Source organism: Flavonifractor sp. An91, from assembly GCF_002159225.1.
Lineage (GTDB): Bacteria > Bacillota > Clostridia > Oscillospirales > Oscillospiraceae > Flavonifractor > Flavonifractor avicola.
Window position 1 is genome coordinate 1 of sequence record NZ_NFHA01000014.1, and the last position, 81716, is coordinate 81716.

Below are 81716 nucleotides of genomic sequence, written 5' to 3' on the forward strand. Positions count from 1 at the left end.
CTGGGCGGCGACGAGAGCCCCCTGTCCATGAAGGCCGACTTCCTGCTCTCCCTGTGCGAGCTGGTGGTGGGCGGCAAGGAGGGCTTGCAGCCCATTGAGAAAACGGTGATTGACCGCTGTGTGCGGCTGGTCTACCGGGAGCTGGCCCTGGGGATCGGGGACGGCAAACCGCCTTTGCTCCAGGACCTCTATGAAGAACTGCTCCGGCAGCCGGAGCCGGAGGCAAGGCGTGTGGCGACGGCCCTGGAGCTCTACTGCACCGGCTCTCTCAACCTGTTCAATTTCCCCACCAATGTGGACCTCAATTCCCGTGTGGTGTGTATCGTGCTCAAAGGGCTGGGCGAGAACTTGCGGAAGATCGCCATGCACATTACCAACGATTTTGTGACCTCGGCGGTCAACACCAACTTCCACAGTGGGATCGCTACATGGTGCTACTTTGACGAGTTCCACATCCTGCTCCGGGACGCCCTTACCGCCAGCTACTTTGTGGCCGTGTGGAAGATGCTCCGCAAAAAGGGCTGCGTCCCCTCGGCCCTGACGCAGAATGTCAAGGACCTGCTGGCAAGCCGGGAGATCGAGGCCATTCTGGACAACACGGATTTTATGATCCTTCTGTCCCAGGCTCAGAGTGACCGGGCGATCCTGGCAAAGCAGATCGGCATTTCCGAGCACCAGCTTTCCTACATCACCCACGCCAATTCCGGCGAGGGCCTGCTGTTCTACGGCAGCACCACGATTCCCTTTGTGGATCGGTTCCCCAAGGGAGAGATTTACAACCTTCTGACCACCCGCCCGGAGGACCTGCGGAATGAGCAGAAGTCTTAACGGTAGCCGGGCGCGGGACGGCAAGGCCGAGGAGCCCCTGCGGTTCGGGCCGGAGTGGGAGCCCCAGGGGGACACCCCCAAAGGTGGCCGCCCGGACTGGAAAAAAGCATCCGCCCGGAAGGTTCGGGAAACCACGGCACCGGCAGAGCCGGAGCGCCGGGGTGACGGCCAGCCCCCACCGGAGCAGGCCGCGCCGGTTTTGCAAGATAATCCTTTCCAGCCCACGCCCAACCCGACACCGGAGCCAGAGCAGGAGGAGTCCGATGCTGCCCCCCAGGATGTGGAGAGCCCCCGTGGGCCGGATCGCCCCGATCCCCACGGTGGCCCGGCGTCCCGCCTGCGCTTTGACAAGGAGTCTGATACCGTCAAGCCGGAGCCGGACAAGGCTGCGGCCCCCAAAGGCTCCCGGCCTGCTGGCCGGGGGCCTTCTCCGTCCCAGGAGACCGGGGCCGGTATGGGACAAAGTGTCCCGAAGGACGGCACCGGCGGCAAGTTCCGTCAGGAGAGCATCCAGGACAAGGTGAACCGTGCCAAGTTCCGCATGGAGCAGCGGGAAGGCAAGCTGGATCAGGCCAACCGCAAGCTGGCAAAGCAAAAGCCCCTCAAGCCCAAGGGCCCTGTTCGGAGTGTCCTGGGGACCGCCGGTTGGGGCGTCCACGGCTATGTGCATGGCAAGATTTATGAGAATGAGCATGAGAATGTGGGCATCGAGGGCGGCCACCGCTCCGAGCTGGCAGCGGAAACCGCTGGCCGGAAAGGGGTGCGGTTCGTCAAACGGAAGGTGCGGCAGCACCCCGCCAAGGCCGCACAGCGAGCGCAATCCAAATTCACCAAGGCCACAGCGAATTATCAATTTCGCATGGCCGACCAGGAGCACCCGGAGCTGCGAAAAAACGCGGTCAGCCGGTTCTTCTACAAGCAGCGCCTAAAACGCCAATACCGCAAGCAGGCAAAGGAGGCCGCCAAGCAAGGTGTGAAGGCCGCCAAGAAAACGGCAGTCACCACGGAAAAACTGGCCGCCCGGACGGTGGGCTTTGTCAAACGGCATCCCGCCGGGGTGCTGCTGGTGCTGTCCTGTCTGCTGGTGGTGGTGCTGTTCCAGTCCTGCACCTCGGCGCTGGCCCCCCTGGGCGGCGGCACGGGCGGCGGGATCGGGGCCACGACCTACCCGGCTACGGACGAGGCCATCCTGGGTGCGGAGTCCGCCTACGCCGGTATGGAGGCGGAGCTGCAAGACTATCTGGACAATTACACCGCCACCCACAGCTACGACGAGTACCACTTTGACCTGGACGAGATCGAGCACGACCCCTATGTGCTCATTTCCATCCTGTCGGCGCTCCATGACGGAGAATGGACATTGGCCGATGTGGAGGGCACTCTGGAAACCCTCTTTGACCAGCAGTACATTCTCACAGAAACGGTGGTAACGGAAACCCGTTACCGCACGGAAACATCCACAGACTCGGAAACCGGCAAAACGACCACGACGCAGGTGCCCTACACCTGGTACATCTGCAATGTGACCCTGGAGAACTTCAACCTGTCCCACCTGCCGGTCTATATGATGGGTGAGGATCAGTTATCACGATATGCCCTCTATATGGCGACATTGGGCAACCGTCCTGATCTGTTCCCAGGCTCCGGCTATGTGGGCAAGTACACCGAGCCGGTGGAACGCTACGAGGTCCCCGCCGAGTTTTTGAGCGACGAGCAATTTGCCGCTTTGCTCACTGAGGCGGAGAAGTATGTGGGCTATCCCTATGTGTGGGGCGGCAGTTCCCCAGCCACTTCCTTTGACTGCTCCGGCTACCTGTCCTGGGTACTCAATCAATGTGGCTGGAATGTGGGACGGCTGGGAGCCCAGGGGCTCTACAACTACTGCACCCCCACCAGCAACCCCCAGCCCGGCGATTTGGTGTTTTTCGTCGGTACCTACGACACGCCGGGCGTCAGCCATTGTGGGCTCTACCTGGGCGACGGGATGATGATTCATGCGGGCGATCCCATCGGCTACGCAAACCTAAATTCAAGTTACTGGCAGGCGCACCTGTATGCCTACGGACGCCTGCCCTGATTGGAGGATTGATACATTGGCAACCAGCAAAAGTGCAAAAATCCAGGCAGAGATCGAGAAGGTCAAGGCCAAGATCACCGAACAGCAGGCCCGGCTGAAGGAGCTGGAGCAGAAAAAGATGGAGGCGGAAAACACCGAGATCGTGGACATCGTGCGGGGCCTGAGTATTTCTCTGGATGACCTGCCCGCGCTGCTCCGGACCATCCAGGCCGGTGGCGGTATGGGACAAAGTGTCCCGAAGGCCGCCGATCCCAACGACAAGGAGGATACGGAGGAATGAAACAATTTCGCAGAATGGCGGCGGCGCTTTGCGCCGTCTTTTTGCTATGCGGCTTTGTGATCCCGGCCTATGCCTATGCCGACGGCGGCGAGGGCGCAGACTATGGCGATCCCACCATGACCGAGGAAACCACCACGCCGGAGCCGGAGTCCACCCCCGAGCTGGAGCCCACGGTGGAACCGGGCGAGGGCTTTGACCAGGAAGGCAATCTTGTGACCCGCGACCTGCTCTATGACAAGCACACCAACAAGCAGTTTATCACAGTCCAGACCAGCGGCGGCAGCACCTTCTACATCGTCATCGACTACGACAAGCCGGTGAACGAGGAGGAGGAACAGTATCAGACCTACTTTTTGAGCACGGTGGACGAGGACGATCTGCTGGCGGCCATCGAGAAGGCTGGCGGGGAGCTGCCCGCCTGTACCTGCACGGAGAAGTGCGCGGCGGGGGCTGTCAACACGGATTGCCCCGTGTGCGCCACCAACATGACCGAGTGCGCGGGCGTCGCGCCGGAGCCGGAGCCCACCGAGCCGGAGGAGCCGGAGCCGGAAACCGGCGGCGGTATGGGGCCGATCCTGCTCATTCTGGCGGTTGCCCTGGTAGGCGGCGGAGCCGGGTGGTATTTCAAGATTTACCGTCCCAAGCAGGAGCGGGCAGCCCAGGCCGAGGAGGACTACGACGAGCCCGATCCCTATGAGGAGCCGGAGGACTATGACCCCTATGGGGAGGATGAATACGGCGACGAGGAGGAAACGGAGGAAAAGAATTGAATTTTACTGATAATCGGCTGGAGCGGGAAATGCGGCAGCGGCCACGGAAGGGCTGTCCGACTCCCTCTCAGGGGCCAAGGGGTACCCGGTGTGCCGGGTGCCCCTACTGGCGCGGCATCTGCTGTATGACCTGTTTTCGGGAGCTGTTGCACCGTCAGGCTGGGAACAGGGGGGTGACGCGATGGGCTATCGGGAGTTGACCCGGCAGGAAAAGACCGCCATTCGCAAGCTGGTGGTCCAGTGGTGTGCCAACTATGACCGGGACACGGGCTGCCTTCCTCTGGACTGCGGGTGCTATATGCTGGGGAAAATCTGGACGGGGCCCATGTGCCGGTATTTCCGGCAGGCCGTTCTGCCTCTGGACCCAGCACTGGAGCAGGCGCTGGCTCAGGAGGATGTTGTGCTGGAGCGGAGGGTGTGTCCTCTGTGCGGCAGATCCTTTGTCCCCAAGCGGCGGCAGCTCTATTGCTCCTCGGTCTGCCAGGCCGAGGCCAACCGCAGGAAGTCCCGTGCGAGGATGCGGAACAAGCGTGCAAAAGACGGGTTCAGGTGTTACGATTTAAGCCCCCAAAACCCTTGTAAATAGGGCGTTTCCGGGGCTGCTCTGGAGGGGGCCGGTATGATTTGATGACCGGCCCCCTTTTTCTCATATAATTCAAACATTTTACGCCGGTGCTATGGGACAAAGTGTCCCATACGACGGCGTGCATGAAAGGAGGATGCCTTTGGAAATCAATGCGGATTATGTGATCCGACGCACGGTCCTGTTTGACAACAAATGCGGCTTTGTGTTGGGGGAAAATCCAAAAGCCCCCAACCCTTATGTGACATGGCGGTTCAATGAGCAGGACGGGCACCGGGACTACTTTTGGGGCCACTATCACAATGAGCCCGACAAGGCAGAACGGGATTTGCACATCCGAGCTGAGGATTACCAGCGGCTCTATCATGTGCTGGAGGTGGAGCAGACCCCGGACAAAGAAACCTATAAATACTATTCCACCCAGCGGCCTATCGACATTGGCACTTATCCCAACAGCTATTTCAACCGCCCAATCCACATGGATATTTTCTTTACACGACAGCAGGTAACGGGCGAGGCGTTCCAAGCGTGGGGAGCGATTACCTATGCCCAGCCGTTGACGGAGCAGGAAATGCAGAACTATGAACTGCGGCCTGCCCGTGAAAATCTGGACATCCGGCAGCAGATGGATGCCCAGGCTCAGGTGGTGGGCAAATGGGAAGATGCTCACCATGTCCCGGAACAACGGCGGCTAACATGGCTTTACCACGACTTTGGCAGTTATGCGGCAAAGGAATATGTGACCCCGGAGCAGTTAGCGACCCGCGTAAGAGGGATTGCGCGGCAGGAGGCTGCCCGCGCCCACAAGGAAGGCAAGGAGCCGATTGTCGAGCAAATGAAGGCTGCCCGGCAGCAGGCCCAGGAACAGCGGGGGCCGGAGTCTCCCAAGAAGGATACCCCAGACCGGGGCGACAGATAAGGAGGAGTGGTGTATGGAAAAAAATCAGAAGTCTAACTATGCGGAACAGGAGGCCCTGCGGCAGTTTGGTGTGTTCAATACGCCGATCCCGGCTCCGCCCCCGGAGCGCAAGCTGGATAAGATGAAAGAGGCCCCCGATCCGGCCCGGAGTTTGGAGCGGGAGGAGCGGTGACAAAGAAACGCCGCCGTCCGATCCACCTTCATGTGATGGTGTCTGAGGAGGAGCTGGCACTGCTCCGGGCGCGGATGGCCGAGGCGGGTGTCCGCAATATGGGGGCTTATGTGCGGAAGATGGCTCTGAACGGCTATGTGCTCCATGTGGACCTGGGGCCGGTGCGGGAGCTGGTGTCGCTCCAGCGCCGGTGCTCCAACAATCTCAATCAGGTGGCGATCCAGGCCAACACCTACGGCGGCGTGTACCCCCAGGACATCGCTGCGCTGCAAAAGGACTATGCCGACCTTTGGGAACCCTTGTCTGACCTGTTGGAGAAGCTGACCCAAGTGGTAGAACTGTAAAATAGATTTGAGACTGAGTAGTTGTCGCCACTTATCTGTTTCTTGTCCTAAAATTGCTACTGCATAGCATTGAGGAGAACTGCTGAATAAGCAATTCTCCTCAACTTACACTTACATATCATTTTCTATGAAAAGCAATTTTACTGTGTAATTATCTTTAATATGCGTCGTTTCTTTTTTTGAGGTGTATGCCCCAATTCTAACGCCATTAAACTTTCTGCCTCTTGAATCGTACTCCGCACCTGTTTCTGTTTCTTTTGTAACTGTTTCCCAGTAAAAACGTAGGAACTCATAGATAATGGCGGCAAATCACTTTTTTTTACTGCGGTTCCATTCGAGTCTACGGTGCCTGTTTTCCTTAATCCAGCACTCTTAATGGTAGTAATTTTACCTTTTACTCTGTATTTCTCCATATAGCCCTCCTCACTTAGCAATCAGTTGTTCAATTACCCGGGACTGCTCATATATCATATGTAGCAGTTGAGCATATGGATAAATTGTATTCTTTGCAAAATCATCTACAGCTGATTTGCTTGAACCAAAAAATCCCTGTTCATTGCTATCAACCTGCAACAAAAAAGTCACGCCCAAGCCTGCTGGAGAAATTGGAATACAAATATATTGTTGAATTTCTTTTTCTCTATTCTCACGGGATTCGTGCACACGGAATGCCTTCTGTACCAGTTCCTTTGTGTGAAAAGAAGTTACTTCTTTTATTCCTTTTGCAAATACATAAGTATGGTACTCAATTTTTCCTAATTGAGCCTTCTCTTTTGGGGGAATGGAATATTTCGTATCATAACTTGAAACCTCATGCTTTGCGGAATAAGCTATCATTCTACAATAAGCAGAGTTGTTTTCTTCTTTTTTCTGAAACACTGTAACATATACGTCGTCTTTTTCTTCTTTTCTAGATAATGTATCGTGTAATTTTTCACAGACAGCGAATGCGGCGGCCTGAAAATCTATCTCACTGTTTAGCACAATCTGTGTTGCCTTCTCTGATGTTTTGGCCTTTTTGAGATTCTTTGCACATTTTTGTAGTGTGATAGCCATGCTTCTTAATGTTGCACTAAGCCCATATAATGTGCCTTGAAATACTTTTGTATCTTTAATTTTTTGACGAATATGCTCGTTGGCCCAAGCGATCAAAAAAGTTGCTATTGTATAAATAAAAACTGCAACACAAAACCATTTGCCATAATAGGACTTACCTATCATAACAGCAATAACGACCGTTCCAATTATTGACACAAACGCTTGAATATAACTATTTGCAAAAAGATGATAAATAAATTGAATGAGATAAGCAACGACGGTATCCTCGGTTCCTTTTTTACGAATCCAGTCAGAACATGGTTGTTTTCTTTTTTTCATTATCTACACTCTCCGCTCTTTCTACGGATATTTATTATAATATTTTTTGCAAATACATTCAATATCTTGATTACTTACTATCTTAATAAAGAGGGGGTACTGCTACGGCCAGCACACGCTTGATTTCCCACCACATCAGCAAGGGAGAAACCATCGCCCAATCTCTCAAGGACCGCCTGGACTACGGGAAGGATTCGGACAAGGCCCAGGGCGGCGAATTGATCTCCGCCTATGAGTGTGACCACATGACTGCCGATGCTGAGTTCCTGCTTGCCAAGGCCAAGTACAAGGCCGCCACGGGCCGGGAGCAGCACCGGGAGTCCGATGTGCTGTGCTATCAGATCCACCAGTACTTCAAGCCGGGAGAGATCATCCCGGAGGAGGCAAACAAGGTGGGCTATGAAACGGCGATGCGCTGGACCAAGGGCAAGTACGCCTTTTTCGTTGCCACCCATACGGACCGCCAGAATATCCATAACCACATCTACGACAACGCCGTTTCCCTGGACTATTCCCGCAAGTACCGTAACTTTCTGAGTTCCAGCTTCGCCCTGCGCCGCCTGGTCGGACCGGGTGTGCCTGGAGCATGATTTGTCCGTCATCGAAAACCACAAGCTCCACAGCCAGGGCCAGTATCTTCACTGCGGTCAATGGCTGGGCTTGGATCGTCGGTCCTCTCAAAAGAACACCGAGGGTGGCGGATTCTGGAAGAAATCTACCACTACGATTTCCCAAATAGCTGTGCTAAGTGGGATTTTCGAGTCCTGTTTATTGTCTGCTGAACAACAGAATGCGAGCGGAAGTAAAAAGACGTGGAAATAATATGGAAAAACCGTCTGCGCGTCTTGTCAGTTTTGCTGCCGTGTACATTCAGTTAAGAGATGCAGAAGATCTTGCTCAGCTCTGGAAAGCTGTTTTTTTCCGTTGTAGACGCAGAGAAAGTCAACACAGTCCCGATCATCAGAACACTGGAAGGGAAGCAGCTTAATCTGCTTTGACAGGACGTAGGGGTCCCGCCAGCCTAACTGTTGGGTGTAGATGCTCAACGCCTTATCGTCTATAACCAGTTGCTTAATGAGGGCATTATCGTTGGAGTAAGTCAGCACGTTAGGAAATACCGCATTCTGAAAGATATCTTTTATGCAGTTGATGATGATGGGGTCGTTATGCAGCACAAAAGGGTAGTTCTTAAGCTCATCTATGGACAGAATTTCCCTATTACAAAGGGGAGAAGTGCCACAGCAGGCGATCATCAGCCGGCTCTTAAAGAGTGTACGGTATTTCAAGTCTCCGCCAAGCAGGTGCCTTTCCCTTCGGGGAAGGGCGATCAGGCCAAAATCAATCTTCTGAGCCTTCAAATCGGTTAAAATATCGGATAGATTTGCATGGCTCAGGTTAAGGGTCAGGCGAATATGCTTTTCCTTCAGTTGAGAGATTACTTCCGGAACAAAGAACATGGAATCGAGCGGGAACGCCTTTACCAGCAGTTCCCTAGTGGCGCTCTCCATACCAGCAATGAGCCGCAGGTTCTCTACTTCTTTTAAAATCTTTTTCGCGCTTTGCAGAATTAGGGTTCCCTGCTCTGTGATCACGGTACCGCTTCGGGATCGGATAAAAAGGTTGACGCCCAATTCGTCCTCTAGGTTGGAAATGGACCGGCTGATAGAGGGGTGTGAGATATTCAGGCTTTGGGCTGCCGCTGATATAGTTCCTTCGCGCTGTATAGCGACAAGAAATTCTAACTGTTCTAACGTCATGATATTACCTCTCGGCCATTCTCTATGTACGTAAAGTGTACAACGCTGTACCAGATTAATTCTTTATTTTTGAGGGCTTGTTTATTAATATTAAACCATAAAAAGCCGGCTTTCAACATAATTTTTGTAGGAGGCAATAGGTATGAAATTCCTTACTTATCGATATCGGATGTTTGGTCCCCGTGCGGGCGTACTCAAAGAGAACCGGATTGTGGATCTGACTGCGCTGCTTGGCGCACGGGAGACCATTACGGACATCGGTATGCTGCTGGAGCGGTATGAAAATGCCGCAGAGCTAGTGAAGGGCAAGCTGGAGAAGTGCGGAGATGTGGAGACTCTGAGCCTGGACGAGGTGCGGCTCCTTGCCCCTATCCTGAAGCCCCATACTATCCGAGATGCCAGCGTGTTCGAGCGGCATGTGGTTGCGGCCGGTGAAAATAACGGTGTGGGTACTCCACCCGTCTGGTATAAGGTACCTCTGTATTACTATCAGAATACTAGCCACATCACCGGTCCGGAGGATACCATTGCTCGAAAGGCAGGGTCCGTTTCCTTGGATTATGAGGCGGAGGTTGCGCTGGTCATCGGAAAGGAAGGACACGATCTCAAAGGTGAACAGGTCCTAGATCACATTTTCGGCCTGACCGTATACAATGACTGGAGCGACAGGGATATGTGTACCTTCGAGGTCGGTTTTTTGGGCCTGCACAAAGGTAAGGACTTTGCCAATGGATTTGGCCCCTATATCGTGACCATGGACGAATTCATGGATCTGTACCGGGATGGAAAGTTGACGCTGAAGGTGGATGCTTGGGTCAACGATGTCCATACGACGGATTCTAAAACGGATGATATGTATTGGACCCTTCCCCAACTGATGGAGCGCATCACTCAGGATGCAGAGATTGCGCCGGCCGATATCATCGGTCTGGGTACCGTGGGCACGGGTTGTATTTACGAGCGCCCCCATGAGTTTCCCTATCTGGCTGACGGAGACACCGTAATGGTGACGGTGAAGCGAATTGGCACCCTCCGCCAGTATGTTGCAAAATAAACTGCCTTAAGCTAGGTGGAGCTGTCCCACATAAGAGAGAGGAGAAGCGTTCATGAACCAATTGGCTGTAAGCACTCATCTGGAAAACTGCCAGTTTAACGGTTTTTTCCGGCGCCTGTCAATCATTTTGGTCCTGATATCTGTGTTAACAGGTTTTTCGATGTATATTTTCGGCATTGCAAATGCGGGGATCATGGAGGACTTGGGTTTTACTGCTGTGGAGAGCGGTCTAATCGGAAGTTACAACACCATTGGCATGATGATTTCCACCATAGTGTTCAGTATGCTGGCAGATAAGATCGGTGCGAAAAAGATTGTGCTGCTGTGCGTGCTGCTGAATAGCGTATTCACCGGTTGCACAGGACTGGCCAGCAGTATGGGGATGTTCGCCTTTACACGAATCGCCTCCGGTTGTGGTATCGCTGTGATCCCATCTGTGATTTCCCTGCTTTCAGAGTATTCCCCCAAGAAGTGGAGGGCCGTACTCTGTGCCATTGGCGGATGTGGATGCGCCATTGGCATGATGATGGCCGCGCTCTCTGGTATGTACATCCTACCGCTAACCGAGGACTGGCGTACGCTATTTTATTTAGCTTTCCTGGGGGTTCTGCTGCTCCCACTGACTGTAGCGTTCGTCCCGGACAGCATGAGTGTTCTCATTGCCAAGGGGGACAACAGACGAATTGAAGCCGTTCTGAAAAAGGCTGATGCCAAGTTTGTAGTTGTAGAGGGGCAGAGCTATGCGCTTCACAGCGGAGTTTCGGCCAATCACAGGGTCTCTATTGTACGGCTGTTCCAGAACGGTGCCAGTCGCAACACCATTCTGGCCTGCATCATATTTTGTTGTAACATGGCTGTTTTGTACGGCACGGGCACTTGGCTACCTGCCATGATGGGCAGCGCCGGCTTTTCCGTGAGCAGTGGTTTTACCCTCCTGTTCCTGTTCTCACTAGGTAGCATTGTGGTTTCTCCGCTGGGTGGTAAGCTGGCCACCAAGGTTGGCTATAAAAAAGTTATGGCTGTGCTCTGTTTAGTTACCTTCCTGTTTTTGAACCTTTTTGGTGCGGCGCAGTCCATGCTTGCCAGCTCGCTGCTCATTTTTGTGGCGGGTGCATCCAGCAACGGCACGCAGGCGATCCTACAGCCCTATGTGGCGTCCCTCTATCCGGAGGAGATTCGTACAACGGGAATAGGCCTGGCCACGCTCTTCGGGCGATTCGGCAGTTTCTTTGCGCCTCTGCTGGGTGGATTCCTTGTTCAGAATCAGGTCAGTCTTCAAATGGATTTTCTCGTATTTGCCAGTTTCTCCATCGTCAGCTGTGTCTGTCTCCTGTTGACAAAACCGCAGAAAGATTAAATGCCCTGTGGGCTTGAGAGAAAGGGGAATCTGCTATGGATGATGGAAAAGCTGGAAAAAAGCACAGATGGAAAAAATGGGAACGTATCGGACTTGTTGTGTTCCTAGCGTTTATGGCCGCAATGCTTTTCGCGCCCACACAGGTGGCGGAACTATTTGACGCCATGACACAGAAGTGTCTGGATACAGTTGTAAAAAACTGGATTATTGGCGCAACTGGTGTAGCTACTCTGGTGGCAGTCATGACAGGGCGGATTCTGGAACGCCTGGGACTGACGGATGCACTAATCCGGATTTTCCGCCCTATCGCCAAGCTGCTTAATATCAACCCCACTTTTTTGATCGCGGGGGTATATAACTTCTTGGGCGATGCCAACGCAGCTGGAAAAATATCTGCGCCCATCATGCAGAAGGCGGGCGCGACAGAGGATGAGATCAAAATCGCCGTCGCAACGATGTTTCAGTTTCCGCCCACCTTTGCCTCTTTTATGTTGGGTATCAGTTGTCTGGCGGTAGCAGGAATTAATGCCTTTCTGGCGTTAATTTTCAGTGTGTTCTTGCCTCTGATTTTGGTACCGTTGCTACTTCGCTTTACGGTCTATCGCAACTGCAAGTATAAGGACGTAAGCGAGGTCCCAACATTTACGCCGACGACAGGGGCGCTCGATACGGTTTTCGGCGGTGCTGTAGAGGGCGCGCAGGTCCTGTTCCTTACCATCATCCCAATCGCCTGCGCCATGTTCTCCATCATTGCTGCGCTGGAGTATATTCAGATCTGGCCCTTCATTCAAAATGCTCTGTATGGGCTGTGCCAACTCTGTTGTATCGAGCCAGAATGTGGTGTCGTCAGTATGGTGGTAGCGGCGACCGTAGGATTCCCAATGCTATCTGATATGATCCAATCCGGCATGGTGATTGCGCCCGGCGTGGTGCTGGCCACCTTTATGCTGGGTACGTCATCCTTTCCGCTCACGCTTCCATTGGCAAACCTTCCGCGGCTGTGGAGTCAGGCTACCGGTATTAGCCAGGGCAAGCTTCTGGTTGCTTGCTTGATTGGCATGGTCTGCCGTTTTGTATCCTGTGCCATTGTCGGATATGTAGTCGCACCCCTGATTTTTTAAATGCTTCAACGGAGCTCCAGCTTTGCTGGAGCTCCGTTGAGTTTGTCAAAAAGTATAACAGGAGTTAAGCTTTTTCAAAATATATAAGGCAAAATAAAGACGGTGGTGACTGAGATACCGGAATGAGTAAAAACACAGACCCAGATGGTTCCAGGTCATCATGCAAGAAAATAAAGGAAGAGTTAAATACAGACTAGATAGCGCATGGGAAAAAACTTTTGATAAAGACGAGCCTCTAGTACCTGCAAGAGGGTCGGAACCAATATCCACAAGAAGAAACAAGCCTGGTGGAAGAAAGAAAAAGCGAACTGTAATTTGGAGTGTGACCGATCTGCATAGGGAATTATTTGCCAAATGAGACCGCAAGCGGCAGTTTATCTGTAAAGCTTACACGGCTTATGACAAACATAGCTTTGCACAGGAGATTATGATCACACCTGGAAATATACATGATAGTGTAGCATTTGACGAAGTCAATGACTGCCCGATGGAGGCATTCTTGGAAGTAGAGAGCATTGCTATGGATTCCGCCTACTAGCGCCCTCATATCTGCAAAAGGTATTTGGAGGTGGGTATGTGCTGTCCACAGTATATAAGCGGCCACAAACGAGAAAGGGAGATGTATGGCGAAATTATATATATGATTGGCACTATTACAATGTGATCTGAACGGAATACCACGTTTTGACCTACCGTATTATAAAACGGGATAGATACTGGGAGTACAGAAGGGAACTGAGCATTTGCGTCGAGGGTCCCTTTCGCCATATGTATATTTGCTCCAGAGAAGCATAAAAACAGTACAGTGACATATTTGGAGTGAGTACGAGGAGTTGGCGGACGGCACCCGCTTTACCCCAAAATACCAGGAACTGTATGAGCTGCGCAAGGAGGCAATCAAATGGGATTTTGCTGACGCAAAAAAATACACGCCGTGTGCAATACCAAGTGCAGAAGCTTAATCCAGGTGACGAACTCAGCGAAGCTTAAGTTTGTTACCATGAACCTTAAAAACGAGCCAGATGGCAGTGCAGGGAGAAGTGTTCTCCATTCACTTTCAGTTTCGTTGCTCTTTATATAGTCCAAAAGCTCAAGTGACGGTTGACAGCAGATGACATTTGCCGCATGGAAAGGAGAACTGCCTACGGCCACAACCTACTTCAAAAAGCACAAAATCAGCAAAGGAGAAACCATCGCCCAATCCCTCAAATACCGCCTTGACTATGGGAAGAACCCGGACAAGACTCAGGGCGGCGAATTGATCTCCTCCTATGAGTGCGACCACATGACCGCCGACGCCGAGTTTCTGCTTGCCAAGGCCAAGTACAAGGCCGCCACGGGCCGGGAGCAACGCCGGGAGGCCGATGTACTGTGCTATCAAATCCGCCAGTCCTTCAAGCCGGGTGAGATCACCCCGGAGGAGGCAAACAAGGTGGGCTATGAAACGGCGATGCGCTGGACCAAGGGCAAGTATGCCTTTTTCGTTGCCACCCATACAGACCGCCAGCACATCCATAACCACATCTACTACAACGCCGTTTCCCTGGACTATTCCCGCAAGTACCGTAACTTCCTGGGCTCCAGTTTTGCTTTGCGCCGCCTGTCGGACCGGGTATGCCTGGAGCATGATTTGTCCGTCATACAAAATCCCAAACTCCACAGTCAGGGCCAGTATCTTCACTACGGCCAATGGCTGGGCGGAGATCGTCGCCCCTCTCAAAAAGAACAACTCCGTTCCATCATCGACGCCATTCTGACGGAGCGGCCCGCTGATCTTCCGGCCTTCCTCGCCGCGCTGGAGGCGTCCGGCGTTCAGGTGATCCACGGGCGGGGCGGTGTCCTCTCGTTCCAGCTCCCCGGCTTTGCCCGGCCTGCCCGCTGGCGGAGCTCCACCCTGGGGGACGGTTACGGCCCGGAGGCGGTGCAGGCCGTCATCGACGGCACAGCCCCGGTGCGTACTCTGAACACCGGCAGCGCCCGTCCTGCCCCCAGGCGGCTCAATTTGATTATTGACATTCAGCAGCGCATGGCACAGGGCAAGGGTCCTGGCTATGAGCGGTGGGCCAAGATTTATAACTTAAAACAGATGGCCGCCGCCCTGCAATTTCTCCAGGAATACGGTCTGACCGACTATGATGAACTGGCGGCCAAGACCGATGCGGCGGTGGACCAAGAACACACCCTGGCCGGGGAGCTCCGGGCCGTCCAGGAGGAGCTGACCCATACCGCCGCTCTCATGGGGGCCGTGGTGCAGTACGCAAAAACCCGGCCCGTGTTCGATGGCTACAAGGCGGCCAAGTACAGCAAGAAATATCTGGCCCAGCACGAGGCGGAGCTGGCCGACTACCGGGAGGCCAAGGCCACCATGAACGATCTTTTGGACGGAGCCAAGCTCCCCAAAATGGACGCCTTGAAACAAAAGCGCCGGGAGCTGACCGAGCGCAAAAAAGCCCTCACCGCTCAATACCGCGCCGCGCAAAAGGAAATGCGGGAGCTGGTGACGGCGAAGGGCAACATTGACCACCTTATCAATCTCACCGGCGGACGCGCCGATAAGGAACAGACCCGATAGGGGCGGTTCCGCAGACAGACCTATGGGACAAAGTGTCCCATAGCGGGGTCCCCGCGCAAACAGGGTTTGCGTGGGGAGAGGAGGCGCAGCGGAATGAGTAAGCCCTGCCGTTTACGGCGGGGCGCGGGATATGGAGCTTGCGCCGACAACGGGGTTTGGGGAGGCTCCCCAACAAGCATTTTCGCGGGGCCTTCGGCCTTGCGAAAAAGGCAAGTGTGTCCACACTTGCCTTGCTTGCCGGTACCCGGCCCGGCACGCATCCATCACTGCACCGAACTGCGGTCCTTTCTGGTTTCCATGTACCTTTGAGGTCCACCATGATATACTTTCTACACACGCTGCGACAAAAAACATTTTGGATATCTGCAGTTCTGACCTGATTTGGATGTGCCGGGCAAACGACCTGCGGACCCTTGTTTCTTATCAAAAGTTGCATCCAAAGGACAGCAGCGTAGAAGCGGAAAGGGGTATGGCATGAAAAAGTGGGGTATCAGCACGGAAGATTTGGATTGCTTTTGTCAGTATCTGAGCGGTGAGGAGCGCAGTGCGGCCACAATAGAAAAATACCGCAGAGACGTCGCACAGTTCGCGGCCTGGCTTGGAAAAAAACAGTTGAAAAAGGAAGCTGGTGTCCGCTGGAAAGCGTTTCTGCTTGCGCAGGGCTGTGAGCCGTCCACCGTCAACGGCAAGCTAACTGCGCTGGACCGTTTTTTGTGCTTTCTCGGCCAGGCAGATTGTAAGGTCAAGCACCTGAAAATACAGCGTCGGCTGTTCCGGGAGGCCGGGCGGGAGCTGACCCGCAGGGAGTATGACCAGCTACTGGCAGCGGCCCGCAGCACAGGCCGGGAGCGGCTAGCCCTGCTGATGGAGAGCATCTGTAGCACTGGCATCCGGGTCAGCGAGGTGCGATACCTCACCGTGGATGCCGCCCGGTGCGGGAAGGTAGAGGTAGCGCTCAAGGGCAAGATCCGCGCCATCCTCTTGCCGGGCAAGCTTTGCCGCAAGCTTCTGAAATATGCCAGAAAAAATAAAATCGCCTCCGGCGAGATCTTTCTCACCAGAAGCGGGACATCTCTCTCCAGAAAACAGATATGGAGAGAGATGAAAGGGCTGTGCCAGCGGGCGGGAGTGGCACCTACCAAGGTATTCCCTCACAACCTGCGGCATCTGTTCGCCCGGACGTTTTACCAGGCATGCCGGGATGTGGTAAAGCTGGCCGATGTGCTGGGCCATTCTTCCATCGGGACCACTCGCATCTATCTTCTTTCCACGGGAGCGGAGCACGCCAAAGTGCTGGAGCAACTGCGTCTCATATCATAAGGAGACAAAATTGATATTCTGACGCACATCCGCTCCACAGCTTACTTCTAATTTGTCTGCGGGCCAGCATTCAGGCCGATATGTCGGCTTGAGGGGCCACAAAATTGTGGTTTTGTGCGCAAAAAAGTGGCCGTCAGTACATCTCTCGCACTGACGGGCTAATCTATTATGCCTGGTATGGAAATTATAGTTGTTTTCTTAAAATTATTATTGCCTTTTAAAGCGTAGTGAGCTAAAATAAAGAACAAGAAATGGAAATCTTTATTTCCATCGACTGGCCCGTGCGTCAGAATATCAATTTTGTCCACAAAAGGGGGGGGTAATGCTCCGGCTCCGCACTGTGCCCCGATAAACAGCGCAACAAGAAATCAACATAATAGGAGTGAGTAGAAACATGAAGAAGAAACTATTGGCTATTGCAACTTGCCTGTGTATGCTGACATCTCTTCTGCCCGCCGTGGCGATGGCCGCCGAGTACTCGGATACCGCCGGGCACTGGGCAGAGGAGAGCATCGCCCGCTGGAGCGACGCGGGTGTAGTTCAGGGCTCCAACGGCCAGTTCAACCCAGAGGGCATGATGACCCGGGCGGAGGCTGCCCAGGTATTCGCTAATCTGTTGAAGCTGACTGGCAAGGCCGACCTCAGCGCCTATACTGATGTTGCTGCTGACGCCTGGTATGCCGATGCGTTTGCCGCCTGTGTGGCACAGGGCATCATGAATGGTGTTGCAGCTGATCAGATGGATCCCACCGGCACTGTGACCCGTGAGATGTTCTTTGTGATGTTTGCCCGTGCGCTGGGCATTAAGGAGGAGAGCAGCCTGAATGGCAGCTTTGCCGACTCCTCCGAGATTTCTTCCTGGGCCAAGGGCTATGTGTACGCCCTCGTCAACAACGGCTATGTAAACGGCACTTCTGCCGGTGACATAGCCCCCAAGCTGAACATCAACCGCGCCAGCGTGATGGCCCTTTTGGACCAGACTATCGCTTATTATGTGGTCGAGAACGGCACTGTTGAGCTGAAGGAGAGCGGCGTTGTGCTGGTTCTGGCTGACAATGTGACGCTCACCGGCGACGCGGACGCCACCGTGGTGGTGGCTGCCGAGGGCGCCAAGGTGTCCATGAAGGGCTACACCGGCGACGCCACTGTGAGCGTGGTGGCCGACGATGTGGCGCTGACCAACGTTCCCGCGGGCGTGGCGGTCCTGGCTGTTGAGGGTACCGACGGCGTGACGGTGAACGGCAAGACGGTCACCGCCGGCACCGACTACACTGTTCCCAGCCAGAGCTCCGGCGGTTCTTCCTCCGGCGGCGGTGGCGGCGGTAGCGTAACTCCTACCCCTGAGCCCGATCCTGATCCCCAGCCCGGCGACGACGACGAGGAAGAGGTAACTCCGGCTCCCGATGATCCCGAGGAAGAAACACCTACTCCCGAGGACCCCGAAGAGCAGGAGCCAAAGCCCGAGGACCCTGAAGAACAAGACCCGAAGCCCGAGGACCCCGAGGAACAGGATCCCACTGATCCCGACGAGGATGAATCCGAGTTTGGCGAGGCTCAGGGCGGCAACAACGGCACCGACTCTTCTGAGGAAGTCATCTAAGCGATCTGTACCCCTAGCGACTCTAGCACACATAAGCAGGGCGGCGGCTTGAAGCCGCCGCCTTTTTATCATTCAGGAGGTGTACCAATGAGACACTGGCTCAAGCGGGCCGGCAGCGGGCTGCTGGCCCTGCTGCTGGCGGTCCAGCTGCTCCCCGGCTCCGTGCTGGCTGTGTCCTCCTTTGAGGGCACGGCCTCCGGCACCGAGCTGTTCAAGGGCGAGGCTGGCGAGCCCCGGCTCTTTGTGTCGGAGACGGCCTATCCCCTGGCCCCCGGCGTCACGGAATACGTGACCTATACTAACGAACGCTCCGGCCTGAACCAGAACATCGACTTCTTCTGCGAGATCGACCTGGACCAGGCGGAGATCATGGCGGGCTACGCCAACCTGGAGGGCATCCTTACCGACCAGGAGATTACCTGGCGGATGCAGACGGTCTCCGACCAGGCAAAGAGCGCCCAGAGCTACTTTGCCCGCTCGGAGGACTACGCCGACGCCACCATCGTGGCGGCGCTGAACGCCGACTACTATAACATGGCCACCGGCCAGCCCAGCGGCATTCTGATGATCGACGGCGTGATCTACAACCAGCCCAGCAGCAGCTACTACTTCGCCATCGACCAGAACGGGGACGCCCTGATCTCCAACGACACGAGCGAGGCGTTCCTGGCCACCCTGCGGCACGCGGTGGCCGGCGGCACCCTGCTGGTGAAGGACGGAGCGGTCAACGTCCAGCCCGGCGGGCGCAACGTGACCTACACCGCCATCGGTATCAAGGCCGACGGCACTGTGGTGTCCATGGTGTGCTACGGCCAGCGCTATCCCGTCTCCTGCGGCTACACCCAGTACGAGGTGGCCCAGATGATGAAGGCCCGGGGCTGTGTCACCGCCCTGATGCTGGACGGTAGCGGCTCCTCTACCTTCGTCTCCCGCCGGGAGGGCGACAGCCAGATCACCACCCGCAACAACCCCTCCGACGGCCAGGAGCGGCAGGTGAGCTCCTCGATCTTCATCCTCTCCCGGGTGAAGGCCGACGGGGTGTTTGACCACGCCGCCCTCTCCCCCGCCAACGAGGTGTACACCCCCGGCTCCACCGTGCAGTTCACTGCCGTGGGCGCGGACAAGTCCGGCGGCCCGGCCCCCCTGCCTGACGGCACCTACTGGTCGGTGGCCTCCGGCTACGGCACCATCGACAGCGGCACCGGCCGCTTCACTTCCAATGGAACGGAAGGCGACGTGACGGTCTATCTGAACAGCGGCGCCGAGGTGGTGGGCCAGACCACCATCACCATCGCCCACCCCGACCAGATCACCTTCGCGGAGGAGACTGCCAGCATCGGCCAGGGGGACACCTCCGACCTGGGCCTGCGGGTGTACTACCAGCAGCGGGAGGTCCACTACAAGGACGGGGACTTCACCTGGACCATCGAGCCGACGCAGTATACCCGGCGGCAGTGGGTGGGTCCAGACGAAAATGATTATGAAACGGTAGTTGAGACTGTTGAGTCCAGTCCGGATCAAATGCAGTATCTAACGTTGGGAACGGTAAATAACAACCGGCTCACCTGCGATCCCGTATATACTGGGGCCAACCTGAAGCAACCCGACCATACTCTGACTGATTCCGAAAAGACCGCCTCCGCGATCACCGCCAGAGTGACGGTGACCAGCAAGGCAGACAACAGCATTTTCGGCACCGTCACAGTGGACGCCTGTAAAGACCCCATTGTGGCCATGGATTTTGAAAGTGAGAACACAACTGTTTTCCACAGCTTTGAAACCTATGCCGGCCAGTTTGATAAAAACGGAACTTACACCGCCTTTGAAACAGCCAAAACACAGGAAGAGATCGCGGCGGAGGGCTACGGCTATACCTGCGTCTCCTATGCCGGGCGCACCACCGATGGCCGGCAGGTGGGCAAGGCTGAAATCGTAAGCAAGGCGGACGGGTATCCCGTGCGATTTGGCGAACACTCCATGCGCGTCGATTATGACTTCAGCACCAACGCCGGAAAAACAGACGGCGCGTGCTTCGGTGCCGTGGAGGACATCGAGCTTGCCAACCTGGGCAATCCCACCCGGATCGGCATCTGGGTATACATCCCCAAGAACACGCCCAACCTTTGGCTGCGGCTCCAGTACCGGGACGGCAGCGGAAATGCCTCCCAGCTGGACTTTACGGAAAACGACATTTACCGGCCCAACAATGTGGCCCGAAACGCGGACGACAACTGGCATTACTTCGAGGCTGACATCAGCAAGCTTCAAACCCCGGTGACCATCCCGGCTGGTCAGACCGTCCGCGTCATGATGGCAAATCCCAAGCAAAGCATTGGCGCGGCCAAGCTCTGGGCTTCCCCCGTGGGCTGGGTCAAGTGCCAGACCGATGAGAACGGCAATATCATCCTGGTGGACAAGGATGACCCGCGTGTGGCCAGCTTTACGGGCGGATACACCACCACCCCGCTCGACATCGGTGCCGTGGTCCCCGACACGGTGACCCTGGGTACCACCGGTGAAACGGTGACCATCGACCAGGTCCCCATTCCCGAATACCTGGCTACCTTTGATTCCAGCGGCAACAACCTGAGCAAAGGAAATTTGAGCGGTACGCTCTATTTCGACAACATCACCTTCATCTACGGCAGCACCCCTGAGGATACCTCCGCCCCGGACATTGAATCCATTACTGTGAAGGCCGGCGGCGGAGACGCCGTAAACCTGACCAGCGGCATGACCCTGGCCTCCGGGGCGCTGGACATCGAGGCTTTCTTCAACGACAGTACCGAGACCGACCGCAACAACACCGGCGTGGCCTCCGCTTCCCTGTACGTGGACAACCGCCTGGTGGAGGGCGACGGCGTCATCGTGGGCGCGGACACCCTGCGGGCGGGCATCCGCCTGGCCAACGGCAGCCACACCATCCGCATCTCGGTGGTGGACAACTACGGTAACGAGGCCACCCGTACCTTTACCGTCACCGTGGCCGACCCGGAGGGGGACGGCGCCCCGGTGGAGGTCACCGCTCAGGAGACCACTGCCGTGCTAGGCGGGCAGATCCACCTGGACTTCACCCCCCGGGATAACTCCGTGGACTCCATGACCGTGACCCTGGACGTGCCCCGCGCCTACGCCGACGGTTATCAAATCACCCCCGCTGCGTCCTGCGAGGTCAGCAGTATGAGCTACAACAGCACCGCGGAGGAGCTCACCTTCACAGTCACCGGTTCGGTGAACTCCGGCTCCATGGCCACCCTGACCCTGAACGTGCCCGCCGGCGCGGCCACCGGTACGACGCTGACCATCCCGGTGAACGGCCAGGCCGGCGGCTCCACCTTCAACGCCACCCCCTCCTGGACCGTGACCGCCCCCTATACCGTCACCTCCGGGCAGATGGTGGCGGGCCTGGCGGACACCTGCTGGTTCCAAATCAGCCACACCGCCAGCGGTGAGCCGGCCAGCGGCGTCACCCTGTACGCGGGCAGCGCCGAATTGGGCACCTCCGGCGCTGACGGCCGAGTGAGCTGCAAGCCTAAGGAAGGCACCACCTCCCTGACGGTCACCGCCCAGGACACCGAGGGCGGCGTCTCCGCCGAGTATGTGGCCCCGGTCTACTGGCCCCAGGGAAATACCGACGGCACCCCCACCCGGGTGTGGCGCAACGCCGCCGACGCCGCCGACACCCTGAACGTGAGCTGGCTGGCCAACCCGCTCTATGCCGGGAGCTCCGCCTGCATCCAGATCGCGGAGAGCGAAGAGGCCCTGGAGACTGCCGAGCCCCAGAGCGCGGACTGCGACCTGGTCACCTTCTCCGGCGGCAACGCCGCCGCCTATGTGTGCGGCGCGGAGGTCACCGGCCTGACCCCCGGCAGGACCTACTACTACCGGGTGGGCGACGGCGAGCACTGGTCCGAGGCCAGCAGCTTCACCACCGTCTATGAAAACACCGGCATCAGCGCCCTGGTGATGGGCGATCTGCAGGAAAACGATAACGCAAACCTCTCCGGCATTCTGGAGCAGGCGGGTGTGGACGGCCTGGACTTAGCGATCCAGACCGGCGATCTGGTGGACAACGGCTCCTCCTACTCCTACTGGAACAACACCATGGGGATGCTGGAGAGCCTGACCATGGATCGGCTCTTTGCCGTGGGCAACCACGAGCAGGAGGGTGGGATCGACCCCCATACCGTCATCTATAACCAGGATAACTCCAGCTACTACTCCATGAAGGTAGGCAACGTATTCGTGGCCACCATCGCCTACAACAGCTTCTCCGATGCGGCACTGGATCAGCTGGTGGCGGACGCCCAGGCCTCCGGCGCCACCTGGAAGCTGCTGGTCACCCACCAGCCCCCCTACTACACCAACGTGACGGCCGGTATGGGCAGCAGCGCCCAGCAGGCCATCGTGGAGGCGGTCCAGGAGGCCGGGATCGATGTGGTCCTCTCCGGCCACGACCACGCCTACGCCCGCACCCAGCCCATGCTGGACGGCCAGGTGGTGAGCCCGGAGACCGGCATCACCTATTTCATCTGCGGCAGCCTGGGGGAGAAAAGCTACGGCGTCACCGACACCCCGGAGTTCCATTTCGCCAAGGCCACCAACGACTATCAGGCCCTCTACCTCACCCTGGACACCACCGACAGCGAGCTGACCATTCAGGTCTACGACTACAACAACGGCAGCCCCGAGCTGATGGACAGCTTCACCAAGACCAAGGGCAGCGGCAGCCACACCCACAGCTACACCTGGAACGGCAGCGACCAGCTGACCTGCTCCTGCGGCTACACGATCCCCGCCGCGTCCTATACCGGCTACGCGGCCTACACCAATGCCTCCGGCAAGAGCGGCCAGGTTTATCTCAACGCGGGCAAGCTCATGACTGGCTGGTTTGCCGTAGGCGAGGATACTCTTCATCATGCGGGAGACGACGGTCTGCTCCATGATGCTGAGTCGATCAACACCGCTCAGTGCTGGGAGAATGGAAACCTGATCTGCTGGTGCCATGACTGCAATAAATACCGCACATTCTCTGAAACTCGGCGTCAGGGCCATCTCTATAATGAGGATCATGTTTGTACCCGCCAGGTATTCAACATGGAAACTTGGGAATATGAAACCTGCGGGCTCCATGGCAAGGACATCTCCACCCTGGACATCGAGCTGGCCTATCAGTACGGCTACTACACAGGCGAACCGCGCCGCCCCGCCGTCACTGTCACCGACCCTGAGACCGGCTATGAGCTGTTCGGCCAGTCCACTTACGGTGATTACATGCCCTATTGGGAAAACAACGTAAATGTGGGTACAGCCACCGTGCGGATCGTAGGCTATTCCGATGGCCCTTATTATGGCGAGGTATCGGTAAATTACCAGGTGGTCCCGCAGGATCTGACCGCGGAGGACTTCACGTACACCGCCACCTCCAACAGCGTGCGTCTGACCTGGGAGAGCGCGCCTGGCGCCCAGCAGTACATCGTCTACCAGAACGTGGGCGGCACCTGGACCCGCAGGGGCATCGTGGACGAGCCGGAGTTCACCTTTACCGGCCTGAGCGCCGGGGAGCACCAGTTCCGCGTCCGCCCCTTCGCCACCGTGGACGGACAGGACTACTACTCCAGCCGCAACTCCGACATCGTCACTGTGACCATCGCGGGCGGCGGCGTCACCTTTCAGGACAGCGGCGAAAACGGCGTTCTCACCCGCACCTACGGCGACGCGGCCTTTGCCAACCCCGCCAGCGCCGAGGGCGCCTCCGCCAGCTTTACTTACACCAGCGCCGACACCAACGTGGCCACTGTGGACGCAGCCGGCACGGTGACCATCGTGGGTGCGGGCAGCACCGTCATCACCGCCACGGCTGGGGAGCTCTCCGGCCAGTATCGGCTCACCGTCCAGCCCAAGGAGGTCACCCTCACCTGGACCGGCACGGAGGAGCGGGTCTATGACGGCCAGCCCTCCAGCGTCACCGCCCAGGCGGGCGGCCTGATGGAGGACGATGCCGTCACCGTCACCGTGACGGGCGGCGGTCAGAAGAACGCCGGCACGCACACGGCGGCGGCCTCCGGCCTGAGCAGCGGCAACTACGCCCTGCCCGAGGACTGCACGGCAGAGTACGTCATCACCCCGGCCACGATCACCGCCCTGGAGTGGAGCAGTGAGGAACTCACCTACACCGGCCAGCCCATCGCGCCCACTGCCACGGCAAAGGAGGGGCTGGTGGAGGGAGACGAGGTGACCTTCTCCGTACCCGAGGCCACCGAGCCGGGCACCTATCAGGTCACCGCCGTGAGCCAGAACCCCAACTATGTGGTGGCGGCCGATGTGACGCCCCATCAGTTCACCATCGTCCTGCCCACCATCACCCTGAGCAAGACCGACGGCAGCGTCACCGCCCACATGGACGGCACCAGCATCATGCTCAGCGGCCTGGTCGGCAGTCCGGAGGAAACTATCACCGTCACCGTGTCTGGCGGCGGTCAGAGCGGCTCTGCCACGGTCTCCTCTGGGGAAACGGGAACCGTGACCCTGAGCGGCGTGACCTACGGCGTGGACGCCGGCGGCCTTGCGGTCAAGCCCACCGATGTGACACTGACGAACGGCAAGACCGACGTGGTGCCCCCCGCCGAAGGGGTGACCGCCGATTTGGAGGACGCGCAGAAAGAAGAAATGAACACGGCAGCCAACTCCGTGGACAACAAGTTCACCAACATTCTGGCCGCCATCGCCTCCGCCGTGGAGGAGATCGTCGAGGACGCTCTGGATAAGGTAGAAGGAGAGGTCTCCAGCGTCAAAATGGAGGTCTCCCAGCGGCTGGAAGTGAAGGAGTACACGCCCGGAGAGTCCTACAAGGTGGACATCACCCCCGTCTATCAGATCGTCCCCGACGCGAAGGACGGGGAAGAGGCAGGCGGGGAGCCCGGTCCTTCTGCCGGGCCCATCGCTTCCGGCACCCTGTCCAACGACCAGATCACCGCGCCGGTGGAGGTCTCCATCCAGGTGCCCAGCGACATTACCCTGACAGAGGGCACCACCTTTGTCCGACACCACCGTTCCGATGGTCGGTGGGAGTACATCAGGCCCACCACCATCAAGGACCATGTCCTCACCTTCTGGACCAGCAGCTTCTCCGAGTTCGAGGTGGTCTCCGACAACCGGACCGGCTCGGTCACCTTCCCTCTGGACGATGGGGCCCAGACCCGGGTATTCACCCCCACCGACTTGGGCACAGAGCTGCCCAAGCTGGCGCAGGAGGGGTATACCTTCAACGGCTGGACCATCGGCGGGGACACGTACACCGAGGTCAACGAGGACTTCTTGGATGCGCTGAAGAGCGGAGAGACCCTTGTTGCGACTGCCAGCTTCACCGAAAATGAAAAACCGGTGGAGCCCGACGACCCGGACGACGACCACGGCGGTGGCGGCGGTGGCAGCGGCGGAGGCGGAGGCGGCGGTGGCGCAGTCTCCACCGATCACTCCGTCACAGCAGCCGGCACTACTCACGGCACGATCTCCCTCAGTGCCGATGCCGCGGCCAAGGGCGAGACCGTGACCATCACCGTCAAGCCCGCCAACGGGTACGAGCTGGATATCCTCACGGTCACGGACGCCAGCGGGAAAGCGGTGGCCACCACCGATCTTGGAAATGGCCGCTATTCCTTCACCATGCCCGGCAGCAAGGTGACTGTGGAGGCCGGCTTCAAGCCCGTCGAGGAGGAGCCCACCCCGGTGGAGCTGCCCTTCACCGACGTGGCGGAGAGCGCCTGGTACTATGACGCGGTGGCCTACGCCTATGCCAATGGGCTCATGGACGGCACCGGCGCCTCCAGCTTCGCCCCCGGCATGACCACCAACCGGGCCATGCTGGCCACTCTGCTCTACCGCCTGGAAAAGGAACCCGCTGTTTCCGGCGCCGTGTCCTTCCAGGACGTGGCTGCCGGCCAGTGGTACACCGACGCGGTGGCCTGGGCGGCGTCTGAGGGCATCGTCAACGGCGTGGGAGATGGCAGCGCCTTTGCTCCCAACGACACCATCACCCGGGAGCAGATGGCCGTCATGCTCTACCGCTACGCCCAGTACAAGGGCTATGACGTGAGCCAGGGCGGCATGGCCGCGCAGGAATACAGCGACTACGGCCAGGTGGCCTCCTGGGCCCAGCAGGCCATGCAGTGGGCCGTAAGTGCCGGCCTTATCACCGGCACCAGCGACACCACCCTCAGCCCCCAGGGCTCCGCCAGCCGCGCCGAGATCGCCACCATCCTCATGCGCTTCTGTGAGAATGTGGTGAAGTAGGGTTTGGAATAATCCGTCCCTGGTATCCGAACTAATCCAGGATTCCGATTCTGCGAATAAAGGAGCTTATCCTGATTCTAAACAGCTGGATACTGGCAAAGTTGAGCCCCGCAGAGACTTTCAGCCCCTGCGGGGCTTTCCTTTGTCGCTTAATTAGTAGATTCTGCCGCAGTTCCACAGCTTTGGGACACAGCGTCCCAAGGTCCGGCGGGAGCCGCCCCGCTGTCACTCCCATCCAATTCTCTGTTCAGAATGTCATCTTTAGACTTAATCTGAATGGAGTGATACAAATGATATCCTTCGATCTGAAAAAGCGTTTCACCCATGGACTGCGTGATGGGATCAAATATATGGCCTGCTTCCATGAGTCCATGGCCAGGAGTTGCGGGATTATGCGGAGCTATTCATGCGGCTCTGGACGCCCTCAGCTCCCTGCCGGAGGCCCAGATTCGCCGAGTGGTCGCCGATTTGATCCCAGCTAAGACTTCCGGCAGATCGCCCGGGAGAATACATAGATAAGAAAGCCATCTGGGAGTCCATTCGCTGCGACTTGGAGAACCTAAGAAAATTTTTCGATTCTGTGCTCTATTAGCCCGCTTTTTTGCGGTATATGAGAGAAGATTTTCTCTCCTCATGAGGGCGCAGAGGCTACAAGCCGCTCCCCCTCATATGCGGGGGAGCACCTACGCCAAGGATACCATCTTATAAAGAACCTAATATTCTTTTCCTACAACAAGGCAATAAAGGAGCATAATATGAGCGCGTCCTGATAGCAGAAAACCGAATAACGCTGAAAAGAAGTCCCGCAGAGGTCCAAGCCTCTGCGGGACTTCTCTTTGTCGTTTTTTGTGTTTTTTTGCCATGTAATAATAGGTTTGGGCCACTTTGTCCCAAAGTGGCCCCCATTTTCCCACGGTGCAGATCACCGCCGTTCCTTTGTTCAGATTGCTTCAACCCACCATCTGAACGGAGGAATTACAAATGACGACCATCAACTTGAAAGAGTTTTTTTATTGGTACAAGACCGATGAATACATAGAGGTGACGGACGAGGTGGCCGAGGAACTGCGAGCTGACAAGCGGTATGAAGTCACCCACCACCGGCGTATGAAAAGGAACAAGGCCAACTACTCTTTGGACGCGGATGATGGCATTGAATACGCCGCCTGTGAGTTTCAGCCTTCCCCGGAGGTTGCCCTGGACCTGATGGAGCAGTACCGGCGGCTGTGCTGTGCGCTCAACCATTTGCCCCCGGTTCAGGGGCAGCGGATCGACGCGCACTACCTGTTGGGCTGGTCGATCCGGGAGATCGCTTTGGCCGAAGATGTGAGCTGCCGGGCGGTGCAAATCTCCATTGACCGTGGCCTGCGTGCGATGCGAAAATTTTTCTAAAAATTATCCGCAGACTGTTTCGTATTTGCGTTCAAAGTGACCTGGGTAAGTAGAGGGAAATCTTTTCTCCCTCTGTGCGGTATTGGGATGGGAACCAGGCCATATGCGCGGGAGCGCTGTGACGACAACTGCTGTCTGATGACAGGCCGAACCTATCGCACGGCGCTCCCAAACCTAAAAAATCAAGGAGGCACAACCATGAGCTATGACACCGAACTGGCTGCCCTGCTCTCCGAGCCGTGGAATGAGAGTGTTTGCCGAGGGTACACGATCCTTGCTTTGGAGCGGTGTGGATATAAAACTGCGGTAATCCAGCGGGTCATGTCTGAACTCCACGAACTGCTCGACTTTACCAGCCCACAGGAGGCTCAGGCATACTACGAGCAAAGTCCGTATTAGTTTTCTCTGTCCTTTGATAAGGCGCAAGGCCACCACCCGAAAAGGGGTGGTGGCCTTGCGCGTTCTCGCATAGGACAAACTATCCAGCGCATATATCTTGCAGAAAGGGGGCGCATGGTCTATGCAAAAACAGGTCGATCTCACGGAACTGGCAAGCGTGGATATTCAAAAGGTCAGCAAGGAAGAACTGGTCGATGCCAGCGGTTTGTGTTTTGATCCCCAGGTCCCCCAGGAATTGCGGGCGGCCTATCTTCTTAACGCCATCGGAAATCCCTATTGTTTCCGCGTGGGCGAGCTCGGTGTCAAGCTGGAGTTTGCGGACAATGCGCCGTCTCTGCAAGATACAATTCTTGACTTCCTCCAGCGGAAAAAGAGCGGTCTTTGACCCTATCGCTCACCTTTGGGACACTTTGTCCCTACGGAGGCATCCTTGATGATACCCCCGGAAAGCGGTATAATATAGGTGTAATGTGATAGGGAAGGAGGCTAGCATGGCACGGAAAAGCCGGGCTGAGATTGAAGCTGTCAAAGCAAAATTCAGAGTTTGGAGGATTGCAATTTACATCCGCCTTTCCAAAGAGGACGCCCGTTGCCTGGACGAGTCCGAGAGTGTCACCAACCAGCGGGCGATCATCGAGGATCATATCGCCGGGTTCAACGATGGCGACGAGTACATCATTGTGGATGAATATGTGGACGACGGCATTTCCGGCACAACGGATGACGAGCGCGACGACTTCCAGCGGATGCTCTCGGATATTAAGCGGGGGCGCGTCAACTGCGTCATCGTGAAAGACCTGGCCCGTTCCTTCCGCAATTACAGCGATCAGGGCTACTATCTCGATGACTGGTTCCCCCGGTACAATGTCCGCTTTATCTCCCTGTTCCATCAACCGCTGGACAGCTACAAAGAGCCCCAGAATATGCGGAGCATCGCCGTACCCATCCAGGGCGTCCTCAACGAAAATCACTGTGCGGAGACTTCCGACAAGGTGCGGGAAGTATTTGATATGAAGCGCCGCAGCGGAGAACACATCGGTTCCTTTGCCGCCTATGGCTACCTCAAAGACCCCAAGGACAAAAACGCCCTTGTAGTGGACGAGGAGGCCGCTGGTGTCGTCCGTGACATCTTCCAGATGTTCCTGGACGGTATGAGCAAAAACGCCATTGTGCGCCATCTGAACGATCACGGCGTCCTTTGTCCCGCCGCTTACAAGCGGGAACGCCTTGGGTTGAAATATCAAAATCCAAGTTTGGACCCCGGCAAGCACCCTTTGTGGTGTGCCGTGACGGTGGGCGGCATCCTGAAAAACCGGATGTACTGTGGTGACATGGTGCAGGGCCGCTACCGCATGAAAAGCTACAAAGTCCATGTGCAGGAGATCGTTCCGCAGGATGAATGGTACATTGTGGAGAATACCCATGAGGCCATCATTGACCGGGAAACCTTTGACAAGGCGCAGCGGCTCCTCATGCGGGACACCCGCACAGGCCCCCAGCAGAAAAAATTATACCCGTTCAGCGGCTTTCTGAAATGCGCCGATTGCGGAAAAGCAATGACCCGCAGTAAAGTGGGCAATGCGGTGTATTATTACTGCCGTACTTATAAGGATCAATCCAAGAGTGCCTGTACCAAGCACACGATCAAACATATCCAGTTGGAGGCTGCCGTCCTCTATGCGATCCAGCAGCAGGTCTATTTGGCCGTAGACTTCTCTAAGACCATTGAGCAGATCAATAAAGCTCCCCTGGTCAAGAGCCAGTCAAAAAAGCTGCATGATGCCATCGAGCAGAAGGAACGGGAGCTTGCCAAGATCGTCCGATATAAGCAGGCAATCTATCAGGACTGGAAAGACGGCGAGCTCACACACTCTGATTACCGGCACATGAAAGAGGACTACGAACAACAGGCCGAGGCATTGAACCAAGTCCTGGAACGGCTCAGAGAAGAACAAAGGGAGCTGGAAAACGGCATTGATACGGAAAATCCCTTCCTGGCGACCTTCCGGCAGTATCAAAATATCGAAAAGTTGACGCGGGATGTTTTGATCGAGCTGGTGGACCATATCAAGGTCTATGAGGGAGGCAGTATCAGCATTGTATTCCGGTTTGCCGACGAGTTGCGCCGGATTAGAGAGTTTATCGAGCTCAATACCCATAGCGAGGCGGTTTGACAAGAAACCGCATTTTTTCAGATAGTTGACTTTCCTTAATAAACCGCTCCGGTGGGCCCGGTGGGTCCAGTAGGGCCGGTAGCACCGGTTGCGCCGGAACCGGCAGGCCCGGTAGGCCCGGTAGCACCAGTGGGACCGGTAGCCCCGGTAGGTCCGGTGGGACCAGGCACGGGGCAGGGAGGGGGACAGGGCGGCGGGCAGCAGCCTGGCGGACAGCAGCAGGCCCCACCTTCCTGTTTCCGTTTCCACTCCCGATCAGAGGGAAGATAGTGGTTCATATTGTACTCCTTTATCCGCTTGGCTTGTGGCTGTGCCACATGACAGCCTATGCGTTTGCCTGACGGGAGGTGCGCCGCTGGAACGCCCAGCAAAAAAGTAGGAAAAGGGGTTGACAAGACTAACTGTAACTGGTATAGTTACAGTATAGAAATAAAACAAATAAAGTTACAGTTAGGAGCATATGATACAGCCAGGCGATTGCCTGCTATTCGGAACAGAAAGGACGATGGATATGACTCCCATTACCATTACCAAAGCCAATTTTGAAGAAGTAGTGCTTCATTCCGACAAGCCGGTGCTGGTGGACTTCTGGGCCCCCTGGTGCGGCTACTGCCGCCGGATCAGCCCGGTGCTGGACCAGATTGCCCAGCAGTTTGATGGTCAGCTGGTGGTAGGCAAGATCAACATTGACGAGGAGCCGGAGCTGGAGGAGCAGTTTGAGGTGGAGGTCATTCCCACCCTGTTCCTCTTCAAGAACGGGGAGACGGGGGAGCCCATCGTGAACCCTGGTTCCAAGGCTCAGATCATCGACTGGATGGGACTGTAAAAGGAGGCGGACGGCATGGCGCAGTATGAAATCCTCATCGTAGGGGGCGGCCCCGCCGGTTATACGGCGGCCCTGTATGCCGCCCGCAGCGGCCGCAAGACGGCGGTGGTGGAGAAGCTGTCTGCCGGCGGGCAGATGGCCACCACCTCAGTGATCGACAACTACCCCGGCTTCCCCGATGGGGTGGACGGCTTCGAGCTGGGGGAGAAGATGGAGCAGCAGGCCCGGAAGTATGGGGCGGAAACCGTATATGCCGAGGTCACCGGGGCCGACTTAACCGCTGTTCCCAAGGTGCTCCACACCAGCGAGGGGGACCTGACCGCCGACGCGGTGATCCTGGCCACCGGAGCCTACCCCCGGGAGCTGGGCCTCCCCGGCGAGAGCGAGATGAGGGGGAGAGGGATTGCCTACTGCGCCGCCTGCGACGGCATGATGTACCGGGGCAAGGTGGTGGCGGTAAACGGCGGCGGCAACACCGCTGTGGAGGACGCCCTCTACTTGTCCAAGCTGTGCAAGAAGGTTTATCTCATCCACCGGCGGGACAGCCTCCGGGCCTCGGCGGTATACCATAAGGCCCTGGAGGAGGCCGGGGTGGAGATCCTCTGGAACTCCCGTGTGACAGAGCTGCACAAGGAGAAACGCCTGACAGGGATCGAGCTGGAGAACGTGATTACCGGCGAGAAAAGCCGGCTGGCCTGCGACGGCCTCTTTGTGGCGGTGGGCCGGGTGCCCGATACCGCCCTCTTTGCCGGACAGGTGGAGACCGATCAGGCGGGTTATCTGGCGGCAGACGAGAGCTGCCGCACCAGCGTGCCCGGTGTGTTTGCCGCCGGAGACGTGCGTACCAAGGCTCTGCGGCAGGTCATCACCGCCGCCGCCGACGGCGCCAACGCCGCCCACTGGGCGGAGGACTATCTGCTGAAACGCGTGTAAAGGAGAATTCCATTTCATGAACGGCCTGTTCTGTGTGGCGGTCCACGCCCTGATCTATCTGGATAAGCGGGGGTGTCTGCTCTCCAGCGAAGAGCTGGCGGCCAACATCTGCACCAACCCGGCCCGGGTCCGGAAGGTGATGGCCAAGCTGAAAAAGGCGGGGCTGGTGACCACCCGCACCGGCACCGACGGCGGCTATCAGCTGGTGGCTGATCCGGAGAAGGTGACCCTGGACACGGTGGCCGACGCTCTGGAGGTGCGGTTCGTGGAACCTGCCTGGCACAGCGGCGGAGGCGTGGACTGCGGCTGTATGGTGGCGTCGGGTATGGCCGGGGTGATGGACCACCTGTTTGATGATCTGGACCGGCGCTGTAAGGCGCGGCTGGCCCAGCTCCGCCTCTCCGACCTGGAGGGGCAGCTGGAATCCATACAAAAAGGAGAACCCCTATGAATTTGCAGCTTGAGACCGGCGTACCGGTACTCACCGTCTTTATCCAGGGCCTGCTCAGCTTCTTTTCGCCCTGTGTGCTCCCGCTGGTGCCTCTGTATGTGGGTTATTTGGCGGGAGGGGCCCGGACGGTGGATGAGAAGGGCAATATCCGCTATCCCAGAGGCAAGGTGCTGGTCAACACCCTGTTCTTTGTGGTGGGTGTCAGCTTCGCCTTCTTTGTGCTGGGGCTGGGCTTTACCGCCGCAGGCCGCTTCTTCAGCGGCAATCAGACCCTCTTTGCCCGCATTAGCGGCATCATTATGATCCTCTTTGGTGTCTATCAGTTCGGCTTCTTCGGCAAAGCGGCCGCTCTGGAGACCGAGCACCGGCTGCCCTTCCGACTGGACAAGTGGGCCATGAACCCCCTGGTGGCCCTGGTGCTGGGCTTCACCTTCAGCTTTGCCTGGACTCCCTGCGTGGGCCCCACTCTGGGCAGCGTGCTGCTGATGGCCTCTTCCGCCGCAAGCGCCGGCAAGGGCTTTTTGCTCATCGCCGTTTACACCGCCGGCTTTGTGATCCCCTTCCTGGCGGTGGGTATTTTCACCGGCACGGTGCTCAACTTCTTCAAGACCCATCAGAAGGTGGTCAAGTATACCGGCAAGGTGGGGGCGGCCCTGCTGGTCCTTATGGGCATCATGACCTTCACCGGCTTTATGAACGGCATCACCGGCTATCTGTCCGGCATTGGGGGAGGGACCGGCGTAACCGAGACGCCTACCCAGAGCGAAAGCGTCTCTCCCACGCCGGAGGCCACCCAGACCCCGGAGCCTGCGGAGAGCGCCTCTCCCGAGCCTTCTGCTGAGCCCACGCCCAAGCCTGAGATTGCTGCCCCCGACTTTACCCTCACCGATCAGTACGGCAACACCCACACTCTGTCCGACTATCAGGGCAAGACGGTGTTCCTCAACTTCTGGGCCACCTGGTGCGGCCCCTGCAAGAGTGAGATGCCAGACATCCAGAAGCTGTATGAGAGTTATGGAGAAAACAGCGAGGATCTGGTGGTGCTGGCGGTGGCCAATCCCGGCGGACAGGACGTGTCTCAGGAGGAGATTGAGCAGTTCCTGGAGGACAACGGTTACACCTTCCCGGTGCTTATGGATACCACCGGTATGACTCTGGCCTATTACGGCATTTCCGCCTTTCCCACCGCCTTTATGATTGACGTCAACGGCAACGTGTACGGCTATGTGCCGGGAGCCATGACGGCGTCCATCATGGAGTCGGTGGTGCAGCAGACCATGGACAGCGTGAAGTAAACAGGGAAGAGCGGCGCTATGCGCCGCTCTTTCTGGTTTTGAGGCGTTGTCATTTCCTCCGCTTTCTGGTATGATAGTAACACTTGCAAAATAAAGGGGTTTTATTGTGTTTGAAGTGATCAAAACCGAGGGAAAGGCCCGCCGGGGCGTCTTTACCTGCGCCCACGGCACGGTACAGACGCCGGTTTTTATGAATGTAGGCACCCAGGGCGCCATCAAGGGGGCTCTGTCTGCCTTTGACCTGAAGGACATCGGCTGCCAGGTGGAGCTGTCCAACACCTATCACCTCCACCTGCGTCCCGGCGACCAGGTGGTGCGCCAGATGGGTGGCCTCCACAAATTCATGCGGTGGGACGGGCCCATCCTCACCGACTCCGGCGGATTCCAGGTATTCTCTCTGTCCGGCCTGCGGAAGATCAAGGAGGAGGGGGTCACCTTTGCCTCCCACATCGACGGCCGCCGCATTTTCATGGGCCCTGAGGAGTCCATGCAGATCCAGTCCAACCTGGGCAGCGACATTGCCATGGCCTTTGACGAGTGCGTAGAGAATCCGGCCACCTACGAGTACGCCAAGGCCTCCTGTGAGCGCACCCTGCGCTGGCTCCAGCGGTGCAAGGTAGAACATGACCGGCTCAATGCGCTGCCCGACACGGTGAATCCCCATCAGATGCTCTTCGGCATCAACCAGGGCGCCACCTTCCCCGATCTGCGGGTGTGGCACATGAAAGAGACCGCCAAGATCGACTGCGAGGGTTATGCCATCGGTGGCCTGGCGGTGGGGGAGCCCACCCAGGTGATGTACGACATCATCGACGCGGTGGAGCCCCATATGCCGGCGGACAAGCCCCGATATCTCATGGGCGTGGGCACCCCCTCCAACATCATTGAGGGTGTGGCCCGGGGCGTGGACTTCTTCGACTGCGTCATGCCCGCCCGCAACGCCCGCCACGCCAAACTGTTCACCTGGTCGGGAGCCATGAACATCCGCAACGAGAAGTACAAGACCGATGAGCGGCCCATCGATTCCGACTGCGACTGTCCGGTGTGCCGGAATTTCTCCCGGGCCTATCTGCGCCACCTCTTCGTGGCGGACGAGATGCTGGCCATGCGCCTGGCCGTTATGCATAACCTGTATTTCTATAATAAACTGGCTCAGCGCATCCGGGATGCTCTGGATGCCGGTCAATTCACGGCCTTCCGGGCGGAATATTCCGAGAAGTTGGCCGGACGAATCTAAAACAAATTGTGAATCATGGCGAAAAACACTTGTCAAAACTTGCAAATCGTTTTATAATATTCCACTGATGACGCATGGCGTCAAAGTTGAAATCGGAGGGGATTGTATTGACAGCACAGATCACCAACGCGATGTTGTCCAGCACCGGCACTGATGCTGGTGGGGCAGGTAGTATGTTGAGCATGGTTATCCCGCTGGTACTGCTCATCGCGGTGTTTTATTTCCTGCTGATCCGTCCTGAGAACAAGAAGAAGAAGGCCGCTGCCAAGATGCGTTCCGAGCTGTCCGTGGGTGACCAGATCACCACCATCGGCGGCATCGTAGGTACCATCTGCGCGGTGAAGGAGAACACCATCGTGATCGAGACCAGCTCTGATCGCGTGCGCATGGAGTTCACCAAGTGGGCTGTGTCCACCCGCGGCACTCAGACTACTGAGGAAGGCCCCGGCGAGACCAAGGACACCAAGGACAAGAAGTAATAAGAAACGCCCTCCCGGCATAGGTTTCATCAGGAACCTGTGGTAAGGGAGGGTGTTTTTATGGGTAAAAAGGAGGAGGACCAGGGCGCCAAGCTGCTGCGCTGCGCTTTGGGTATCCTGCTGGGCGGGCTACTGGCCCTGGGCGTGTGTATGCTGTTCCTGCTGGGAGCGTCGGTGGCCATCTCCGGCGGTCTGCTGGACATGGACCTGACGTATCAGATCACCATCGTGGGGTGTGTGCTGGGCGGTTTCTGCGGCGCCCTGCTGGCGGTGAGCCGCTGCGGCGGGGGATTGGCCGCCGGACTGCTCACCGGAGGGGTGCTCTTTCTGCTGGTGCTCACCCTGGGAGCCCTGTGCTTCCGGGATGTATCCCTGGAATCTGGGGGCATCGGCCTGCTGTGCGGGTCCCTGTGCGGCGGGGCCGCTGCCGGTCTGCTGGGGAGCGGCAATCGAGGGAGCAAGCGGAAAAAACGCAGAAAGCGTTGAAATTGGAAAGACCCTATGGTATAATGACCTAAAGTCTCTATTTGGGAGGGAAATCAGAATGAAGCATATCAAGACGCTCAACGGCGCTACTCTGAAGAAGAGCGCCGCCCACGGCGGCTGCGGCGAGTGCCAGACCTCCTGCCAGTCCGCCTGTAAGACCTCTTGCACCGTGGCCAACCAGAAGTGCGAGAACCGGTAACAAACAACAGGGCAAGGGTGGGCGTGTAGGCCCACCCTTTTCCATGCCCTGAGGAAGGAACAAAAATTTATGGTACATACCTTTCAGTGTCTCGGCGTACGCATCGCCGTTGACGTGAACAGCGGCGCCGTCCATGTGCTGGACGAGCTGACCCACGACCTGCTCACCGCTCTGGCGGAGCGGGAGGAGAACGGGGAGAGCCTGGATGGGGCCCTGCCCGAGGTTCTGGCCGCTGCCCTGCCTCAGTATGATCCCGCCGCCCTGGCCGAGGCCTGGGAGGAGCTGCGGGAGCTGAAAAAGGAGGGCCTGCTCTTCGAGGCCGACGACTACATCGATCGGGACAAGGCCGCCTCCATGCAGCAGCAGGCCCTGGTGAAGGCCCTGTGCCTCCACGTCTCCCACGACTGCAACCTGCGGTGCAAGTACTGCTTCGCCTCCACCGGCGACTTCGGAACCGGCAAGCGCATGACCATGGACATCGAAACCGCCAAAAAGGCCATCGATTTCGTCATTGCCAAGTCGGGCAACCGCCGCAACATTGAGGTGGACTTCTTCGGCGGCGAGCCTCTCATGGCCATGGACACCGTGAAGGCCACCGTGGAATATGCCCGCTCCATCGAGCAGGAGCATGGCAAGTGCTTCCGCTTTACCATTACCACCAACGGCGTACTGCTGAACGACGAGAACATCGAGTACATCAACCGTGAGATGTCCAACGCGGTGCTGTCCCTGGACGGCCGCAAGGAGGTCAACGACGATCTGCGGCCCACCATCAACGGCAAGGGCTCCTATGATGTCATCGTGCCCAAGTTCAAGAAGCTCATCGCCGGGCGGGGCACCAAGGACTACTATCTGCGGGGCACCTTCACCCGCTTCCACAAGGACTTCGCCGAGGACGTGAAGGAGCTGGCCGCCATCGGCAAGAACGTGTCCGTGGAGCCGGTGGTAGGGAAGGAGACCGACCCCTACGCCATTCAGGAGTCCGATCTGCCTGAGCTGAAGGCGGAGTATGAGAAGCTGGCTGAGTATCTGAAGGACCACCGGGAGACCAACTTCTTCCACTTCAACGTGGACCTTCAGCAGGGCCCCTGCGTCATCAAGCGGCTGCGGGGCTGCGGCGCCGGCTGCGAGTATGTGGCCATCACCCCCGACGGCGACATCTACCCCTGTCATCAGTTCGTGGGCAACGAGGAGTACAAGCTGGGCAGCGTGAAGGACGGCACTTTCGACAACAGCCTGTCCAGCCGGTTTGCCGGTCTTAACGTCTACACCCGGGAGGAGTGCGCCCACTGCTGGGCCCGGTTCTATTGCTCCGGCGGCTGCTCCGCCTCCAACCTGCTTGTCGGCGGCGACATAAAGCATCCCCACAAGGTGGGCTGTGAACTGGAGCGCAAGCGTCTGGAGTGCGCCATCGCCCTCAAGGCCATCGATGCCGGTATGGCCGATTAAGGGGTATACAAAACGTAATTATACTATCTGTAATCGGTGTAATCAGCGCAGAAAGCCCTGCTGTTCGAGGCGGAAACCCTTGAGCAGCAGGGCTTTTCTCTGTTTTACCGGGATGAGTGCCAATTGAGAGCAACCCCTGGCCGATAGACCGTTCCGCACAAGGGAGGGGCTGACAAAAACGAGGCGACAAGGGTTTTTACTTGTCGTAAAAAAGCTCATTTTCCTAGAAAAATCAGGGGGAGAGGGGACCGCTGTCGGGCTCTGCTGTGCTGACTGACACACTGGTAGACATAATATACTTTACATAAGTATTCGGCATAATCGACAAAAATGACTTTTTTTCTTGCCGCACCTTGCACGATGCTCCGTGTTAAGCTATGATTATACCAAGAAATAAACAGGCAGGTCTGATTTACCAGCCTGGCGCATAGGCTTCTGTTGGGAGGTGAAGCCTTTGCGCAGGACCATTGTGGCCGCCTGGAATGTGCCCAGGGACGGGATCGTCCCGGCACTGATCATCCTGTCGGCCTGTTTTTTGGCCGGTGGGCTGACAGGCTGTCTGTTGGCCGCCCAGGTGGGCGGCGCTGGTGAAGCCAGCCTGAATCAGTATCTGGAGGCCTTTCTGCTGGCCGCACAGGAGGGCGCTGTAGATGTTCCCGCGCTGTGGGCTCAGATTTGGGACACGCTGCGCTGGCCCCTCTTTGCCCTGCTGCTGGGATTCACTGCGCTGGGTGTGCTGGGCCTGCCGGTGCTCTTCGCCCTGCGGGGATTTTTGCTGGCCTTTTCCATCGCCTCCTTTGTGCGGGCCTTCGGCGGCGCCGGCTGGCTGCTGGCCAGCCTGGTGTTTGGCGTCGGCGGGGTGCTGTCTCTGCCTGCTCTCTTCGTGCTGGGGGTACAGAGTATCCTGTCCGCCCGCGCCCTGGCCGCCCGGGTCCGGGGAGAGGGAAAGGGCAGGGTTCTGTGGGGCCGGGACTGTCTGGTCCGATGTGCGCTGTGTCTCGGCGCTGTTTGTGTGTGTATTCTGCTGGAGCGGACTGTGGTGCCCGCTCTGCTTTCCGGCGCGGCAGGCGCTCTTTTGAACCGATAGAGAGAAACAGGAAGGTGTTGGATGGATGGAATATCTCAGTGGATACGAACGATTTCTGACCGAAGAAAAAAAGGCGTCCCCCAATACGCTGAGTTCCTATCTGCGTGATGTGCGCCAATACCTGGACTGGCTGGGGGAGGAGGGGATCTCTCCCACCCAGGCCCTCCACGCCGATGTGGAGGCCTATACCCGCAGCATGACCGCCCGGGGCAAGTCTGCCGCCACCGTGACCCGGAGCCAGGCCTCCCTCAAGTCCTTCTATTCCTGGATGATGGAGATCGGCCAGATCGGCGAAAACCCCGCCCGGGGTCTGTCCCAGACCAAGGTAGAGCGCAAGCTGCCCCACATCCTTACCTCCCGGGAAGTAGAGCTCTTTCTGGAGCAGCCGGACCCATCCGACGCCAAGGGCTGCCGGGACAAGGCCATGCTGGAGCTGCTCTACGCCACCGGCATCCGGGTCAGCGAGCTCATCGGCCTGAATCTGGACAACATCAACCTGTCTGCCGGGTTCATCCGGTGCGCCAGCCGGGGGAAGGAGCGGATCATCCCCCTGTACCAGGCGGCGGTGCGGGCCCTGCAGAACTATCTGGACCGGGTCCGGCCCCAGATGGTGGAGCACCCCGACGAGAAGGCCCTCTTCGTCAACATGAGCGGGGAGCGGATGAGCCGCCAGGGGTTCTGGAAGATCATCAAGCACTATCAGGAGAAGGCGGGCATTCAGAAGGACATCACCCCCCATACCCTCCGCCACTCCTTTGCCGCCCATCTGCTGGAAAACGGCGCCGACCTCCACTCCATTCAGGAGATGCTGGGCCACGCCGATATCTCCTCCACCCAGATCTACACCCAGGTGGTGAGCCAGAAGCTGAAGGACGTGTACAACAAAGCCCATCCAAGAGCGTAAACAGCCAGGGCCTGTTGCAAAATGTGCAGCTCGTACAAAGACCCGTCATTCCGAGAAAAACGGCCGCCCACCGGGCGGCCGTTTTTCGTGGGAATCCGTCCCTTTTGCCGGGGAAACGGATTGCCACGCCAGTGTGCGCACTGGCTCGCAATGACAGGTTTGTGCAAAACAGCTATTTTGCAGCAGGCCCTTTTGCGCCCCGGGGCGGGCCTAATTCCTCCTTGCGCCCGTTTCAAGGCCGTGATACAATATTCTCTGTATGGAAAACAGGGAGGAAACCGACGCTATGCTGATTTTAGGCATCGACCCCGGCTTCGCCATCGTGGGCTTCGGCCTGGTGGAGGCGGCGGGGGGGAGGGACCGGCTGGTCCAGTGCGGGGCTATTACCACCCCGGCGGGTGAGGCCCTGCCCGCCCGGCTCCTCCAGATCTCCAATGATATGGACCTGCTGCTGGAGCAATTCAAGCCGGAGGCCATGGCTATCGAGGAGCTTTTCTTCAACAACAACATCACCACCGGCATCGGCGTGGCCCAGGCCCGGGGGGTGCTGCTGCTGGCGGCGGAACGGCACCAGGTGCCCATTTACGAATATACCCCCAGCCAGGTAAAGCAGGCGGTGGCGGGCTACGGCAAGGCGGAAAAACGGCAGGTTATGGACATGACAAAGCGGCTTTTGAACCTGAAAGCTGTCCCCAAGCCGGACGACGCCGCCGATGCGGTGGCTATCGCTCTGTGCCACGCCCGCTCGTACACCTCCCGGCTCCAGAGCCCCGACGCCAACCGGCCGGGCAGCGGCCGGTATGAGACACGCCGTTAGGAGTTTACGATTATGTTTTACTATGTGAAAGGAACCGTAGCCCATACCGCCCCCTATCTGGCGGTCATTGACTGCGGCGGGGTGGGCTATGCCTGCCGCACCACCAACAATACCCTGGCCCGGCTGAAAAAAGGGGAGAGCGCCAAGCTATTTACCCACCTGAACGTCCGGGAGGACGCCATGGAGCTGTACGGCTTCGCTACGGAAAACGAGCTCAATTGCTTTCAGCTGTTGATCTCGGTATCCGGCGTGGGACCCAAGGCGGCCCTGTCCATCCTGTCTTCCGCTACCCCCGAGTCCCTGGCCATGAGCATCATCACCGGGGATGAGAAGGCCCTCACCGTGGCCCAGGGCATCGGCAAGAAGATCGCCCAGCGCATCATCCTGGAGCTGAAGGATAAGCTGGCCAAGGGCCAGATCAGCCCCGGCGGTGAGAGCTACGGCGGCACCGGGGTCACGGTGATCCCGGAGAACAAGTCCTCCGAGGCGGCTGCCGCTCTGGCGGTGCTGGGCTACTCCCAGACCGAGATCGGCATGGCTCTCAAGGGCATCGACGTGGATGCCCTCAGCCTGGAGGACATCATCAAGCAGGCCCTCAAGAAAATGATGAAGGGGTAATCCCCCGGAAGGAGGAACCACCATGGCCAAACTGGAACGAAACCTCACCGGCAGCTTTGACGGACTGCTGGACTATCTGCACGACGGGATTTTGAACGGCAGCTCCTCCGCCAGCTGGGAGGACAGCAGCGACTACCACAACGGCTCCTTCCGGGTGGCCGTCCGGGTGTATGAGCGGTACAGCTTCATGGGAGGCAACCGGGTGAGCCTCAACCTGACTCTGGTGGGCAACGGCCCCCATCTGTTCCTGTCCGCCATTACCTCCGGCGGCAGTCAGGCCATGCTGTTCAAGATCAACACCCTGGGGGAGGGCGCCTTCCTGGACAAAGTGGAGGAGCTGCTGGACGGGTGGCGCGGATAAGGAAGTGAGACTTTGAGCATTGCATTTTCTGAAGACGGCTTTGAGACCGAGGAGCCTCTGGTGACCACATCCCTCACCCGGGATGACGAGAACGAGGGCTCCCTGCGGCCCAAAACCTTAAACGAATACATCGGTCAGGCCAAGGCCAAGGGCAACCTGGAGGTCTTTATCCAGGCTGCCAAAATGCGGAACGAGCCGTTGGACCATGTGCTGCTCCACGGCCCGCCCGGCCTGGGTAAGACCACCCTCTCCAACATCATTGCCAACGAGATGGGGGTCAACATCCGCATCACCTCCGGCCCGGCCATCGAAAAGCCCGGCGATCTGGCGGCCCTGCTCACCAATCTGGCGGAAAACGACATCCTGTTCGTGGATGAGATCCACCGGCTCAACCGGTCGGTGGAGGAGATCCTGTATCCCGCCATGGAGGACTTCGCCATCGATATCATCATCGGCAAGGGGCCGTCGGCCAACTCCATCCGGCTGGATCTGCCCAAGTTCACCCTCATCGGAGCCACCACCCGGGCGGGCCAGCTGTCCGCCCCGCTGCGGGACCGGTTTGGTGTGACCCTGCGGCTGGAGCTGTACACCCCGGAGGAGCTGGCCCTCATTGTCACCCGGTCTGCGGGCATCCTGGATGTGCCCATCGAGCCTGACGGCGCTATGGAGATCGCCAAGCGCAGCCGGGGTACCCCCCGGATCGCCAACCGGATGCTGCGCCGGGTGCGTGACTTTGCCCAGGTGAAGGCCGGGGGCGTTATCACCAGGGAGGTGGCCGATGTGGCGCTGTCCGCTCTGGAGGTGGACCACCTGGGGCTGGACGCCATCGACAGGCGGATGCTCCGCTCCATTATTGAGCACTACGGCGGCGGCCCAGTGGGTCTGGAGACCCTGGCGGCCACCATCAACGAGGAAGCTGTCACCCTGGAGGACGTATACGAGCCTTATCTGATGCAGATGGGCTTCCTCACCCGCACGCCCAGAGGCCGGTGCGTCACCCGGCGGGCCTATGAGCACCTGGGCCTGGCCGTCCCCGGCGGGGTGGGGATGGAGCAGCTGAGCTTTTAAAGTTTTTGATATAATTTGATATAAAAAGTGATGATAAAATTTTTAAACAACCCGTCACCGCCCGACGCGCAGGTGCGGGCTGATGAGGGCATCGGTCCCTACATCGCGAGGCGCGATCACTGCTGCGGGCGGCTGCAAAGGCCGCCCCTACAGAGCAGACACAAACCTTAACACATCGTTTTAATTGGATGATTTTGGTAGAAAGAGGTAATCTAGCATGGGTAAACTGTTTGGAACCGATGGTATTCGCGGCGTGGTCAACGCCGGTCTTGATGCGGAACTGGCCTATGATGTGGGCGTGGCGGCAGCTTATGTGCTGGCCCAGGCGAAAGGGGAGGGGCGTCCCCGGTTCGCCATCGGCAAGGACACCCGCATCTCCTCCGACCTGCTGGAGGGTGCGCTGATGGCCGGTCTGTGCTCCGCCGGCGCCGACGTGCTCCACCTGGGCGTAATCCCCACCCCCGGCGTGGCCTGGGTGACGGTGGACAGCGGCTGTGACGCCGGTATCGTCATCTCCGCCTCCCACAACCCCTTTGAGCACAACGGCATCAAGATCTTCAACAGCCAGGGCTTCAAGCTGCCCGACGAGCTGGAGGGCAAGATCGAGGACATTATCCTCAACAAGGTCCCCGTGCCCCGCAAGACCGGCGGCGACATCGGCCGCGTGACCTACGCCGACCAGAAGGAGCGCCAGGACTACATCGATCACCTGGTATCCACCATCGATTCCGACCTGTCCGGCCTGAAGATCCTGGTGGACTGCGCCAACGGCGCCTCCTCCGCCACCGCCGGCCGGCTCTTCGATTCCTTCCCCGACCTGCACACCGACATCATCAACGCCGACCCCGATGGCGTGAACATCAACAACGGCTGCGGTTCCACCCATCTGGACGGCCTGAAGGCCATGGTCACCGCCGGCAAGTACGACCTGGGCATCGCTTTTGATGGCGACGCCGACCGCTGCCTTATGGTAGACGAGACCGGCGAGGAGATCGACGGCGATCAGGTCATCGCCGCCTGCGGCCTGGAGCTGCTGGAGCAGGGCAAGCTGCCCGGCAACGCCATCGTGGGTACCGTCATGAGCAACCTGGGCCTGCACGTCTTCTGCCGGGAGCACAACATGGAACTGTTCTGCACCGCTGTGGGTGACCGGAACGTGCTGGAGAAGATGGAGGAGGAAGGCTGGGTCCTGGGCGGCGAGCAGTCCGGCCACACCATCTTCCGCAAATACGCCACCACCGGCGACGGCCAGCTCACCGCCCTGCAGTTCCTGGCCCTGCTGCGCCGCTCCGGCAAGAAGGCCTCTCAGTTGGTGGAGGGCTGCAGGCGCTATCCCCAGACTCTCATCAATGTGCCGGTGGCCGATAACGCCGCCAAGCAGGCCATCATGAACGACCCCTCCATTATGGACGCCGTGGCAGAGCAGGAGAAGCTGCTGGCGGGCACCGGACGGATTTTGGTCCGTCCTTCCGGCACCGAGGCCCTGGTGCGGGTGATGGTGGAGGCCCAGAGCCAGGAGGATGCAGAGAAAGTTGCAGAGCTCTTGGCAAATGTCATAAAAAATCGGGGCTGAAACTGAAATATTTCTAGCAAACACTTGACAAATTCAGGTATCAACGCTTATAATGTGCAAGGAGAAACGGCATGAAAGAGGACTATTTCCAACCGCAGGAGCCCAGTGATGAGGCCCTGTGTGCCCTGGCCGCTTCCGGCGACCGTCAGGCCGAAGAGGACCTGGTGGTGCGCTATAACCGACTGGTCCGCATCTGCGCCCGGCCCTATTTTCTGGCCGGCGGAGACAGCGAGGACCTGATCCAGGAGGGAATGGTGGGGCTGCTGGCCGCTATCCGGGAATATGACCCGGAAAAGGCCGCCTCCTTCCGCACCTATGCGGAGGTGTGCATCAAAAACCGTTTGTTCTCCGTTATCAAAGCAGCAGCAAGAGATAAGCACATACCGCTGAACAACTCCGTCTCGTTCGGAACCCCTCTTTTTAGTGGGAACGGCGATCCATTGGCGTTCAGCGCACCTGACGGACAGGGAACAGACCCGGAGGAGATCTTCCTCAGCCGGGAATCCTTCCGGGAACGTCTGGAGGCGCTGATCGGTCAGCTGTCCGGCTTCGAGGCAAGCGTACTTCGGTTGTATCTGAACGGTCTGTCCTACTCCGAGATTGCAGCCGAGGTAAACAAGTCCCCCAAATCGGTGGACAACGCGGTGCAGCGTATCCGGCGCAAGCTGGCGCAGCAAACTTCTTCCGGCGACATCAGCAAAGGCTGATCGCAATATTACACTGACCCAGCACATGGATCATCCGGACCTGGGCAAAGAAGCAAAGAGAGGGTAACATCATGTACGAAGACAAGACTCTGGTATGTAAGGAATGTGGCCAGGAGTTCGTGTTCACCGCCGGTGAGCAGGAGTTCTACGCCGAGCGCGGCTTCCAGAACGAGCCCCAGCGCTGCAAGGCCTGCCGTGACGCCCGCAAGGCTGCCTCCCGCGGCCCCCGCGAGTACTTCACCGCTACCTGCGCTTCCTGCGGCGGCGAGGCCAAGGTGCCCTTCGAGCCCAAGTCCGACCGTCCTGTTTACTGCAGCGATTGCTTCGCCCGTATGCGCGGCGAGCAGCACTAATCTGCATACCCCAAAGGCCGTCCCGTTCAGGACGGCCTTTTTCTATTGACTGAATGGCGCCTTTTTTCCAACCTCCGCATAGGATGTTCTGGACGGGGCTCCCGTCCCGTCCCAATCCATAGGAGGAGGGACACCCCTTGTATCCCGAGAACAACCCTCAGAACAATCCCGGCATCTGTGACGACAGCTGCGGCACGCTCCCTGAGTGCGCCCCCCTGGCCGTCCCCTATGTGCCGTTTCAGCCCAATAACCCCAAGCGCTACTCCCAGCAGGAGGCCCTGGCCAACGGCACCCTGTTTCCCGGCCTGAACCTGCCCTTCCGCATCAAGGCGGAGGCGGTGAAGGTGCTGGGCACCCAGCTGGCGGAGCTCCAGGCCCTGGAGTTCATGCTCCAGGAGCTGGGCCTCTACCTGGACACCCACCAGGACGACGCCGAGGCCTTCCAGCTCTTCCGGAAGTACGCCGCCCTGGAGGCCGAGGCCCGCAAAAAGTATGAGGCCGCCCACGGCCCCCTGACCCAGAATGCCGCCGCCAGCGCCGACAGCTGGGCCGCCTGGCTGGAGGGCGACTGGCCCTGGAACTACACCGCGGAAGGAGGGGCCAAGTAATGTTCCAGTACGAGAAGAAGCTGCAATACCCCGTGCGCATCAAGACCCCCAACCCCAAGCTGGCCGCCTGGGTCATCAGCCAGTACGGCGGACCTGACGGCGAGCTGGGCGCCTCTCTGCGCTATCTGTCCCAGCGGTACGCCATGCCCTATCCCGAACTGAAGGGCCTGCTCACCGACATCGGCACCGAGGAGCTGGGCCACCTGGAGATGATCGGGGCCATCGTCCATCAGCTCACCCGGGGGCTGACCCAGGAGCAGCTGAAGGAGGGGGGCTTCGCCCCCTACTTTGTGGACCACACCGCCGGGGTCTATCCCACCGCCGCCTCCGGCGCCCCCTGGAACGCCGCCAGCATCGGCGTCAAGGGGGATGTGATCTGCGACCTCACCGAGGATATGGCCGCTGAACAAAAAGCGCGGGTCACCTATGACAACATCCTGCGCCTCAGCGACGATCCCGACGTCAGCGACGTGATCCGCTTCCTGCGGGAGCGGGAGATCGTCCACTTCCAGCGCTTCGGCGAGGCGGTGCGCCTGGCCAAGGAGAAGATGGACCAGAAGAACGTCTACTTCACCAACCCCGCCTTCGATACCGCCAAGAAATAACACAAGAGGCCGACCCATCAGGGTCGGCCTCTTGTCATAGGAAGGGTGATTAGCCTACGCTCTCCAGGAAGCGCATGAGAATGGTAGCCACTTCCGCCCGGGTGGCGCTGCCCAGGGGATTGAGGGTGGTAGCGGTGCTGCCGGTGATCAGGCCCGCGCCGTTGGCCCACTGCATGGCCTCAACGGCATAGGAGCCGATCTGGCCGGCGTCGGTGTAGCTGCTCAGATCGTTGGACGCCGTCACATCATAGTTCTTGTAGGCGGCATAGCGATAGAGGATGGTGGCGATCTGCTCCCGGGTCATCATCTGATCGGGGGCAAAGGTGGTGTCGGACACACCGGTGACGATACCGGCGTCGGCAGCCCAGGCCACAGCATCGGCATACCAGGCATCCGCCGCAACGTCGGTGAAGGTGCAGTCGGCAGCCTCAGGCTTGCCCTCCAGGTTGTACAGTACCTGTACCAGCATGGCCCGGGACATCACGGTGTCGGGAGCGAAGGTGCCGTTGCCGGCGCCGTTCATGATGCCGTTTTCTGCCACATAGGACACCGCGTCGGCGTACCAGGCGGAGGAGTCCACATCGTCAAAGCTGTAGGCCATATCCATGGAGTAGGTGGGCATTTTGTTCTCGGTCAGAACAGAGGGGGTGAACACGTCCTCCTCGGTCAGCTCACCGGCCTGGTCAGCCTTGACAAAGGCCCACAGTTCAGTGAGGATTGTCTTGGCGTTGGCAAAGGCCTCCTCGGAGACGCCCTTGGCCAGGGCAGTAGCGGCCTGCTCGGCCAGCTCCGGGTTCTTCTCATAGAGGGCGGTCATGGACTCATCCACTGCCTCCTGCTGCTCGATGAGGGCCTTCTGGTAGTTCTCCCAGTAGAGCTTCACGTTGGCGCCATAGCGCTCCCGGTCATTGTCGCACAGGTCGTTGATGGCGGTAAATACCCAGTAGGCGGAAGTCTCAGCAGGGAAGTCCTCATCATCCAGCACTTCCTCGATGTCCTTGATGCTGGGGCTGTACTCGGTCTGGAAGATGTCGGAGGTGTCGGTCAGCAGGTTGCTGTAGTAGGGCAGGTAGACGGAGAACTCAGCCCGGGACATGGTCTGCCACTGGATGGTGGCCAGAGCCTCGGGCATATCGCTGCGGATCTCGAACACATGGCACTCGGCCTGGCGCTCGTTGCCGATGGCGGTGCCGTTGGGATTCTTCTCCGGGTTATTGTCGGCGGCATACTCAGTACCCTCGCCGCGGCAGGCCAGCAGCCGCAGCACCTCGTAGGTGGTCAGCTGATGATCGGCCTCAAAGAGCATATTGAAGGGGCCCTCGGGGGCAGCCTCACCGTCCCGCTCCACGGAAACGGACTGGGACAGCTCTTCGTTCAGGTAGTTGACGCCCTGCCAGTAGCGGATGTACTGGCCGTTGCCGAAGTCCTCGGAGCCGTAGGTCTTTTGGATGTCGATCTTGGTGATCTGGTCATCGGCCACCGTACCCTGCTGAGAGGACACCAGGAAATTATTCTCCAGAGGCAGGGAGATCAGATTGGCGGAGGCCACCACGTTTTCGGTGTCGGAGACGTCGATCTCGTTCATCACCACCATGTTAGGATTGACGGACACCTTGTCGTCGGGCATCTTCATGGCCACATACTGGTGGCCGGACAGGGTCTCAAAGTCCCACACCTCGTTGGCATCGCTGATGGTGAAGGAGTTGCACTCGCCGGAGCCGTAGGTATCGATGATGGCGGCCAGCTTCTCCACGCCGTCCCGGGCGGAGTCGGCCGACATCAGGATCACGGAGGTGAGGGAGATCTCGCAGATGCCGGTATCCACCAGGGGATCGGCGGCTTTGGCATTGGCGTTATAGGAAGTGGACACGGTGGCGCTGACGGAGACACCCTTTTCGTTCATGCCCACCTCGCCGTAGGCCTCACGCACCAGGTTTCCGTCCTTATCCACCACAGACTCGCCCTGCTCGATGGAGTCCCGCATCACGGTATAGCGATAGGTGTGGGAGGGATAGGGCATAGAGAAGCCGTATGTATCTTCATACATCTCGCCCTCGGCGTGATCGGCCGCCGGGCGGACCTCAAACACTTTATCGTACAGCTTGCCGATGTCTTCCGAGCGGCCCACATAGGTAGAGCCGTTTTCTGACTGCTGGCTGCCTACATACAGACCACAGCAGGCACTGGCGCTGACGCCGCTGCTTACCACCAGGGAACCGGCCAGCAGTGCCGCTCCAAGCTGTTTCAACCGTTTCTGTTTCATTTGCTTCATCCCTTTTACAGATTTACCGTCGTCTCTTGGACGCGTTTTTGAGTATAGCACCACCCGCTGCATAAATCAAATATTATTTCATTAAATATTGCATAAAATTTCATACCACATCCAGGGCGTTTATCAGCTGAGGCATAAAAAAAGACCGCCCAGGTGATGAGGGCGGTCCTTTTTTGCCGGTCAGGAGAGCTTTACCTTGGCCACAATGACCTTCACAGGCACGGGGGACTCCAGCGCCACACGGGGGGCGTGGAGATCCTGGGGCCAGACGATGTAGAAGGTGCCGGGCCGGACGGTGAGGGTGTCCCAGTCGGTGGTGAAGAACTGGATATCGGGGGTGTACTCGCTGAGCTGCTTCAGGGGGGCGTCGGGCAGGGAGTAGCCCATGCCCTCGGTGCCGGATACCACATACTGAATATCGGCGTAATCCCGGTGGCACTCCAGCTTGCAGTCGGCGGGGAGCTTGGTGTCCACGTCAAACCGGGTGGCGTACACGTTGTCGCCGTCAATGTCAACTCTCTGGCCGGGGGTCAGGGTATCCGGGTCCACCTTGGCCAGCCACTCCAGGGCCTGCTGGAACCGCTGGCCCAGACCGTAATACAGGGGCGCGTTTTTCATTTTATCAATGACCATTGGGCTCACCTCCATGGTTGTTGCTTCCATCTTAGCCCCTGGGCGGCAAAAAGGCAACAGAAATTTGGACAAGCCGGGCGCTTCATGGTAGAATAGCAGGGACGGTTTCTTCTATCCCGCCCCGCCGCCGCATATTCTTCCTTGAAAAGGGGGGAGCGGTATGAAGCGGATCGGACAGTGGGCCCTGCTGTGGGTGCTGGCTCTGGCCACCGCCGGTTATCTGGTGTTCTGGCCGGGAGGCACGGTACAGACCGCGGGGCCTATGGACAGTGGACGGCCTGTTCTGGTGCTGGACGCCGGCCACGGCGGGGAGGACGGGGGCGCGGTGTCTCTCACCGGCGTGCCGGAGAGCCAGATCAATCTGGCCATCGTCCAGAAGCTGGACCTGCTGCTGGGGCTGTGCGGCCGGGCGCCGGTGGTGCTGCGGCAGGAGGACGTGTCTCTCCACGACTCGGAAGCGGATACATTAAGAGAGAAGAAGGTCTCTGACCTGAAAAACCGGGTGGCGATGGTGGAGGGGACGGAAAACGGGGTGCTGCTGAGCATCCATCAGAATATGTTCACCAACGCCAAGTACCACGGGGCACAGGTGTTTTACGCCCCCACCCAGGGGAGTCAGGAGTTTGCCGTCCACACCCAGGAGGTGCTGCGGCAGACGGTGGACCAAACCAATGAGCGCCAGGCCAAGCCCATTCCGGACACGGTCTACCTCATGAACCATATCACACGCCCCGCCATTCTGGTGGAGTGTGGCTTTCTGTCCAACCCGGAGGAGGAGGGCAAGCTGCGCTCGGAGGGCTATCAGCTCCAGCTGGCCGCCGCTCTCACCGGGGCGTGGCTGCAATATGAGGGCAATTTTACATCGTAACGCCGCCGTACAGGGCGGCTACACCAAAGAATAAAGGGAGGATCATCCACCCATGAAAGCAAAGACCATGTTTTACTGTACCGAATGCGGCAACGAGCTGCCCAAGTGGGCGGGCCAGTGCCCCGCCTGCAAGGCGTGGAACACCATTGTGGAGCAGCCCGCCGAGACCAAGCGGAAGAGCGCCGCGGCCGTGGCCACGGTGGGGGAGCGGCGGGGCAGCATCAAACCCCGGCTCATGGACGAGGTGGAGACCACCCGGGAGCTGCGGTTCCAGACCGGCATGAACGAGCTGGACCGGGTGCTGGGCGGCGGCGCCGTTCAGGGCTCCCTGGTGCTGGTGGGCGGCGCCCCGGGCATCGGCAAGTCCACCCTCATGCTCCAGATCTGCCAGAACCTATGTAAGTTTGCCAAGGTGCTCTACGTCTCCGGCGAGGAGTCCGAGCGGCAGATCAAGCTGCGTGCCGAGCGGCTGGGGGTGCGGGGGCAGGAGCTCTATCTGCTGGCGGAAACCAACCTGGACGACGTGGTGGAGGCGGTGACCGCCCTCCAGCCCGACGTGCTCATCGTGGACTCCATCCAGACCATGTACAACGGAGAGCTGTCCGCCGCCCCCGGCAGCATCGGCCAGGTGAAGGACTGCACCATGGCCCTGATGAATCTGGCCAAGGGCAGGGGGGTGACGGTGTTTGTCATCGGCCACGTCAATAAGGAGGGCTCCATTGCCGGACCCAAGGTGCTGGAGCACATGGTGGACTGCGTGCTCTACTTCGAGGGGGAGCAGCAGAACTCCTACCGCATCCTGCGGGCGGCCAAGAACCGCTTCGGCGCCACCAACGAGATCGGGGTCTTCGAAATGGGGGACGCCGGTCTCACCGAGGTACCCAACCCCTCGGAGATGCTGCTGGCCGGGCGCCCCCAGGACACCCCCGGCACCTGCGTCACCTGCGTCATGGAGGGGGTGCGGCCGGTGCTGGCGGAGGTCCAGGCCCTGCTGGCCCCCACCAGCTTCAACGTGCCCCGGCGCACCTGCAACGGCTTCGACTTCAACCGGGCCAACCTGCTGCTGGCGGTGCTGGAGAAGCGGGGCGGGCTGATGGTCAGCTCCTGCGACGCCTACATCAACGTCATCGGCGGCCTCAACCTGGACGAGCCCGCCGCGGACCTGGCTATGGTGGTGGCTCTGGCCTCCTCCTTCCGGGACCGGCCGGTGCCCGGCGACCTGGCCGCCATCGGGGAGGTGGGCCTCACCGGCGAGCTGCGGTCGGTAAACGCCCTGGGCCAGCGGCTCAGCGAGGTCCACCGGCTGGGCTTCACCAAATGCCTGGTGCCCCAGCGCACCGGGGCCAAGCTGGAGGTCCCCGATGGGCTCCAGCTCATCAAGGTCCGCAACATCCGGGAGGCCCTGGCCTTTTTATAAGGTAGGGGAGCCGCCCAGAATTTTTGGATAAAAAGCAAGTCTCTCTTGCAAAAAGGGAGAAAATCGGATATACTACCAATATCCTAGAAATTTGGAGGTATTCCCTTTATGGCTCAGATTACCAAAGATACCATCATCGGCGATATCCTGGACATCGCTCCCGAGACCGCTCCCATCTTCCTGTCCATCGGTATGCACTGCCTGGGCTGCCCCTCTTCCCGCGGCGAGACCGTGGAGGAGGCCTGCATGGTCCACGGCGTGGACGTGGACGAGCTGCTGGCCAAGATCAACGCCAGCGTGGGCGCTGCTCAGTAACAACCGTAAAAAAGGAGCGGTCAGACCGCTCCTTTTTTGAAAGCTTCGAAAAAGTGGCAAAGCCGCTTTTTCGAGAAGGCTGCAGCCCGCCGCGCGCGGACAAAGTCCACACTTGCGGGCTGAGCAGTGTTTTCGTCCACGCACTTGTCGCGGCCGAAAACAGATTTGGACTTTTTTCGCGCCTGCGGGCGCGAACTCTGCGAGGCTCTTTTGATAAACTGAAAAAAGGAGCGGTCAGACCGCTCCTTTTTTCGTAGGAGGTGAAGGGATGCGTCCCATGGAACTGACTCCCCGGCTGCGCTCGGTGGCCCAGCTGGTGCCCCAGGGGGCCAAATTTGCCGACATCGGCACCGACCACGCCTATCTGCCGGTGTGGCTCCTTCAGCGGGGGATCATCACAAAGGCTCTGGCCTGCGACCTGCGGCAGGGGCCTCTGGACCGTGCCCGGGCCACGGCGGAGAAATACGGCCTGACGGAGCAGATGGACTTCCGGCTGTGCGACGGCCTGGCGGGGGTGCGCCCCGGCGAGGCCGACACCATCGCCATCGCCGGCATGGGGGGCGAGACCATCGCCGCCATCCTGTCCGCCGCGCCCTGGACGTGGCGGGAGGACTGCCTGCTGCTCCTCCAGCCCATGAGCGCCCAGCCCCAGCTGCGGCTGTGGCTCCAGGAGCACGGCTACACCATTGCCCGGGAAATCCTGACCCGGGAAGGGGATACCATTTATACGACCTTCCAGGTAAAGGCCGGACCCATGCCGGAGCTCACCGCCGGTGAGCTGTGGGCGGGCCGGCAGAGCAGGGGGGAGGCCGACCCTCTGCGGAGCGAATACTTAAACCGGCTCATTGACCAGACCGGCCGGGCGGTGGAGGGGCTGCGCCGCTCCACCCGGAGCGCCGACGCCGGGCGTCTGGACGAAATGGAGCGGGCCCACCGGGGCCTGCTGGAACTGCGAGAGGAGTGGCTGTCATGGCAACCGTAAGAGAGATTTATCAATACTTGGATGGGCTGGCCCCTTTTTCCCTCCAGATGGACTTTGACAACGCAGGCTTTCTGGTGGGCCGGGGGGACCGGACCGTTGACAAGGTGCTGGTGAGCCTGGACATCACCGAAGAGGTGGTGGCTGAGGCCGCCCAGCTGGGGTGCCAGCTCATTGTGTCCCACCATCCGGTGATCTTTTTCCCCGCCAAGTCGGTGACCGACGCCACCCCCGACGGGCGTATTCTGCTCTCTCTGGTGGAGCACAACATCGCCGCCGTATGCGCACACACCAACCTGGACGCGGTGTGTGGGGGTGTCAACGACGCCTTGGCCCGCAAGCTGGGTCTTACCAACATTGAGCAGCTCAAGCAGGACGGGGTGGATTCCTCCGGCCGGCCCTACGGCATCGGCCGGGTGGGCAACACCGCCGGAGTGCCCATGTACGCCCCCGCCTTCGCCGCCTTCGTGAAGGAGACGCTGGGGGCAAACGGGGTGCGCTTTGTGGACGCCCGCCGCCCGGTGCGCCGGGTGGCCGTGGGAGGCGGCGCCTGCGCCGATATGCTCAAGGACGCTCTGGCCCTGGGCTGCGACACCTTTGTCACCGCCGATGTGAAGTACAACGGCTTCCTGGACGCCAAGGCTCTGGGGGTCAACCTCATCGACGCCGGCCACTATCCCACCGAGCAGGTGGTGGTGCCTGTGCTGGCCAAGTGGCTGACCGACGGCTTCCCCAAGGTGGAGGTGCTCACCACCCAGACCCATAAAGAGGTGTTTTCCTACCTGTGAGGGCTTGTCAAGCCACAGAAAAAGTGATAAACTAGATGCGCTGATTTTCGACGAGAAGGGAACGAGTACCAATGTCAGGACATTCCAAGTGGCATAATATTCAGAAGACCAAGGGCGCGGCCGACGCCAAGCGCTCCCAGATCTTCACCAAGATCGCCCGCGAGATGATCGTGGCCGTCAAGACCGGCGGCAGCGGCGACCCCAACAATAACTCCCGCCTGGCCACCGTCATCGCCAAGGCCAAGGCGGCCAATATGCCCAACGACAACATCAAGCGCACCATCGATAAGGCTCTGGGCTCCGGCAACACCGACAGCTACGAGAACGTGGTGTATGAGGGCTACGGTCCCTCCGGCGTGGCCGTCATCGTGGACGCCCTCACCGACAACCGCAACCGCACCGCCCCCGAGGTCCGTCACCTGCTGGACAAGTACGGCAAGGGCCTGGGCGCCACCGGCTGCGTGTCCTGGTCCTTCGACCGCAAGGGCGTCATCATTATCGAGAAAGAGGACCTGGATGAGGACACCGTCATGATGGACGCCCTGGACTGCGGCGCCGACGATATGCAGGTGGAGGACGAGGTCTTTGAGGTGTACACCGATCCCGATTCCTTCGGCACTGTGCTGGCCGCCATGGAGGAGAAGGGCTACACCTTCGTTCAGGCTGCCGTGGAGATGGTGCCCCAGAACTACGTCAAGCTGGAAAATGAGGACGACATCAAGAACATGGAGAAGCTCATTGACCTGCTGGAGGACAACGACGACGTTCAGAACGTCTGGCACAACTGGGATCAGGGCTGAGTTTATAAAAAAGGAGCCTGCCGCATTTGCGGCAGGCTCCTTTTCTCATGGAATATATTCCAAATGCCGGCAGATCCATTTGCCCGCCTTGCTGCCCAGCACCAGGGCGATGGGCAGGGGAATGACTGCAAAGAGCAGAAGAAAAACCAGCGGATTCCAGGAGGCGGCATACAGCAGGACGGAGTAGTCGGAGAAGTGTTCCAGCAAAAAGACGTAAAACCGAAACATGAAATATACCGCCCACACCATGCAGAAGGCCTCCAGCTTGGAACTGTCCATTCCGGTGTGGACCCGGTCGGACTCCGGGATGGGACGGCCCTTGACCTCCCGCTCCAGCAGGGCGGCGTAATCCTCCAGGCCGCTGGCCTGGGCGGTGTCGGTGAAGCGCAGCTTGTCGTAGGCGTCTATGGCCGCCTGGAGCCGCTGCCGGAGGGAAAAGGCCGCCCTGGAGGCGTTCTTCTGAAAATCCTCGATCATGGCGCGGATCTCCTCCAGGGTGAAGCCCGCCTTCCGCAGGGTGGAGATGGCTTTCAGCCGGTCCACGTCGGCGGGGGAGAAGTCCAGCCAGGTCCGTCCGCCCCGGCGCTGGGCCAGGGGAACCACCAGTTTTTCCTGCACATAGAACCGCACCGCCCGCTCTGTCAGACCGGTCTGGGCGCATACTTCCTTCATTTTCATGGGCCATCCCTCCTTGGGTAAGGACAGTGTACCATCTGACGTAAGGGAAGAGTCAAGGGATTTTGCAAAAAAAGATGGCCCGGAGCTGCACGCTCCGGGCCATCATATCTGCAAGTAAGCCTGTAAGCCGGGTTCTGTCCTTTAAGACAGCCATCTATCTCGACGCACCGTTGCCGGTACGCTCAAGCCGCCTCCCCGGGACGGCCGGGCCGGCCTGTTGTCCCTCCACGGCGTTGCTCCGGATAGAGTTTACAGCGATGGACGCTTGGCACGCCATCGGGTGAGCTCTTACCTCGCCTTTCCACCCTTACTGGCCGGTCGCCTCCATCTGAAGGCGGTCCTGTTCCTAGTTTCGGAAAATGGGTGTATCACGTCGGCCTGCGGCCGCCGTGATGCATCCGCCTCCACATGGAGGCAACCGGCCAGCGGTCTATTTCTGTTGCACTTTTCCTAGGGTCGCCCCCGGCGGGTGTTACCCGTTATCCTTGCCCTATGGAGCCCGGACTTTCCTCACCCACGGGCCTTTCGCCCCGCAGGCGCGGCTGTCCAGCTTGCTTGCCCGACTATTTTACGCTATCTTGCCCGGATTGTCAAATCAAAAGCGCTCAGCGTTTGCATTTTCTCTTCAGGTGGGATATAATAAATTGGTTAAACTATGAAAAGGGAGGAACTGTTATGAAGCGTTCCACCATACAGGAATATCTGGCGGGTCTGAAGGGCAAGCGGGTGGCCGTCATCGGCATCGGCGTGTCCAACACCCCCCTGATCAAAATGCTGCTGCGGGCGGGTGTGAAGGTCACCGCCTGCGACAAAAAGCCCATGAGCGCCTTCGCCGGTCTGGCCGAGGAGCTGGAGAGCCTGGGCGCCACCCTGAAGCTGGGGGAGGACTACCTGGAGGACCTGGACTTTGAGGTCATCTTCCGCACACCCGGTATGCGGCCCGACCTGCCCCAGCTGGTGGCCGCCCAGCAGAAGGGGGCCATCCTGACCTCTGAGATGGAGGTCTTTTTCCAGGTCTGCCCCTGCCGCACCATCGCCGTCACCGGCAGCGACGGAAAAACCACCACCACCACCATCATTGCCGAGCTGCTCAAGGCGGCGGGGGAGACCGTCTATGTGGGCGGCAACATCGGCAAGCCCCTGCTGCCCGACGTGGACGGCATGGAGCCGGGGGATATCGCCGTGCTGGAGCTGTCCTCCTTCCAGCTGATGACCATGGACCGGAGCCCCAACATCGCCGTGGTCACCAACCTGGCCCCCAACCACCTGGACGTCCACAAGTCCATGGAGGAGTACATTGAGGCCAAGGAGAACATCTTCCTCCATCAGAGCGAACAGGATCTGCTGGTGGTCAACGCCGACAACGAGATCACCCACGGCTTTGCCGGAGAGGCTCAGGGCCGGGTGGCCATGTTCAGCCGCCTGTCCGAGCCCGCCCGGGGCGCCTTCCTGCGGGATGGGGTGATCTGGGTCCGCAACGAGATGCACGAGCGCCCGGTGCTGCCGGTCAGTGACATCCTGCTGCCCGGCACCCACAACGTGGAGAACTATATGGCGGCTATTACCGCCCTGGACGGCCTGGTGCCCGATCCGGTGGTGCGGGACTTCGCCCAGAAGTTCGCCGGGGTGGAGCACCGCATCGAACTGGTGCGCACCCTGAACGGTGTGAAGTACTACAACGACTCCATCGCCTCCAGCCCCTCCCGCACCATTGCCGGCCTGCGCTCCTTCCACCAGAAGGTGATCCTCATCGCCGGCGGCTACGACAAGCACATCCCCTTCGACGTGCTTGGCCCTGAGATCATCGGCCATGTAAAGGAATTGTTCCTCACAGGCAATACCGCGGAGAAGATCAAGGCCGCCGTGGAGAACTGCCCTGATTATCTCCCCTCCGCCCTGCCCATCACCGTCATCGACGGCTTTGAGGAGGCGGTACTGGCCGCCCACAAGGCCGCCAAGCCGGGTGACGTGGTGATCCTGTCTCCCGCCTGCGCCTCCTTTGACAAGTTCAAGAACTTTATGGAGCGGGGCGCCGCCTTTAAGAAGATCATTTATGGATTGTCATAAATAGCCTCATAAGGAGGAGTTACATTTGGATATGAAAATTGTGCTGGAGACCCTGTGCGGCTGCACGGCGCCCTCCGGCTTTGAGACCCCGGCGGCACAGGCCGCCCAGGCCCTGCTGGCCCCCCTGGTGGATGAGACCAGCATCGACCGCATGGGCAACCTGATCGGTGTGCGCCGCTGCGGCAAACCGGACGCCGGGAAGGTCCTGCTGGACGCCCATCTGGATGAGATCGGCCTCATCGTCACCGGGGCGGAGGAGGGTTACCTCCGGTTCCGCACCATCGGCGGGGTGGACCCCCGGATGCTGCCCGGCCGGGAAGTGACCATCCTGACCCAGCCCCCCATGGTGGGCATGGTAGCCAGCCCCGGCCCCGAGCAGGACGACGAGAGCAAGTCCGTACCCATCTCCGAGCTGGTGGTGGACGCCGGTCTGACCCAGGAGCAGGCGGAACAGCTGATGGGCACCCCCATGGTGTACCGGGGCTCCTGCTTCCCTCTGGGGGAGGACCAGATGTGCGGCAAAGCCATGGACGACCGGTCCTGCTTTGCCATTCTGCTGCGCTGCATGGAGCTGCTGAAGGACAAGGAACTGGACATGGACGTGTACGTCATGGGCTCCACCCGGGAGGAGGTCTCCGGGGTGGGCGCCACCGTGGGTACCTGGGCGGTACAGCCCGACTGCTGCATCGCCGTAGACGTGACCCACGGCCGCACCCCCGATGGCCCCGCTGACAAGACCTTCGTGCTGGGAGGGGGACCCGCCATCGGTGTGGGCCCCAACATGACCCGCTGGATGACTCAAAGGCTGCTGGATAAGGCACAGGAAAGGGAAATTCCTTTCCAGCAGGAGGTCATGAGCGGCCACACCGGCACCAACGGCTGGGAGATGCAGATCAGCCGGGAGGGCGTTGCCACGGCGGTGCTGTCTCTGCCTCTGAAATATATGCACAGCCCCATTGAGGTGCTGTCTCTCACCGATCTGGAGCACACCGCGGCTCTGCTGGCCGCCTTTGTGGAGGATCTGGGAAAGGAGGGGCAGCTGTGAAGGAACTGCTGAGAAAACTGTGCGCCCTGCCCGGCGTGTCCAGCTGGGAGGACCAGGTGCGGGACTGTGTGATGGAGGTGGCCGGTCAGTACGCCACCGAGCTGCGTGTGGACGCCATGGGCAACGTGATCGCCTTCAAGGAGGGAACCAAGGCCACCGGCAACAAGCTGCTGCTCACCGCCCACATGGACGAGGTGGGCCTGATGGTGCGCGCCATCACCGACGAGGGCTACCTGAAATTCGACACGGTGGGCCGCATTGACCGCCGGGTGCTGCTGGGCAAGCGGGTGCTGGTTGGGCCCAGGCTGCTGCCCGCCGTGGTGGGTCTGAAGGCCTACCATCTGGTGAGCCGGGACGAGGAGAAGAACGTCCCCAAGCTGGACGAATTCTACCTGGACATTGGAGCCAAGAGCAGGGAAGAGGCGGAAAAGCTGGTCCGTCTGGGGGACGTGGCCACCTTTGACAGCACCCCTGAGATTTTTGGGAACGGCCTGCTGAAGGGCCGGGCTCTGGACAGCCGCATCGGCTGCGCCGTGCTGCTGTGGCTTATGCGGGAGGAGCTGCCCATGGACTGCACCTTCGTGTTCACCGCCCAGCAAGAGGTGGGAGCAAGAGGTGCTTTCGGCGCCGCCTTCTCGGTGCAGCCGGAGATTGCTCTGGTGCTGGAGGGAGCTCCCGCCGCCGATCTGGCCGGGGTGCCCGCCCACAAAAAGGCCTGCGCCCTGGGCAAGGGCGCGGTGCTCCCCATTATGGACAAGGGCGTTATCGTGGACCGGAAGCTCTTTGAGACCCTGCGGAAGCTGGCGGAGGAACAGAACATTTCCTGGCAGCTCCGGGAGGCCACCACCGGCTCCGGCGACGCCATGGCGGTCCAGCGGGCCGCTTCCGGCGTGCGTACAGCGGTCATCGCCGCACCGGTGCGCTATCCCCACACCCCCGCCACCCTGGCCAGCGCCGAGGATATCGAGGCCATGCTGCAGCTGACCCGGGCATTCATCAACCATCTGTCCAAGGAGGACTGACCATATGGATATTTTAGAGATCATGCAGGCCCTCAACGCCTGCCACGGCCCCTCGGGCAACGAGGGCCAGGTGGCTGCTGCCATCCGGACCCTGGCCGCCCCCTATGTGGACGAGATCACCACCGACGCTTTGGGCAACCTGATCTGCCACAAGCAGGGCACCGGCCCCCGGGTGATGTTTGCCGCCCACATGGACTCCATCGGCTTCATCATTACCCACATCGACGAGCATGGCTACCTGCGCTTCGGCCAGGTGGGCGGCCTGTCCGCCCACGACCTGCCCGGCACCCCCGTCCGGTTCCGCAACGGCACCCGGGGCGTGGTGGCGGTCCAGGGAAAGGTGGAGCCCAAGGACTGGAAACTGGATCACCTTTACATTGATATCGGCGCCAAGGATCAGGCCGAGGCCAAGACCATGGTGCAGGTGGGGGACACCGCCGTATTTGACACCACTCCCTTTGTCAGCGGCCGCAAGATTTTCTCCCCCTATCTGGATGACCGCATCGCCTGTGCCATCCTGCTCTCTGCCATGGAGCGCATCAAGCACGCCGGCAACGACCTGTACTTTGTCTTTACCGTTCAGGAGGAGGTGGGCCTGCGGGGCGCCCGCACCGCCGCCTACGGCATCGCCCCTGACTACGGCATCGCCGTGGATGTGACCGACTCCGACGACATCCCCGACGCTCCCCACGAGTGCTCCAGCGCGGCGGGGAAGGGCGCCGCCATCAAAGTGATGGACAGCTCGGTCATCTGCCACCCGGCAGTGGTGAAAACCCTGGAGGATCTGGCACAGGCAAGGAATATTCCTTACCAGCGGGACATCCTCCGCTTCGGCGGCACCGACGCCGGCGCCATCCATCAAAGCCGCTCCGGCGTGTACACCGGCGGTATCTCGGTGGCCACCCGGTACGTCCACACCCCCATGGAGGTGGCCGACCTGGACGACATCGAGGCCTGCGTGGCCCTGACCGCCGCCTTCGCTCAGGCCAAGCTGGAGGCGTAATTTCTCTGAAAATGGTGGGGCGTCTCCGACGTCCCGCCAAACCCACAAACCATAGATAGAACAGGATGGATCAAGGAAAATGTCTTTACAGATCAGCGACAAAGTAAAAGCCCTGGCGGCGCAGGCCCAGGCCGACCTGGCGGAGCAGTTTGCCCGCATCGACGCCATTGCCGAGGAGAACACCCAGAAGGTGCTCTCCGCCTTCCAGAAGCACCGGGTGGCCGAGGCCCACTTCGCCGGTACCACCGGCTACGGCTACGACGATCTGGGCCGGGATACCCTGGACCTGATCTTCGCCGACCTCTTCCACACCGAGGACGCTCTGGTGCGGGTGCAGTTTGTCAACGGCACCCACGCCATCTCCTGCGCCCTCTTCGGCGCCCTCAAGCCCGGCGATATTCTGGTGTCCGCCGTGGGCGCCCCCTACGACACTATGCTGGGCGTCATCGGCGTGGTGGACAAGGGCCCCGGTTCCCTGAAGAGCTACGGCATCGAATACAGGCAAGTAGATCTGGTTGACAACGCCCCCGACCCGGTGGGGCTGGCGGAGGCCGTGAAGGACCCCCGGGTGAAGGCGGTGCTCATCCAGCGCTCCCGCGGCTACGCCACCCGTGCCTCTCTGTCGGTGGCCGAGATCGGCGCGCTGGCCAAGGTGGTCAAGGACAACAATCCGGGCGCCGCCGTGCTGGTAGACAACTGCTACGGCGAGTTCGTGGAGACCATCGAGCCCACCCAGGTGGGTGCCGATCTGGTGGTGGGCTCCCTCATCAAAAACCCGGGCGGCGGTCTGGCCCCCACCGGCGGCTACATCGCCGGACGCCATGACCTCATTGAGGGTGCCGCCATGCGGCTCACCACCCCCGGCATCGGCAAGGAGTGCGGTTCCACCTTTGGGGCCAACCGCAGCCTCTATCAAGGACTTTTCCTTGCCCCCCACACCACCGCCCAGGCCGTCAAGACCGCCGTCTTTGCCGCCCGGATCATGGAGCTGCTGGGCTACCAGGTGGAGCCCGCCTCTGACGCGGTGCGCCACGACATCATCCAGATGGTCCACTTCGGCTCTCCCGAGCCTCTGAAGAAGTTCTGCAAGGGCATCCAGTTCGGCGCTCCGGTGGACTCCTACGTCACCCCCGAGCCCTGGGATATGCCGGGCTACGACTGCCCGGTCATCATGGCCGCCGGCGCCTTCATCCAGGGCGCTTCCATCGAGCTGTCCTGCGACGCCCCCATGCGGGAGCCCTACACCGCCTACTTCCAGGGCGGCCTCACCTATGAGAGCGGCAAGGCCGGCGTTATGCTGGCGGTAGAGGAACTGCTCAAGGATTAAGGCATAGGACGAACCGGCCCCCGCATAGCCTGCCCTGAGGGGGTGAGGCCATGAGGCGGTCCTTGCGGATGTGGTCCCCCCGCCGCAGATTCCATGTCCGGCGGCGGGGAAGGGGCCTGTTGCTGGCGGCTGCGGTGGGGATTGGTCTGGCGCTGCTGGTGATCTGGCTGCTGGACGCCGCCCTGCGGCCCGCTGTCACCACCCTGGCCACCGTTCAGGCCCAGAACAAGATCACCGGTATCGTCAACGACGCGGTGACCGCCACCCTGGCCGACCAGGGGGTGGCCTACGCCGACCTGGTGACGGTGGAGCGGGACGAGAGCGGCAAGGTGTCCCTGCTGGCGGTGGACTCTGTCAAGCTGAATACCTTGCGTGCTCAGATCCTGGAAGAGGTTCTGGAACAGGTGGAGGGACTGGACGCTCAGGAGCTGGGGGTGCCGCTGGGCAGCCTCACCGGCTTCTCCACCGCCTCCGACTGGGGGCCCATGCTGCCGGTGGGTGTACTGACGGCGGCGGTGCCCAAAGCGGAGTTCTCCAACCAGTTTACCGCCCAGGGCATCAACCAGACCCTGCACCAGATCATGCTGGACATTACAGTGGAGGTCACCCTGCTCATCCCCGGCGGGCGGGCAGAGACCAGCGTCACCGCTCAGGTGTGCGTGGCCGAGACCCTGCTGGTGGGGGAGGTGCCAGACACCTATCTGGGGCTGCCCGCTGCCGGTTCGTAAGAAAAGCGTAAGACACGGCCTCTTTTCCCTGTGGTATGATAAGGGAAAAGGAGGCGATTGTATGGACGACCTGCTGTGGTATCTGGAGATTACGCTGGATTATATCAAACAGATGCTGCCCTGTATGGCCATAGCCGCGGGCTGTTTTCTGGCCCTGCTGCATCACAGAAGGCGGGGGCTGTACCGCCGGGGGCTGCAAAGCGGCGTGGTGCGGGAGATCGGCCTCTTGGCGTTTGTGCTCTTCTGCGCCGGACTGGCGGCCCTGACGGTGTTTCCGTCCAACTTCTGGACGGTATCCCACTGGCAGGAGGCCTTTCAGGGGCTGCGGCCCTTTTTCCCCATCACGCCCCTGAGCGAATCGGTGCAGTATATTGGATGGACACCCACCCTGTTCCGTGGAGACAGACTGGGTGCGTGGGGCTTCTACATGGTGCTGGCCAACGCCCTGATCTTTGTGCCCATCGGCTTCTTTGCCAACCTGCTGTGGCGGAAACCCCGGTGGTGGAAGGGGCTGGTGGTGGGCTTCTGCGTGTCCCTTACCATCGAGTTTTTACAGCTGTTCGTCAACCGCTCCACCGATGTGGACGACCTGATCCTCAACACCACGGGGGCTTTCCTGGGCGGGCTCATCGCCCTGCTGCTGGGCAAGCTGGCCCCCAAACTCACCCGAACATTTCAAGTGGAGGTCCGCCATGGACGAGAAACAGGAGATCCAAAGCCTGCGCCGGGAGCTGGAGCAGGCCAACTATGAATATTACGTGCTGGACAACCCCAGCATGAGCGACTACGACTTCGACCACAAGCTGCGCCGCCTGGAGGAGCTGGAGGCCAAGTACCCCGAGCTGATCACCCCTGATTCGCCCACCCAGCGGGTGGGGGGCAAGGTAGCCGACGGCTTCGCCGAGGTCCACCACCGGGTCCCCCTGGAGAGCCTCCAGGACGTGTTCTCCTTTGAGGAGCTGGCCGACTTCGGCCAGCGGGTCCAGGACGCCCTGACAGGCGGGGTGGAGTACGACGTGGAGCCCAAGGTGGACGGGTTGTCGGTGGCGCTGGAGTACGAGAACGGCCTCTTTGTCCGGGGCGCCACCCGTGGCGACGGCCAGGTGGGGGAGGACGTGACCGAGAACCTCAAGACCATCCCCTCCATCCCCCTGCGTCTGCCTGAGGCCCTGCCCTCCCTCATCGTCCGGGGCGAGGTGTTCATGCCCAAGAAGAGTTTTGAGCAGCTCAATGCCGACCGGGAACTGCGGGGCGAGGCCCTCTTTGCCAACCCCCGCAACGCCGCCGCCGGTTCTCTGCGGCAGCTGGACCCCAGGATCGCCGCCTCCCGCAAGCTGGACATCCGGGTGTTCAACGTCCAGTGGGCCGAAGGCAAGACCTTCACCACCCACACCGAAACCCTGGAATACTTGGGGGAACAGCGCTTTAAAGTAATTCCACATTACACCTGCTCTACCATTCAGGAGGTGTCCGAGCGCATTGCCGCCTTGGGGGACGGCCGGGAGGAGTTCCCCTTCGACATCGACGGCGCTGTTGTAAAGGTAAATAACCTTGCAGACCGAACCACCCTGGGTTCCACCGCCAAATTCCCCCGGTGGGCCGCTGCCTACAAGTATCCCCCCGAGCAGAAGGAGAGCGTGGTGGAGGACATTGTGGTGCAGGTGGGACGGACCGGTGTCCTTACGCCCAAGGCGGTTGTAAAGGCGGTACGCCTTGCAGGTACTACCGTCACCAATGCTACCCTCCACAACCAGGACTTCATCACCGAGAAGGACATCCGCATTGGGGACACGGTGCTGGTTCAGAAGGCGGGGGAGATCATCCCCGAGATTGTGTCGGTCATTAAGGACAAGCGCCCTGAGGGCACGGTACCTTATCATCTGCCCGACCACTGCCCGGTGTGCGGGGCTCCCGTGGCCCGGGATGAGGACGGGGCCCACATCCGCTGCACCGGCGCCGAGTGCCCCGCCCAGCGGCTGCGGCACATCGTCCACTTCGCCAGCCGGGACGCCATGGACATCGAAGGCCTGGGCCCCGCCGTGGTAGAGAGCCTGGTGGGGGCGGGGCTGGTGAAAGGCCCCGGGGATCTGTACAGCCTCACCGCCGACCAGGTGGAGCCTCTGGAGCGGATGGGCAAGAAGAGCGCGGAAAACCTGATGGCGGCCATTGAAAAGTCCAAGTCCGCCGGACTGGGACGGCTGCTTTTTGCCTTCGGCATCCGGCAGGTAGGGCAGAAGGCGGGCAAGGTGCTGGCCGCCCGGTTTGGCACTCTGGACGCCCTCATGAACGCCGGTGAAGAGGAGCTCACCGCCGTGCCCGACATCGGCGGCATCACGGCCCAAAGCCTGCTGGACTGGTTCGCCAACGACCAGAGCCGCCACCTCATCGAGGCCCTGCGGCAGGCGGGTGTGTCCTTCGACAGCACCGAGGCCCCGGTGGGGGACAAGCTGGCGGGCAAGACCTTCGTACTCACCGGCACCCTGCCCACCATGGACCGGAAGGAGGCCGCCGCCCTCATCGAAGCCCAGGGGGGCAAGGTGAGCGGCTCGGTGTCCAAAAAGACCAGCTATGTGGTGGCGGGGGAGGCCGCCGGGTCCAAGCTGCAAAAGGCCAACGACCTGGGCATCCCGGTGCTCACCGAGGAGGAGCTGCTGGCTCTGCTGGGACAGGAATAAGACAGAAAAGGGTTCCGCCTGTGCTAAATTTAGTACGGGCGGAACCCTTTTTTCAGGCCTCGTAACGCCAGTTTAGGAGCTTGTTCGGTTCTGCTTCTTCTTTTCTCTGATCAGCGCAGCCAGCAGAATTATGACACCAAACAAGTATCCGAAGGACAACGCACCGATCGATACCATTCCGAGACTCAATTGGTAAAAACAAAAAACCATAAGAATCATGCTTCCAACAATAACAACTGCCGGGAAGATAAGCGTGCCAACAGGTCCCAGACGTCTGGTTCCGGCATAACAGAACAGGCAATAAACGAGAAACCGACGCAAAAACATCCAGGTAAAGTATTGTTCATATGCAGTGTTGAAATAATGGAGGATTTCTGGGGGCATTCCTTGTTCCATAGCAAGCATATAACCCGGCACCATGTGCGCAAGCACCAAAGACCAAATGACAAGTCCAATCCCAACAATCAAGTAATGGATTCCTTTTTGTCTTACCGTATTGCTGCGAAGAAGCAGAAACCATATCAACAGTCCCCAAAGCCACAATGCGTTTGCTCCATAGGTGTTTTCGATAAAAGGAAAGGCAGACGAAGCATAGAAAGACGATATGGCACCATATTGTCCCATAAATCGTTCTGCGAAAATGAAAACAACCCTAAATCCCAGATTTCTCATCCCTTCCAATAGCAGAACTGCTATGGGAATACATAATGCACTAAGCTCTATTCTCTCTGGCTTGATGCACTTTGTGATCCATAAAACGAAAACCACAGCCAATCCCAGACCGGCAAATGCCCAGGAGACGAGTGCTCCCGTGATATTACTGACTGCAAAAAACAGCAATAGTGTGATAGGGAGCGCCCACGAATTTCTCCCTTTGGCTGGTAACTGCTTCCCACATTTTCCGCAAAATACTGCATCTAATCCGGCGGGAGCACCGCACTGTGGGCAAAACGCCCCTGTTTGTTCTCGCATCTCTTTATTTCCTCCATCTCTCATATCGATTGAATGGGCACCTTTTAATATCCACAAACTTACACAATTACCCTTATATAGGATACTATTAAAGTGCGAATGAATCAAGTATATTGCTGAATTCCTTCCTGTTTCGCTACGCATATTGACCCGTGGGTGCTCCGGCGGCGGTTTTGTGCACCAACCGCCGCCCTTGACGCTCCGGCCCAAAACTGCTACAATATTTTGGATCCTGATTACCAAGGAATAGAAGGGAGCGGGCGGCATGGTGCTGGCGGTAGACGTAGGTAATTCCACCACCACGGTAGGTCTGTTTAACGGGGAGGGCAAGCTGCTCTTCCGGGCCACCCTGGAGACCTCCCGGAACAAGACCCGGGACCAGTGCGCCATTGACCTGCTGGGCGTGTTCGGACTCTACGGCGCCGACGTGAAGGCGGTGGATGGGACCATCCTGTCCAGCGTGGTGCCTCCGCTCACCGCCGTCTTTACCGATGCCCTCACCCGTCTCACCGGCAAGACGCCCATGGTGGTGGGGCCCGGCATCAAGACCGGCCTCAACATCAAAGCCGAGATCCACAATCAGCTGGGCAGCGACATCGTGGCCTCGGCGGTGGCGGCCATTGCCGCCTATCCCAGTCCCATCGTCATGGTGGACCTGGGTACCGCCACCTCGGCCTCTCTGATCGTGGGCAGCGTGTATGAGGGATGCGTCATCATGCCCGGCCTGACCCTGGCGCTGGAGGCTATGTGGGACCGGGCGGACGCCCTGCCTCCCATTTCTCTGGAGACCACCGCCCCGGTGGAGCTGCTGGGCCGCACCACCGAGGAGGCCATGCGCTCCGGCGCTCTCTACGGCCACGCCGCCATGCTGGACGGCGTCATCGACCGGATGGAGGCGGCGGCGGGCAGCCCCGTTACCGTGGTGGCCACCGGCGGCAGCGCGCCCCGTATCCTGCGCTACTGCAAGCGCACCGTCCACTACGACGCCGACCTGGTGATGCGGGGTCTCTATCTGCTTTATCAGAAGAACACCCGCAAGAGCCGGCGTACCTGACTTTGTACTCAACGGCACACTGCCGTGGGTAAATAAACGTGCGCTGCATCCTCAGACAGGAGCGGCAGCAGGAGGGAAGTAACCATGAGAGCAAACGAAAAAACCAGACGCCTGACCGGACTGGCCTTAATGACGGCCATCATCGTGGTCCTGCAGGTAGTCGCCAGCTTTGTCAAGTTCGGCCCCTTCTCCATCACCCTGGCCCTGGCCCCCATCATCATCGGCGCGGCCCTGTACGGCGCGGGCGCAGGCGCCTGGCTGGGCGCTGTGTTCGGTGTGGTGGTGCTCATCGCCTGTATTGCAGGCTGGGACTACGGCGGAAACGTCCTCTTTACCGCCAACCCGCTGCTCACCGCCGCCCTGTGTATTGTCAAGGGCGCTGCTGCCGGCTTTGTGTCCGGCCTGGTGTTCCGGTGCCTGTCACGCCGTTCCCCTCTGGGAGCTGCCATCACCGCAGGTATTGTCTGTCCGGTGGTGAATACCGGTATCTTCTGCGCCGGTCTGGCTCTGTTCTTCTACGACACTCTGGTGGCCTGGGCCGGCGGCTCCGATTTGATCTACTACATCATCTTTGTCCTGACCGGCGTCAACTTCCTGCTGGAGCTGGCCATCAACCTGGTCCTCAGCACGGTGATCGTCCGGGTGGTGGGGGCCAGAAAGCGGTCCTGACATCCCAATATGTCAGCGGGCGGCCTTCGGGCCGCCCGCTTTTTTGCTGACCGGCAGTCCATTTTGCATTTTGAGGCTTGTGCTCATTCAAAAACCAGGAAGTTTTTCAAATAAGGACTTGCAATTCTGCAAGTCGACGCATATAATATGTCAAGAAAACGGATACAAGGGAGAGATTCCATTGAAAGAGCTGTCCAGGATCGCGGAGGCCGTCCAGGCGTCCACCACCATGGCCATTGACGCCATGTTCAAGCAGATGAAGGCCGACGGCATCGACGTCATCGGTTTCGGCGCCGGTGAGCCCGACTTTGATACCCCCGACGCCATCAAGGAGGCGGGCATTGCCGCCATCCAGAACAATGTGACCCGCTACACCCCCGCCGCCGGTACCGTGGAGCTGCGTCAGGCGGTGTGCGACCGCATGAAGGCCGACTACGGCCTGGACTACAAGCCCGCCCAGGTGGTGGTGAGCAGCGGCGCCAAGCACCTGGTGTACCTGGCTCTGCGGGCCATCGTCAACCCCGGCGACGAGGTCATCCTGCCCGCGCCCTACTGGGTGAGCTACTATGAGCTCATCAAGATGGTGGGCGGTGTGCCCGTGGTGGTCACCGCCACCGAGGCCGAGCACTTCAAGCTCACCGCCGACAAGCTGGAGGGGGCCATCACCGACAAGACCAAGGCCATCATCCTCAACAACCCCTCCAACCCCACCGGCATGATGTACAGCAGGGAGGAGCTGGAGGCCCTGGAGGCGGTGTGCGCCAAGGCCGACCTGTACGTCATCTCCGACGAGATCTACGCCTGCCTGGTGTACGACGGCCGGGAGTTTACCAGCTTCGCCTCCCTCAGCGAGGACGCCAAGGAGCGCACCATCCTCATCAACGGCGTGTCCAAGGCCTACGCCATGACCGGCTGGCGCATCGGCTACGCCTGCGCCAACGCCAAGATCGCCAAGATCATGGCCAACTACGTCAGCCACTCCACCGGCTCCCCGGTGGCCATCTCCCAGAAGGCCTCTGCCGCCGCCCTCAGCGGTCCCCAGGATGAGGTGCTCACCATGAAGAAGGCCTTTGAGGAGCGCCGCAACTTCATCGTCAAGGAGATGAACGCCATCCCCGGCGTCAGCTGCATCATGCCCGAGGGCGCCTTCTATGTGATGATGAACCTGAATGAGCTCATCGGCAAGACCATCCACGGCGTGGAGATCACCAACGACGACGTGTTTGCCGACGCCTTCCTGAAGTACGGCCTGGTGGCCGTGGTGCCCGGCTCTGGCTTCGGCGCGCCCAATTTCGTCCGCTGGTCCTACGCCACCTCCATGGACAACATCAGGGAGGGCCTGGCCCGTCTGAAGAAGTTCCTGACGGAGTAAGCCCCGCTATAGGAAAAGAGACCGCCGGTGGCGGTCTCTTTTTTGCTGATCCGGCAATGGACGGCGGGCATCCCGGATGACAAAATCCCCGCCAATCCGTCTCAGGCCGTTGACTTCCTGCCATAGGGGTGGATATAATATAAAATACGCATTTAACAAGGAGTGAACTGTCCATGAGAATGGCGTTGGCCATCATTTTGTGCAAGATCCTGCGCTTCGTGGGCAAGCTGGTAGGGAAGGGCAGCAGCCTGCCCGGCCAATTTGCCTTAAAACTGTGCCCTGACGTGCTGCGGCGGGTGAAGCTGCCCTCCTACGTCATCGCCGTCACCGGCTCCAACGGCAAAACCTCCACCGTGGAGATGATCGCCTCGGTGCTGCGTGCGGCGGGGAAGGACGTGGTATACAACGCCGAGGGCTCCAACCAGATCGAGGGGGTCACCACCCTCATCCTCACCCACTGCACACTGGGGGGAAAGATGAAGGGGGACGTGCTGCTGCTGGAGAGCGACGAGCGCTACGCCCGCTACAGCTTCAAGTGGTTCCATCCCACCCACTTCGTCATCACCAACCTGTACCGGGATCAGCTCACCCGCAACGGCCATCCAGAGTGGGTGTATGACGCCATCCTGCCCGCCATCCACGACGATACCACCCTGGTGCTCAACGCCGACGACCCTCTGGTGTCCTGCTTCGCCCAGGGCCACGACAAGGTGAAGTGGTTCGGCCTGGAGGCCTGGGAGGGGGCTACCAAGGAGCATCACGGCGTGTACCATGACGGCGCCCGGTGCCCGGTGTGTAAAGGGAAAATGGAGTACACCCTTTACCACTACAATCAGGTGGGCCACTATCGCTGTACCGCCTGCGGCCACCACCGCCACGATCCCGACTTTGCCGCCACCAGCCTGGACCTGAAGGAGGGCAAGCTGGTGCTGGACGGGGATACCGAGATTGCCCTCAGCTTCCGCAGCATCTACAACGTGTACAACATCCTGGCGGCCTGGTCCCTGTGCCGGCTGTGCGGGGTGGACAAGCAGACCATCGCCAAGGTGCTGGGCAGCTACATCCTGAAAAACGGCCGGATGGTCACCTTCACCCTGGGCAAGCACCACGGCACCCTGCTCACCAGCAAGCACGAGAACTCGGTGGCCTACGACACTAACCTGCGGTATATCAAGGACACCGGCAAGGACTGCTCGGTACTGGTCATCGTGGACGCCATCAGCCGGAAGTACTTCACCGGCGAGACCAGTTGGCTGTGGGACATCGACTTCGATCAGCTGGCTGCTCCCCACGTGAAGCGTGTGGTGCTGTGCGGCAAGTATGTCAACGACTTGGCCCTGCGGTTTGACTGCTCGGCGGTGCCTCAGGACAAGATCACCTGCCTGGACACCGTGGCCCAGGCAGCGGAGCTGCTGGAGCAGGACGGGGAAGAGGACCTGTATGTGGTCACCTGCTTCTCCGACCGGGACAAGCTGCTGGGCCGGGTCCAGCGGACGGAATAAGGAGGGGTGGATATGAAGATCAAACTGCTGCATCTCTACCCCGAGGCCATGAGCCTGTACGGGGAGTACGCCAATCTCACCCTGCTGCGGCGCTATCTCACCTGGCGGGGAGCCGAGGTGGAGATTCAGAAAGTGGGCTGCGACGAGGCCCCCGACTTTACCGGGGCCGACCTCATTTATATGGGGACTGGCACCGAGCGCACCCAGAAGGCCGCTCTGGGCTGGCTGACGCCCTATAAAGACGCCCTGAAAGAGGCGGCGGAGGGTTCTCTGGTGCTCTTCACCGGCAACGCCATGGAGCTGCTGGGGGCTTCCATCACCGATCAAAAGGGGACGGTGTATGAGGGACTGGGCTTTGGGGGCTTTGCTACCGTGGAGACCGATAAGCGCCTGCCCCACGACGCCATCGCCAAGACCGGTCTGTTCCCGGAGCCGGTGGTGGGCTTTATGAACAAGTGCTCCCACACCAGCGGGGTAGAGACCCCGATCTTTGAGGCCATGACCATGGGCATGGGCAATGAGAAGGAGGGAGGCCCCGAGGGCTTCCGCCACGGCAACGTGGTGGGCACCCACATCACCGGGCCGGTGCTGGTGAAGAATCCGGCCTTCCTGGCCTGGATTGCGGAGCGCATCCTGGAAAACAGGGGAGAGACCCTGCCGGTGCCGGCGGACAAGCCGGACTGGCTGATCCATGCCGAAAAGGCCTACCAGGTGACACTGGAGGAGCTGTCCGCTCTGGCGAACAAGTGAAGAGAGAAAAAATGGCCGCCATTTGGCGGCCATTTTTTATGTTTCTTCGCTCTGTTTGCTCTTTTTCCGCGCCTTTCCAAGGGGATTGGCCTTGGCGGCGGCACGGAGATTCTCGTTGTCCACGTGGGTATAGATTTGAGTCGTGTTCAGGTTCTCGTGGCCCAGCACCTCCTGCAAGGTCCGCACATCCACGCCATTTTGCAGCATCAGGGTGGCGGCGGTGTGGCGCAGCTTGTGGCTGGAGTAGAGAGACGGGTCCAGACCCGCCTTCAAAAGCCGCTGTTTTACCATATAATGGACGGCAGCCGTGGTCATGCGGGTGTGGGAGCGGGTGAGGAAGAGGGCGTTTTTGTCCGCCGCCGCCTGGTTGTTCCGCTCCTCCAGCCAGTCGTCCAGCGCCTCCCGGCAGGCTTCGTTGAGGAAAATCATCCGTTCTTTGTTGCCTTTGCCCAGCACACGGAGCTGCTCCTGCCGGACATCGGTTAAGTTAAGGCCGACTAACTCTGAAATGCGCAGCCCACAGTTGAGAAACAGGATCAAAATGCAGTAATCTCTGGCCCGGTTGGGCTCGTCCACGGCCTCCAGCAGCATGATGGACTCGTCCAGGGACAGATACCGGGGCAGGGATTTCTTCAGCCGGGGAGAATCCAGGTCCTGCATGGGGTTTTCGCCGATCAGCTTGGCCTTGCTGGAGAGATACTTATAAAAGGAGCGGATGGCGGCGATCTTGCGGGCCCGGGCGGAGGGTTCCAGGCCGTAGCCGGAGGTGGGGCTGTTGGCGTGCTTGACCCGGTCACGGCTGAGGTAGCTCATGTAGCTGTAAACGTCGCTGAGATTCACCGAACGAGCCAGATCCAGATCCAGGTCGCCGATGTCGATCTGATCCAGCGGCGTGTCACGGGGTACCCGGCCTTTTTCAATTTTGATGTAGCGGAAGAAGTTGCGCAGATCCAGATAGTATTCGTCCACGGTTTTCTTGGAGTGGCCCTGAATGGTCTCGTGGTAGACCAGGAAGTTGCGGAGCAGCTCAGGAGCGGTCAATTTGTAGTCATTATGGTCCATGGGGGCTTTCCCCCTCCTCTCAACTCAACAAAATTTTTATTTTGTTGAGTTCGTAGTTGAGGTCCAGAGAGGTCCCTCCAGCCGGCTCCGGCAGGCCCCAAACGGCCCGGCTCCGCCGGCGGCTGCTGCAACAAAATAAAAAATGCTGTTGTATGTATTTGTGTTGTTTCTTTTGAGTGGTGTGTCGGCGGTGGTTCGGCGGGCATCCGGCTTTGGGCCGCCTGCGGCCGATATAGTCAACGATACCATCCCGGCGGACCTTTGTCAATCCGCCGGACCGCCGCCGGTCAGCAGCGTCTGCATCCGTTTAACACGCTCCGCCGTTTTTTCCTGCCGCAGACTGGTTCCGTCAAAGCAAACCGGCACGCACCGCTCCAGCACCCGGTCATGGATGCGGCTATCGTCCCGGTCGGCGTTTTTCAGCTCCTCCAGCGTCAGATTGGTGGTCACCACCATAGGCCGCCCGGACAGATACCGGCGGTTGACGATCTCGTACACCTGTTCCCGGGCGTAGGGCGTCCGGCGCTCCACGCCGAAGTCGTCCAGGATGAGCAGTCCGCAGGTGGTCAGCACCTCCAGATACTGGATGCGCTCCTCACCGCTCATGCCGAACAGATTGAGCAGAGCCTCCCCCAGGGTGATCATTCGCACACCCACCTCCAGATCCACTAAAGCGTTGGCGATGCAGGCGGCGGCAAAGGTTTTGCCTGTCCCCGCCGGGCCCCAGAACAGCAGGCCCATGTTCTCCCGCCGCATCTCCGGCCAGTGCTCCACATACTGCCTGGCCCAGGCCAACTGAGGCACCGCCCCGTTGTCCCTGTCGAAGGTACAGGACATCAGCCCCTGGGCCGAGCCGAACACCCGCTTGCGCTTTTGCTGGATGCGGTTGGCCTTTTCCCGTTCCATAGCCTCCCGCAGCCGTTCTTCCCGATCCATTATAAACTCTCCCCCTCTCTATATTGATAAGAATAGTTGTTCTCTTTTTGTGGTTCCCTCAGGTTGTTAGGGGACGCTTTTCCGCCCTGGTCATGGTCCGGTTTCCGACCGGGTCTTGGTCGGTTTTTCGGCCCGCTCCCGGTCAAAAAAGTGTCCTCGGGCAGGGACAAAAAAATTTGGCTGGCCTCCCCCCTCCTTGGCGTCACCCGCCGGATCAGGCCCGCCTGTTCCAGTTCCTTCAGCCGATTCTTTACCACTGTGGTTCCCCGCCCCAGCGCCGCCGCCAGCCTGGCGATGGGATAGCGCACATACACCCACCCCTCCTCTGACCACCAGCCGTTCTTCTGGGACAGGGTTGCCCGGTCCAGCAGCAGAGCGTAGAGCAGCAGGGCCGTCCCCGACAGATCCAGCTCCAGCAGCGGCCTGGGCAGGGGTAGATAGTTGGTCAGCGCCCCCTCCCTGCCGTAGCGTACCAGCTTCATGGGCCTCCCCCCTTTCACCTGTAGGGTGTTTGGGGGGATTTGTTGTATGTTTTGGTACATCCAGCGGCAAAAAAAGACCTTCCCCACAGGGAAGGTCTTTGAAATAGCTATGAGATTACCCCTCCAGGGCGAAGAGGGCGGCGCCCAGAGCGCCGTTGAGCTGGGCCCGGTCGGAGACGATGAGCTCCACCCCCAGCTCCCGCTGGATGGCCTCCACCACGCCCCGGTTCTTGGACACGCCGCCGGTCATCATATAGTTGGGCTCGCCCCCCAGGCGGCGGCACAGGGCGGCGGTGCGGGACGCCACCGACTGGTTCAGGCCGTGGATGATGTCCCCCCGGTCCTTGTTCTGGGCGATGAGGGACACCACCTCCGACTCGGCAAAAACGGTACACATGGAGGAAATGGCGATGTCCTCCTTCCACTCCAGCCCGGCCCAGCTCATCTCCTCCATGGACAGCTCCAGGGTGCGGGCCATCAGCTCCAGAAAGCGGCCGGTACCGGCGGCACACTTGTCGTTCATCAGGAAGTTGACCACGTTGCCCTGGCCGTCCAGCCGGATCACCTTGCTGTCCTGGCCGCCGATGTCGATGATGGTGCGGACGGAGGCGTCCAGGAAGTAGGCCCCCTTGGCGTGGCAGGTGATCTCGGTGATGGACTTGTCCCCCATCTGAATGGCGGAGCGCCCGTAGCCGGTGGTGACGGTGGCGGCAATGTCCGCCTCGGTGAGCCCCGCCTGTTTGAGGGCCTGCTCCAGGGCACGCTCCGCGCCCGCCGAGGCCCCCGCCCCAGTGGGCAGAATCACCCCCGCCACCAGCTGGCGGTTGCGGTCCAGAATGGCCACATCCGTGCTGGTGGACCCGCTGTCGATGCCCACATAATACCGTCCGCCGCTCATGGCGTTGCCTCCTTTTTTCGCCGTGGTTTGTGCCGGGACCATGGTCTCGGCAAAGGCCTCCAGCCGGGTACGCAGCTGTCCGCTGCTTCCCGCCGTATAGTCCGACTCCAGCTTGAGCATGGGCACGGTGAGCTCATGGCGCAGGCCGGAGTATTCAAAGCCGTAGTAATCGCAGAATTTTACCGTGTGGTACACCACACCCCTGAGATGGGGGTCGTTCACCAGCTGCCGCCGCCCGGCGGCGTCGGTCATGCGCATACAGGGGATCTGCTCCAGCAGAGCCCCGGCGTACCAGCCCATCAGGGAATCAAAGTCCCCGCCCTCCGGCGGCGGGGCCACGCTGCGGTTGTGGACGCAGGTGTCGTTGCGTACCGGCAGGGGGAGCGCCTCCTCCATGGCCTCAAAGAGTTTGTCCCCTACCCTGCCTCCCAGCACGCTGAGGTAGGGCTCCGTGGGCCGGTCCAGAGGCTGGAAGGCCGCCCGGAAGGCTTTTTCGTCAAACTTGGCGCCCTTGTAGGCCCCGTAGGCCTGGGCCAGAGCCAGCAGCTCCCCCTTCATCCGGGTTTTGGCGCAGTCGCCCCCGCAGTGGAGCAGGTCCATCAGGTAGAGAAAGTCCAGCTTGCCGTGCTGAAGCAGGATGTCGTACACGCTGCGGATCACGTCGCAGCAGTTGACCAGCACCAGCTCCTTCACCTGCCCGGACAGGCAGGCCTCCAGCACTGCCTTGCCGAAGCCGCACAGGTTGGGGTGGCCCAGCTGGTCGCTGAGGGGGAAGGAGTCTGGCATCTGGTCCAGCACCACGCACTCCCCCCCCAGGGCGCGCAAAAGCTCCACCGGGGTGTATTTACAGATATAGTGGGTCATGCCTCTCCCCCCTTTCCCTGCTTGAGCAGCTCCACAAAGGCCTCCATACGGGTGGCCAGCTGGCCCTCGCCGCCGTGGCTGCGGTCGCAGCCGTCGCCGTCCAGTACCAGGGTGGGGATGCCGGCCCCCTCAAAGGTCTCCTTGGCCAGCTGGGCGCCCCCCAGGGTGTGCTTGCAGCCCCAGTGACAGAACCACACCGCTCCGTCGGCCTTGAGCTGGCGGGCGGCCTCCACCCCCTTCTCAATGCGCCGGGACACCGGGCCGTTGAAGGCGGAGTACACCACCCGCTGGGCCATGGCCTCATAGGGGTCGGATGAAAAGGTGGGCTGGATGCCCTCAAAGCACATATCGCACCCCACGATCTGCACGTCCCGGTTGAAGTCGGTGACCTGCCGCAGGGGGGCCACCCAGAAGGGGGTGGTGTGGTGCCACAGCAGCCGCACCCCCTCCGCCGGGGCCGCCTCCTCTGCGTCCTTCAGGCACTGGAGAGTGAAGGCCTCGGTCTCCGGGGTGCCCAGCAGAATGTGGAGGGCGAAGGCGGAGAACATCTCCCCTGTCATCTCGCAGGGGATGCACTTGTCCGCCTTCAGGGTCATATAGCGGTCATAGTTGGCAAGGCTCCGGTTGCTGCGCTCCACCGTCTCCTCCAGCGCGGACTGGCTCAGCTTCTGGCCGGTCTGTTGCTCCAGAAAGGCCACCATGTCCCGCAGCTGGTCGGCCACATAGTCCACGGCGCTCTGGTCGGTGCGGTAGGGCACGTCCACCATGAAGTGGGGCACGTCAAAGTACTCCGCCAGCCGCCGGAAGGTGAGCATATTGGCGTCGCAGGCCAGGGTGGTGGACAGAATGAACCGGGGCTTGGGCATCAGGCCCTTCTCCGCCGCCCCGATGAAGATTTTATGGTAGGAGCAGAAGGTCTCGGGCAGGCCCTCGCTCTCGGCGTAGCGGAGGAAGGCCCCCTCCGCCTGGGTGCCGGACAGGAAGCAGCCGAAGCCCTCGCAGGAGTATGGGGACAATCCCAGCACCTGGAGGGGCTCGCAGGGCAGAAACAGGCTGACCATGGCCGCCTTGTCCGGGTGGGCCAGGGGCGCGATCATGGAGTTCATGGTCTGGACCGCCACCATCTGGGCGGACTTGGTGGTCAGCTTGCCGGGGGCCAGCTTTAATTGCAGGTTTTTGGCCCGGTAGCCGGTGGTGAGCCATTTCCGGGCCTTTTCCGGGTTTTTGTCGCACAGGGCCTGGATCCAGGCCCCGAAGGATGTGACGATGTCTTTCATGGGAAACCTCGCTTGGGAAGAAATGAATGAGGGCGGGCGACCGTAAAGGTCGCCCCTACAAAGAGGTAGGGGCGGGGTTTACCCCCGCCCGTTTCCCCTTAGGGTTTGCAGATGCCGCAGGGAGCATACCCCTGATCGATGAGATCCTGCCGGGAGCCGGTGTAATCCTGGCGGTTGGCGTCGCTCATGGAGGCCACCCCGGAGCAGTCGGGATCATGGAACTTCATGGAGCTGGTGTTGAGCACATAGGTGCCCTGCTCCTCCGCCGAGCCGCTGGTGGTCTGAGCGGGAATGGAGGGCTGGGGCACCTCCTCACCGCCGGCGGCGCTGGCTCCGGTGGCGTAGTCGATGGTAATGCCGGGCTGCACGTTGTAGGCGTACACGCAGAAGGTGACCCCTTCCCCGCTGTCCTCCACGCTGTAGGCCTCCATCAGCACCCCGGAGGCCACCAGGTTGTCCCCCTCAAAGACAGGGGTCACCCGGTAGAGCACATGGTTGTTTGTCTCCTTCACATAATCGGCCACCAGGTTCTCAAAGGGCAGCATCCCGTCCACGTTCATGTACCGGGTGCCGGTGATGAGGTTCTTCTCGTTGGCGTTCTCGCCGGTGAGCTGGAAGCCGATCAGGTGGCAGCGGTTATAGAGGTACTGCCCGTCATACTCCACGTTGATCCAGCCGCTGGGCTTCACCGAGCTGATGCTCTCCCGGTCCTCGGTGGGCATGAGATCGGACCCCACGCAGGCGTAGGCCACCCCGCAGCGCCCCAGGTCGTCCAGGTCGCTGTAGGACTCAAAGGAGTTGGTGGTATAGTCGTCCTCTGTAAAGTAAGGAAGATTGTCATTGACCGCCACATAGGGATCGCCGCTGTAATCGGGCAGGCTGGTCAGGTCGTAAGAAGCGGCAGGGGTGGAACTGGGGATAGGTTCATTTCCTTTACAGCCACTGAGGGTCAAGGCACACAGCAGAGTCAGCGCCAGCAGAGCGGCAGAAATTCGTTTCATTTGGTGTAGACCTCCTTGGTCAGGGTTTTGTGGGAGGAGCCGGAAAAGTCGGCGGCGGAGACCAGCCGGAACCCTGCCGCCGCCGGGTCAAAATCCAGATACTGGTCGGCGGGATAGGTCCGTTTCCATCTGTAAAGGAGAATCCCCTCCACCCTGTCCAGCACCTGGGCCAGAGGGGGAAACTCGGCAAAGCAGACCTCGCCTGGGCCCGCCCGGAGCAGAAAGTCCTCCGCCGGGCGCAGGTTTGCAGGGGCGGGGTCGAACTGTTTGGCGGTGTAGGGGCTCACCCACAGGGGGCCCTCCCCCGCCGCCGTCAGTAAATCGGCCCGCAGCAGCCGGTCCATGCTCTGCCGGCGGCCGTTGAAGGCCATGCCGTTTTTGTCGTCCACGCACAGTGCCAGGATCATGGCGGTCCCTCCTTCCAAAAAGGCAGAGAGCGGAGCCCCGCTCCGCTCTCTGTTTTTATGGGCTGGCTTACTGCACGCCGGTGAGGGCGCGCATGACGGTGTAGGTCTGCTGATCCAGGCCCTTCTTCATCTGCAGGGCCTCGTGGATGTCGTAGTCCACATAGGATTCGCCGTCCATGGCCACCACCCGGCAGGTCTTGCCCTCGGCCAGCAGCCGCACGGCCTCGTAGCCCATGTAGGTAGCCGCCACCCGGTCCCGGAGGGAGGGTGCGCCGCCCCGCTGGACGTGGCCCAGGATGGTGACCCGTGTGTCCAGGGAGGTGGCCTCGTGGATGTGCTTGGCCACCTCATAGGCGCCGCCCTCCACGCCCTCGGCCACGATAATCATGAAGTGGGTGCGCCCGGACAGCCGGGCCCGGCGGATGGGCTCGATCAGGTCCTCCTCGTAGTTGACCACCTGCTCGGGCACCAGCACGGCGGTGGCGCCGCAGGCCACGCCCACGTTGAGGGCCACATGGCCGGCGTGGCGGCCCATGACCTCCACCACGGAGCAGCGCTCGTGGGACTGCATGGTGTCCCGCAGCTTGTCGATGGACTCCAGGGCGGTGTTGCAGGCGGTGTCAAAACCGATGGTGTAAGTAGAGCAGGCGATGTCGTTGTCGATGGTGCCGGGGATGCCGATGACGCTCAGGCCCTTGTCGGCCAGGGTGAGCAGGCCCCGGAAGGTACCGTCGCCGCCGATGCCCACCAGGGCGTCCAGACCCAGCAGCTTGCAGGTGGCAGCCGCCCGCTCCCGGCCCACTTCGGACTTGAAGTCCTCGCTGCGGGCGGAGTAGAGCATGGTGCCGCCCCGGCGGGACAGGCCGCTGACGCTGTCAAAGTCCAGGGGAACAAAGTCGCCGTTGATGAGGCCGTGATAGCCACGGCGGATGCCGATACACTCAATACCCATATGGATGGCGGTACGAACCACCGAACGGATGGCTGCGTTCATGCCGGGGGCGTCACCGCCGCTGGTAAATACGCCAATGCGCCGAACTGCCTTTTCCATGACAATTTCCTCCTTAAATTCCCGTTTGGTCCCTGTTTATACCTTCAATTCCGCGGTCTTGCCCTCCAGGGCGTGGGGATAGCGCTCCAGCACCGGCTCCACCTCTTCCTTGAGGAACTCCTCCACCTGCTCCGGGCAGCGGCCGATGTAGCGGCTGGGCTCCAGATGGGCGGTGAGCTCCTCCCGGCTGAGCATGGAGAAGGCCGGATCGGCGGCAATGAGGTCGATCAGGTTGTTGGACAGGCCCAGGTCCTTCACGTTGGCGCCGGCCTGCTGGCTGAGGACGCGGATACGCTCGTGGAGGTCCTGCCGGTTGCCCCCCTTCTTGACGGCATCCATCATAATGTTCTCGCTGGCCATGAAGGGCAGCTCCTCCAGCACGTGCTTCTCGATGACTTTCTCATGGACCACCAGGCCGTCGGCCACGTTGGCCCAGATGTTGAGGATGGCGTCCACCGCCAGGAAGGCCTCGGGCACGCTGAGGCGCTTGTTGGCGGAGTCGTCCAGGGTGCGCTCGAACCACTGGCTGGCGGCGGTAACAGCGGGGTTGACCGCGTCGGCCATGACGTACCGGGCCAGGGCGCAGATGCGCTCGCAGCGCATGGGGTTGCGCTTATAGGGCATGGCGGAGGAACCGATCTGGTTCTTCTCAAAGGGCTCCTCCACCTCCTTCAGGTGGCAGAGCAGCCGCAGGTCGGTGGCGAACTTGCTGGCAGACTGGGCGATGCCGGACAGGGTGGAAACCACCTGATAGTCCACCTTCCGGGAGTAGGTCTGGCCGGACACGGCGGCGGTGGCCTCAAAGCCCATCTCGGCGGCAATTTTGCGGTCCAGCTCACGGCACTTGGCGTGGTCGCCGTCGAAGAGCTCCAGGAAGGAGGCCTGGGTGCCGGTGGTGCCCTTGCAGCCCAGCAGCTTCAGGTTGGCGATGCGGTACTCCACGTCGGCCAGATCCAGCAGCAGCTCGTTCATCCACAGGGTGGCCCGCTTGCCCACGGTGACCAGCTGGGCGGGCTGGAAGTGGGTGAAGCCCAGGGTGGGCAGGGCCTTGTACTGCCGGGCAAACCTGGCCAGCTTGTCCAGCACCCGCACCAGCTCATCCCGGATCAGGCACAGGCCCTCCCGCATGAGGATCACGTCGGTGTTGTCGCCCACATAGCAGCTGGTGGCGCCCAGGTGGATGATGGGCATGGCCTTGGGGCAGGCCTCGCCGTAGGTGTGGACGTGGGCCATCACGTCGTGGCGCAGCTTCTTTTCGTACTGGGCGGCCTTGTCGTAGTCAATGTCGGTGAGGTGAGCCTCCAGTTCGGCCACCTGCTCCGCAGTCACCGGCAGGCCCAGCTCCATCTCGGCCCGGGCCAGGGCGACCCACAGCCGCCGCCAGGTGGAGAACTTCTTGTCCGGGGAGAAAATATACTGCATCTGGTCGCTGGCGTAGCGGGAAGAGAGGGGACTTTCATAACGGGCGTGATCCATGCAAAAAACCTCTTTTTCGTAAAATCGACTCTACATAGTATACTATAAAACCGCCGCCGCCACAAGAAAAACTTCCTGGGGCGGTAAGGCTTGTCAGCGGCGGTATTCGGGTGTAAACTGAGGACAAAACCACACGAAGGAGGCACAAGCCATGCTCAGTGACTTTCCCTTTCACACCGAGCGGCGGACCCAGGCCGAGTGCAAGGCCCTGCTGAAGGCCCGCAGGACCCAGCTGGCGGGCTTGCAGCAGCGGCTGCAGCAGGCGGGCCTGCCGGTGATCGTTCTGCTGGAGGGCTGGAGCGCCTCGGGCAAGGGCCGCACCATTCAGTCCCTCATCCGGGAGCTGGACCCCCGGTTCTTCAAGGTGATCAGCGTCAATTCCCCCACCGATACCGAGAAGCGCTGGCCCTTCCTCAAGCGCCACTTTGAGACCATCCCCGCCCAGGGCAAGGTGCTCTTTCTGGACACCGGCTGGATGGAGGAGACCGTTCAGGCCTACCTGCGGGGGGATCTGTCGGAGGAGGAGTACCAGGCCCGGCTGGAGAGCATCAACATTTTTGAGCGGCAGCTGGCCGCCGGAGGGTATCTGCTGGTAAAACTCTTCCTCCACATCGACGCCCAGAGCCAGAAGGAGCGGCTGGACAACCTGGCCGCCGACAAGGACACCGCCTGGCGCTCCACCGAGGCCGACCGGCGGCAGAACAAGAATTACGACAAGCAGCTGGCGGTCTTTGACGGCTATCTGGCCGCCACCGACAAGCCCTGGGCTCCCTGGAAGATCATCGACAGCACCCAGGCCGTCCAGGCCAACCTGGCGGCGGCAGACTGGCTCCACGACCAGATCTGCGCCGCTCTGGAGGCCCGCCCCGTCCCCGTCCACCC

The 81716-nt window shown here is 60.0% G+C and carries 74 protein-coding genes, 1 other RNA gene and 3 pseudogenes; 60 read left to right on the forward strand and 18 right to left on the reverse strand.

Annotated features, from left to right (window positions below; translation table 11 throughout):
• The 8 genes and pseudogenes from B5G42_RS09405 to mobC form a co-directional block, all read left to right on the forward strand.
• Positions 1–828: pseudogene (locus B5G42_RS09405) on the forward strand (conjugal transfer protein TraE); the annotation flags it as partial.
• Between the two features lie 454 nt (positions 829–1282).
• Positions 1283–2905, forward strand: coding sequence for a C40 family peptidase (locus tag B5G42_RS09410; protein WP_087269651.1), 1623 nt, complete (start codon positions 1283–1285; stop codon positions 2903–2905).
• A 16-nt stretch (positions 2906–2921) separates the two neighbouring features.
• Positions 2922–3185 carry a DUF4315 family protein gene (locus B5G42_RS09415; protein ID WP_087269477.1) on the forward strand — a complete coding sequence of 88 codons (264 nt, stop codon included), beginning with the start codon at positions 2922–2924 and terminating at the stop codon, positions 3183–3185.
• Complete coding sequence (locus B5G42_RS09420) at positions 3182–3955, forward strand: DUF4366 domain-containing protein (protein WP_087269480.1); 774 nt, start codon at positions 3182–3184, stop codon at positions 3953–3955. The genes B5G42_RS09415 and B5G42_RS09420 overlap by 4 nt, the downstream gene beginning before the upstream one ends.
• A gap of 181 nt (positions 3956–4136) precedes the next feature.
• Positions 4137–4541, forward strand: a complete 405-nt coding sequence (locus B5G42_RS09430) for a cysteine-rich VLP protein (protein ID WP_087269486.1) — start codon at positions 4137–4139, stop codon at positions 4539–4541.
• Between the two features lie 133 nt (positions 4542–4674).
• Positions 4675–5457, forward strand: a complete 783-nt coding sequence (locus tag B5G42_RS09435) for a hypothetical protein (RefSeq protein ID WP_164475020.1) — start codon at positions 4675–4677, stop codon at positions 5455–5457.
• A gap of 13 nt (positions 5458–5470) precedes the next feature.
• Entirely contained in the window at positions 5471–5629 is a 159-nt protein-coding gene (locus B5G42_RS18370) for a hypothetical protein (protein WP_164475019.1), read from the forward strand.
• Positions 5626–5973 carry a plasmid mobilization protein gene (gene mobC / locus B5G42_RS09440; protein WP_087269490.1) on the forward strand — a complete coding sequence of 116 codons (348 nt, stop codon included), beginning with the start codon at positions 5626–5628 and terminating at the stop codon, positions 5971–5973. Before B5G42_RS18370 ends, mobC begins: the two co-directional genes overlap by 4 nt.
• A 140-nt stretch (positions 5974–6113) precedes the next feature.
• On the opposite strand, the gene B5G42_RS09445 is transcribed toward mobC, so the two are convergent.
• Together B5G42_RS09445 and B5G42_RS09450 are read right to left on the reverse strand one after the other, a co-directional pair.
• Positions 6114–6386, reverse strand: a complete 273-nt coding sequence (locus tag B5G42_RS09445; RefSeq protein WP_087269492.1) for a hypothetical protein — start codon at positions 6384–6386, stop codon at positions 6114–6116.
• Between the two features lie 10 nt (positions 6387–6396).
• Positions 6397–7350: a hypothetical protein gene (locus tag B5G42_RS09450; RefSeq protein ID WP_087269494.1), complete on the reverse strand. Its 954-nt coding sequence runs from the start codon at positions 7348–7350 to the stop codon at positions 6397–6399.
• Between the two features lie 122 nt (positions 7351–7472).
• Here B5G42_RS09450 and B5G42_RS09455 point away from each other — a divergent pair.
• Positions 7473–8010, forward strand: a pseudogene (locus B5G42_RS09455) (relaxase/mobilization nuclease domain-containing protein); the annotation flags it as partial.
• 188 nt (positions 8011–8198) lie between these two features.
• Here B5G42_RS09455 and B5G42_RS09460 read toward each other — a convergent pair.
• Positions 8199–9107 (reverse strand): LysR family transcriptional regulator, encoded by a 909-nt coding sequence (locus B5G42_RS09460; protein ID WP_087269497.1) that lies wholly within the window; start codon positions 9105–9107, stop codon positions 8199–8201.
• A gap of 142 nt (positions 9108–9249) precedes the next feature.
• Here B5G42_RS09460 and B5G42_RS09465 point away from each other — a divergent pair, with 142 nt between their 5' ends.
• The 11 genes from B5G42_RS09465 (at position 9250) to B5G42_RS09520 (ending at position 30388) form a co-directional block, all read left to right on the forward strand.
• Positions 9250–10161 carry a fumarylacetoacetate hydrolase family protein gene (locus B5G42_RS09465; protein WP_087269500.1) on the forward strand — a complete coding sequence of 304 codons (912 nt, stop codon included), beginning with the start codon at positions 9250–9252 and terminating at the stop codon, positions 10159–10161.
• 52 nt (positions 10162–10213) lie between these two features.
• Positions 10214–11518, forward strand: a complete 1305-nt coding sequence (locus tag B5G42_RS09470; RefSeq protein WP_087269503.1) for an MFS transporter — start codon at positions 10214–10216, stop codon at positions 11516–11518.
• Between the two features lie 35 nt (positions 11519–11553).
• Positions 11554–12639, forward strand: coding sequence for a hypothetical protein (locus tag B5G42_RS09475; protein ID WP_087269506.1), 1086 nt, complete (start codon positions 11554–11556; stop codon positions 12637–12639).
• 1111 nt (positions 12640–13750) lie between these two features.
• Entirely contained in the window at positions 13751–15211 is a 1461-nt protein-coding gene (locus B5G42_RS09480; protein WP_087269509.1) for a relaxase/mobilization nuclease domain-containing protein, read from the forward strand.
• Between the two features lie 474 nt (positions 15212–15685).
• Positions 15686–16531, forward strand: coding sequence for a tyrosine-type recombinase/integrase (locus B5G42_RS09485; RefSeq protein WP_087269512.1), 846 nt, complete (start codon positions 15686–15688; stop codon positions 16529–16531).
• A gap of 433 nt (positions 16532–16964) precedes the next feature.
• Positions 16965–18131, forward strand: coding sequence for an S-layer homology domain-containing protein (locus B5G42_RS09490; RefSeq protein ID WP_162611071.1), 1167 nt, complete (start codon positions 16965–16967; stop codon positions 18129–18131).
• Positions 18132–18218: 87 nt separating this feature from the next.
• Positions 18219–26423 (forward strand): S-layer homology domain-containing protein, encoded by an 8205-nt coding sequence (locus B5G42_RS09495; RefSeq protein WP_087269519.1) that lies wholly within the window; start codon positions 18219–18221, stop codon positions 26421–26423.
• 981 nt (positions 26424–27404) lie between these two features.
• Positions 27405–27815, forward strand: coding sequence for a sigma factor-like helix-turn-helix DNA-binding protein (locus B5G42_RS09505; protein WP_087269523.1), 411 nt, complete (start codon positions 27405–27407; stop codon positions 27813–27815).
• A 198-nt stretch (positions 27816–28013) separates the two neighbouring features.
• Positions 28014–28214 carry a hypothetical protein gene (locus B5G42_RS09510; protein ID WP_087188735.1) on the forward strand — a complete coding sequence of 67 codons (201 nt, stop codon included), beginning with the start codon at positions 28014–28016 and terminating at the stop codon, positions 28212–28214.
• A 121-nt stretch (positions 28215–28335) separates the two neighbouring features.
• The gene (locus B5G42_RS09515; protein ID WP_087188736.1) at positions 28336–28599 is read left to right on the forward strand and encodes a DUF6870 family protein; all 264 of its coding nucleotides are present in this window, start codon (positions 28336–28338) and stop codon (positions 28597–28599) included.
• 106 nt (positions 28600–28705) lie between these two features.
• A complete protein-coding gene (locus tag B5G42_RS09520) occupies positions 28706–30388 on the forward strand; it encodes a recombinase family protein (protein WP_087269526.1) in 1683 nt (560 codons plus the stop codon).
• Positions 30389–30423: 35 nt separating this feature from the next.
• On the opposite strand, the gene B5G42_RS18480 is transcribed toward B5G42_RS09520, so the two are convergent.
• The gene (locus tag B5G42_RS18480; protein ID WP_087269528.1) at positions 30424–30666 is read right to left on the reverse strand and encodes a hypothetical protein; all 243 of its coding nucleotides are present in this window, start codon (positions 30664–30666) and stop codon (positions 30424–30426) included.
• Between the two features lie 233 nt (positions 30667–30899).
• Between B5G42_RS18480 and trxA the strand changes: the two genes are divergently transcribed.
• The 20 genes from trxA (at position 30900) to B5G42_RS09625 (ending at position 46444) form a co-directional block, all read left to right on the forward strand.
• Positions 30900–31214, forward strand: a complete 315-nt coding sequence (trxA, locus tag B5G42_RS09530; protein WP_087188739.1) for a thioredoxin — start codon at positions 30900–30902, stop codon at positions 31212–31214.
• Between the two features lie 15 nt (positions 31215–31229).
• On the forward strand, positions 31230–32147 hold the full coding sequence (gene trxB / locus B5G42_RS09535) for a thioredoxin-disulfide reductase (protein WP_087269530.1): 918 nt from the start codon (positions 31230–31232) through the stop codon (positions 32145–32147).
• A gap of 16 nt (positions 32148–32163) precedes the next feature.
• The gene (locus B5G42_RS09540; RefSeq protein WP_087269533.1) at positions 32164–32598 is read left to right on the forward strand and encodes an RrF2 family transcriptional regulator; all 435 of its coding nucleotides are present in this window, start codon (positions 32164–32166) and stop codon (positions 32596–32598) included.
• Positions 32595–33893, forward strand: coding sequence for a cytochrome c biogenesis protein CcdA (locus tag B5G42_RS09545; protein ID WP_087269536.1), 1299 nt, complete (start codon positions 32595–32597; stop codon positions 33891–33893). The genes B5G42_RS09540 and B5G42_RS09545 overlap by 4 nt, the downstream gene beginning before the upstream one ends.
• Positions 33894–33999: 106 nt before the next feature.
• Positions 34000–35130, forward strand: a complete 1131-nt coding sequence (tgt, locus tag B5G42_RS09550; RefSeq protein ID WP_087269539.1) for a tRNA guanosine(34) transglycosylase Tgt — start codon at positions 34000–34002, stop codon at positions 35128–35130.
• Between the two features lie 107 nt (positions 35131–35237).
• Entirely contained in the window at positions 35238–35609 is a 372-nt protein-coding gene (yajC, locus tag B5G42_RS09555; protein ID WP_242961190.1) for a preprotein translocase subunit YajC, read from the forward strand.
• Positions 35610–35669: 60 nt separating this feature from the next.
• Positions 35670–36095 carry a TIGR04086 family membrane protein gene (locus B5G42_RS09560; protein ID WP_242955424.1) on the forward strand — a complete coding sequence of 142 codons (426 nt, stop codon included), beginning with the start codon at positions 35670–35672 and terminating at the stop codon, positions 36093–36095.
• Positions 36096–36153: 58 nt separating this feature from the next.
• The gene (gene scfA / locus B5G42_RS09565; RefSeq protein ID WP_087188745.1) at positions 36154–36294 is read left to right on the forward strand and encodes a six-cysteine ranthipeptide SCIFF; all 141 of its coding nucleotides are present in this window, start codon (positions 36154–36156) and stop codon (positions 36292–36294) included.
• A gap of 69 nt (positions 36295–36363) precedes the next feature.
• Positions 36364–37743 carry a thioether cross-link-forming SCIFF peptide maturase gene (gene scfB, locus B5G42_RS09570; protein WP_087269542.1) on the forward strand — a complete coding sequence of 460 codons (1380 nt, stop codon included), beginning with the start codon at positions 36364–36366 and terminating at the stop codon, positions 37741–37743.
• Between the two features lie 445 nt (positions 37744–38188).
• Positions 38189–38830, forward strand: a complete 642-nt coding sequence (locus tag B5G42_RS09575) for a stage II sporulation protein M (RefSeq protein WP_242955425.1) — start codon at positions 38189–38191, stop codon at positions 38828–38830.
• A gap of 25 nt (positions 38831–38855) precedes the next feature.
• Entirely contained in the window at positions 38856–39734 is an 879-nt protein-coding gene (xerD, locus tag B5G42_RS09580; RefSeq protein WP_087269548.1) for a site-specific tyrosine recombinase XerD, read from the forward strand.
• A gap of 286 nt (positions 39735–40020) precedes the next feature.
• Complete coding sequence (gene ruvC, locus B5G42_RS09585) at positions 40021–40551, forward strand: crossover junction endodeoxyribonuclease RuvC (RefSeq protein ID WP_087269551.1); 531 nt, start codon at positions 40021–40023, stop codon at positions 40549–40551.
• Between the two features lie 12 nt (positions 40552–40563).
• A complete protein-coding gene (gene ruvA, locus B5G42_RS09590) occupies positions 40564–41169 on the forward strand; it encodes a Holliday junction branch migration protein RuvA (RefSeq protein WP_087269554.1) in 606 nt (201 codons plus the stop codon).
• A gap of 22 nt (positions 41170–41191) precedes the next feature.
• The gene (locus B5G42_RS09595; protein WP_087188751.1) at positions 41192–41530 is read left to right on the forward strand and encodes a DUF6054 family protein; all 339 of its coding nucleotides are present in this window, start codon (positions 41192–41194) and stop codon (positions 41528–41530) included.
• Positions 41531–41542: 12 nt separating this feature from the next.
• Positions 41543–42598: a Holliday junction branch migration DNA helicase RuvB gene (gene ruvB / locus B5G42_RS09600; protein WP_087269557.1), complete on the forward strand. Its 1056-nt coding sequence runs from the start codon at positions 41543–41545 to the stop codon at positions 42596–42598.
• A gap of 217 nt (positions 42599–42815) precedes the next feature.
• Entirely contained in the window at positions 42816–44171 is a 1356-nt protein-coding gene (glmM, locus tag B5G42_RS09605; RefSeq protein WP_087269560.1) for a phosphoglucosamine mutase, read from the forward strand.
• 71 nt (positions 44172–44242) lie between these two features.
• The gene (locus B5G42_RS09610) at positions 44243–44878 is read left to right on the forward strand and encodes a sigma-70 family RNA polymerase sigma factor (RefSeq protein ID WP_087269563.1); all 636 of its coding nucleotides are present in this window, start codon (positions 44243–44245) and stop codon (positions 44876–44878) included.
• A gap of 71 nt (positions 44879–44949) precedes the next feature.
• Complete coding sequence (locus tag B5G42_RS09615) at positions 44950–45231, forward strand: zinc-ribbon domain containing protein (protein ID WP_087188755.1); 282 nt, start codon at positions 44950–44952, stop codon at positions 45229–45231.
• A 137-nt stretch (positions 45232–45368) separates the two neighbouring features.
• Positions 45369–45839: a spore coat protein CotJB gene (locus B5G42_RS09620; protein WP_087188756.1), complete on the forward strand. Its 471-nt coding sequence runs from the start codon at positions 45369–45371 to the stop codon at positions 45837–45839.
• Positions 45839–46444: a manganese catalase family protein gene (locus B5G42_RS09625; RefSeq protein ID WP_087269566.1), complete on the forward strand. Its 606-nt coding sequence runs from the start codon at positions 45839–45841 to the stop codon at positions 46442–46444. Before B5G42_RS09620 ends, B5G42_RS09625 begins: the two co-directional genes overlap by 1 nt.
• 49 nt (positions 46445–46493) lie before the next feature.
• Here B5G42_RS09625 and B5G42_RS09630 read toward each other — a convergent pair whose 3' ends face one another.
• Together B5G42_RS09630 and B5G42_RS09635 are read right to left on the reverse strand one after the other, a co-directional pair.
• Positions 46494–48707: a C69 family dipeptidase gene (locus B5G42_RS09630; protein ID WP_162611072.1), complete on the reverse strand. Its 2214-nt coding sequence runs from the start codon at positions 48705–48707 to the stop codon at positions 46494–46496.
• Positions 48708–48896: 189 nt separating this feature from the next.
• Positions 48897–49349, reverse strand: a complete 453-nt coding sequence (locus tag B5G42_RS09635) for a YhcH/YjgK/YiaL family protein (protein WP_242955426.1) — start codon at positions 49347–49349, stop codon at positions 48897–48899.
• A 160-nt stretch (positions 49350–49509) separates the two neighbouring features.
• Here B5G42_RS09635 and B5G42_RS09640 point away from each other — a divergent pair, with 160 nt between their 5' ends.
• The 6 genes from B5G42_RS09640 to B5G42_RS09665 all read left to right on the forward strand — a co-directional run bounded on the left by B5G42_RS09640 (position 49510) and on the right by B5G42_RS09665 (position 54516).
• On the forward strand, positions 49510–50217 hold the full coding sequence (locus tag B5G42_RS09640; protein WP_087269572.1) for an N-acetylmuramoyl-L-alanine amidase: 708 nt from the start codon (positions 49510–49512) through the stop codon (positions 50215–50217).
• A gap of 52 nt (positions 50218–50269) precedes the next feature.
• Positions 50270–51634, forward strand: coding sequence for a DNA repair protein RadA (gene radA / locus B5G42_RS09645; RefSeq protein ID WP_087269575.1), 1365 nt, complete (start codon positions 50270–50272; stop codon positions 51632–51634).
• Between the two features lie 108 nt (positions 51635–51742).
• Positions 51743–51949, forward strand: coding sequence for a DUF1858 domain-containing protein (locus B5G42_RS09650; RefSeq protein ID WP_087188762.1), 207 nt, complete (start codon positions 51743–51745; stop codon positions 51947–51949).
• Positions 51950–52217: 268 nt separating this feature from the next.
• Positions 52218–52931 (forward strand): tRNA (adenine(22)-N(1))-methyltransferase, encoded by a 714-nt coding sequence (locus tag B5G42_RS09655; RefSeq protein WP_087188763.1) that lies wholly within the window; start codon positions 52218–52220, stop codon positions 52929–52931.
• Positions 52919–53716 carry a Nif3-like dinuclear metal center hexameric protein gene (locus B5G42_RS09660; RefSeq protein WP_087269578.1) on the forward strand — a complete coding sequence of 266 codons (798 nt, stop codon included), beginning with the start codon at positions 52919–52921 and terminating at the stop codon, positions 53714–53716. Before B5G42_RS09655 ends, B5G42_RS09660 begins: the two co-directional genes overlap by 13 nt.
• Positions 53717–53787: 71 nt before the next feature.
• Positions 53788–54516: a YebC/PmpR family DNA-binding transcriptional regulator gene (locus B5G42_RS09665; RefSeq protein WP_087269581.1), complete on the forward strand. Its 729-nt coding sequence runs from the start codon at positions 53788–53790 to the stop codon at positions 54514–54516.
• A gap of 45 nt (positions 54517–54561) precedes the next feature.
• Here the strand turns inward: B5G42_RS09665 and B5G42_RS09670 are convergent, their stop codons facing one another.
• Together B5G42_RS09670 and rnpB are read right to left on the reverse strand one after the other, a co-directional pair.
• Complete coding sequence (locus B5G42_RS09670) at positions 54562–55194, reverse strand: MerR family transcriptional regulator (RefSeq protein ID WP_087269584.1); 633 nt, start codon at positions 55192–55194, stop codon at positions 54562–54564.
• Positions 55195–55301: 107 nt separating this feature from the next.
• An RNA gene (gene rnpB / locus B5G42_RS09675) (RNase P RNA component class A) lies at positions 55302–55752 on the reverse strand.
• Positions 55753–55869: 117 nt separating this feature from the next.
• On the opposite strand from rnpB, the gene murD reads away from it, so the two are divergent.
• The 8 genes from murD (at position 55870) to ligA (ending at position 65061) form a co-directional block, all read left to right on the forward strand.
• Positions 55870–57261 (forward strand): UDP-N-acetylmuramoyl-L-alanine--D-glutamate ligase, encoded by a 1392-nt coding sequence (gene murD, locus B5G42_RS09680; RefSeq protein WP_087269587.1) that lies wholly within the window; start codon positions 55870–55872, stop codon positions 57259–57261.
• A gap of 31 nt (positions 57262–57292) precedes the next feature.
• On the forward strand, positions 57293–58306 hold the full coding sequence (locus B5G42_RS09685; RefSeq protein WP_087269659.1) for a M42 family peptidase: 1014 nt from the start codon (positions 57293–57295) through the stop codon (positions 58304–58306).
• Complete coding sequence (locus tag B5G42_RS09690; protein ID WP_087269590.1) at positions 58303–59328, forward strand: M42 family metallopeptidase; 1026 nt, start codon at positions 58303–58305, stop codon at positions 59326–59328. The genes B5G42_RS09685 and B5G42_RS09690 overlap by 4 nt, the downstream gene beginning before the upstream one ends.
• Before the next feature lie 4 nt (positions 59329–59332).
• The gene (locus B5G42_RS09695; protein ID WP_087188769.1) at positions 59333–60331 is read left to right on the forward strand and encodes a M42 family metallopeptidase; all 999 of its coding nucleotides are present in this window, start codon (positions 59333–59335) and stop codon (positions 60329–60331) included.
• Between the two features lie 79 nt (positions 60332–60410).
• Entirely contained in the window at positions 60411–61658 is a 1248-nt protein-coding gene (locus B5G42_RS09700; RefSeq protein ID WP_087269593.1) for an aminotransferase class I/II-fold pyridoxal phosphate-dependent enzyme, read from the forward strand.
• 50 nt (positions 61659–61708) lie between these two features.
• The gene (yunB, locus tag B5G42_RS09705) at positions 61709–62386 is read left to right on the forward strand and encodes a sporulation protein YunB (protein ID WP_087269596.1); all 678 of its coding nucleotides are present in this window, start codon (positions 61709–61711) and stop codon (positions 62384–62386) included.
• 61 nt (positions 62387–62447) lie between these two features.
• Positions 62448–63137, forward strand: a complete 690-nt coding sequence (locus B5G42_RS09710) for a VanZ family protein (RefSeq protein WP_087269599.1) — start codon at positions 62448–62450, stop codon at positions 63135–63137.
• The gene (ligA, locus tag B5G42_RS09715; RefSeq protein ID WP_087269602.1) at positions 63079–65061 is read left to right on the forward strand and encodes an NAD-dependent DNA ligase LigA; all 1983 of its coding nucleotides are present in this window, start codon (positions 63079–63081) and stop codon (positions 65059–65061) included. Before B5G42_RS09710 ends, ligA begins: the two co-directional genes overlap by 59 nt.
• A gap of 72 nt (positions 65062–65133) precedes the next feature.
• On the opposite strand, the gene B5G42_RS09720 is transcribed toward ligA, so the two are convergent.
• On the reverse strand, positions 65134–66033 hold the full coding sequence (locus B5G42_RS09720) for a zinc ribbon domain-containing protein (RefSeq protein ID WP_087269605.1): 900 nt from the start codon (positions 66031–66033) through the stop codon (positions 65134–65136).
• A 265-nt stretch (positions 66034–66298) separates the two neighbouring features.
• Between B5G42_RS09720 and B5G42_RS09725 the strand changes: the two genes are divergently transcribed.
• From B5G42_RS09725 to B5G42_RS09745, 5 genes are all read left to right on the forward strand, one after another.
• On the forward strand, positions 66299–67087 hold the full coding sequence (locus tag B5G42_RS09725) for a type III pantothenate kinase (protein ID WP_087269608.1): 789 nt from the start codon (positions 66299–66301) through the stop codon (positions 67085–67087).
• 84 nt (positions 67088–67171) lie between these two features.
• The gene (locus B5G42_RS09730; protein WP_087269611.1) at positions 67172–67756 is read left to right on the forward strand and encodes an ECF transporter S component; all 585 of its coding nucleotides are present in this window, start codon (positions 67172–67174) and stop codon (positions 67754–67756) included.
• Positions 67757–67937: 181 nt separating this feature from the next.
• Positions 67938–69128 (forward strand): pyridoxal phosphate-dependent aminotransferase, encoded by a 1191-nt coding sequence (locus B5G42_RS09735; protein ID WP_087269614.1) that lies wholly within the window; start codon positions 67938–67940, stop codon positions 69126–69128.
• A gap of 173 nt (positions 69129–69301) precedes the next feature.
• A complete protein-coding gene (locus B5G42_RS09740) occupies positions 69302–70630 on the forward strand; it encodes a Mur ligase family protein (protein WP_087269617.1) in 1329 nt (442 codons plus the stop codon).
• A 12-nt stretch (positions 70631–70642) separates the two neighbouring features.
• Positions 70643–71380 (forward strand): type 1 glutamine amidotransferase, encoded by a 738-nt coding sequence (locus B5G42_RS09745; RefSeq protein ID WP_087269620.1) that lies wholly within the window; start codon positions 70643–70645, stop codon positions 71378–71380.
• A 36-nt stretch (positions 71381–71416) separates the two neighbouring features.
• Here B5G42_RS09745 and B5G42_RS09750 read toward each other — a convergent pair whose 3' ends face one another.
• From B5G42_RS09750 to purB, 9 genes are all read right to left on the reverse strand, one after another.
• Positions 71417–72442 (reverse strand): tyrosine recombinase XerC, encoded by a 1026-nt coding sequence (locus B5G42_RS09750; RefSeq protein WP_087269623.1) that lies wholly within the window; start codon positions 72440–72442, stop codon positions 71417–71419.
• Positions 72443–72706: 264 nt separating this feature from the next.
• On the reverse strand, positions 72707–73378 hold the full coding sequence (locus tag B5G42_RS09755) for an ATP-binding protein (RefSeq protein ID WP_087269626.1): 672 nt from the start codon (positions 73376–73378) through the stop codon (positions 72707–72709).
• Positions 73378–73860: a replication initiator protein A gene (locus tag B5G42_RS09760; RefSeq protein ID WP_087269629.1), complete on the reverse strand. Its 483-nt coding sequence runs from the start codon at positions 73858–73860 to the stop codon at positions 73378–73380. Before B5G42_RS09760 ends, B5G42_RS09755 begins: the two co-directional genes overlap by 1 nt.
• A 115-nt stretch (positions 73861–73975) precedes the next feature.
• Positions 73976–75622 (reverse strand): acyl-CoA dehydratase activase, encoded by a 1647-nt coding sequence (locus B5G42_RS09765; protein ID WP_087269631.1) that lies wholly within the window; start codon positions 75620–75622, stop codon positions 73976–73978.
• Positions 75619–76899, reverse strand: a complete 1281-nt coding sequence (locus B5G42_RS09770; RefSeq protein WP_087269634.1) for a 2-hydroxyacyl-CoA dehydratase subunit D — start codon at positions 76897–76899, stop codon at positions 75619–75621. The genes B5G42_RS09765 and B5G42_RS09770 overlap by 4 nt, the downstream gene beginning before the upstream one ends.
• A 98-nt stretch (positions 76900–76997) precedes the next feature.
• Positions 76998–77900 (reverse strand): DNA/RNA non-specific endonuclease, encoded by a 903-nt coding sequence (locus tag B5G42_RS09775; RefSeq protein WP_087269637.1) that lies wholly within the window; start codon positions 77898–77900, stop codon positions 76998–77000.
• On the reverse strand, positions 77897–78307 hold the full coding sequence (locus B5G42_RS09780) for a hypothetical protein (protein WP_087269640.1): 411 nt from the start codon (positions 78305–78307) through the stop codon (positions 77897–77899). The genes B5G42_RS09775 and B5G42_RS09780 overlap by 4 nt, the downstream gene beginning before the upstream one ends.
• A gap of 67 nt (positions 78308–78374) precedes the next feature.
• Positions 78375–79358, reverse strand: a complete 984-nt coding sequence (locus B5G42_RS09785) for an ATP-dependent 6-phosphofructokinase (RefSeq protein ID WP_087269643.1) — start codon at positions 79356–79358, stop codon at positions 78375–78377.
• 36 nt (positions 79359–79394) lie between these two features.
• Complete coding sequence (purB, locus tag B5G42_RS09790) at positions 79395–80834, reverse strand: adenylosuccinate lyase (RefSeq protein WP_087269646.1); 1440 nt, start codon at positions 80832–80834, stop codon at positions 79395–79397.
• A gap of 151 nt (positions 80835–80985) precedes the next feature.
• Here purB and B5G42_RS09795 point away from each other — a divergent pair.
• Positions 80986–81716, forward strand: a pseudogene (locus B5G42_RS09795) (phosphate--AMP phosphotransferase); the annotation flags it as partial.

Coding starts and splice junctions, on each gene's coding strand:
- B5G42_RS09745 (WP_087269620.1), top strand. CDS start 70,643: ATGAAGATCAAACTGCTGCATCTCTACCCCGAGGCCATGAGCCTGTAC.
- B5G42_RS18370 (WP_164475019.1), top strand. CDS start 5,471: ATGGAAAAAAATCAGAAGTCTAACTATGCGGAACAGGAGGCCCTGCGG.
- trxA (WP_087188739.1), top strand. CDS start 30,900: ATGACTCCCATTACCATTACCAAAGCCAATTTTGAAGAAGTAGTGCTT.
- B5G42_RS09760 (WP_087269629.1), bottom strand. CDS start 73,860: ATGAAGCTGGTACGCTACGGCAGGGAGGGGGCGCTGACCAACTATCTA.
- B5G42_RS09465 (WP_087269500.1), top strand. CDS start 9,250: ATGAAATTCCTTACTTATCGATATCGGATGTTTGGTCCCCGTGCGGGC.
- B5G42_RS09640 (WP_087269572.1), top strand. CDS start 49,510: ATGAAGCGGATCGGACAGTGGGCCCTGCTGTGGGTGCTGGCTCTGGCC.
- B5G42_RS09595 (WP_087188751.1), top strand. CDS start 41,192: ATGGCCAAACTGGAACGAAACCTCACCGGCAGCTTTGACGGACTGCTG.
- B5G42_RS09775 (WP_087269637.1), bottom strand. CDS start 77,900: ATGAAACGAATTTCTGCCGCTCTGCTGGCGCTGACTCTGCTGTGTGCC.
- B5G42_RS09665 (WP_087269581.1), top strand. CDS start 53,788: ATGTCAGGACATTCCAAGTGGCATAATATTCAGAAGACCAAGGGCGCG.
- B5G42_RS09420 (WP_087269480.1), top strand. CDS start 3,182: ATGAAACAATTTCGCAGAATGGCGGCGGCGCTTTGCGCCGTCTTTTTG.
- B5G42_RS09710 (WP_087269599.1), top strand. CDS start 62,448: ATGGACGACCTGCTGTGGTATCTGGAGATTACGCTGGATTATATCAAA.
- B5G42_RS09635 (WP_242955426.1), bottom strand. CDS start 49,349: ATGGTCATTGATAAAATGAAAAACGCGCCCCTGTATTACGGTCTGGGC.
- B5G42_RS09670 (WP_087269584.1), bottom strand. CDS start 55,194: ATGAAAATGAAGGAAGTATGCGCCCAGACCGGTCTGACAGAGCGGGCG.
- trxB (WP_087269530.1), top strand. CDS start 31,230: ATGGCGCAGTATGAAATCCTCATCGTAGGGGGCGGCCCCGCCGGTTAT.
- scfB (WP_087269542.1), top strand. CDS start 36,364: ATGGTACATACCTTTCAGTGTCTCGGCGTACGCATCGCCGTTGACGTG.
- B5G42_RS09770 (WP_087269634.1), bottom strand. CDS start 76,899: ATGAAAGACATCGTCACATCCTTCGGGGCCTGGATCCAGGCCCTGTGC.
- B5G42_RS09755 (WP_087269626.1), bottom strand. CDS start 73,378: ATGGATCGGGAAGAACGGCTGCGGGAGGCTATGGAACGGGAAAAGGCC.
- B5G42_RS09615 (WP_087188755.1), top strand. CDS start 44,950: ATGTACGAAGACAAGACTCTGGTATGTAAGGAATGTGGCCAGGAGTTC.
- B5G42_RS09560 (WP_242955424.1), top strand. CDS start 35,670: ATGGGTAAAAAGGAGGAGGACCAGGGCGCCAAGCTGCTGCGCTGCGCT.
- B5G42_RS09430 (WP_087269486.1), top strand. CDS start 4,137: ATGGGCTATCGGGAGTTGACCCGGCAGGAAAAGACCGCCATTCGCAAG.
- B5G42_RS09765 (WP_087269631.1), bottom strand. CDS start 75,622: ATGACCCACTATATCTGTAAATACACCCCGGTGGAGCTTTTGCGCGCC.
- purB (WP_087269646.1), bottom strand. CDS start 80,834: ATGGATCACGCCCGTTATGAAAGTCCCCTCTCTTCCCGCTACGCCAGC.
- B5G42_RS09540 (WP_087269533.1), top strand. CDS start 32,164: ATGAACGGCCTGTTCTGTGTGGCGGTCCACGCCCTGATCTATCTGGAT.
- B5G42_RS09700 (WP_087269593.1), top strand. CDS start 60,411: ATGTCTTTACAGATCAGCGACAAAGTAAAAGCCCTGGCGGCGCAGGCC.
- B5G42_RS09695 (WP_087188769.1), top strand. CDS start 59,333: ATGGATATTTTAGAGATCATGCAGGCCCTCAACGCCTGCCACGGCCCC.
- B5G42_RS09470 (WP_087269503.1), top strand. CDS start 10,214: ATGAACCAATTGGCTGTAAGCACTCATCTGGAAAACTGCCAGTTTAAC.
- B5G42_RS09460 (WP_087269497.1), bottom strand. CDS start 9,107: ATGACGTTAGAACAGTTAGAATTTCTTGTCGCTATACAGCGCGAAGGA.
- B5G42_RS09510 (WP_087188735.1), top strand. CDS start 28,014: ATGAGCTATGACACCGAACTGGCTGCCCTGCTCTCCGAGCCGTGGAAT.
- B5G42_RS09520 (WP_087269526.1), top strand. CDS start 28,706: ATGGCACGGAAAAGCCGGGCTGAGATTGAAGCTGTCAAAGCAAAATTC.
- B5G42_RS09445 (WP_087269492.1), bottom strand. CDS start 6,386: ATGGAGAAATACAGAGTAAAAGGTAAAATTACTACCATTAAGAGTGCT.
- B5G42_RS09685 (WP_087269659.1), top strand. CDS start 57,293: ATGAAAATTGTGCTGGAGACCCTGTGCGGCTGCACGGCGCCCTCCGGC.
- B5G42_RS09485 (WP_087269512.1), top strand. CDS start 15,686: ATGAAAAAGTGGGGTATCAGCACGGAAGATTTGGATTGCTTTTGTCAG.
- B5G42_RS09660 (WP_087269578.1), top strand. CDS start 52,919: ATGGCAACCGTAAGAGAGATTTATCAATACTTGGATGGGCTGGCCCCT.
- B5G42_RS09495 (WP_087269519.1), top strand. CDS start 18,219: ATGAGACACTGGCTCAAGCGGGCCGGCAGCGGGCTGCTGGCCCTGCTG.
- glmM (WP_087269560.1), top strand. CDS start 42,816: ATGGGTAAACTGTTTGGAACCGATGGTATTCGCGGCGTGGTCAACGCC.
- B5G42_RS09655 (WP_087188763.1), top strand. CDS start 52,218: ATGCGTCCCATGGAACTGACTCCCCGGCTGCGCTCGGTGGCCCAGCTG.
- B5G42_RS09780 (WP_087269640.1), bottom strand. CDS start 78,307: ATGATCCTGGCACTGTGCGTGGACGACAAAAACGGCATGGCCTTCAAC.
- B5G42_RS09515 (WP_087188736.1), top strand. CDS start 28,336: ATGCAAAAACAGGTCGATCTCACGGAACTGGCAAGCGTGGATATTCAA.
- B5G42_RS09630 (WP_162611072.1), bottom strand. CDS start 48,707: ATGAAACAGAAACGGTTGAAACAGCTTGGAGCGGCACTGCTGGCCGGT.
- B5G42_RS09650 (WP_087188762.1), top strand. CDS start 51,743: ATGGCTCAGATTACCAAAGATACCATCATCGGCGATATCCTGGACATC.
- ligA (WP_087269602.1), top strand. CDS start 63,079: ATGGACGAGAAACAGGAGATCCAAAGCCTGCGCCGGGAGCTGGAGCAG.
- B5G42_RS09435 (WP_164475020.1), top strand. CDS start 4,675: ATGCCTTTGGAAATCAATGCGGATTATGTGATCCGACGCACGGTCCTG.
- scfA (WP_087188745.1), top strand. CDS start 36,154: ATGAAGCATATCAAGACGCTCAACGGCGCTACTCTGAAGAAGAGCGCC.
- B5G42_RS09725 (WP_087269608.1), top strand. CDS start 66,299: ATGGTGCTGGCGGTAGACGTAGGTAATTCCACCACCACGGTAGGTCTG.
- B5G42_RS09490 (WP_162611071.1), top strand. CDS start 16,965: ATGCTGACATCTCTTCTGCCCGCCGTGGCGATGGCCGCCGAGTACTCG.
- B5G42_RS09475 (WP_087269506.1), top strand. CDS start 11,554: ATGGATGATGGAAAAGCTGGAAAAAAGCACAGATGGAAAAAATGGGAA.
- ruvC (WP_087269551.1), top strand. CDS start 40,021: ATGCTGATTTTAGGCATCGACCCCGGCTTCGCCATCGTGGGCTTCGGC.
- radA (WP_087269575.1), top strand. CDS start 50,270: ATGAAAGCAAAGACCATGTTTTACTGTACCGAATGCGGCAACGAGCTG.
- B5G42_RS09480 (WP_087269509.1), top strand. CDS start 13,751: ATGACATTTGCCGCATGGAAAGGAGAACTGCCTACGGCCACAACCTAC.
- B5G42_RS18480 (WP_087269528.1), bottom strand. CDS start 30,666: ATGAACCACTATCTTCCCTCTGATCGGGAGTGGAAACGGAAACAGGAA.
- B5G42_RS09740 (WP_087269617.1), top strand. CDS start 69,302: ATGAGAATGGCGTTGGCCATCATTTTGTGCAAGATCCTGCGCTTCGTG.
- B5G42_RS09610 (WP_087269563.1), top strand. CDS start 44,243: ATGAAAGAGGACTATTTCCAACCGCAGGAGCCCAGTGATGAGGCCCTG.
- B5G42_RS09625 (WP_087269566.1), top strand. CDS start 45,839: ATGTTCCAGTACGAGAAGAAGCTGCAATACCCCGTGCGCATCAAGACC.
- yunB (WP_087269596.1), top strand. CDS start 61,709: ATGAGGCGGTCCTTGCGGATGTGGTCCCCCCGCCGCAGATTCCATGTC.
- B5G42_RS09720 (WP_087269605.1), bottom strand. CDS start 66,033: ATGCGAGAACAAACAGGGGCGTTTTGCCCACAGTGCGGTGCTCCCGCC.
- ruvA (WP_087269554.1), top strand. CDS start 40,564: ATGTTTTACTATGTGAAAGGAACCGTAGCCCATACCGCCCCCTATCTG.
- B5G42_RS09450 (WP_087269494.1), bottom strand. CDS start 7,350: ATGAAAAAAAGAAAACAACCATGTTCTGACTGGATTCGTAAAAAAGGA.
- B5G42_RS09785 (WP_087269643.1), bottom strand. CDS start 79,358: ATGGAAAAGGCAGTTCGGCGCATTGGCGTATTTACCAGCGGCGGTGAC.
- B5G42_RS09410 (WP_087269651.1), top strand. CDS start 1,283: ATGGGACAAAGTGTCCCGAAGGACGGCACCGGCGGCAAGTTCCGTCAG.
- B5G42_RS09750 (WP_087269623.1), bottom strand. CDS start 72,442: ATGGACCATAATGACTACAAATTGACCGCTCCTGAGCTGCTCCGCAAC.
- B5G42_RS09730 (WP_087269611.1), top strand. CDS start 67,172: ATGAGAGCAAACGAAAAAACCAGACGCCTGACCGGACTGGCCTTAATG.
- xerD (WP_087269548.1), top strand. CDS start 38,856: ATGGAATATCTCAGTGGATACGAACGATTTCTGACCGAAGAAAAAAAG.
- B5G42_RS09545 (WP_087269536.1), top strand. CDS start 32,595: ATGAATTTGCAGCTTGAGACCGGCGTACCGGTACTCACCGTCTTTATC.
- murD (WP_087269587.1), top strand. CDS start 55,870: ATGAAGCGTTCCACCATACAGGAATATCTGGCGGGTCTGAAGGGCAAG.
- B5G42_RS09505 (WP_087269523.1), top strand. CDS start 27,405: ATGACGACCATCAACTTGAAAGAGTTTTTTTATTGGTACAAGACCGAT.